The 101,367-nt window shown below is 66.9% G+C and carries 97 protein-coding genes and 1 tRNA gene; 56 read left to right on the top strand and 42 right to left on the bottom strand.

Features of this window, described 5'->3' with window-relative positions:
* Positions 1-175: 175 nt before the first annotated feature.
* Positions 176-841: an HAD hydrolase-like protein gene (locus tag ACU0DV_RS18825; protein WP_446241474.1), complete on the bottom strand. Its 666-nt coding sequence runs from the start codon at positions 839-841 to the stop codon at positions 176-178.
* Positions 842-997: 156 nt separating this feature from the next.
* Between ACU0DV_RS18825 and glmU the strand changes: the two genes are divergently transcribed.
* The 5 genes from glmU to ACU0DV_RS18800 are packed head-to-tail and all read left to right on the top strand — an operon-like array spanning position 998 to position 5,924.
* Complete coding sequence (glmU, locus tag ACU0DV_RS18820) at positions 998-2,344, top strand: bifunctional UDP-N-acetylglucosamine diphosphorylase/glucosamine-1-phosphate N-acetyltransferase GlmU (RefSeq protein ID WP_446241475.1); 1,347 nt, start codon at positions 998-1,000, stop codon at positions 2,342-2,344.
* 14 nt (positions 2,345-2,358) lie between these two features.
* A complete protein-coding gene (glmS, locus tag ACU0DV_RS18815; protein WP_283980422.1) occupies positions 2,359-4,176 on the top strand; it encodes a glutamine--fructose-6-phosphate transaminase (isomerizing) in 1,818 nt (605 codons plus the stop codon).
* 19 nt (positions 4,177-4,195) lie between these two features.
* A complete protein-coding gene (locus ACU0DV_RS18810; RefSeq protein ID WP_446241477.1) occupies positions 4,196-4,768 on the top strand; it encodes a pyridoxamine 5'-phosphate oxidase family protein in 573 nt (190 codons plus the stop codon).
* On the top strand, positions 4,765-5,250 hold the full coding sequence (locus tag ACU0DV_RS18805) for a DUF2569 domain-containing protein (RefSeq protein ID WP_446241478.1): 486 nt from the start codon (positions 4,765-4,767) through the stop codon (positions 5,248-5,250). The genes ACU0DV_RS18810 and ACU0DV_RS18805 overlap by 4 nt, the downstream gene beginning before the upstream one ends.
* On the top strand, positions 5,247-5,924 hold the full coding sequence (locus ACU0DV_RS18800) for a DNA alkylation repair protein (RefSeq protein ID WP_446241479.1): 678 nt from the start codon (positions 5,247-5,249) through the stop codon (positions 5,922-5,924). Before ACU0DV_RS18805 ends, ACU0DV_RS18800 begins: the two co-directional genes overlap by 4 nt.
* Before the next feature lie 61 nt (positions 5,925-5,985).
* Here ACU0DV_RS18800 and ACU0DV_RS18795 read toward each other — a convergent pair whose 3' ends face one another.
* Positions 5,986-6,501 carry a hypothetical protein gene (locus ACU0DV_RS18795; protein WP_100930186.1) on the bottom strand — a complete coding sequence of 172 codons (516 nt, stop codon included), beginning with the start codon at positions 6,499-6,501 and terminating at the stop codon, positions 5,986-5,988.
* A 108-nt stretch (positions 6,502-6,609) separates the two neighbouring features.
* On the opposite strand from ACU0DV_RS18795, the gene moaA reads away from it, so the two are divergent.
* Together moaA and ACU0DV_RS18785 are read left to right on the top strand one after the other, a co-directional pair.
* The gene (gene moaA, locus ACU0DV_RS18790) at positions 6,610-7,617 is read left to right on the top strand and encodes a GTP 3',8-cyclase MoaA (RefSeq protein WP_100930185.1); all 1,008 of its coding nucleotides are present in this window, start codon (positions 6,610-6,612) and stop codon (positions 7,615-7,617) included.
* Positions 7,618-7,755: 138 nt separating this feature from the next.
* Positions 7,756-8,820, top strand: coding sequence for a site-2 protease family protein (locus ACU0DV_RS18785; RefSeq protein ID WP_446241480.1), 1,065 nt, complete (start codon positions 7,756-7,758; stop codon positions 8,818-8,820).
* Positions 8,821-8,830: 10 nt separating this feature from the next.
* Here ACU0DV_RS18785 and aroB read toward each other — a convergent pair whose 3' ends face one another.
* Both aroB and ACU0DV_RS18775 read right to left on the bottom strand, forming a co-directional pair.
* On the bottom strand, positions 8,831-9,943 hold the full coding sequence (aroB, locus tag ACU0DV_RS18780) for a 3-dehydroquinate synthase (protein WP_446241481.1): 1,113 nt from the start codon (positions 9,941-9,943) through the stop codon (positions 8,831-8,833).
* Positions 9,940-10,512 (bottom strand): shikimate kinase, encoded by a 573-nt coding sequence (locus ACU0DV_RS18775; RefSeq protein ID WP_100930182.1) that lies wholly within the window; start codon positions 10,510-10,512, stop codon positions 9,940-9,942. Before ACU0DV_RS18775 ends, aroB begins: the two co-directional genes overlap by 4 nt.
* Before the next feature lie 94 nt (positions 10,513-10,606).
* On the opposite strand from ACU0DV_RS18775, the gene ACU0DV_RS18770 reads away from it, so the two are divergent.
* Genes ACU0DV_RS18770 through ACU0DV_RS18760 form a run of 3 tightly spaced genes read left to right on the top strand, consistent with a single transcriptional unit; the run spans position 10,607 to position 13,195 of the window.
* Positions 10,607-10,756 (top strand): hypothetical protein, encoded by a 150-nt coding sequence (locus ACU0DV_RS18770; protein ID WP_198521754.1) that lies wholly within the window; start codon positions 10,607-10,609, stop codon positions 10,754-10,756.
* Position 10,757: 1 nt separating this feature from the next.
* Positions 10,758-12,263, top strand: coding sequence for a hypothetical protein (locus ACU0DV_RS18765; protein WP_446241482.1), 1,506 nt, complete (start codon positions 10,758-10,760; stop codon positions 12,261-12,263).
* A complete protein-coding gene (locus ACU0DV_RS18760; RefSeq protein WP_446241483.1) occupies positions 12,260-13,195 on the top strand; it encodes a site-specific tyrosine recombinase XerD in 936 nt (311 codons plus the stop codon). The genes ACU0DV_RS18765 and ACU0DV_RS18760 overlap by 4 nt, the downstream gene beginning before the upstream one ends.
* A gap of 22 nt (positions 13,196-13,217) precedes the next feature.
* Here the strand turns inward: ACU0DV_RS18760 and ACU0DV_RS18755 are convergent, their stop codons facing one another.
* Positions 13,218-13,850 carry an alpha/beta family hydrolase gene (locus tag ACU0DV_RS18755; protein ID WP_446241484.1) on the bottom strand — a complete coding sequence of 211 codons (633 nt, stop codon included), beginning with the start codon at positions 13,848-13,850 and terminating at the stop codon, positions 13,218-13,220.
* Between the two features lie 93 nt (positions 13,851-13,943).
* On the opposite strand from ACU0DV_RS18755, the gene ACU0DV_RS18750 reads away from it, so the two are divergent.
* Positions 13,944-15,251: an HlyC/CorC family transporter gene (locus tag ACU0DV_RS18750; RefSeq protein WP_283980431.1), complete on the top strand. Its 1,308-nt coding sequence runs from the start codon at positions 13,944-13,946 to the stop codon at positions 15,249-15,251.
* A 561-nt stretch (positions 15,252-15,812) separates the two neighbouring features.
* Here ACU0DV_RS18750 and ACU0DV_RS18745 read toward each other — a convergent pair.
* Positions 15,813-17,090: a DUF2254 domain-containing protein gene (locus ACU0DV_RS18745; protein ID WP_254698210.1), complete on the bottom strand. Its 1,278-nt coding sequence runs from the start codon at positions 17,088-17,090 to the stop codon at positions 15,813-15,815.
* Positions 17,091-17,224: 134 nt separating this feature from the next.
* Between ACU0DV_RS18745 and ACU0DV_RS18740 the strand changes: the two genes are divergently transcribed.
* Together ACU0DV_RS18740 and ACU0DV_RS18735 are read left to right on the top strand one after the other, a co-directional pair.
* The gene (locus tag ACU0DV_RS18740; protein WP_446241485.1) at positions 17,225-19,627 is read left to right on the top strand and encodes a GcvT family protein; all 2,403 of its coding nucleotides are present in this window, start codon (positions 17,225-17,227) and stop codon (positions 19,625-19,627) included.
* 138 nt (positions 19,628-19,765) lie between these two features.
* Positions 19,766-20,389, top strand: a complete 624-nt coding sequence (locus ACU0DV_RS18735; RefSeq protein ID WP_446241522.1) for a nucleotidyltransferase family protein — start codon at positions 19,766-19,768, stop codon at positions 20,387-20,389.
* A 27-nt stretch (positions 20,390-20,416) separates the two neighbouring features.
* On the opposite strand, the gene ACU0DV_RS18730 is transcribed toward ACU0DV_RS18735, so the two are convergent.
* From ACU0DV_RS18730 to ACU0DV_RS18720, 3 genes are all read right to left on the bottom strand, one after another.
* On the bottom strand, positions 20,417-20,818 hold the full coding sequence (locus ACU0DV_RS18730) for a response regulator (RefSeq protein WP_254698209.1): 402 nt from the start codon (positions 20,816-20,818) through the stop codon (positions 20,417-20,419).
* Positions 20,819-20,965: 147 nt separating this feature from the next.
* Entirely contained in the window at positions 20,966-23,884 is a 2,919-nt protein-coding gene (locus ACU0DV_RS18725) for a Hint domain-containing protein (protein WP_446241486.1), read from the bottom strand.
* 1,280 nt (positions 23,885-25,164) lie between these two features.
* Positions 25,165-25,250 (bottom strand) — tRNA-Leu (locus tag ACU0DV_RS18720).
* A 111-nt stretch (positions 25,251-25,361) separates the two neighbouring features.
* Here ACU0DV_RS18720 and ACU0DV_RS18715 point away from each other — a divergent pair.
* The 4 genes from ACU0DV_RS18715 to gap all read left to right on the top strand — a co-directional run bounded on the left by ACU0DV_RS18715 (position 25,362) and on the right by gap (position 27,807).
* On the top strand, positions 25,362-25,937 hold the full coding sequence (locus ACU0DV_RS18715; protein WP_446241487.1) for a YqaA family protein: 576 nt from the start codon (positions 25,362-25,364) through the stop codon (positions 25,935-25,937).
* A complete protein-coding gene (locus tag ACU0DV_RS18710) occupies positions 25,934-26,395 on the top strand; it encodes a disulfide bond formation protein B (protein ID WP_446241488.1) in 462 nt (153 codons plus the stop codon). The genes ACU0DV_RS18715 and ACU0DV_RS18710 overlap by 4 nt, the downstream gene beginning before the upstream one ends.
* A 49-nt stretch (positions 26,396-26,444) precedes the next feature.
* Positions 26,445-26,588 (top strand): hypothetical protein, encoded by a 144-nt coding sequence (locus tag ACU0DV_RS18705; protein WP_198521752.1) that lies wholly within the window; start codon positions 26,445-26,447, stop codon positions 26,586-26,588.
* 217 nt (positions 26,589-26,805) lie between these two features.
* Positions 26,806-27,807, top strand: coding sequence for a type I glyceraldehyde-3-phosphate dehydrogenase (gap, locus tag ACU0DV_RS18700; protein ID WP_100930171.1), 1,002 nt, complete (start codon positions 26,806-26,808; stop codon positions 27,805-27,807).
* 133 nt (positions 27,808-27,940) lie between these two features.
* Here the strand turns inward: gap and ACU0DV_RS18695 are convergent, their stop codons facing one another.
* The 5 genes from ACU0DV_RS18695 to ACU0DV_RS18675 all read right to left on the bottom strand — a co-directional run bounded on the left by ACU0DV_RS18695 (position 27,941) and on the right by ACU0DV_RS18675 (position 31,330).
* Entirely contained in the window at positions 27,941-28,102 is a 162-nt protein-coding gene (locus ACU0DV_RS18695) for a hypothetical protein (protein ID WP_198521751.1), read from the bottom strand.
* Positions 28,103-28,385: 283 nt separating this feature from the next.
* Positions 28,386-29,198: an alpha/beta hydrolase gene (locus tag ACU0DV_RS18690; RefSeq protein WP_446241489.1), complete on the bottom strand. Its 813-nt coding sequence runs from the start codon at positions 29,196-29,198 to the stop codon at positions 28,386-28,388.
* Complete coding sequence (gene coaD, locus ACU0DV_RS18685) at positions 29,195-29,686, bottom strand: pantetheine-phosphate adenylyltransferase (RefSeq protein WP_100930169.1); 492 nt, start codon at positions 29,684-29,686, stop codon at positions 29,195-29,197. The genes ACU0DV_RS18690 and coaD overlap by 4 nt, the downstream gene beginning before the upstream one ends.
* Before the next feature lie 201 nt (positions 29,687-29,887).
* Positions 29,888-30,322 (bottom strand): CBS domain-containing protein, encoded by a 435-nt coding sequence (locus tag ACU0DV_RS18680; protein WP_283980438.1) that lies wholly within the window; start codon positions 30,320-30,322, stop codon positions 29,888-29,890.
* Positions 30,323-30,433: 111 nt separating this feature from the next.
* A complete protein-coding gene (locus ACU0DV_RS18675) occupies positions 30,434-31,330 on the bottom strand; it encodes a LysR family transcriptional regulator (RefSeq protein ID WP_446241490.1) in 897 nt (298 codons plus the stop codon).
* Positions 31,331-31,426: 96 nt separating this feature from the next.
* On the opposite strand from ACU0DV_RS18675, the gene ACU0DV_RS18670 reads away from it, so the two are divergent.
* Together ACU0DV_RS18670 and ACU0DV_RS18665 are read left to right on the top strand one after the other, a co-directional pair.
* A complete protein-coding gene (locus ACU0DV_RS18670) occupies positions 31,427-32,926 on the top strand; it encodes a CoA-acylating methylmalonate-semialdehyde dehydrogenase (protein ID WP_100930166.1) in 1,500 nt (499 codons plus the stop codon).
* Between the two features lie 287 nt (positions 32,927-33,213).
* Positions 33,214-34,269: a YeeE/YedE family protein gene (locus tag ACU0DV_RS18665; protein WP_446241491.1), complete on the top strand. Its 1,056-nt coding sequence runs from the start codon at positions 33,214-33,216 to the stop codon at positions 34,267-34,269.
* Positions 34,270-34,408: 139 nt separating this feature from the next.
* Here the strand turns inward: ACU0DV_RS18665 and ACU0DV_RS18660 are convergent, their stop codons facing one another.
* Positions 34,409-35,707 (bottom strand): DUF3422 family protein, encoded by a 1,299-nt coding sequence (locus tag ACU0DV_RS18660; protein ID WP_446241492.1) that lies wholly within the window; start codon positions 35,705-35,707, stop codon positions 34,409-34,411.
* 152 nt (positions 35,708-35,859) lie between these two features.
* A complete protein-coding gene (locus tag ACU0DV_RS18655) occupies positions 35,860-36,261 on the bottom strand; it encodes a DUF6314 family protein (protein WP_446241493.1) in 402 nt (133 codons plus the stop codon).
* Between the two features lie 186 nt (positions 36,262-36,447).
* Between ACU0DV_RS18655 and purB the strand changes: the two genes are divergently transcribed.
* From purB to ACU0DV_RS18640, 3 genes are all read left to right on the top strand, one after another.
* Positions 36,448-37,755 (top strand): adenylosuccinate lyase, encoded by a 1,308-nt coding sequence (purB, locus tag ACU0DV_RS18650; RefSeq protein WP_100930163.1) that lies wholly within the window; start codon positions 36,448-36,450, stop codon positions 37,753-37,755.
* Between the two features lie 156 nt (positions 37,756-37,911).
* The gene (locus tag ACU0DV_RS18645; RefSeq protein ID WP_446241494.1) at positions 37,912-38,427 is read left to right on the top strand and encodes a tetratricopeptide repeat protein; all 516 of its coding nucleotides are present in this window, start codon (positions 37,912-37,914) and stop codon (positions 38,425-38,427) included.
* Positions 38,428-38,693: 266 nt separating this feature from the next.
* Positions 38,694-38,846: an adenylosuccinate lyase gene (locus ACU0DV_RS18640; RefSeq protein WP_100930161.1), complete on the top strand. Its 153-nt coding sequence runs from the start codon at positions 38,694-38,696 to the stop codon at positions 38,844-38,846.
* A gap of 75 nt (positions 38,847-38,921) precedes the next feature.
* Here the strand turns inward: ACU0DV_RS18640 and ACU0DV_RS18635 are convergent, their stop codons facing one another.
* Entirely contained in the window at positions 38,922-39,551 is a 630-nt protein-coding gene (locus tag ACU0DV_RS18635; protein WP_446241495.1) for a response regulator, read from the bottom strand.
* Positions 39,552-39,778: 227 nt separating this feature from the next.
* On the opposite strand from ACU0DV_RS18635, the gene ACU0DV_RS18630 reads away from it, so the two are divergent.
* Positions 39,779-40,837, top strand: a complete 1,059-nt coding sequence (locus ACU0DV_RS18630) for a FliG C-terminal domain-containing protein (protein WP_446241496.1) — start codon at positions 39,779-39,781, stop codon at positions 40,835-40,837.
* Positions 40,838-41,034: 197 nt separating this feature from the next.
* On the opposite strand, the gene ACU0DV_RS18625 is transcribed toward ACU0DV_RS18630, so the two are convergent.
* On the bottom strand, positions 41,035-42,735 hold the full coding sequence (locus ACU0DV_RS18625) for a thiamine pyrophosphate-requiring protein (protein ID WP_446241497.1): 1,701 nt from the start codon (positions 42,733-42,735) through the stop codon (positions 41,035-41,037).
* 173 nt (positions 42,736-42,908) lie between these two features.
* Here ACU0DV_RS18625 and ACU0DV_RS18620 point away from each other — a divergent pair, with 173 nt between their 5' ends.
* On the top strand, positions 42,909-43,847 hold the full coding sequence (locus tag ACU0DV_RS18620; RefSeq protein WP_446241498.1) for a lysophospholipid acyltransferase family protein: 939 nt from the start codon (positions 42,909-42,911) through the stop codon (positions 43,845-43,847).
* 10 nt (positions 43,848-43,857) lie between these two features.
* Here ACU0DV_RS18620 and ACU0DV_RS18615 read toward each other — a convergent pair whose 3' ends face one another.
* Positions 43,858-44,559, bottom strand: coding sequence for a DUF1223 domain-containing protein (locus tag ACU0DV_RS18615; protein ID WP_254698207.1), 702 nt, complete (start codon positions 44,557-44,559; stop codon positions 43,858-43,860).
* Positions 44,560-44,940: 381 nt separating this feature from the next.
* Here ACU0DV_RS18615 and ACU0DV_RS18610 point away from each other — a divergent pair, with 381 nt between their 5' ends.
* From ACU0DV_RS18610 to hisD (ACU0DV_RS18595), 4 genes are read left to right on the top strand one after another with little or no spacing between them, the layout of a single operon-like run.
* Positions 44,941-45,696 carry an SDR family NAD(P)-dependent oxidoreductase gene (locus ACU0DV_RS18610; protein ID WP_446241499.1) on the top strand — a complete coding sequence of 252 codons (756 nt, stop codon included), beginning with the start codon at positions 44,941-44,943 and terminating at the stop codon, positions 45,694-45,696.
* Positions 45,693-46,376 (top strand): alpha/beta fold hydrolase, encoded by a 684-nt coding sequence (locus tag ACU0DV_RS18605; protein WP_446241500.1) that lies wholly within the window; start codon positions 45,693-45,695, stop codon positions 46,374-46,376. Before ACU0DV_RS18610 ends, ACU0DV_RS18605 begins: the two co-directional genes overlap by 4 nt.
* Positions 46,364-47,059: an RraA family protein gene (locus ACU0DV_RS18600; RefSeq protein WP_446241501.1), complete on the top strand. Its 696-nt coding sequence runs from the start codon at positions 46,364-46,366 to the stop codon at positions 47,057-47,059. Before ACU0DV_RS18605 ends, ACU0DV_RS18600 begins: the two co-directional genes overlap by 13 nt.
* Before the next feature lie 46 nt (positions 47,060-47,105).
* Positions 47,106-48,395, top strand: coding sequence for a histidinol dehydrogenase (hisD, locus tag ACU0DV_RS18595; RefSeq protein ID WP_446241502.1), 1,290 nt, complete (start codon positions 47,106-47,108; stop codon positions 48,393-48,395).
* Between the two features lie 4 nt (positions 48,396-48,399).
* Here hisD (ACU0DV_RS18595) and ACU0DV_RS18590 read toward each other — a convergent pair whose 3' ends face one another.
* From ACU0DV_RS18590 to ACU0DV_RS18580, 3 genes are all read right to left on the bottom strand, one after another.
* Entirely contained in the window at positions 48,400-48,816 is a 417-nt protein-coding gene (locus ACU0DV_RS18590) for a GFA family protein (RefSeq protein WP_446241503.1), read from the bottom strand.
* Between the two features lie 75 nt (positions 48,817-48,891).
* Positions 48,892-50,208 carry an amidase gene (locus tag ACU0DV_RS18585; protein ID WP_446241504.1) on the bottom strand — a complete coding sequence of 439 codons (1,317 nt, stop codon included), beginning with the start codon at positions 50,206-50,208 and terminating at the stop codon, positions 48,892-48,894.
* Complete coding sequence (locus ACU0DV_RS18580) at positions 50,201-50,446, bottom strand: hypothetical protein (protein ID WP_446241505.1); 246 nt, start codon at positions 50,444-50,446, stop codon at positions 50,201-50,203. Before ACU0DV_RS18580 ends, ACU0DV_RS18585 begins: the two co-directional genes overlap by 8 nt.
* Positions 50,447-50,545: 99 nt before the next feature.
* On the opposite strand from ACU0DV_RS18580, the gene ACU0DV_RS18575 reads away from it, so the two are divergent.
* From ACU0DV_RS18575 to acnA, 9 genes are all read left to right on the top strand, one after another.
* Positions 50,546-51,739 (top strand): nuclear transport factor 2 family protein, encoded by a 1,194-nt coding sequence (locus tag ACU0DV_RS18575; protein ID WP_283980455.1) that lies wholly within the window; start codon positions 50,546-50,548, stop codon positions 51,737-51,739.
* Positions 51,740-51,820: 81 nt separating this feature from the next.
* Positions 51,821-53,050: an ABC transporter substrate-binding protein gene (locus ACU0DV_RS18570; RefSeq protein WP_446241506.1), complete on the top strand. Its 1,230-nt coding sequence runs from the start codon at positions 51,821-51,823 to the stop codon at positions 53,048-53,050.
* A 60-nt stretch (positions 53,051-53,110) separates the two neighbouring features.
* Positions 53,111-54,142 (top strand): carbohydrate ABC transporter permease, encoded by a 1,032-nt coding sequence (locus tag ACU0DV_RS18565; RefSeq protein WP_446241507.1) that lies wholly within the window; start codon positions 53,111-53,113, stop codon positions 54,140-54,142.
* On the top strand, positions 54,142-55,020 hold the full coding sequence (locus tag ACU0DV_RS18560; RefSeq protein ID WP_100930148.1) for a carbohydrate ABC transporter permease: 879 nt from the start codon (positions 54,142-54,144) through the stop codon (positions 55,018-55,020). The genes ACU0DV_RS18565 and ACU0DV_RS18560 overlap by 1 nt, the downstream gene beginning before the upstream one ends.
* Positions 55,021-55,025: 5 nt before the next feature.
* Positions 55,026-56,081 (top strand): ABC transporter ATP-binding protein, encoded by a 1,056-nt coding sequence (locus ACU0DV_RS18555; RefSeq protein ID WP_283980458.1) that lies wholly within the window; start codon positions 55,026-55,028, stop codon positions 56,079-56,081.
* A 70-nt stretch (positions 56,082-56,151) separates the two neighbouring features.
* Positions 56,152-57,156: a LacI family DNA-binding transcriptional regulator gene (locus tag ACU0DV_RS18550; RefSeq protein ID WP_100930146.1), complete on the top strand. Its 1,005-nt coding sequence runs from the start codon at positions 56,152-56,154 to the stop codon at positions 57,154-57,156.
* A gap of 138 nt (positions 57,157-57,294) precedes the next feature.
* On the top strand, positions 57,295-58,644 hold the full coding sequence (gene hisD, locus ACU0DV_RS18545; RefSeq protein ID WP_446241508.1) for a histidinol dehydrogenase: 1,350 nt from the start codon (positions 57,295-57,297) through the stop codon (positions 58,642-58,644).
* Positions 58,645-58,647: 3 nt separating this feature from the next.
* Positions 58,648-59,604, top strand: a complete 957-nt coding sequence (locus tag ACU0DV_RS18540; RefSeq protein WP_446241509.1) for a cupin domain-containing protein — start codon at positions 58,648-58,650, stop codon at positions 59,602-59,604.
* Positions 59,605-60,056: 452 nt separating this feature from the next.
* Positions 60,057-62,846, top strand: a complete 2,790-nt coding sequence (gene acnA / locus ACU0DV_RS18535) for an aconitate hydratase AcnA (RefSeq protein WP_100930144.1) — start codon at positions 60,057-60,059, stop codon at positions 62,844-62,846.
* A gap of 116 nt (positions 62,847-62,962) precedes the next feature.
* On the opposite strand, the gene ACU0DV_RS18530 is transcribed toward acnA, so the two are convergent.
* Positions 62,963-63,220, bottom strand: a complete 258-nt coding sequence (locus ACU0DV_RS18530; RefSeq protein WP_100930143.1) for a YjhX family toxin — start codon at positions 63,218-63,220, stop codon at positions 62,963-62,965.
* Positions 63,221-63,660: 440 nt separating this feature from the next.
* On the opposite strand from ACU0DV_RS18530, the gene ACU0DV_RS18525 reads away from it, so the two are divergent.
* Entirely contained in the window at positions 63,661-63,789 is a 129-nt protein-coding gene (locus ACU0DV_RS18525) for a hypothetical protein (protein WP_256388379.1), read from the top strand.
* 81 nt (positions 63,790-63,870) lie between these two features.
* Here ACU0DV_RS18525 and ACU0DV_RS18520 read toward each other — a convergent pair whose 3' ends face one another.
* From ACU0DV_RS18520 to yajC, 9 genes are all read right to left on the bottom strand, one after another.
* Positions 63,871-64,413 (bottom strand): DsbE family thiol:disulfide interchange protein, encoded by a 543-nt coding sequence (locus ACU0DV_RS18520; RefSeq protein ID WP_100930142.1) that lies wholly within the window; start codon positions 64,411-64,413, stop codon positions 63,871-63,873.
* Positions 64,406-64,558 (bottom strand): heme exporter protein CcmD, encoded by a 153-nt coding sequence (ccmD, locus tag ACU0DV_RS18515; protein ID WP_100930141.1) that lies wholly within the window; start codon positions 64,556-64,558, stop codon positions 64,406-64,408. Before ccmD ends, ACU0DV_RS18520 begins: the two co-directional genes overlap by 8 nt.
* Positions 64,555-65,304 (bottom strand): heme ABC transporter permease, encoded by a 750-nt coding sequence (locus tag ACU0DV_RS18510; protein WP_370313144.1) that lies wholly within the window; start codon positions 65,302-65,304, stop codon positions 64,555-64,557. Before ACU0DV_RS18510 ends, ccmD begins: the two co-directional genes overlap by 4 nt.
* An 85-nt stretch (positions 65,305-65,389) precedes the next feature.
* Complete coding sequence (gene ccmB, locus ACU0DV_RS18505) at positions 65,390-66,046, bottom strand: heme exporter protein CcmB (protein WP_100930139.1); 657 nt, start codon at positions 66,044-66,046, stop codon at positions 65,390-65,392.
* Positions 66,043-66,657, bottom strand: coding sequence for a heme ABC exporter ATP-binding protein CcmA (ccmA, locus tag ACU0DV_RS18500; protein WP_446241510.1), 615 nt, complete (start codon positions 66,655-66,657; stop codon positions 66,043-66,045). Before ccmA ends, ccmB begins: the two co-directional genes overlap by 4 nt.
* A gap of 38 nt (positions 66,658-66,695) precedes the next feature.
* Complete coding sequence (locus ACU0DV_RS18495) at positions 66,696-67,049, bottom strand: Mth938-like domain-containing protein (protein ID WP_100930137.1); 354 nt, start codon at positions 67,047-67,049, stop codon at positions 66,696-66,698.
* A 14-nt stretch (positions 67,050-67,063) separates the two neighbouring features.
* The gene (gene secF / locus ACU0DV_RS18490; protein WP_283980465.1) at positions 67,064-68,032 is read right to left on the bottom strand and encodes a protein translocase subunit SecF; all 969 of its coding nucleotides are present in this window, start codon (positions 68,030-68,032) and stop codon (positions 67,064-67,066) included.
* A 13-nt stretch (positions 68,033-68,045) separates the two neighbouring features.
* A complete protein-coding gene (gene secD / locus ACU0DV_RS18485; RefSeq protein WP_100930135.1) occupies positions 68,046-69,713 on the bottom strand; it encodes a protein translocase subunit SecD in 1,668 nt (555 codons plus the stop codon).
* A gap of 7 nt (positions 69,714-69,720) precedes the next feature.
* Positions 69,721-70,008 carry a preprotein translocase subunit YajC gene (gene yajC, locus ACU0DV_RS18480; RefSeq protein ID WP_100930134.1) on the bottom strand — a complete coding sequence of 96 codons (288 nt, stop codon included), beginning with the start codon at positions 70,006-70,008 and terminating at the stop codon, positions 69,721-69,723.
* Positions 70,009-70,156: 148 nt separating this feature from the next.
* On the opposite strand from yajC, the gene ACU0DV_RS18475 reads away from it, so the two are divergent.
* Positions 70,157-70,804 carry a trypsin-like serine peptidase gene (locus ACU0DV_RS18475; protein ID WP_446241511.1) on the top strand — a complete coding sequence of 216 codons (648 nt, stop codon included), beginning with the start codon at positions 70,157-70,159 and terminating at the stop codon, positions 70,802-70,804.
* Positions 70,805-71,033: 229 nt separating this feature from the next.
* On the opposite strand, the gene ACU0DV_RS18470 is transcribed toward ACU0DV_RS18475, so the two are convergent.
* Positions 71,034-71,786, bottom strand: a complete 753-nt coding sequence (locus tag ACU0DV_RS18470) for a calcium-binding protein (protein ID WP_446241512.1) — start codon at positions 71,784-71,786, stop codon at positions 71,034-71,036.
* A 217-nt stretch (positions 71,787-72,003) separates the two neighbouring features.
* Between ACU0DV_RS18470 and serS the strand changes: the two genes are divergently transcribed.
* The 3 genes from serS to ACU0DV_RS18455 all read left to right on the top strand — a co-directional run bounded on the left by serS (position 72,004) and on the right by ACU0DV_RS18455 (position 74,682).
* Positions 72,004-73,296: a serine--tRNA ligase gene (gene serS / locus ACU0DV_RS18465; RefSeq protein WP_283980468.1), complete on the top strand. Its 1,293-nt coding sequence runs from the start codon at positions 72,004-72,006 to the stop codon at positions 73,294-73,296.
* Between the two features lie 17 nt (positions 73,297-73,313).
* Positions 73,314-74,015: a hypothetical protein gene (locus ACU0DV_RS18460; protein ID WP_283980470.1), complete on the top strand. Its 702-nt coding sequence runs from the start codon at positions 73,314-73,316 to the stop codon at positions 74,013-74,015.
* 214 nt (positions 74,016-74,229) lie between these two features.
* Positions 74,230-74,682, top strand: a complete 453-nt coding sequence (locus tag ACU0DV_RS18455) for a GNAT family N-acetyltransferase (protein WP_446241513.1) — start codon at positions 74,230-74,232, stop codon at positions 74,680-74,682.
* A 43-nt stretch (positions 74,683-74,725) separates the two neighbouring features.
* Here the strand turns inward: ACU0DV_RS18455 and ACU0DV_RS18450 are convergent, their stop codons facing one another.
* From ACU0DV_RS18450 to ACU0DV_RS18435, 4 genes are all read right to left on the bottom strand, one after another.
* The gene (locus tag ACU0DV_RS18450) at positions 74,726-75,286 is read right to left on the bottom strand and encodes an ATP-binding protein (protein WP_446241514.1); all 561 of its coding nucleotides are present in this window, start codon (positions 75,284-75,286) and stop codon (positions 74,726-74,728) included.
* 334 nt (positions 75,287-75,620) lie between these two features.
* On the bottom strand, positions 75,621-77,087 hold the full coding sequence (der, locus tag ACU0DV_RS18445; RefSeq protein WP_446241515.1) for a ribosome biogenesis GTPase Der: 1,467 nt from the start codon (positions 77,085-77,087) through the stop codon (positions 75,621-75,623).
* 139 nt (positions 77,088-77,226) lie between these two features.
* Positions 77,227-78,552, bottom strand: coding sequence for an outer membrane protein assembly factor BamB family protein (locus ACU0DV_RS18440; RefSeq protein ID WP_446241516.1), 1,326 nt, complete (start codon positions 78,550-78,552; stop codon positions 77,227-77,229).
* A gap of 118 nt (positions 78,553-78,670) precedes the next feature.
* Positions 78,671-79,327, bottom strand: coding sequence for a tetratricopeptide repeat protein (locus ACU0DV_RS18435; protein WP_446241517.1), 657 nt, complete (start codon positions 79,325-79,327; stop codon positions 78,671-78,673).
* A 379-nt stretch (positions 79,328-79,706) separates the two neighbouring features.
* On the opposite strand from ACU0DV_RS18435, the gene ACU0DV_RS18430 reads away from it, so the two are divergent.
* Together ACU0DV_RS18430 and ACU0DV_RS18425 are read left to right on the top strand one after the other, a co-directional pair.
* Positions 79,707-81,653 carry an efflux RND transporter periplasmic adaptor subunit gene (locus ACU0DV_RS18430; protein ID WP_446241518.1) on the top strand — a complete coding sequence of 649 codons (1,947 nt, stop codon included), beginning with the start codon at positions 79,707-79,709 and terminating at the stop codon, positions 81,651-81,653.
* Complete coding sequence (locus ACU0DV_RS18425) at positions 81,650-85,408, top strand: efflux RND transporter permease subunit (protein ID WP_446241519.1); 3,759 nt, start codon at positions 81,650-81,652, stop codon at positions 85,406-85,408. The genes ACU0DV_RS18430 and ACU0DV_RS18425 overlap by 4 nt, the downstream gene beginning before the upstream one ends.
* 382 nt (positions 85,409-85,790) lie before the next feature.
* On the opposite strand, the gene ACU0DV_RS18420 is transcribed toward ACU0DV_RS18425, so the two are convergent.
* Both ACU0DV_RS18420 and ACU0DV_RS18415 read right to left on the bottom strand, forming a co-directional pair.
* Positions 85,791-85,943 (bottom strand): DUF2256 domain-containing protein, encoded by a 153-nt coding sequence (locus ACU0DV_RS18420; protein WP_446241520.1) that lies wholly within the window; start codon positions 85,941-85,943, stop codon positions 85,791-85,793.
* A 64-nt stretch (positions 85,944-86,007) separates the two neighbouring features.
* Positions 86,008-86,160: a hypothetical protein gene (locus ACU0DV_RS18415; RefSeq protein WP_157815040.1), complete on the bottom strand. Its 153-nt coding sequence runs from the start codon at positions 86,158-86,160 to the stop codon at positions 86,008-86,010.
* Between the two features lie 174 nt (positions 86,161-86,334).
* On the opposite strand from ACU0DV_RS18415, the gene pepN reads away from it, so the two are divergent.
* The 4 genes from pepN (at position 86,335) to ACU0DV_RS18395 (ending at position 91,391) form a co-directional block, all read left to right on the top strand.
* Positions 86,335-88,887 carry an aminopeptidase N gene (gene pepN, locus ACU0DV_RS18410; RefSeq protein ID WP_446269807.1) on the top strand — a complete coding sequence of 851 codons (2,553 nt, stop codon included), beginning with the start codon at positions 86,335-86,337 and terminating at the stop codon, positions 88,885-88,887.
* A 273-nt stretch (positions 88,888-89,160) separates the two neighbouring features.
* Positions 89,161-89,904, top strand: coding sequence for an SDR family oxidoreductase (locus tag ACU0DV_RS18405; RefSeq protein ID WP_446241437.1), 744 nt, complete (start codon positions 89,161-89,163; stop codon positions 89,902-89,904).
* Entirely contained in the window at positions 89,901-90,350 is a 450-nt protein-coding gene (locus ACU0DV_RS18400; RefSeq protein ID WP_446241436.1) for a hypothetical protein, read from the top strand. Before ACU0DV_RS18405 ends, ACU0DV_RS18400 begins: the two co-directional genes overlap by 4 nt.
* A gap of 177 nt (positions 90,351-90,527) precedes the next feature.
* Positions 90,528-91,391, top strand: coding sequence for a lysophospholipid acyltransferase family protein (locus ACU0DV_RS18395; RefSeq protein ID WP_100930120.1), 864 nt, complete (start codon positions 90,528-90,530; stop codon positions 91,389-91,391).
* Between the two features lie 81 nt (positions 91,392-91,472).
* Here the strand turns inward: ACU0DV_RS18395 and ACU0DV_RS18390 are convergent, their stop codons facing one another.
* A complete protein-coding gene (locus tag ACU0DV_RS18390) occupies positions 91,473-92,264 on the bottom strand; it encodes a transglycosylase SLT domain-containing protein (protein ID WP_370311937.1) in 792 nt (263 codons plus the stop codon).
* A 392-nt stretch (positions 92,265-92,656) separates the two neighbouring features.
* Between ACU0DV_RS18390 and ACU0DV_RS18385 the strand changes: the two genes are divergently transcribed.
* The 6 genes from ACU0DV_RS18385 to ACU0DV_RS18360 all read left to right on the top strand — a co-directional run bounded on the left by ACU0DV_RS18385 (position 92,657) and on the right by ACU0DV_RS18360 (position 97,757).
* A complete protein-coding gene (locus ACU0DV_RS18385; RefSeq protein WP_446241435.1) occupies positions 92,657-93,859 on the top strand; it encodes a hypothetical protein in 1,203 nt (400 codons plus the stop codon).
* A 237-nt stretch (positions 93,860-94,096) separates the two neighbouring features.
* Entirely contained in the window at positions 94,097-95,611 is a 1,515-nt protein-coding gene (gatB, locus tag ACU0DV_RS18380) for an Asp-tRNA(Asn)/Glu-tRNA(Gln) amidotransferase subunit GatB (protein WP_100930117.1), read from the top strand.
* 39 nt (positions 95,612-95,650) lie between these two features.
* Positions 95,651-95,890, top strand: coding sequence for a hypothetical protein (locus ACU0DV_RS18375; RefSeq protein WP_100930116.1), 240 nt, complete (start codon positions 95,651-95,653; stop codon positions 95,888-95,890).
* Positions 95,877-96,014: a hypothetical protein gene (locus tag ACU0DV_RS18370; protein ID WP_157815039.1), complete on the top strand. Its 138-nt coding sequence runs from the start codon at positions 95,877-95,879 to the stop codon at positions 96,012-96,014. Before ACU0DV_RS18375 ends, ACU0DV_RS18370 begins: the two co-directional genes overlap by 14 nt.
* Positions 96,015-96,488: 474 nt before the next feature.
* Entirely contained in the window at positions 96,489-96,959 is a 471-nt protein-coding gene (locus tag ACU0DV_RS18365) for a DUF4177 domain-containing protein (RefSeq protein WP_446241434.1), read from the top strand.
* Positions 96,960-97,130: 171 nt separating this feature from the next.
* Complete coding sequence (locus ACU0DV_RS18360; RefSeq protein WP_100930114.1) at positions 97,131-97,757, top strand: J domain-containing protein; 627 nt, start codon at positions 97,131-97,133, stop codon at positions 97,755-97,757.
* 100 nt (positions 97,758-97,857) lie between these two features.
* Here ACU0DV_RS18360 and msrB read toward each other — a convergent pair whose 3' ends face one another.
* Together msrB and ACU0DV_RS18350 are read right to left on the bottom strand one after the other, a co-directional pair.
* Positions 97,858-98,316, bottom strand: a complete 459-nt coding sequence (gene msrB / locus ACU0DV_RS18355; protein ID WP_100930113.1) for a peptide-methionine (R)-S-oxide reductase MsrB — start codon at positions 98,314-98,316, stop codon at positions 97,858-97,860.
* 199 nt (positions 98,317-98,515) lie between these two features.
* On the bottom strand, positions 98,516-99,061 hold the full coding sequence (locus ACU0DV_RS18350) for a fasciclin domain-containing protein (protein ID WP_446241433.1): 546 nt from the start codon (positions 99,059-99,061) through the stop codon (positions 98,516-98,518).
* Positions 99,062-99,254: 193 nt separating this feature from the next.
* Here ACU0DV_RS18350 and ACU0DV_RS18345 point away from each other — a divergent pair, with 193 nt between their 5' ends.
* A complete protein-coding gene (locus tag ACU0DV_RS18345) occupies positions 99,255-99,962 on the top strand; it encodes a glutathione S-transferase family protein (protein ID WP_446241432.1) in 708 nt (235 codons plus the stop codon).
* Positions 99,962-101,335: an L-serine ammonia-lyase gene (locus ACU0DV_RS18340; protein WP_446241431.1), complete on the top strand. Its 1,374-nt coding sequence runs from the start codon at positions 99,962-99,964 to the stop codon at positions 101,333-101,335. Before ACU0DV_RS18345 ends, ACU0DV_RS18340 begins: the two co-directional genes overlap by 1 nt.
* The last annotated feature ends 32 nt before the right edge of the window (positions 101,336-101,367 follow it).

The raw sequence follows: 101,367 nt of genomic DNA, 5'->3' as shown, positions 1-101,367 counted from the left end.
GATCGGTTCCTGCTGGGTGAATGAGCCGGTGAAGCGTTCTGTCATGGCGTCATCTGCGCCGAGCCGCGCCGCGGGGTCAATGGGTTTCGCCTGCCCTGCGGCAGGCGATCCGCGGGGGAGGCGCTGCCTCCCCCGGGCCCCCTCCGAGGTATTTCGGCCAAGATGAAGGGGGCGGTCAGCCGATCAGGCGGCGGACCTCTGCCGGGAGTTCGTCGAAATGCGCGATCAGCCCTTCGGGGTTGAGGTCGCGGACCGCTTCGCCTTCGGGAGCGAAGGTGACGAGGATGCAGGGCACGCCGGCGGCCTTCGCCGTCTTGCGGTCGGTGTCGCTGTCGCCCACCAGGACCGAGGTTCCGCGCAGCCCGCCGCAGCGGTCGACCGCCGCCCAGTAGGGCGCCACGTCGGGTTTGCGGGTGGGCAGCGTGTCGGCACCGACGAGCGAGCCGAAGAGGTCGCGCACGCCCAGCGATGTCATCAGTTTCTCGGCCATGGCGGCGGGCTTGTTGGTGCAGATGCCCACCGCGTAGCCGTCGCGGCGCAGCCCCTCGATCTGGTCCACCACGCCCGGGTAGAGCGTCGTGTGGGTGTCGAGCGCGGCCGCATAGGCCTCCAGCAGCGGCTGGTACCAACGCTCCACCGCGTCCACGGAATACTGCCCGGCGCGCTCCAGCCCGACGGTCAGCATCCGCTTGCCGCCCCTCAGCGCCACACCCGCGTCGGCCACCGGGTCGAGCCGCTGGTCGAGGCCCATCCGCTCGAAACAGGCGTTGGCGGCGGCGACGAGGTCGGCGCTGGTGTCCGCAAGCGTTCCGTCCAGATCGAAGATCACACAGCGCGTCATGGTCCTGCCCTCTTGTCCGTTGTTTGTCCGTGGTGGCCCGCCGGGATCGGCGGCCGGTGTCACATCCCGCAACCAAGCGTGACCCTGCCCCGGCTTGTCATGGCCCGTGAAGCCTATAAAACGGCGGGCAGAGAAGAACAAACCAGATCGAGCCCCATGCCCCTAGCCCTGATCGTCCTCGCCGCCGGGAAAGGCACCCGGATGGAGTCCGACCTGCCGAAGGTCCTGCACCGCATCGCCCAGGCGCCCATGCTCTGGCACGCCATGCGCGCCGGGTACCGCCTGGCCCCCGACCACACCATCGTCGTGGCCGGTCACGGCGCCAACGCGGTGGAGGCGGCGGCCAAGGACTACGACCCCGACGCCCACATCGTCCTGCAGACCGAACAGCTGGGCACCGCCCATGCGGTCGGACAGGCGCTGCCCCTGCTCGAGGTCTTCGACGGCGACGTGATCGTGCTATATGGCGACACGCCCTTCATCTCCGAAGAGACGCTGCACGCCATGACGGAGGCGCGGCGCACGCATGACGTGGTGGTGCTGGGCTTCGAGGCCACAGATCCCGCCCGCTACGGACGGCTGGTGACCGACGGCGACGACCTCCTGAAGATCGTCGAGTACAAGGACGCCACCGAGGACGAGCGCGCCATCACGCTGTGCAATTCCGGTGTCGTGGCCGCCGACCGGGCCACCCTGGCCTCGCTGATCGCCGAGGTGGGCAACGACAATGCCTCCGGCGAATTTTACCTGACCGACATCGTGGGCCTCGCCCGGGCGCGCGGCCTGACCGCCACCGTCGTCCGCTGCCCGGAGGCAGAGACGCTGGGCGTCAACTCCCGCGCCGATCTCGCGCAGGCAGAGGCCGCCTTCCAGGCCTACATGCGCGCGCAGGCGATGGAGGACGGCGTGACGCTGGCCGCGCCGGAAACCGTCTTCTTCGCATGGGACACGGTGATCGGCCGCGATGCGGAGGTCGAGCAGAACGTCGTCTTCGGCCCCGGCGTCACGGTAGAGACCGGCGCCCGCATCCGCGCCTTCAGCCACCTCGAGGGCGCGCATGTGTCGCGCGGCGCGGTCGTCGGCCCCTATGCCCGCCTGCGGCCCGGTGCCGAACTGGCAGAGGACGTGCACGTCGGCAACTTCGTCGAGGTGAAGAACGCCGTGCTGCACGAGGGCGTGAAGGCCAACCACCTGACCTACATCGGCGACGCCGAGATCGGCGAGAAGACCAACATCGGCGCGGGCACCATCACCTGTAACTACGACGGCGTCTTCAAGCACCGCACGGTAATTGGAAAGAACGCCTTCATCGGCTCCGACACCATGCTGGTGGCCCCGGTGACGGTGGGCGACGGGGCGATGACCGCCTCCGGCTCCACCATCACGAAGGACGTGCCCGCGGGCGCCATGGCCATCGAACGGGCCGAGATGACGATCAAGGACGGCTTCGCCACCAAGATGTTCAACATGCTGAAGGCCCGCAAGGCCAAGCAGCGGAACTGAGAAGGACACCTGCCATGTGCGGAATCGTCGGCGTTCTCGGGACCCATGAGGTCGCGCCCATCCTCGTCGAGGCGCTGAAGCGTCTCGAATACCGCGGCTACGACAGCGCGGGCATCGCCACGGTGAACGGCGGGCATCTCGACCGCCGCCGCGCCGTGGGCAAGCTGATCAACCTGTCGGACGCGCTGGTGCACGACCCGCTGCGCGGCAAGTCGGGCATCGGTCACACCCGCTGGGCCACCCACGGCGCCCCCTCGGAGCTGAACGCCCACCCGCACAAGTGCGGCCCGGTGGCGGTGGTGCACAACGGCATCATCGAGAACTACAAGGAACTGCGCGAGAAGCTGTCCGAAGCGGGCCTGATGCCCGAGACGGAGACCGACACCGAAACCGTCGCCATGCTGACGCAGCTCCACATGACGCAGGGCAAGTCGCCGGTCGACGCCGCCCTGGCCACCGTCGACGAGCTGGAGGGCGCCTTTGCGCTGGCCTTCCTGTTCGACGGCGAGGAAGACCTGATGGTCGCCGCGCGCAAGGGCAGCCCGCTGGCCGTGGGTCATGGCGAGGGCGAGAACTACGTGGGGTCCGATGCCATCGCGCTCGCCCCGCTGACCAACCGCATCACCTATCTCGAGGAAGGCGACCGCGCCATCCTGACCCGCGAGACGATCGAGATCCGCGACCGCATGGGCCGCCGCGTCAACCGCGAGGCGCGCACCATCAACATGGACGCCGCCCGCGTCGACAAGGGCGGCTACAAGCACTTCATGGCAAAGGAAATCGCCGAGCAGCCCTCGGTCCTGTCCGCCTGCCTGTCCGCCTACCTGACCGAAAGCGGCGTCGCCCTGCCCGATCCGGGCATCGACTTCACCGCCATCGACCGGCTGACCATCTCTGCCTGCGGCACCGCCTACCTTGCGGGTTTCACCGCGAAATACTGGTTCGAGCAGATCGCGGGCCTGCCGGTGGACGTCGATATCGCCTCCGAATTCCGCTACCGCGAGCCGCCGATCCCGCCGAAGACCGCGGCGCTCTTCATCTCCCAGTCGGGCGAGACTGCCGACACGCTGGCCGCGCTGCGCTATTGCCGGGACAAGGCCTCGGCCATCTGGTCGGTGGTCAACGTGCCCGAAAGCTCCATCGCGCGGGAAAGCGACCTGGCCCTGCCGATCCATGCCGGGATCGAGATCGGCGTCGCCTCCACCAAGGCCTTCACCTGCCAGCTGACGGTGCTGCTGCTGCTGGCGCTGAAGGCGGCGGAGGATCGCGGGCGGCTGACGCCCGAGCGGCGCGACGACATCCTGACCGCACTGCGCGCGCTGCCCGGCACCTTCAACGCCGCCCTCGGCCGGGACGAGGTCATAGCCCAGGCCGCCCGCCGCCTGGCGGAAGCGCGCGACATCCTGTTCCTCGGCCGTGGCCTGATGTATCCGCTCGCCCATGAAGGCGCGCTGAAACTGAAGGAAATCAGCTATATACACGCCGAGGCTTATGCGTCGGGCGAACTGAAGCACGGCCCCATCGCGCTGATCGACAAGAACGTGCCGGTGGTGGTTCTGGCGCCGAAGGACAGCCTGTTCGAAAAGACCGTCTCCAACATGCAGGAGGTCATGGCGCGCGGCGGCCAGGTCCTTCTGGTGACCGACAGCGCGGGCGCGGCCATTGCGGGCAACGACGTGTGGAAGGTCATCCAGATGCCCGAGGTGCCGGAGATCCTGACACCCATCCTCTACGCCCTGCCGGCGCAGCTTCTGGCCTACCACACCGCCATTGCGAAGGGCACGGACGTTGACCAGCCGCGCAATCTGGCGAAATCTGTGACGGTGGAGTGACCCCGGAAGGACCGCCGCCATGGCCAAGCAATTCGACCACCTGACCGACCCGATCCGCCGCTTCATCGCCGCGCAGCACATCGTCTTCGTAGCCACGGCAGCGGAAACGGGCCGTGTGAACCTCTCACCCAAGGGGATGGATTCGCTGCGCATCATGGGGCCAAACCGCATCCTCTGGCGCAACCTGACCGGGTCGGGCAACGAGACCGCGGGCCACCTGAAGCGGGTCAACCGCATGACGCTCATGTGGTGCGGGTTCGAAAAGCAGCCGATGATCCTGCGCGCCTACGGCACCGCCCGCACCGTGCAGGAAGGCGACGCAGACTGGTCCGAGCTCAACGGCCTCTTCCCCGAGGAAACCGGCGCGCGGCAGGTCTTCGACATGGCGGTGGACATGGCCCAGACCTCATGCGGCTACGCGGTGCCCTTCTTCGACTACGCGGGCGAACGCGACGTGCTGCACGACTGGGCCGACCGCAAGGGCCGCGACGGCGTGCGCGCCTACTGGGCCGAGAAGAACGCGACCACCATCGACGGCTTCCCCACCGGGACGGCCGCGCCCGCGGACACAGCCCCCCTCGCCTCCGAATGACCGATGCCCCGGCCCGCGCCGCCCCCCTGACGATCGGCGGCTGGCTCGTGCTTCTCGGGGTGGGCATCGTCCTCGCGCCCTTCCTTGTCCTTCTGAACCTCACCACGCTCTGGCGGGACGTCTTCGCCTCCGGCGCGTTCGACATCATGTCCGACACCACCTCCCCCGACTACGACCCGCTCTGGCCGGTGGTGCTGGTGGGCGAACTCGCCTTCCAGGTCATGATGCTTCTGGCGACGCTCCTGCTGGCGGCCTCGTTCTTCAGGCGCAAATGGGCCTTCCCGCGGCTCTACCTCGGCGTCAACCTGATGGCGCTGACCGCGAACCTCGTGGACATCGCGGCGGTGCGCCACCTGCTGCCGGAGCTTCCGCTGTTCGACGGTGCAACGGTGCAGACCTTCGCCAGCCTCGCCATCAGCCTGCTGATATGGACGCCTTACCTCTTCCTCTCGGACCGCGCGCGAAGGACCTTCATCGCATGACCCCCGAAGACGCCCTTTCCGCCCTGCGCGCCCAGTCCGATCCGGAGCGCGCGCCCGGCATGGCCGCCTATCACAAGACCGACCGCCCCTGCCTCGGCACGCCCAACCCGGCGATCAACGACCTGGTAAAGGACTGGCGGCAGGACCTCTCCCTGCCCGAGCGCACCGCACTTGCCGACGGGCTCTGGCAGTCCGGCGTGTTCGAGGCCCGCATCGCCGCCGCCAAGCTCATGACGCAGGCACGGATGCGCCCCTCGGACACGGCGGCCTGGGACCTGATGCTGACATGGGTGCCGGAGTTCGACGGCTGGGCCATCGCTGACCACGCTTGTTCCGCGCTGTCGCGCCGGGTCATGGCCGACCTGACGCGGCTGGACACGCTCGAAGGCTGGACCACTTCCGACCACCTCTGGACAAAGCGCGCGGCGCTGGTCGCCGCCCTGCCGCTGGCCCGCCTGAGCATCCCGAAACCGGAAGAGATCGCCGCGCGCGAACGCGTGCTGGGCTGGGCCGCCGGTTACACGCAGGACGGCGCGTGGTTCATCCAGAAGGCGGTGGGGTGGTGGCTGCGCGACTTGTCCAAACACGACGCCGACAGGGTCCGGGCCTTCCTCGAAACGCATTCCGTTGCCATGAAACCCTTCGCCGTGCGCGAGGCGTCGAAGTACCTCTGACTGCCCGCAACTGGCCGCCCGCCGCGTCACACGGCGGGCACAGCCATGGGAAAAGGCCGGATCAGCCCCCGGCGTAGACCTGGATCGTCGGCAGGTCGGTCAGCGGCGCGCCGATCAGCTGCATCGCCGGAAGCGACAGCCGGCTGCCCGCCGAGGACGGCCCGTCGATCGGGATCAGGTCGACCTGAGAGCTCTTGCCCTTGTATTCCACCCGGCCCTTCTGCGCCGTCGAGACCAGCGGCGTTTCCAGCCAGAACCCCGGCCGCGACGGATCGCCAAGCGAGGCCACGGTATCGCCCAGAAGCTTCTCGCCGCCCGGGTCTGCCGGCTTGGTTGCCGCCGCCTGCTTTTCCTCGGCCGAGGTGGTGTCGAACTGCGCCGCGGTGCGGGCGTTCGCCGGGGGCTTCGGCGCGGCGGTCACCGCCGCATCGCCACGTGCCTGCGGCCGCGACCCGCCCGAGGTCGCCTCTGCCGTTGCGGATTTCTGCGGGGTCTTCGGCTGGAACAGGCCTGCTCCGTCGCCGCACCCCGCCAGTCCAAGCGCCAGTGCGCCTGCCATCGCCACGCGATTCATCATTGGGAAAGTCCTTTTCTGCCCGCATCCTGTCTTACACGCCTTGGCCTTTGGTACACAATCATGCGCGCGCCCTTGCTCATATTCTCGCCGAGGCCTAGGTTCAGGACCATGACGACACCTCTGATCGATCCATTCCAGCGCCCGATTTCCTATCTTCGGGTTTCCGTCACCGACCGCTGCGATTTTCGCTGCGTGTACTGCATGTCGGAAAATATGACCTTCCTGCCCAAGAAGGAACTGCTGACGCTGGAGGAACTGGACCGCATGTGTTCGACCTTCATCCGGCTGGGCGTGGAAAAGCTGCGCATCACCGGGGGCGAACCGCTGGTGCGCCGTGACATCCTGACCTTCTTCCGCGGCATGACCCGGCACCTCGAGGCCGGCGCGCTGAAGGAGCTGACGCTGACCACCAACGGCTCCCAGCTCGGTCGGTTCGCGCAGGACCTCTACGATGCCGGGATGCGCCGGGTGAACGTCTCGCTCGACACGCTGGACGAGACCAAGTTTGCCGAGATCACCCGCTGGGGCCGCCTGCCGCAGGTGCTGAAGGGCATCGACGCCGCGCAGGCCGCGGGCCTCCGGGTCAAGATCAACGCCGTGGCGCTCAAGGGCTTCAACGAGGACGAGCTCTTCCGGATCACCGAATGGTGCGCCGAGCGCGACATGGACCTGACCTGGATCGAGGTCATGCCCATGGGCGATATCGGCAACGAGGACCGTCTGGACCAGTACTGGAAGCTGACCGACCTCCGCGCCCGGCTGGCGGAGCAGTACACCCTGACCGACCTGCCCGAAAGCACCGGCGGCCCGGCCCGCTACGTGCGGCTGGAGGAAACCGGCCAGAAGATCGGCTTCATCACGCCGCTCTCCCACAATTTCTGCGAAAGCTGCAACCGCGTGCGCCTGACCTGCACGGGCGAGCTGTTCATGTGTCTCGGTCAGGAGGACAACGCCGACCTGCGCGCCGCCCTCCGCAACCATCCCGAGAGCGACGCGCCCCTTGAGGCCGCGATCCGCGACGCCATCCGGCTGAAGCCCAAGGGCCACGATTTCGACTATTCCCGCCAGACCGTCGACGGGCGCGTCTCCCGCCACATGAGCCACACCGGCGGCTGATCCCGGCACTCGGTGCGTCTCCGGTCTGCAACCCTGTTCGCGCAGGGCAAGGCAGCCTTGCGTGAATGTCGCGGGCAAACCCCCTGCAATCCCCCGCGTCACGGGTTATGTGTGGACCGTCACAACAACGGAGCGCCCATGTCCTGGTCCTTTCCCGTCGGCCGACTGCTCGGCTCCGAACTCAGGGTGCATGCCACGTTCTTCCTGCTCCTGGGCTGGATCGGCCTGTCGGCCTACAGCAGCGGCGGCACGGCGGCGGCGCTCGACAGCCTGAGTTTCGTCGTCCTGCTCTTCGCCTGCGTGGTGGCGCATGAATACGGCCACGCGCTGATGGCGCGCCGCTTCGGCATCCGCACCCCCGACATCACCCTCCTGCCCATCGGCGGTCTGGCCCGGCTCGACCGGATGCCCGAACGTCCCGCGCAGGAGATCGCCGTGGCGCTGGCGGGCCCGGCTGTGAACGTGGTGATCTGGGCGGTGCTGATCGCGCTCGGCGCCGACACCAGCGTCGACGCGCTCTCGGACCCCACCGCCACCGGCAACCTCGCCGGGCGCATTGCCGCGGTGAACCTGGCGCTCGCGCTGTTCAACATGATCCCCGCCTTCCCGATGGACGGCGGCCGCGTGCTGCGCGCGGCGCTGGCGCTTGGCACCGACCGGGTGCGCGCCACCCGCATCGCCGCCCGCGCAGGCCAGGTCTTCGCGCTGCTGCTGGCGGTCTGGGGCCTGACCTCCGGCAACCTGATCCTGCTGCTGATCGCCGCCTTCGTGATCTTCGCCGCCGAGAGCGAGGCGCAGGACGTCTCTTCCCGCGACATCGCCCGCGGCCTCTACATGCGCGACGCGATGATCACCCAGTTCGAACGGCTTCGCCCCGGCGACACGCTGGGCATGGCGGGCCAGACCCTGATCCGCACCACCCAGCACGAATTCCCCGTGCTGGACGACAACGGCACGCTCCTCGGCTTCCTGACCCGGCAGGCGCTCTTCACCGCCATGGCCGAGGGCAGCACCAACCGCCCCGTGGCCGAGGTCATGACCTCCGAGATCCCGCAACTGGGGCTGGCCGCGCCGCTGGTGCAGGTTCTGGACGCCCTGCAGACCGCGCCCGCCGTGGCCGCCGTCGACCGGCATGGCCGGGTGCTGGGCTACGTCACGTCCGAGAACGTGGGCGAACTGATGGTGCTGCGCCGACCGCGCTGAGCCGGGACGCTCACCGCGCCGCAAGCTGCTCCTGCAGAAGCCCCGCCACCGCATCGCGCGGCACGTCCGAGGTGACGAACGCCGCGCCAATGCCGCGCGCGAGAATAAAGTTCAAACGCCCGTCCACCACCTTCTTGTCCTGGCCCATGAGGTCCAGCAGCGCATCCGCATCCGGCAGGTCGCCGGGAATGTCGCGCAGGTCGCGCTTCATGCCCGCCTCCGCCAGCAGCGCGCGGGCCCGGCTCGGGTCCTCCTGCGCACAAAGGCCAAGCCGGGCGGACAGCTCGAACGCCAGCGCGCAGCCGATCGCCACCCCCTCGCCGTGCAGCAGCCGGTCGGAATAGCCCGTCGCCGATTCGAACGCATGGCAGAAGGTGTGCCCGAGATTCAGCAGCGCGCGGTCGCCCTGCTCCGTCTCGTCGCGCAACACGATCTCCGCCTTCATCTCGACCGAGCGTTTGACCGCGTGCTGCCGCGCCGCGCGGTCGCCCCCGATCAGCGCGGCGGCGTTCTCTTCCAGCCAGCCAAAGAACGCGGCGTCGCCGAGAAGCCCGTATTTCACCACTTCGCCCATCCCGGCGCGGAAGTCGCGCGGGGTCAGCGTGTCCAGCACGCCGATGTCCGCCAGCACCAGCGACGGCTGGTGGAACGCGCCGATCAGGTTCTTGCCCTGCGGCGCGTTGATGCCGGTCTTGCCGCCCACAGAACTGTCCACCTGCGCCAGAAGCGAGGTCGGTATCTGCACAAAGCGCACGCCCCGCCGCAGCACCGCGGCGGCAAAGCCCACGAGGTCGCCGATGACGCCCCCGCCAAGCGCGATCACGATGTCGCGCCGCTCAACCTTCTGTTCCAGCAACCATTCCACGGTGCGGGTGAACTGCGGCCAGCTCTTCGTCGCCTCGCCCGGCGGCAGGGTCAGCGCGACGCTGGCGATTCCCTCGGCCGACAGCGCCGTTTCCAGCGCCGAAAGATGCGCCGCGGCCACGGTTTCGTCGGTCACGATGGCCACGCGCGGCCGTCTCAGCAGCGGCGCGATCTCTGCGCCGGCCCGCGCCAGCAAACCTTCGCCGATGCGCACGTCATAGGCCCGCCCCGGCAGCGGCACGCTTACGGTTTCGGTCATGGGCGTTCCTCCAGTACATCCGGGCGCTCTGCCAGCAGGGCATCCGCCACGCGCGCCGCCATCTTCTCAAGCGACATGCCGGGCTCCGAGCGCACGGCCAGGTCGGCCAGCGCATAGATCGGCACCCGCCGGTCATACAGCCCGCGCAGCGTGCCCTTGGGATCTTCGGTCTTCAGAAGCGGCCGGGTGTCCTTCTGGCGCACCCGGTCCCACAACAGCTCCAGGTCGGCGTTCAGCCAGACGGACACGCCCCGCGCCGAGATCATCTTGCGGTTGGCCTCCGACATGAAGGCGCCGCCGCCGGTCGACAGCACGCCGGGCGCACCGTCCAGCAGCCGCCCGATGATCTGGCTTTCCTTGCGACGAAAGAAATCCTCGCCGTCGCGGGCAAATATCTCTGCTATGTTCATCTGCGCCGCGACCTCGATCTCGTGGTCCGAGTCGCGGAATTTCACGCCAAGCCGCGCCGCGAGGGTCCGTCCCACAGCGGTCTTGCCGGCGCCCATCATGCCGACGAAAACAACGGTCTTGTGCAGGATCAAACCCTTGTGAAAGGTGCCTTCGGCCATTCCTTGCCCATGTCTTGCCTGTTGCGTGAATGACGTGAACGGGACAAAAAGGCTAGGTATAAACGCGAAAAAAGGTGAGGCAGGGGGTGCCCATATGGGCCGACTGATAAAGTGGCTTTTCTATCTGCTCGTACTGGGGGTGATCGCTTTGACGGCGTACGCCTATGTCGGGCCGTATTTCGGTGCGGACTTCAGCCCGCCACAGGCGGAAATCCGGGTGCCGGTCGAACTGGAAGAGGAATGACATGGGCAGAGGGCCGATGAACCCGAACAGGATTCGGCGGGCGGCCCTCGGCGGGACCGCCGTGCTTGCCATGGGAATAGCCCTGGCAGCGGGCGCCGTGGCCCAGACCGAACCCGTGGCACAGGGCGCGCTGCCGCCCTCGGTGGAAACATCGCCCCTGTCAGAGGCGGACCCGAGCGCCGCGGGCCTTTTATCGCCCGCCACGACCGGGCTGCCGGTGACCCTGTGGAAGGCGTCGGACCCGGCGAACCTCGCCGTGCTGATCGCCGCGGTGGAACTGCCCGTCCCCGCCATGCAGCGGCTGATGCGCACGCTGATCCTCACCGAGGCGGAACCGCCCGCGGGCGACGCGCGGCTGGCCTTCCTCGACGGGCGGCTCAACTGGCTGACCTCTCAGGGCGCGGTCGAGGAGGCGCTGGCCCTTCTCGATATCACCGGGGTCGATGACCCGCGGCTCTTTGCCCATTGGGTCGACCTCTCGCTGTTGCTGGGGCAATCCGAACCCGTCTGCGACAAGCTCGAAGTGCAGCCGAGGCTCTCGTCGGACCTGTCGCTCCGGGTGTTCTGCACCGCGCGCAAGGGCGACTGGGAACGCGCCGCGCTGATCCTGCAAAGCGCCCGCACGCTGGGCGACATCAGCGGACGCCGGGCCGAACTGCTGACCCGCTTCCTCGATCCGGAGGCGGGCGACGGGCGCGCGCTCCTGCCGCCGGTCCGCCCCTCGCCGCTGGAATTCCGCCTGTTCGAGGCCCTGGGCGAACCGCTGCCGACGGCGCCGCTGCCCCTGCCCTTCGCGGTGCTCGACCTGTCGGGCGACAACGGCTGGCGCACCCAGATCGAGGCCGCCGAACGGCTGGCCCGCGCGGGCAGCCTGCCGCCGAACCGGCTTCTGGGGATCTACACGCTGCGGCGGCCCGCCGCCTCCGGCGGGATCTGGGACCGGGTGAAGGCGCTTCAGGATTTCGAGGCGGCGCTGGAACGCGGCGTCCCCGAAGGCGTGGCCCGCGCGCTGGTGCAGGTCTGGCCGCAGATGGCCCATGCGCGGATGCTCTCTCCCTTCGCCGACCTCTACGCCGAGGACATCGCCGAGGTGGACGTGAACGGCCGCGCGCAGCAGATGGCCCGCCGCGCCCGCTTCCTCACCGCCGGGTACGAGGACCTGTCCCTCACCCTCGAAGACGACGACGGGCGCGAGGCGCGCTTCCTCACCGACATCGCCCGCGGCATCGCCCCGGACGAACTCCCGTCCCTGCCCCATGCCGAAGCCGTGGCCGCCGGCTTCACCGAGGGCGCGGCCATGCCGCAGGTGCTGGCCACCCAGCTCGACAGCGGCCGTCTGGGCGAGGTCATCCTGCGGGCCATGGCGCTCTTCGCCTCCGGCGCGGAGGGCAATGGCCAGGACCTGACCGACGCCATCGCCACCTTCCGCGCCCTCGGGCTCGAGGACACTGCCCGCCGGGCCGCCCTCGAACTGATGATCCTCGACGCGGAGCGTGCCCTGCAATGACGCTCGCCCCGTCCCGCTGGCTGCCGCTCTTCCTCGAAGCCATGGCGGCAGAGCGCGGCGCAGCCGCCAACACGCTCGCCGCCTACCAGCGCGACCTCACCCATGTCGCCGACTGGCTCACCGACCACGCGCTCGACTTCGCCACCGCGCAGAAGAAGGACGTCGAATCCTACCTCGTCGACTGCGACACGCTGGGCCTTTCGCGTGCCACCCGCGCCCGCCGCCTGTCGGCGATCAAGCAGATCTACCGCTTCGCCTTCGAGGAGGGCCTGCGCGAGGACAACCCCGCGGTCCAGATCGCCGGCCCCGGCCGCGAGAAGCGCCTGCCCAAGACGCTCTCCGTCGAACAGGTGGACCGGCTGCTCGACGCCGCCGCCATCCACGGCCGGACCGAAGCCGACCGCGCCCGCAACGCCTGCCTGATGCAGGTGCTCTACGCCACCGGCATGCGCGTCACCGAACTGGTCTCGCTCCCCGTCTCCGCCGCGCGCGGCGACCCGAGGATGCTGCTGATCCGCGGCAAGGGCGGCAAGGAACGCATGGTGCCCCTGTCCCCCCCTGCGCGAGAGGCGCTGGCCACATGGCTCTCCGCCCGCGACGCCGCCGCGTCGGAGGCGCAGATCGCCACCGGCGCCGTCCCCTCGCCCTTCCTCTTCCCCTCGCACGGCAAGGCCGGGCACCTGACGCGCCATGCCTTCTACATGCTGATCAAGGAATTCGCGCTCGAAGCGGGCGTCCCCCCGTCGGAGGTGACGCCCCACACGCTCCGCCACGCCTTTGCCACGCACCTCTTGGCCAACGGCGCGGACCTGCGGGCGATCCAGACCCTGCTGGGCCACGCCGACGTCGCCACGACAGAGATCTACACCCATGTTCTCGAGGAACGCCTCCGCGACCTCGTGATGGACCACCATCCGATGGCGAAGGACTGACCGCCCCCGGCAAGGCGCACCGCTAAAGCCCCCGGGCCCACCCGGCACAGGCGCGCGCGGCGGCACTCAGGTGATCCGCCTGCGTCAGGCCGGTGACCCGCCTGCGCGGCGCGAAATCGTGGTCGCCGTCCTCCAGCCAGTGCAGCGCGATCCGCTCCGACAGCGCGTAGCCCGCCACCTCTTCTTGCGTGCCGAAGGGGTCGCGGGTGCCCTGGCAGATCAGCGCGGGCGTCCGCAGCTCTGCCAGATGTTCGGTGCGCAGCTTCTCCGGCTTGCCCTGCGGGTGGAACGGGTAGCCGAAACAGGCCAGCCCCGCGATCCGCCCCGCCGCAAACGCCTCGTCGGCGATCAGCGAGGCCACGCGCCCGCCCATCGACTTGCCGCCGATGACCACCCGGCCCGCGCCCGGCAGATCCGCCAGCGCCGCCGCGTATTCCGCGCTCAGCACCTCGACCTTCGGCGGCGGCCGCTTCGGCCCGCCCGTGCGCCGCGCCGCCATGTAGGCGAACTCGAACCGCGCCACGCGCAGGCCGCAGCCCGCCAGCGCCGTCGCCAGTCCCGCCATGAACGGCGTGTCCATCGCCGCCCCCGCGCCATGCGCCAGAAGCACCGTTACCGGGGCCCCGGCCTCGCCATCGAACAGAAACCGTGTCACGTCTTGCTCCTTCTCCGGCCCCGGGCCGCCAGCGCCCCTTGAACCGCCGCGCCAGCACACCCATAACCGGCCAGAGCAAGGAGAACACCCCTCATGGACCCGCAGACCGGAACCCTCGACGCCGCCTTCTGGATCACCTCCGGCGCGATCCTCGGCCTCATCATGCTGTCCGCCTTCTTTTCCGGGTCGGAGACGGCGCTGACCGCCGCCTCGCGCGGGAAACTGCGCGCTGCTTCCGACAGGGGATCTTCGGGCGCCGAACGCGCGCTGCGGATCACCGAGGACAACGAACGACTGATCGGCTCCGTCCTTCTGGGCAACAACCTGGTGAACATCCTCGCCACCTCGCTGGCGACCGCGCTCTTCACCAACCTCTTCGGCGACAGCGGCGTCGCCTGGGCCACGCTCTTCATGACGCTGCTCGTGCTGATCTTCGCCGAGGTGCTGCCCAAGACCTACGCCATCACCAACCCCGAAACCGCCGCCGCCCGTGTGGCCGCGCCCATCGCGGTGGTGATCCGGCTGTTCTCGCCCGTTGTCTCCGCCGTGCGCCTGCTGGTCCGGGGCGTGCTGCGCGTCTTCGGCGTGCGCACCGATCCCGACAGCCAGATCCTCGCCGTCCGCGAGGAGATCGCCGGCGCCCTGCACCTCGGCCACTCCGAAGGCGTGGTGCAGAAGGAGGACCGCGACCGCATCCTCGGCGCGCTCGACCTCGGCGACCGCACCGTCGAAGAGATCATGCTCCACCGCTCCAACATCGAGATGATCGACGCCGACACGCCGCCACAGGACATCCTGCAGCAGTGCCTCGAATCGAGCCACACCCGCCTGCCCGTCTTCCGTGGCGACCCGGAAAACATCATCGGCATGATCCACGCCAAGGACCTGCTGCGCGCGATGTACAAGCTGACCACCGGCGAAAAGGACATCGCCGAGGCGCTGGCAGGCTTCAAGATCACCGACGTGATGATGAAGCCCTACTTCGTGCCGGACACCACCGCGCTGGACGAACAGATGCGGCAGTTCCTGCGCCGCCGGACCCACTTCGCGCTGGTGGTGGACGAATACGGCTCGCTTCAGGGTCTGATCACGCTCGAGGACATCCTCGAGGAGATCGTGGGCGAGATCGCGGACGAACACGACCCGCAGGCCGACCACCAGATCCTGCGCACCGACGACGGCCAGTTCCTCGTCGACGGCAACATGACGATCCGCGACTTCAACCGCGCCACCGACTTCACCCTGCCCGACGACGAGGCCAACACCGTTGCCGGTCTGGTGATCTACGAGTCGCAGGTGATCCCGACCGTCGGCCAGGTGTTCAGCTTCCACGGTTTCCGGTTCGAGGTCCTCGCGCGCGAGAACAACCGCATCACCAAGCTGAAGATCATGCCGCTCTGACAGCCACGGGGCGCGACGGTCCGTAGGCCGGAGTTTCACTCCGGCGCGCCGTCCGGATGCGGCAAAAGCGCCGTTTACCGGCTGGCAAGGGTTTCCCGCTGCGCTGCGGCGTAAAGGGTTAACAACCGGCCGGTTCAGGTGGTCGAAACGGCCGGTTCACCCCTTACAGCGCGTCAACCTCGGTGAACGAACGGTTGCCGGGGGGCGGGTCTTCACCGGATTTCAATCTGTCCTGGCCCTGCCGCGCGCCCGGTTAACCGGGCCTTCCCATGGGGTGTGCGCAGGGCCTGTTTTTGTCGGGATTTCGGCGCGCAAAATGCACCCTGACGGCGGTGGCACCCGACCGTCAGGGTGCCGTCCGACCGGGCTCTGGTATCCGGCCGGACGGGCTTTTTTCGGGTACGTCCTGAGGGTTTGTCGCGGGGGAGGTAAACGGGAAAGAAAGTGGTAACATCAGTACGAAATATGCACATCGGGAACAGTCCCCCGCGACCTGTACAGATTACCACCCGCCTGACGTAAGGTCTTCTGCGCTAGCGTTTATTCCGCGTGAATAATGCCTCAGCCCCCTTCTCGCCGCTCTGCCGCACGCTCCAGCCGGACGCGGTCCTGCTCCCAGTCCAGCGCCTGTTTCGCCCGCTCCAGATACTCGTCCGCCCGCGCTTTCGCCGCCGCGCAAAGCTCCGGATCGGGATGGCGCATCAGACCGCCCAGCACCTTCTGCAGGCGCTCCTGCACCTCCCGCACCGCGGCCCCGTCGCGCGCCACCGAATCGAAGGCGTCGCCGATCAGAACCTCCGCATCCAGCGGCCTTGCATGCAGCCGGGGATGCAGCGCCTCGCCGTCCCCCTCCGTCTCATCCCGATACGCCGACAGGATCCGCCCACACCGGTTGATCACATCGATCGCCGTCCCCGGATCGTTGATCCCCGGCGACAGCGCCTTCGACCCGATCTGCGCCATGGTCATCAGCCCGAATCGCGGGTCCTGATCGTAGGTGCGTTCGTCTCCGATGATGATGTTCAGGTGCAGCGCCTCGGACAGCCGTTCGCGCGTCTCCTCATCCGCATCGCCCAGCCCGCAGACCTTCGCCAGCGGCGACCGCAGGAAGGCGAAATCCCCAATCTCGGCAAGGAGATAGATGTCGCACTTCAACTCTTCTGCCAGTTTCTGCAGCGGCTCCGGATGGATCATCTGGATATAGCCGGTCTCGGGCGTGGCGACGACGAACCCGTCCTCCGGCACGTCTCCGGTCAGCGGCACGGCGCCCAGGCACGGCGTGTCCAGCCGCTGGCGGAACTGCAGCGCCGTCTTGTCCTCCACCTGGCGGGCGGAACTGATCAGACTGCCCAGCGACTGCAGGTGCTGCATCCAGCGGATCAGAGACCAGACGATCAGCGCCAGCATGAAAACCGTGACGACAAACATCACCAGCGCCTTCTCGTCGCCGATATAGCTGACCTCGCGCAGCACGATGGCGGTCAGTGCGTAGACGTAACTGCTGATAAAGGTGGCCAGCGTATTCTGCGTGACCGTGTCCTGCCGGATCAGTTGCTGCAGCCGCGGCGTGAACTGCGAGGCGGTGGCGTGGTTCGTCGACACCATGACCGTCAGCGAGAACGTGGTGACCGTCAGCATGGCCGCGGCGATGATGTCCAGCAGCCGGTCGACGGACGACCCCGCGATCAGGCTTTGCCACTCTTCCGGCAGGACCCGTTCCACGAGTTGCGACAGCGGGATCACCGCCACCGCCAAGAGGCCGAAGGCGGTGACGCGCACCCAGAGGCGCCGAAGGTGGCCACGCAGCACGCGCACCGCCTTTTTCGGAAGAGAGAACAAGGATTTCATCCCCGCAGACGTAACACGTCCACCGGCGTTGCCCAGCCCCGTAGTCGCGACATCATGCGTCGCATTCGTGCTAGGCACCGCTTCTGCCGCGTTTAAGCTCGGGTGCAACGAACAGGGAGTCCGCCATGAAATCCACCACCCGCGTCGTCGTGATCGGAGGCGGCGTCGTCGGCTGCTCCGTCCTCTACCACCTGACAAAGCTGGGCTGGTCGGACGTCATGCTGCTGGAGCGGTCGGAGCTCACCTCGGGCTCCACCTGGCACGCGGCGGGCGGCTTCCACACGCTGAACGGCGACACCAACATGGCGGCGCTGCAGGGTTATACGATCCGGCTTTATCGCGAACTGGAAGAGCTGACCGGCATGTCCTGCGGGCTGCACCACGTGGGCGGCATCACCCTTGCCGACAACCGCGACCGCTTCGACATGCTGGTCGCCGAACGGGCCAAACACCGCTACATGGGGCTCGAGACGGAGATCGTCGGCCCCGAGGAGATCGCAAAGCTCGCCCCTATCGTGAACCTCGACGGGATAATCGGCGCGCTCTACGACCCGCTCGACGGGCACCTCGATCCCTCCGGCACGACCCATGCCTATGCCAGGGCCGCGCGCATGGGCGGCGCCGAAATTCACCTGCATACCAAGGTGTTGGAGACCAATGCTCGACCGGATGGCACATGGGACGTGGTCACCGACAAGGGCACGATCCACACCGAGCATGTGGTCAACGCCGGCGGCCTATGGGCACGTGAGGTCGGGGCGATGGCGGGCGTCTACCTGCCGCTGCACCCGATGGAACACCAGTACCTCGTGACCGAGGAAACCCCCGAGATCTACCAACGCGACAGCGAACACCCGCACGTCATGGACCCCGCCGGGGAAAGCTACCTGCGGCAGGAAGGGCGCGGCCTGTGCATTGGTTTCTACGAGCAGCCCTGCCGCCCTTGGGCCGTCGACGGCACGCCCTGGGACTTCGGCCACGAACTGCTGCCCGACGATTTCGACAAGATCGAGGATTCGATCAGCTTCGCCTTCCGCCGGTTCCCGGTGCTGGAGCGCGCCGGGATCAAGTCGGTGATCCACGGCCCCTTCACCTTCGCCCCCGACGGCAACCCTCTGGTCGGCCCGATCCCGGGGATGCGCGGCTACTGGTCGGCCTGCGGCGTCATGGCGGGCTTCAGCCAGGGCGGCGGCGTCGGCCTGATGCTGGCGCAATGGATGACCCACGGAGAATGCGAACGCGACGTGTCGGCCCTCGACGTGGCGCGGTTCGGAGAGTGGATTTCACCCGGGTACACCCTGCCGAAAGTCATTGAAAATTATCAGAAACGCTTCTCAGTCAGCTACCCGAACGAAGAACTGCCCGCCGCGCGCCCGCTGCGCACCTCGCCGATGTACGACATCTTCGACGGCATGGGCGCGGTCTGGGGCGCGCAATACGGGCTGGAGGTGGCGAACTACTTTGCCGAAGGGGACGAGCCGCGGTACGAGACACCGTCGTTCCGCCGCTCCAACGCATGGGAAGCCACGGCGCGCGAGGTCCGTGCCGTGCGTCAAGCCTGCGGCATCAACGAGGTGCACAACTTCGGCAAGTACCGGGTGACCGGCCCGAACGCGCGCGCATGGCTGGATCATGTCATGGCGGGCCGCATTCCGAAACCGGGCCGCCTGTCGCTGACGCCGATGCTGTCGCATGCCGGGCGGATCATCGGCGACTTCACCGTGGCCTGCCTTTCGGAAACGGAATTCCGCCTGACCGCATCCTACGGCGCGCAGGCCTATCACATGCGCTGGTTCCTGCAGCATCAACAGGACGGCGCAACCATCGAGAATATCAGCGATTCCTCCACCGGCTTTCAGCTTGCCGGACCCAAGGCGCGGGACATCCTGCAGGCCTGCACCCGCACCGACCTGTCGGACATGCGGTTCCTCGACGTGCGGCGGATGACGGTGGGCATGACCGACTGCCTCGTGCAGCGGGTCTCCTACACCGGCGATCTGGGGTTCGAGATATATTGCGATCCTATGAACCAGCGGCAGTTGTGGCAGACGCTCTGGACCGCGGGCCAGCCGCACGGGCTGAAACCGTTCGGGATGCGCGCCATGATGAGCCTGCGGCTGGATCGCTTCTTCGGTTCCTGGGGGCGCGAATACGGGCCGGACTATACCGCCGCCGAGACGGGGCTGGACCGGTTCATCCGGTGGGACAAGGACTTCATCGGCAAGGCCGCCGCGGAGGCAGAGCGCGCCTCTCCCCCGGACCGGCAGCTTGTGGTCTTCGAGGTTGACGCCGCCGATGCCGACGTCACCGCCTATGAGCCGGTCTGGATCGACGGCGCGGTGCGCGGCTTCTGCACGTCGGGCGGCTACTCGCACTGGCTGGAAAAGTCGATCGCCTACGCCCTGATCCCGCGCAGCGACCTGCGCGACGACCTTGTGGCAGAGATCGAGATCCTCGGGCGAAGATGCACGGCAAGGTTGCAATCCGCGCCACTGTTCGACGTCGAGGGCACCCGACTGCGTGGGTAAATCAAGGCTTTAGGGCGCTGCATGGGCGCACAGTCGATCAGTAAACGCCATTGATTTCTGCGCCGCAGCACACAACCAGTGCGTGTGCAGCGACGATTTTTCTGTCTTTTCAAATGGCTCGCCGTTATATCCATCATCATGCAAGACATCGCCATCCTGATTCCCGCCGCCGGTACAAGTTCCCGAATGCGCGGCAGAGACAAGCTCACCGAGATCGTTTCGGGTGAGCCCTTGCTGCGCCGCCAGGCGCAGACAGCCATGGCCACCGGCGCGCACGTCTGCGTGACGTTGCCGGATTACGAGCACCCTCGGGCGGGGGCGCTGGCCGGTTTGCCTGTGCAGCTTGTGGGCGTTCCCGACGCGGATCTCGGCATGTCGGCATCGCTCCGCCGTGGCGTCGCGATGTTGCCGCGCGGCATGAAGGCGGTCGTCGTGCTGCCCGCGGACATGCCGGAGATCGAGACGGACGATATCTCTCGCCTGATCGAGGGCTTCCGCGCGACGCCCTACCCCATGCTTCAGCAGGCAACCGCGGCTGACGGCACGCCGGGTCATCCTGTGCTGTTCCCGGCAGATTGCTTCTCCGCCATCCTGCAGCTTACGGGCGATCAAGGGGCACGGGATATCCTGAAGGCGAACGCGCACCGGCTGCGCCGGATCGCGCTGGCCGACGAACGTGCGCTTGTCGACCTCGACACGCCCGAGGCATGGGACGCATGGCGCGGTCGTCCGCCGGAAAAGCTGAGTGTCCCGGCTGAGTAAGTCGGGACAACTGCCAATTCCTTTGGATCAGTTCAGCCGCGCATGGCGGGTCATGACCCGTTGAACGGACGGCCCGACGAAATCCCGCTTTGCCCAAACCTCGCAGACATTGGCGGCCTTCGCCTTCGCGTACATGAAGGGTGACGGGAAGTCGCTGACGATGACCACCGGAACCCCCTTCAACGCCTTGTCGTTCGCCATTTCCTGAACGAGGTCTACGCCCATGCCGTCCGGCAGGGCGTTGTCCAGAAAGACGATGGAGATCTGTCCGTCCTTCAGCCGTTGGCGGGCTTCTTTCAGATCGCGGGCGACGATCATCGGTACGTTCGGGCACTGCTTGGCAAAGACACGGCGCATCATGCGCCTGTCGAATTCCTGATCGTCAACGATAAGGCAGTGTTTGTCCGTCTTCGCCATCGGTCCAGCCATCTCCAGCCCTTCCCGATCCTGCCTCACAAGGATTGCGATCCTGTTAATCTATTGATTTCCCTTAAAACTCTTGGAAAGAAAAAGGGCGACCCCTTGGGCCGCCCTTTTCCCATCGCCGCATCAAGCGGCGATGGCTGCATATTCCGTTCAGCGCGTCAGCAGGGCGGCCTCGTGCTTCTTCAGCGAGCGGCGGGCAGAGGCATAACCCTTGATGCCTTCCGCTTCGGCCAGCTCCGGGAACAGTTCCAGGATTTCCTGACGCTGGGCGTTGCCGATACCGGCAAGGCTGTAGTCGCCGGGCTGGAAGCTCTCGGTCCATGCGCCGTTCGACAGCACCACTTCGTGCTGGTCGAACATGATGTGGATGTAGGAGACAGAACCCACTTCCACTTCTTCGACACCCTCCAGACCCAGCAGGTGCTTGGCGGCAACAAGGACTTCGCGCTCTTCGAAGTAAAGGGCGGTCTTGTCGTTCGCCACCAGCACGCGGTGGTTCGGAGACACCAGCGTGTCATGCTCCGGCAGGTTGTTGCCCAGCGAGCCCTGCTTGATCAGCACCGGGCTCAGGTGCGGCTTGCGCGCCAGCTCATGCCCGGTCAGGTCCTTGCGGCCGACCCACTTGATCTCCTGGATCCCGTTGTCGCGGGTGATGACCCGGTCGCCGACCTTCAGGTCCTCGACCAGACGCTCGCCGCGCGGGGTGGCGATCAGCGTGCCGGGGGTGAAGCAGGGCACCACTTCCTCGATCTCGAAGAAGTCCATCGTGCCGGTCACTGCGCCCGAGCCGTCAAGGAACTCGACGGTGCCGTCGATGCCGTTGCCGTTGGAGTCGGTGGTCACGTTGGTCAGGCGCCAGTCGACGTCGCGCTGGCCCACGCCGGACAGGTTCAGGATGTCGTAGTCCTGGTTCGGCGCATCCGCCGGGTCGGCCACATCGACAAATCCGCCGGAGCCACCGTCCACGACGTCGCCGCTGCCATGCGCCGCGCTGTCCACGAAGATCACGTCGCGGTCGGACCCGCCCTGGATGTCGTCGATCCCGGCACCGCCGTTCAGCGTGTCGTTGCCTTGTCCGCCGATCAGAGTGTCATTGTCGTCGCCGCCAGAGATCTCGTCGTCGTCGATGCCACCATCGAGATAGTCGTCGCCGGAACCGCCCTGCAGCGTGTCGTCGTCATCGCCGCCAAAGATCGTGTCGTTGCCGAGGAAACCCTGCAGCAGGTCACGGTCGTTCTCGGTGTTGACGTCGACGTCGTCAGTCAGTTCCAGCGTCGCGATGTTGGAGCCGTCGATGTAGTCATGGCCCTGGCCACCGTCGATGGTGTCGGAGCCATGGCCGCCGATCAGCGAGTCGTCGCCCTGGTTGCCACGGATCAGGTCGTCGTCGATGCCGCCGTCGATGGTGTCGTTGCCGCCACCGCCGGTGATGGTGTCGCGGTCGTCGCCGGTCTCGATGTAGTCGTCGCCGCCTTCGCCGTCGATGGAGTCACGGCCGTCTTCCTGGTTCGGGTCGCTGGTGAAGCCAAAGACATCGCGCAGCGGGCTACCCGGCGCAAAGGCCGGATCGTCGTTCTCGTAGTCGGAGAAAGTGTCGGTGCCCGCGATGATCGTGTCATGGCCCTGGCCGCCGTAAATGGTGTCGGAGCCCTGCACGTCGTACAGGTAGTCGTCGCCGCCGCCGAGGTCGACGAGGTCGTCGTCGATACCCGGAAGGACGGTGTCCGCACCGCCGCCCGCGACGATGGTGTCGTCGTCGTCACCGGTAGAGATCAGGTCCGCGCCGGAGGTGCCGGTTTCGGAGTCGAGGTCGTCGGACGGGTCCGGATCTTCGTCGAAACCGTCGAGCGGGTCGAACGGCTGCAGGCCGGGTGCAACCGGGAACACATCGGTGTCGATGCGGCCTTCGGATATCTCTACGCCCACGCCCACGATCATCTCGGCCGAGTCGGTGCCGCCGTTGCCGTCGGAAATGGTGTAGGAGATGCGGTCCACGCCGACGAAGCCGGCATTGGGCGTGTAGGTCACTTCGCCCGTGGTCGGGTCCAGCGTCGCGGTGCCGTTGGCAGGCGTCCCGATGGAGGTCACGGTCAGCACGTCGGCGGGATCAGCGTCGGTGTCGTTGGTCAGCGGCTCGATCACCACCGGGGTCGCCGGGTCGGTGGAAACGATATCGTCCATTGCCACCGGCGGGATGTTGGTTGTCGTGCCGCCGTCGGTCACGGTGATGGTCACAGTCGCGGTGGCGTCGTTGCCCGGCGTGCCGTCGTTCACCGTGTAGGTGAAGGTGTCGGTGCCCACGAAACCGGTGTTCGGGGTGTAGATCACCTCGCCCGTGGTCGGATCGATCTCGGCGGTGCCGTTGGCCGGGGTTCCGACGGAGGTCACGGTCAGCGTGTCGCCTTCCGGATCGGTGTCGTTCGCGGTGACATCCACCACGACCGGCGTATCGTCGTCGGTGCTGGCGCTGTCGTCAACGGCGCTCGGCGGCAGGTTGTCTGCCACGTCAACGGTGGAGAACTCGACGTCGGAGATCAGAATGCGCTGGTCGGACTCGCCGCCGTTCGCGTATTCGATGACGATCTGGCTGATCGGACCTTCGATTTCCACCAGCGCGGAGCCTTCCGGCGTCTCGAAATCGTCGGTGCGGGTCTCGCCGTCGATGGTGGAGCCGTTCACCGCTGCCGTGCCGGACGGCGTGATGGTCACCGGGACCGGGTTGCCCGCAGCGTCGTATGCGGTGATCGTCACGATGTCCTCGAAGGACCCCGCGACGCCCGTCTTGTCACCGGTTGTGCCGGTGTCGATGTCGTTCAGTCGGAAGGACACGTTCTGCACGCTGTTGGTATAGAGCGCGGAGTCGGTCGACCGGAAATCCAGGGTTGTGGTGGACGTCGCCTGGGCAAACCCCTCGACCTCGCCCACGAGCTTCAGGTGCGACTGCGGATCGAACGTTTCGCCATCTGCCACGTAGGCCGGAGCGTTGAACGTGATCGCCTGTGCGCCCGACGATATACCGTCGTACGTGACGTCGACGGCCACGCCGCCGGTGTCCACCGTTGCGGACACGCCGCCTCCCAACACGTCGGTGTCAGTCAGTGTTGTGCCGAAGGCCCCGATAAGACCCCAATCCAGAACCAAGTCAGCCATACTATAGACCCTCTATATCGTCGTGGGGGCATGCCCCTGGCGTATGCGCGCCATGACAATGCCCACGGCACTGCCCGTTTCCTCATCTGCACTGCTCTGGATATCCCGACGTGTCGGGTGTTGCCTCTACCCACGTTTTTTCGTGGACGAAGAACACCTTAGCGGCACGGGAGGATTCTCCCCCCTCGCGTCACGCCGGGTCATCGAAACCCGAGCCGTTCAGCGGCCGCCCCCGTGGCCAATGTCTTCACCCCCCAGTTGGGCTTGAAACGTTAATACGGCGAAGCTGCCCCAGTCGGAAAGGAAAAATGGCGCAATCCGGGCAGCCTTCGCCGCATCCGCGCCGCAAATCGGGCGAAAAAAGGCAAGTATCGCGGGCGTGTGGCTGAAAATTGTATCTAAGGGCGCAACAGGTGAAGCCAGATGTTGACGCATCGGCAAGAAAAAGCACCATATATTGTGCACACGCGAGGTTCAGACCCCACATTATGTCTCAAAACGGAAACAGTGAATTGAGGCCCAAATTAGGCTGCGTCGTGAGCGTGAGGTTGCCACAAGTCTTGTCGTTTTGTCCTTTCAGACGAACCAATTCCTCAGACTGGGCCAAATTGGTCACCAGATCGTGCCGAGGAAGGCGTAAATCACCCGAATCATTCGAGGCAAATTGGGCACTTCCGCCCAATTCAACCCTAAGTAGACCTTTGCCTGCAAGTAAAGGGGTCACTTTTCGGCCAGATTTCGCCTGAAACAACGCCCGCCGAGGTGTGAAACCATCATGTCGGCCAACATACGTGCGACTTCTGCGCTTGACTGACCGCAATTGTGGCAAGTGCGTTCTGTTTGTTTCAGCTTGCGCTTAGGTTGAATTGTGTCGTCTTGGCGGACTTGCCAGGTACGAACCGGCCGCTTCACCTGGCGGACGATCCAAACACCGCCGCCCCGCCTCAAAGCGGCCGGGAACCGGGACACGGCCACCACGCTCGGCCGGCGCCGACCGCAAGGCATCATCGTCCTCCGCCTACGAAGTGCGCACGGGACGCCCCAGTTGTGTCTCCTTTGGGCCGCGCACCTGTGGCGCCGGCTGGCCGCCGAACGGCAATCGTCGACCGATGCGACCACCACTATGCCCGCACCTCGTCCGTCAGGACCAGGCCCTGTTCCGCGTCACGTCATCCAGGAATGTCTGAGGATTTTCAGGCTGGTACCCAAGGTCGGACTCGAACCGACATGACCTTTCGGCCGGGGGATTTTGAATCCCCTGCGTCTACCATTCCGCCACTTGGGCCCGGGCCCGACATTTAGCGGCCCCGATCCGCGTCGTAAAGTGTCAAACCGCACAGCTTGACGACCCCGGCCCGCCATGTTCAATCGCTGCGACAGCGAAAAGGAGTGCGCGATGCGCCGCATCTACGACTGGACCATGGCGCAGGCAGGTGGGCAGCACGCGTTGCTTGTCCTTGCCCTTGTCTCCTTCATCGAGGCCTCGATCTTTCCGATCCCGCCGGACGTGCTGATGATCCCGATGATCCTCGCGGCACCTTCCCGCGCCTGGCTGATCGCCCTCGTGGCCACCTTGTCCTCGGTGCTGGGCGGCCTCCTGGGCTACGGCATCGGCTTTTTCTTCTTCGAAACGCTGGGCCAGCCGATCCTCGAGTTCTTCGGCAAGGCCGACAAGATGGTGGAGTTCAACGCCACCTTCAACGGCGCCGGGTTCTGGGCCGTGCTGATCGCGGGCGTCACGCCTTTCCCGTTCAAGGTCATCACGATCATGTCCGGCTGGACCGCGATGCCGCTGGCCATCTTCCTCACCACCGCCCTCATCGCCCGCGCGATCCGCTTCTTCGTGGTGGCCGGGCTGCTTTATGCCTTCGGCGCACCCATTCGTGACTTCATCGAGAGGTATCTGGGGCTTGTGTTCACGGCGTTCGTCGCGCTTCTTGTGGGTGGCTTCCTGTTGCTGAGATACATATGACCCGCAAGACTCTGACCCTGCTCGCCACCCTCGGTTCCGCCGCGCTGATCTTAGGGGCGCTCGGCTTCCAGTACATCGGCGGGCTTTATCCCTGCAAACTTTGCTACTGGCAGCGTTACGGCCATTTTGCCGCGATCGCCGCCGGGATCGTCGCGCTGTTCGTCCCGGCCCGGGTGCTTCTGTGGATCGGCGCCGCCGGTGCGGGGTCATCCTCCGGCATCGCGGTCTATCACACCGGGGTGGAGCGTGGCTGGTGGGAAGGTCCGACAACCTGTTCCGGCGGCCAGGTCGGCAACCTGAGCACGGACGAGCTCTTCGACCAGATCATGAACGCGCCTGTCATCCGCTGCGACGAGATCCCGTGGGAGATGTTCGGCCTGTCGATGGCGAACCTGAACATCGTGGCCTCTGCAGTCATCGCCGTGCTCTTCATCCTCGCGGCCCGCGCAAAGGCGTGACAGCGTCCCCGCGCTCTGGCATGACCGGCAGAGGCAAGCGGAGCGCAGCATGACCAACAAACTGGCCCTTATCCTCGGCGGGATCATCGCGGTCCTGATCGCCGCGGACCTGACGCTGTACGACGGGGCCAACCTGCTGTTCCTCGGCAAAAAGCTCTACTGGCTGATCGACTACGTTGCCTTCTGGCGCTGAACGCCCGGGCTGCGCCAACGGTCGACCCTGCCCATCCCGGCGGCACCAAGGCGTGCCCCTCGGCGCGCACCATTCGACTGCCGCCTGAGCCGTCGCAGCACCCGCCCCGCCCTTGACTTCGGGGGTGCCGGATGCTTGGTAGCGTTAACATCACTTGACCGGGCGCGCCACGCCGCGGACGCTCGCTGCAGAAGACTGCTACAGAGAGGACACTCCCATGACCGTCACAGTCGCCATCAACGGTTTCGGCCGCATCGGCCGCAACGTGCTGCGTGCCATCATCGAGTCCGGCCGCACCGACATCGAAGTGGTCGCGATCAACGACCTCGGCCCGGTCGAGACCAATGCCCACCTGCTGCAGTACGACAGCGTGCACGGCCGTTTCCCGGTCGAGGTGACGCACACCGACGACAGCATCGACGTGGGCCGCGGGCCGATCAAGGTCACAGCCATCCGCAACCCGGCCGAGCTGCCCTGGGGCGATGTCGACGTCATCATGGAATGCACCGGCATCTTCACCTCGAAAGAGAAATGCCAGGCGCACCTGTCGACCGGTGCGAAGCGCGTGCTGATCTCCGCCCCGGGCACCGATGCCGACAAGACCATCGTCTTCGGGGTGAACGACGGCGAACTGACCAAGGACGACCTGATCGTCTCGAACGCGTCCTGCACCACGAACTGCCTCTCGCCGGTCGCCAAGGTGCTGAACGACGAGATCGGCATCGTGAAGGGCTTCATGACCACGATTCACTCCTACACCGGCGACCAGCCGACGCTGGACACGATGCACAAGGACCTCTACCGCGCCCGCGCCGCGGCGCTGTCGATGATCCCGACGTCCACCGGCGCGGCCAAGGCCGTGGGTCTCGTTCTGCCGGAACTGAACGGCAAGCTGGACGGTGTGGCGATCCGGGTGCCCACGCCCAACGTCTCTGTCGTCGACCTGACGTTCGAGGCCGCGCGCCCGACCACGGTCGAGGAGATCAACGACGCGATCCGCGCCGCAGCCAACGGCCCGCTGAAGGGCATCCTCGGCTACACGGACAAGAAGCTGGTGTCGTCGGACTTCAACCACGACCCGCATTCGTCGATCTTCCACACCGACCAGACCAAGGTCATGGACGGCACGATGTGCCGCATCCTGACATGGTATGACAACGAGTGGGGCTTCTCCAACCGCATGTCGGACACTGCCGTCGCGATGGGCAAGCTGATCTGAGCCATTTGGCCCCGGGGCGGCCCGTCCGCCCCTGCCGGGCAGCTTGATGCCGGCACAAAGAAAAAGGCGCCGTCCTCACAAGGGGCGGCGCCTTTCGAATTCTGCGGTGTCCTGTCCGCGGGTCGCGTCTGGTTCAGCCACCATAGACCGCCTGGTAGGCGATGCGCGGCATGTCGGCGCGTGCGATGTTCAGGTCGCGGGCGGTGTCTTCCGGCATGGAAGTCAGTTCGAACAGGGTGCGCTTGTACTCGGCGCGTTTGGCCATCCGGCCGCGGAAGTTGCTAACGAAGCTCATGTCGTTTCCTTTCAGTCTGCGTTTCGTTACCGCCAACATAGTCACGCTGCGGCGCAGCACAATTGTCGTATGGGCCGGGTCGCCATGCATGAAATGCAAAGCAACCTAAGGGCAATCTTAACGCTGCCATGCAGCATCGGCTGCGCGGGTCGGAGCCGATCACTCCGATGTCAGGGAGAGCCGCGAACAGTGTGTCTGCACATCCGTCAGCGCCGCACGACAGAGAACCACCCCGGCATGGACCAAACCGGCGCGCCTGAAGAGAGTGGAAGTGGATGGAAACTCAGCGGGCGATGCCGTCGATGAACGCGTCGATGCCCGTCAGGTAACCAGGCTTGCCGAACAGGCCGTCATGACCGCCCAGCTCGATCGGGACCAGCGACGTGTCGCTTCCGGCCGCTTCCAGTGCAGCGACGACGCGTTCACCATGGCCGAAGGGGATCAGACCGTCCACCGTGCCGTGCAACACCAGAGAAGGGGCCGTCACCCGGCGCGCGTCTTTCAGGCTTTGCCACTTCTGGACGCCGGGGATCAGGCAGGCGGGCAGGAAGGAGCGCACAGCCATCAGCTCGCACAGCCGCGCGTAGGGCGCCGCGAGGATCAGCCCGTCCACCGGCCGCTCCGCCGCGACATGCAGCGCAAGGCCCGTGCCCAAAGAATAGCCGTGCACGATGACCGGGCCGTCCTTGCCCACCAGTTGCGGCAGGGCGTCATATACTGCCAGTGCGTCGCCCTTCAGGCGGTCTTCGGACGGTGTTCCGGGCACGCCCCCGCCGCCGCGATAGCCCATGGCCACGACGCTGCGCCCGGCATCCGCATGATGCCGCAGCATGGGGGCGAAGGCGGTCAACGCCCCCACGTTGCCCATGAAGTAGATGACAACCGGCGCGCCCGCCTCACCCACGTGCTTGTAGACCCGCAATGGGCCCGCGTCGGTCGGCACGTCCTGCGCGTCGAAGCCCGGCTCCATCAGTTCGGTCTGGTTGTGAAACGGATAGACCAGACGGGTATGCACCGACACCGCCGCCACGGCGTAAGCCGCGTACAGCAGGACACCCACGACCACGGCCAAGAGGACTGCGCGGCGCGCTCTCACCCCAGGCGCGCCTCGAGCGCGTCGCGCACCGGCGGCGTCACGAACTTCGACACGTCCCCGCCCAGCCGGGCGATCTCCTTCACCAGCTTCGAGGCAATCGCCTGATGCCGCGCCTCCGCCATCAGGAACACCGTCTCAACCGAATCGTCCAGCGAGCGGTTCATGCCGACCATCTGGTACTCGTATTCGAAATCGGCCACGGCACGCAGGCCGCGCACGATGACCGAGGCGCCCACATCGCGGGCGCAATCGATCAGAAGGTTCTCGAACGGATGAGCGATGATCTCGCAGCCGGTCTCTTCGGCGATGCCGACGCACTCTGCCTCGACCATGGCCACGCGCTCTTCCAGCGTGAACAGCGGCCCCTTGTCCCGGTTGATCGCGACACCGATCACCAGCCGGTCGACCAGAGTGGCCCCGCGGCGGATGATGTCGATATGGCCCAGAGTTATGGGATCGAAGGTGCCTGGATAGAGGCCGATGCGCATTTTGAGGCTCCCCCGTATTGCTCGCCGCGCGCAAACGCAACAATATTGCGCCAGTGAATGCAAGGGGGAAACCCGAGAACCCCGGTCCGCGCCTCGGGATCGAAGATGACGGCACGGGATTTTCGGCTGTCAGCGGCAAGCTCAGGCGTACGCCTCTGCGGCCGGGGATGGAACAGGCGTGCGGAGGGCCGCGCCGCGGGGTCAGTGCCCCATGATCATGCCTTCGAGGGCCGTCTTCTCCATCGCCAGTTCGCTCAGCTTCGCCTTGACCACGTCGCCCAGCGTGATGAGCCCGACCATCTTGCCGTCCTCCACCACGGGCATGTGGCGGAACCGGCCCTCTGTCATCTTGGAAAGGATCGCGTCGGCGTTGTCACCACGTGCGCAGGTCACCAGTTTCTTCGTCATGTAGTCGTCGACCGCGTCCGACAGGCAGCCCGCCCCGTTCGAGGCCAGCACCCGCACGATGTCGCGTTCGGACAGGATGCCCTCTGCCACCACGCCATCCGAAGAAATCACCACCGTCCCGATCCGTTTTTCCGCAAGGATCTTGGCTGCATCGGCGACCTTCGTGCCCGGTTTGACCGTATACACGCTGTCGATGCCCTTGCTCTTCAGAATCTGCTGGACCTGCATGGCGATGCTCCTCGTCTGCGATGACTTTCACCCAGCGTCACCGAGGTGCGACAACCTGTCAAGTCAGCCATTTGGCGGAAACCCCGGCCCGGGCACCGACATAAGGCGTATTTACAGACCGGCCTGCACCTCCAGCCGGGCCAGTTCGGCACGCAACCCGGCAACCAGCGCCTCGGCAAACCGGTTCATCCGCTCGAGCCGCCGGTCGTCGGCGTGCCGAACAAGGTAGAAAGACCGTATCAGCTCCATCTCGTCCGTCAGCAGGCGTTTGACACCTTCGGCCTGCGGCAGGGCAAAGTCGTGCACGATGCCCAGCCCGGCGCCCCCCTTGATCCACTGGAACTGCACGGCAACGGAGTTCGACGCCAGCTCCACCCGGTTCATGCCCAGGTCGGCGAGGTAGTCCAGTTCCTTGTCGAAGATCATGTCCGGGATATAGCCGACGATCCGGTGGCCGCGCAGATCGTCAAGCGTCCCTATGGGGGCGTTTGCCGCAAGGTAGGCGTCGCTTGCCGCAAGATGCAGACGATAATCGGCAATCTTCTGCACGACGAGGCGCCCCGCCGTCGGCGGAGAGACGGCAATGGCCATGTCGGCCTCGCGGCGGGACAGGTTGACCACGCGCGGCAGGGCGACGATCTGCACCTCCAGCTCCGGGTTCTGATCGGCAATCGCCGCGCAGACCTGCGGCAGGAGGTAATTGGCGCAGCCATCCGGCGCCCCGATCCGCACCTGCCCCGACAGCCCCTCCGACCGGCCCTTGACCGCCTCCGCCGCCAGCAGCGCCGCCTGTTCCGCCGATTCCGCATGGTCGACCAGCCGCGCCCCGGCCTCCGTCAGCGCGTAGCCCTGCGGCGATTTCGCGAAGAGTGGCGCGCCCAGTCCCTGTTCGAGCCGCGCCACCCGGCGCCCAACCGTCGCGGGGTCCATTCGCAGCACCCGCCCCGCCGCCGACAGGCTTTCCCCCCGGGCCACGGCAAGGAAAACGCGCAGATCGTCCCAGTCCATTTTGCACTCCTGCAAGACCTATTTGTCAAACTGCCCCTTCCTTGCGCAAAATTGCAAGAGTAGGGTCCGCGCAAGAACGAACTCTGGAGGACTGCCATGACCGAACTCACCAACTGGATCAACGGCCAGCACGTCAAATCGACGTCGGGCCGCACCTCGGACGTCTACAACCCCGCCACCGGCGAAGTGCAGGCGAAGACGCCGCTGTCCACCGTGGAAGAGCTGAACGATGCCGTGGCCAAGGCCGTGGAAGCGCAGAAAGCCTGGGGGGCCACCAACCCGCAGCGCCGCGCCCGCGTGATGATGAAGTTCGGCCAACTCATCAACGAGCACATGGACGAACTGGCCGAACTGGTCTCGAAGGAACACGGCAAGACCCTGCCCGACGCCCGTGGCGACGTGCAGCGCGGTCTCGAGGTGGTCGAGGTCTGCATGGGCGCGCCCAACATGCTGAAGGGCGAATTCACCGATGACGGCGGCCCGGGCATCGACCTCTACTCCATGCGCCAGCCGCTGGGTGTCGTGGCCGGCATCACGCCGTTCAACTTCCCCGCCATGATCCCGCTGTGGAAGATGGCCCCGGCCCTGGCTTGCGGCAACGCGATGATCCTCAAGCCGTCCGAGCGTGTGCCCTCCACCGCCCTGCGGCTTGCCGAACTGATCAAGGAAGCGGGCCTGCCCGACGGTGTCCTGCAGGTGGTGAACGGCGACAAGCAGGTGGTCGACGCGATCCTCGACAACGAGGACATCGCCGCCGTGGGCTTCGTCGGCTCCACGCCCATCGCGCAGTACATCTATGGTCGCGCCGCCTCCAACGGCAAGCGCGCCCAGTGCTTCGGCGGCGCCAAGAACCACATGATCATCATGCCCGACGCCGACATCGACAAGGCGGCGGACGCCCTGGTGGGCGCGGGCTACGGTGCCGCGGGCGAACGCTGCATGGCGATCTCCGTCGCCGTTCCGGTGGGTCAGGAAACCGCCGACAAGCTGATCGACGCCCTCGTCCCCCGCGTCGAGAAACTGAAGGTCGGCCCCTACACCTCCGACGCCGACGTGGACTATGGCCCGGTCATCACCGCGCAGGCCAAGACCCGCATCGAGGGGCTCATCTCCTCCGGCGTGGACCAGGGCGCCAAGCTGGTGATCGACGGCCGCGGCTTCGAGCTGCAGGGCTACGAGAACGGCTTCTTCTGTGGCCCGTCGCTGTTCGACAACGTCACCCCGGACATGGACATCTACAAGGAAGAGATCTTCGGCCCCGTCCTGTCGACCGTCCGCGCCGAGAGCTATGAGGACGCGCTGAACCTCGTGATCGACAACCCCTACGGCAACGGTACGGCGATCTACACCGCCGACGGCGACACCGCACGTGACTTCGCGCACCGGGTGAACGTGGGCATGGTCGGCATCAACTTCCCGATCCCGGTGCCGCTCTCCTACCACACCTTCGGCGGCTGGAAGAAATCGGCCTTCGGCGACCTGAACCAGTACGGCCCCGACGCCTTCCGCTTCTACACGAAGACCAAGACCGTCACCGCGCGCTGGTTCTCCGGCATCAAGGAAGGTGGCGAGTTCAACTTCAAAGCCATGGACTGACCCTGACCGGCGGTCTCCATGCGCTGCGCACACAAGGTGAAGGAGTGCCCTGCGGGGCGCTCCTTTTGCGTTTCCGGCCTCCCTTGAAAAATAAGAACGCCCGGCGGCGCCATCCCGTCCCTGGGAAAAGCCGCTCCGGCCCTGCCGGTCCACAAGAGACCACGATTTCATCAATCCGGACGGAATCGGGAAGCCATCCCCGCTTTCCGACCGCGCTACATAGTATGAAGTGTTGATTGCCCGGTCCTTTTGCCCCAGATGGAACGCTGTTCCTGATGGAGGCCCCCATGTACGAATCTCTCGGCTTCGAAAATCTCACCGCGCCGCAGGCCGCGGTCTACTTGGCCGTGGGCCTCGGGCTCCTCTTCGGCGTGCTCGCCGAACGTACGAAGTTCTGTTTCCGCCGCGCGCTAGTCGGTGAAGACCGCCGCGCCGCGTCCGGCGTCTGGTTCATGGCGCTGGCCACCGCGCTGATCGGCACGCAGGCCGCCGTGGCGGCAGGCCTGATCGGTTTCGACGATCATCGCTTCATGGCCTCCGATCTGCCGTGGCTGGCCGTGCTCGTGGGCGGTCTGGCCTTCGGCGCTGGCATGGTCCTGACCCGGGGCTGCGTCTCCCGCCTGACGGTGCTCAGCGCCACCGGCAACCTGCGCGCGCTGACCGTTCTGGCGATCTTCGCGATCACCGCCCATTCCCTGCTGAAGGGCATCGCTTCCCCGATCCGCACCACGCTCGGCAGCGTGACCGTCGACCTCGGCGCCACGACCGGCCTCGCCAGCCTGCCCGGCGGCGCATGGCTCTGGACCGCCGTCCTCGCCATCCTGGCCCTGCTGATCGTGGCCCGCTCCAAGGCGAGCCCGCTGTCGCTCATCGGTGCGGCCCTGCTGGGCCTCCTCGTCCCCGCCGCCTGGGCGGGCACCGGCTTCATCCTTTACGACGATTTCGACCCGGTGGTAATGCAGAGCCTCGCCTTCACCTCCACCTGGTCCGAGACGCTCTTCTGGGTCATCGCTTCCACGGCGGTCCCGGCAGGGTTCGGCGTGGGCCTCGTCCTCGGCGTGCTCGGTGGCAGCTTCCTCTCCGCCGCGGCCGCAGGGCGCCTGCAGTGGCAAAGCTTCTCCACGCCCCGCGAAACCGGCCGCTACCTGACCGGCGCCATGCTGATGGGTTTCGGCGGGGTTCTCGCGGGCGGCTGCACGGTGGGCGCGGGCCTCTCAGGCGTCCCTACTCTCTCCTTCGCCGCACTGCTCGCCATTGGCAGCATCGCCGCGGGCGGGCTTCTCACCAACGCGGTTCTCAAGACCGCCCCCCGCGGCGCCCACGCCATGGCACCGGCAGAGTGACCCTGGCCTTCATCTTGGCATAATTACCTCGGGGGAGCCGAAGGCGGGGGCAGCGCCTCCTGCGGCCCGGGCACAGCCCAGGCTTTTCCTGTCTGCGCGCAGGCGCAGGCCGCATGATCACCGCCGCAGGGCAGCCAAATCAGAGGTCCGGGCCCGCCCGTTCAACGTGATGACGGATGCGCCGGATCATCAGCCAGACCACCAGCACCACCGGCACCACCGCTGCCGCCGTCATCGTGCCCTTTGAGAGACCCAAAGCCTCGGCCACCGGGTACAACAGATAGGACACCAGCGACACCGCGTAGTAGCTGATCGCCACCACCGACAACCCTTCGACCGTGTGCTGCAGTCGCAATTGCAGCTCCGCCCGCCGGTCCATGCTCTCCAGGAGCCGCTGGTTCTGCGCCGAGCGGCCAACCTCGACCCGCGTGCGCAGCAGGTCCGCCGCGCGGGTGGCCCGGGCCGTCATGCTCTCCAGCCGACGGGCCGAGGATTTCACCGTGCGCATGGCAGGATCGTACCGGCGCATCATGAACTCCGAGAAGGTCTGCCGCCCCTGGAACCGCTCTTCCCGCAGGACCGCGATCCGCTGGCCGACGATGGCCTCGTAGGCCTCCGTCGCACCCAACCGGAAGGACACCTGTGCCGAGATCTTCTCGAGCTCCGCGGAGGACGCCAGCAGGGTCTTCAACGTGGCCTCCTCGTGCCCCTCGCTTTCCGTCATCACCTGCATCAGGCGCGTCAGCTCGCGGTCGATCTCGCCCATGCGCGGCGAGACCTCCTTCATCCGGGTGAACCCCAGCATGGACATGCTCTTGTAGGTCTCGATCTCGCACAGCCGCTGCACGATGCGCCCGGCGCGCCGCTGGCCGACCGACGGCTTGGTGAAGACGGCAAACCTCTGGTGGCCGGCGGAGTCGATGCGGAAATCCCCGGCGATCACCGCCTCCCGGTCGATGACCTCGCTGACGGCAATGCTCTCAGGCACCAGCCAGTCTTCAAGCCGGGCACGGATTTCCTCGTCGTCCATCCGCCGCTCCACCCGGATCATGGCGGAAGTGACGCGGACGCCCGGCGCCTTGTCCAGCCAGTCCTGCGGGAAAACCGCGAAATCCGCCGGGTCGAAGGGCCGTTCCCCCAGCCCCGGCAGGAAAACCGTATAAGTCACGAACTCCGTATGTTGCTCCCACTTCACCGTGTTCTGACCTATCCGCGCGCTGAAATGCGTGGCCCCCGGCGACGGGTGCGCGGTGCCGTGACGGTCCAGCAGGTCGATCAGGTGGGCAAAGTCCTCGTCGCGGTCCCGGGACGCCGCGTCCTTGGGTTGTTTCACCGCGAGGTAGACCGCCCGGCACGGCGTCGTCAGCGACGGAAACGGCCGCGCGTGAAGCTCGTTGGCAAGCTTGTACCGCAGCGGGTGATCGGTGATCGGCGGCATGTCAGGTCTCCAAGGGTCGGTCACGTTGATGCCGCGCCGCAGCATCAATGTAAAGCCATTTCCGCAAGCATTTCAACACGTTACATGGATACGACGGTATACCGCCAAAGGTCTCGGACGGCATAGCGGGAAAACCCCGGCAAAACATGCCCTTACCCGACCAACGGGGCATAGCGGCTTGTCATCACGTAGTCCTTCCGCGGCCCCCGGACCTGCCAGCGCGCCGTCCACTCCGGCCACCGGGTGAAATCGTAGGTGACATCATACTGGTCGGGATCGCACCAATGCGCGGCCTCTCCGCCCTCCGGCGGCACCGCGTGAAAGAACCGACCGTCCTCGAAATAGACGTCCAGCCCCGGCCCCCAGCGGTAGCTTCGCTCCGCCTGGAAGGCACCTCCGCCGACTTCCAGCACGCCGCGCTCCACGTAATCCGCACCCTCATCTCCCGGCACCCATTCCGCCGTCCCGGTGAACCGCCCGCGCGACCCGTCGCCGTGGGCGATCTCGCGTTCCACCCGCCAGCACCCGATGAAATCCGCCAAATTCACTGCCATGGACGCCTCCATCCGCCTTGGTCTTCCTGTCTAGCACGGTCCGCCAGACCTGTCGCCGTTTCGCACGCCGCCCCCGCGCATGCACGGCCCCGCCCCGCCGCCATTCGTCGCAAGTCCCCACACCCTCTTGAGACCTGCGCCCGCCGCCCCTAAACCGCCTGCGTCCGACATCCGCAGGAGGCCCAGATGATTCCCCGTTATTCCCGCCCCGACATGGTCGCCATCTGGTCGCCCGAAACCAAGTTCCGCATCTGGTACGAGATCGAGGCCCACGCCTGCGACGCCATGGCCGATCTGGGCGTCATCCCCCGCGAAAACGCCGAGGCCGTCTGGAAGGCCAAGGATGTCGAGTTCGACATCGACCGCATCGACGAGATCGAGCGCGAGACCAAGCACGACGTCATCGCCTTCCTCACCCACCTGGCCGAACACGTGGGGTCTGACGAGGCGCGCTTCGTCCACCAGGGGATGACCTCTTCCGACGTGCTCGACACCTGCTTCAACGTGCAGCTCGTCCGCGCCTCCGACATCCTGATCGCCGACCTCAAGGCGCTGCTCGCCGCGCTGAAGAAACGCGCCTACGAGCACAAGGACACTGTCCGCATCGGCCGCAGCCACGGCATCCACGCCGAGCCCACCACAATGGGCCTGACCTTCGCCCGCTTCTATGCCGAGATGGACCGCAACCTCAGCCGGATGCGCGATGCGCGGGCCGAGATCGCCACCGGCGCGATTTCCGGCGCGGTCGGTACCTTCGCCAACATCGATCCGGCGGTCGAGGAACACGTCTGCGAAAAGATGGGCCTCGTGCCGGAGCCGATCTCGACCCAGGTGATCCCGCGCGACCGTCACGCCGCCTTCTTCGCGACGCTCGGCGTCATCGCCTCCTCGATCGAGAACATCGCCATCGAGATCCGCCACATGCAGCGCACCGAGGTGCTGGAAGCCGCGGAGTTCTTCTCGATGGGGCAAAAGGGTTCTTCGGCGATGCCGCACAAGAAGAACCCGGTCCTGACCGAGAACCTCACCGGCCTCGCACGGCTTGTCCGCATGGCCGTGATCCCGGCGATGGAGAACGTGGCCCTCTGGCACGAGCGCGACATCTCCCACTCCTCGGTGGAGCGCAATATCGGCCCCGACACTACGATCACACTGGACTTTGCCCTGCACCGTCTGACCGGCGTCATCGACAAGCTGCTGGTCTACCCGCAGAACATGCTCGACAACATGAACAAGTTCCCCGGGCTGGTCATGTCGCAGCGTGTGCTGCTGGCCCTGACGCAGGCCGGTGTCAGCCGTGAGGACGCCTATCGCCTCGTTCAGCGCAACGCGATGAAGGTCTGGGACAACCGCACCGACTTCCGCGAGGAACTGCTGGGCGACGCCGAGGTGCGCGCCGCGCTGTCCGAGGACGAAATCAACGAGAAGTTCGACCTCGGCTACCACACGAAGCACGTCGACACGATCTTTGCCCGGGTCTTCCACGAGGACTGAGGCGCCATTCACGCCCTGACCGGGCGCGCGGTTTCACCGAAACGCCGCGGACATTGAAAGCCGGGGGTATTCCATACTCCCGGCTATTCCCCACTCGAAAAGCGGCAGGCGCATGCTAATCTCTGTTGCAGGATGCAATCGACAGGGACAAACGCCATGCGCTGCCTCGCCCTTCTGACAAGCCTGCTGCCCGTCGCCGCCTTCGCCGCAGGCACCGACAGTTCCACGCCGCCAAAATCCGCCTGCAAGGCCGGCTACGTCTACGACGTGATGTCGGACAAGTGCGTCAAACCCCAAAGCGGACACGTCGACGACATGATGCGGCTGGAAGCGGTGCGCGGCTATGCATACGAGGGAAAGCTCGCCGACGCGCTGATGGTTCTGGACGCCATGGACGACCAGAAGGCGGACGGCGTGCTGACCTATCGCGGCTTCATCGCGCGGATGTCGGGCGACATGGACGGTGCGAAGCGCTGGTACGATGCCGCGCTGGCGCAGAACCCCGACAACCTTCTCGCCCGCAGCTACATGGGCCAAGGCCTCGTGCTGGAAGGTGACTGGGTCGGTGCCAAGCGCCAGTACGACGAGATCATCGCCCGCGGCGGGCGCGGCACATGGGCCGAGGCCTCCCTCCGCGACGCGATCACCACCGGCACGACCTACACCTACTGACGTGCCATGCGCCCTTGACCGGTTTGCTGGCAACGGGCGGGCGTTTGTGACCCATCGACGTGCCGGCGGACGCGACCGAGAATTTGTCGTTCCGCCCGTTGGCCGACCTCTGGTCGTTTCTGGGACTTCTCGCGCATTGGGACTGCCCAATCTCAACACCCCGACCCGCCATCACGGAATGGTGAGATGCCCTCCTCCGCACCGGCGTTTTGAGAAGTTACATTTGCGTGCTACCTTTTCGTCCATCCCAACAGGAGGACGACCCGATGAAGATCACGACGATTCTCACTGCCGCCGCCCTGACCCTTGTCCCGGTGCTGGGCTCTGCCTGCCAGTGGCATGAAAAGCAGGCCATGACCTGCGCCGAAGGTTCCGCCTACGACGCCGACACCCACAGCTGCAAGGTCGTCACCGGCTGACCCCTTGCCCGTATCGCAGTGGCGCCGGGGCTTCTTCCCTCTCGCCCTGGCGTCGCGCGGTACGGTCCACCCGCTTCAATGCACTCGCTGCCGCACGTCGGACAGCGCGAGAAGCATCTGCTCCAGTTGATCGAGATCGTTCATCGCGCTACGCGGGATCGTCCTGCGCGCCCCAGACTTGGCGCGGCGCAATGTCCGTAGCATCCGCGCCACGGCGGCATCGAGGCTGTCGCTCACATGGGCGCCGAAATCCGCGACGAGCGCGCCGTCGGCGGATGCCCGTGAAAGGCGCCGCCGCTCCAGGAACTCCTCAACCATGCGCGTCAGGCCAACACGGCTCAGCGCGTCTTTCGGCAAGGTGGCGACGGCGGGATCCAGTAGACTGGGATCGACGCTGCTGACAACGCAGATCAGCACGTCGGCAAACGCCTCATCCGACATCAGTTCCCTGGCGAAATCAGTGCCCTGCCCGTCCGGCAGCCGGTGATCGACCAGCACGATATCCGGCCGTACCCGGTCCAGATGGGCGCGCGCCGCCGCGATTGAATCGGCCTCGAGCACCTCCACCTCTGTCACGCCCTTGCCGATACAACGGCCCAGCATCGCCCGGTCGAACACATCGTCGTCCACGACAAGGCAACGGGTCCGCGGCGTAGCGACCGCCTGCGGTTCGGGGAACTCCAGTTTTCGGGCAATCCGTTGCATCTGAAACCTCTCTCGCTTTGCCCCACGGAACATCAAATCCCGGTCCTTGCCGCATCGTGTGCCGGGCCTCCCTAACGCCGTCTTAAGCGATCGGGGGGAAGCCACGCGGCTTTGTCTCGAACTCTCCGGAGATCCCGTGAATCCGGTGCCCTCGGACGCCGTCCTTAACGGGCCAGCAACCTTGAGCCGCTAGCAAGTGATCCGGACCGCTATCCCGGAGATCGCGAATGACCAACATGCATGCGCTCGCCGCCCTGCCGAGCCCGTCCTTTGGCGGCGGCAGACTGCCCCTCTCCCGGAAGGCGAAGGCGGCGATCATCGTGCAATTCCTGCTGAACGAGGAAAGCGATGTGCCGCTCGCCTCGCTGCCCGACGACCTGCAGGAGGAGCTGACCATGCTCCTCGGCAACATGCGCTATATCGACCGCGAGACCCTGAACCAGGTGGTGACGGAATTCTCAGACGAGCTGGAATCGGTGGGTCTGTCGTTTCCCGGCGACATGGCCGGTGCGCTGACAGCGCTGGACGGGCGGATCAATCCCCGCACCGCGTCCCGACTGAGGAAAAAGGCCGGCGTGCGCCAGACCGGCGATCCCTGGGACCGTATCAACGATCTTGCCGTCGAACGGCTGGAGGCGCTCGTGCTGTCCGAAAGCACCGAGGTCGCGGCGGTCATGATGTCAAAGATCGACGTGGGCAAGGCCGCGCAGGTGCTGGCAAAACTGCCCGGCGACAAGGCGCGCCGGATCTCCTACGCGGTGTCGATGACCACCGGGGTCACGCCGGATGCGGTCGATCGGATCGGCCTGTCGCTTGCTGCCCAGATCGACGCGGAGCCGGAAAAGGCCTTCGTCAAACGTCCCGACGAACGGCTCGGCGCGATCCTCAACTATTCCAACAGCGCCGTGCGCGAGGAACTGCTCCAGCAGCTCGAACAGGAAGACGCCGAGTTTGCGGAGGCGGTGCGCAAGGCGATCTTCACCTTCGCCAACATCCCGGAACGGCTGAATGCCATCGACGTACCGAAGATCACCCGCGACGTGCCGCCCGATACGCTTGCTGTGGCACTCGCCGCCGCCACCTCGGACGAGGACCGGCGCACCGCGGAATTCCTGCTGTCCAACATGTCGAAACGTCTGGCGGAAAACCTGCGCGAAGAGGCCGGCAACAAGGGATCCGTCAAGCCGAAGGTCGGGGAAAAGGCCATGGCGGCGGTCGTCTCTGCCATCCGCGACCTGGTTTCGGTTGGCGAGATCGAGTTGCTGGACCCCGACGCCGACGAATAGAGGGCGGTTTGCGTGCCGTTGGTGGATTGCCCGCCTTGGATCGGAGGTCGCTCGGGTGGGTAGCCCTCTTTCTCAGCGGAGACGCTTGGCGCCGCTCCGCCCACCGCGTGCATCAGGGAAACCAGCCAAGCGTCCGTTCCGCAGTCCCCGGTATGTGCACGTCGGTCACCTCCGCCATCCGGGCACCTCCCCGGAGCTTACGTAACCCGGGCAATGGCGATGTTCAGCAGCGCCTGCCGTCCTGCATCGGCGGCCTCCACCGCGCGCTCCAGCGCGGCCGGCAGATCGGCCCCGTCCGTCACCGTCTTTGTCCAGGCGCGGCTGGCGGCGGCGGTAAGCGCAAAGTCCGGGCTGGGCCGGAGGGAGGTCAGCGGCACCTCGTTCGTCGCCCGCGCGTGCCCGTCCGGGTAGAGCCCCTCCACCGACTGCCGGACCGCGCCCCATTCCTCGTTGTTAAGTACCAGCGTGACGACCGCGATCCCCTGCGCCTCTGCCACCTGGTGACAAGCCGTGGGGTTGGCGAACATGTAGCTGCCGTCGCCGATCGTGGCAAAGACAAGCCGCTCCGGATCGGCAAGCTTTGCCCCCATGGCGGCAGGCAACCCCCAACCCAGCCCGCCGGAATGCGGCTCCTGGAAATAGCTGTCGGGCTGGTCCAGCATCAGCGGTTGCAGGGGGCAGCCCAACTCGTGGAAGACCGTGGCCTTGCGCCCCTTCACCACCTCGCCCAGGCAGAGCGCAACCCATTCCTTGCTCATCGGGGCGCCCCGGCCCGCCTCTGCCTGCGCCCGAACGGCGGTGCGCGCCGCATCCGACGCCTGTGCCACAACGGTTCGCCGCGCCTCCACCCGCGCGGCGTCCAGCGGAAGCGCCCGCATCGCCGCCCCGAGCGCCGCAACCGTTCCGTCCACCGGTCCGGACAGCGTGATGGCGGCCGGAAACATCCGCACGGGCGTGCGAGAGAAGAGCGGGTCCGGCCCCGCCTGGATCACCGTCACATCGTCGCGCAGGGTCACCTTGTCCGGGAACCACGGTGCCAACGCGTCGAGCACCAGCACGACGTCGGCCTCTGCCAGCCACGGCGCCGGATCGCTGCCGACCTGCATGGGATGCGCGATGGGCAATGCGATCTGGTTCGACCAGTAGTGCGAAAGCGGCAGGGCAAAGTCGTCGCACAACTGCGCAAGGGCCGCGAACCCCTCTGCGCTGCCGGCGCCGCGTTGGGAGAGGATCAGCGGCCGCTCCGCGCCGACCAGCGCCTCTGCCGCCCTCTGAACGGCGGCAGGTTCGGGCGCGGTGACGACGGGCGCAATCCGCGAGGGGCGGTCCAGACCTTCCGGCGGACAGGGCTCGCACAGCACTTCGCGCGGGAGGCTGAGGTAGACCGGCCCCTTCGGCGTTGAATTGGCAATCGCCCAGGCGCGGTCCAGAAGGTCGGAGATCTGCTCGGGGAACCGCAGTTCATAGTGCCACTTTGTGGTCTCGCGGATCAGCGCTTCCTGATCGAACATCTCCTGCCCCCAGCCGATAGGCACCGTCCGGGCGCCGAAACGTGTGTGTTCCGTCACCGGCGTCCGCCCGGACATCACGATCATCGGCACCTGGTCGCACCAGGCGTTGATCAGCCCCGTCGCCCCGTTCGAAAGCCCGACGTTGGTGTGCAGCAGCACCGCCTGCGGGCGGCCAGTGACCTGCCACGCACCATGCGCCATCGAGACGGCGGCGTGTTCGTGCGGCACCGTCACCGGGATCGGCAGATCCAGCCCCTGACGCCGCGCCTCCACCAGCCCTTCTATCACGGGCGGGAAATCCGTGCCGGAGTTGGCAAAGACATAGTCGATGCCAAGGGCCTTCAGCTTGCCGAAGATCGCGCCGCCCGCGGTGATCGCGCTTTTCATTGTCCTGTACCTCCCTCTTGTCCCGCGCAGTTGTACCGCCGCGCTCCGGGATATCCCAGCCGGTTGGCGCACCGGTCCGGACCGCTTCGTCCTGTGCGCGGCAGGTTGCGCCCGCCCCCTTGCCGCTGCCCGGCGCCCGACCTAAAACACCGCCAAACGCGGGAAGGCAGACCTTGGCGACTGGCGAAGACACATCAAAGGACGCGCCCGAAGGCCGGTTCAGCGAGCGGCTCGCCGACATCGCCTTCAGCGTGTTCATCAGAACGATCCGGCTGCTCCCCGCCCGCCAGCGGCTGGCCCTCGCCGGGTGGACGACGCGCAAATGCCTCGCGCCGCCGCTGGGATGGTACAAGCGGGCTGACGCCAACCTCGAATTCGTCTGGCCGGACACCCCGCCCGAGCGCAGGCGCGAGATCGCGGAACAGGCCATCGACAACCTCGCCCGCGCGCTGATCGAGAATTACGACCCCAAGGAGATGCTGGCCCGCGGCGGCCGCTACCCGCTGACCGGACCGGGGCTGCCCGCGCTGGAAGAGGCGCGCGCCGCGGGTCGCCCGGTGCTGCTGATCAGCGGCCATTACGGCAGTCCCGTCCTGCCCCGTGCGGCGCTCTTGGCTCGCGGCTACCAGACGGCGGGGTTCCTTAGGGCCATGTCCAACCCCTACATGAACGAGCGCTACGTGCAGAACTACCGCGACGTGGGCGGAGAGGTCTTCGTGCAGGGACGCCGCGGCACGCTGGGGCTGATGAAGTACCTGCGTGGCGGCGGCATGGCGGCGATGCTGTTCGACGTCTTCGAATCCTCGGGCGAACTGATCGACTTCCTCGGCCAGCCTGCACCCACCGCAACGTCGCCCGCCGAGATCGCGCTCAGGACAAACGCGCTCTTGCTGCCCTACTTCGGCATCCGGCACGCGGACCGGTACGGCTTTGACGCGGTGTTCGAGGAGCCGGTGCCGCACAGCGATCCGGTCACCATGATGACGGAGGTCACGGCCCGGCTGGAGGCGCGGATCGAAGAGGATCCCGGCCAGTGGATGTGGACGCATCGGCGTTGGAAACCCAAGCGCGTGGCAAAGTACCGCGCCGCAGAGACCGCCCCGCCAGACTGACCTGTACGCCTCAGCGCAGTCGACGTGCCGCGAGGATCGCGCCGTTCTTCGGCTCCTGCAGGATGACCACGACAGGTGTGCCCGCAGGCACCGGGACCGCGCCCTCGAAAGTGCCGAGCCCGTCCCAGCGTGCCGCCACGTCCCAGTCGCGCACGATGTGTGTGTAGGTTATCGTCTTGCCAGCATTCTCGCCCCGCCCGATCGAGACCTCTTCGGACGGCAGGTAGCGCACGACATGGATGTCACAGGGGCGCTCTGTCCCGTCGCCGGTCGCGCGGATCAGCACACGGTCGCCCATCCGTTCCAGCGAGAGCTCGACATGGCTGACATCGCTGCGGTGTTCCTCGATCAGGGCGGCGACCTGGCCCGGACGGGACCCGACCACGTCCTCGCGCCCGTTCACGATGATCTGCGGCGTGTAGATCATCTTCCAGCCGTTGGCGCGGGCATAACCCTTCTGGCGCTTGGTGGCCTTGGGCGTCGCGAACACGTCCTTCCAACCGATGTAATCCCAGTAGTCGACATGCAGGGCCAAGGGGATCACGTCTTCGCGGTCGGCGAGTTCCGCCAGCAACTCGTCGGCCGGCGGACAGGATGAACAACCTTGCGAGGTGAACAACTCCACGACAACAGGATGGGTTGTTTCTGCGCCGGCCGTGCTGCCGGCGAGCCCGATCCAGATCGCCATCCCGAGTGAGAGAAGCCTTCGCATGAGATTGCCTGCTGTTGTTGTCGGACCAACCCGATCTAACGACAGCCTGCCTCAAACGCCAATCAAGGTTTGGCGAGGAAAGTGACACATGTCGCTCCGGCGCATCATCCTCGCAAGCTTTGGGCGCCGGTCATTTGGTCCGTCGGCAGTGCTCCCGGCCCTTCGAACATTGGCGTATCGCTGATGTGCGTCCCTCCGACCGGGCGCCTCTCCGCCCTGTTGGCAAGGGCCCTGCCCGCCGGTCTTCACGCTCACGAGACCGACAAGCGCAACTATGGTCGAGTTCATTTTGCAATCGTATGCAAAAATCGCTTGCAGGAATGCGGCGTCGCGGATACCGATATTGCAAACGTATTCAAAACGACTGCCGAGGACTCGACGATGCTGCCCCGTACACCTTCTTTCCGACTGGACGGGCGCCGCGCGCTCGTGACCGGGGCCTCCTCGGGGATCGGGCTGGGGTGCGCCGTGGCACTGGCCGAGGCAGGGGCGGAGGTCACTTGCGTCGCACGCCGCCCCGCCCCGTTGACCGAAGCGGTCGAAGCCATGCAGGCGGAGGGATGGGCCATCCGGAAACAGGCCTGCGACATTGCCGATACGGATCAGGTAACCGCCCTCTTCGACCGGCCGTTCGACGTTGTGGTCAACGCGGCCGGAATGGCCCGGCACACCCCTGCCCTCGACACCACCGCTGCGGACTTCGACGCCGTGATGGCGGTGAACCTGCGCGCCGCGTATTTCCTGTCGCAGCAGGCGGCGCGGTCGCTGATCGCAGCGGGCAAGCCAGGGTCGATCATCCACGTCTCCTCGCAGATGGGCCATGTCGGCGGGCCGGACCGCGCGGTCTACTGCGCCTCGAAACACGCGCTGGAGGGCATGGTGAAGGCAATGGCGCTGGAATGGGGCGCGGCGGGCGTGCGGATCAACACGCTGTGCCCGACATTCGTCCGCACCCCGCTGACGGAGCCGACATTCAACGACCCGGACAAGCGCGCATGGGTGATGAGCAAGATCGCCCTCAACCGCGTGGGTGAGGTCGAGGACCTGATGGGAGCCGCGCTTTACCTCGCCTCCGACGCCTCGCGGCTGGTGACCGGCACCGCGCTGATGGTGGACGGGGGATGGACCGCCGCATGACGCTGCCGCTGCTCTTCCTGCCCGGCATGATGTGTGACGACCGGCTTTTTGCGCGGCAGATGGCCGCGCTGAGCCATCACATGCCAAGGTGTGCGGACCTGTCGCGCGACGACACGGTGCAGGACATGGCCGCCCGGGTGCTGGCCGACGCGCCCGACCGCTTCGCCCTGGCGGGGCTTTCCATGGGCGGCATCGTCGCGATGGAGGTCGTCCGCCAGTCCCCCGACCGCGTCGCACGGCTGGCCCTGCTGGACACCAACCCTCTGCCTGAGCCGCCGGAGGTTCAGGCCGGCCGTGCCTCGCAGATCGCCCGTGCGCAGGCCGGTGAACTGGCGGCGATGATGCGCGACACCTTCATTCCCCGCTACCTCGCCGCGCCCGATGCCGGGATCGAGCGGGCCTGCCTCTACATGGCCCTGGACCTTGGGCCGGAGGTCTTCGCCCGGCAGAGCATCGCCCTGCGCGACCGGCCCGACCAATGCGACACGCTGCGCGCCTACAAGGGACCGGCGCTGATCCTCACCGGAGCGGAGGACAGGCTTTGTCCGCGCGACAGGCACGACCTGATGCACCGCTGCATGCCCCACGCCACCTATCGCGTGATCGACGGGGCGGGCCATCTGCCCACGCTCGAACAACCCGACACGACAACGGAGGCCCTGATCCAATGGCTGACCTGACCGACATCCTCGCCCTGCTGCGCAGCGTCGACACGCCGACCGTCTGCAACGCCATCGAGGTGATCGACGGCAAACGCGGCTTCGATGCCTTCACCCGTGGCACGCCGCTGTCCAGCGATCCCGAAGGCGTCATGGTCGGCCGGGCGCGTACCGCGCGGATCAGCGCTGCGGCGCCCCCCTCCGAGCCCGCCGCGACGATCCGCACCCGCCGCATGGACTACTACCGCCACATGGCGGACGGCACCGGCCCGCGCGTCGCCGTGGTCGAGGACATCGACCCGCACCCGGTCGGCGCCTACTGGGGCGAACTCAACACCACCGTGCACAAGGGCTTCGGCCTGAGCGGTGCGCTGACCAACGGCGTGATGCGCGACCTGGGCGACCTGGCCACCGGCTTCCCTGTCGTCGCCGGGCACATCGGGCCCTCCCACGCCTTTGTCCACGTGGTCGAGGTTGCGGGTCCGGTGACGGTCTTCGGTCTGACCCTCCGGCCCGACGACTGGGTCCATGCCGACCGTCACGGCGCGCTGGTCATCCCCGAGACGCACCTTGCCGAACTGCCCGCCGCCATCGCGAAGATGCAGCGGACGGAATCCATCGTGATGGAGGCGGCCCGCGCCCCCGACTTCGATTTCCAGAGCTTCGAGGCGGCCTGGACCGCCTTCGAGAATGCCAGAACCTGAGGCGGCTCTACCGGACCGCCCCTACCTGTAACGCCAGAGGACACACATGCCCCGTCTCCCCCTTCCCGAAGGCCTGACCTTCGTCAAATCCCCCGCCCGCGACGCCGTCGCCGACAACGCGCCGGTCGAGAAGCTGGTTGCCGAGATCCTCGCCCGGGTCGAAGCAGAGGGCGACCCCGCCGTGCGCGACTACTCCGCCCGCTTCGACAAGGCCGAGCTGGAGAGCTTCGAGGTCACTGCCGAGCAACGCGAACAGGCGCTGGCCAACCTCGACCCGCAGACCCGCGCCGACACGGAGTTCGCCATTGCCAACGTGCGCGCCTTTGCCGAGGCGCAGCTTGGGTCGCTGTCGGAGATCGAGATCGAGGTGCGCCCGGGCGTCCACCTCGGCCACCGCAACATCCCGCTGGAGCGCGTCGGCTGCTACGTACCGGGCGGCCGCTACCCGCTGCTGTCGGCGCCGATCATGACCATCGTCCCCGCCAAGGTTGCCGGCTGCGAAGAGGTCATCGCCTGCCTGCCGCCGAACGCGCACGAGGCGATGATCGCCGGCTGCCACCTGTCCGGCGCCGACCGGATCTTCCGCATCGGCGGCGCTCAGGCAATCGCCGCCATGGCACTGGGCACCGAAACTGTCCCGGCGGTGGACAAGATCGTCGGGCCGGGCAACGCCTTCGTCAACGAGGCCAAGCGCCAGGTCTTCGGTCCCGTGGGCATCGACCAGCTTGCCGGTCCGTCCGAGATCTTCATCCTTGCCGACCACACCGGCGATGCCGAGATGCTGGCCACCGACCTTCTGGCGCAGGCCGAGCATGACACCCGCACCCGTGTCGGCCTGATCACCACCGATGCCGCGCTGGCAGATGCCGTGCTGAAGGAAGTCGACGCCCAGCTCGAAACCCTGTCGACCGCCGAGACCGCGGGTCAGGCGTGGCGCGACTACGGCGAGATCGTCGTTTGCGAGAACGAGGCGGCGATGATTGCCTACTCCGACATCGTGGCCGCCGAGCACCTGCAGGTCCACACCGAGGATGCGCACGGGCTGGGCAAACGGCTGCGCCACTACGGCTCGCTCTTCATCGGGACGAACTCCTCTGTGGTCTATTCCGACAAATGCTCCGGCACGAACCACACGCTGCCGACCATGGGCGCCGGTCGCTACACCGGCGGGCTGTGGGTCGGCACCTACATCAAGACGGTGACCCACCAGTGGCTGACCGAAGAGGGCGTGAAGCAGGTGGCGCCCCCGGCCGCACGTCAGGCGGCCTCGGAAACCCTCGAAGGCCACCGCCGAGCTGCGCAACTGCGACTGGACCGGATGCAGGTTCAGGCCTGATCCGTCACGGGAAGCCGGGCGCGCCATCCGCCGCCGCGTCCGGTTCCTCTCTATCCCGATCATAGTGAGCCATCTGCGCGAAGGGCGGCAACCACCCTTCGCGGCGCACGGTCCAGAGCTCGTAATCGGGTGTCAGCCGGTCAGGTTCGTCCAGTGCGCCCAGATGCACCTCGACCTCACCATCGCTTTCCGCAAAGACGGAGCCGCCGCAGGTCGGGCAGAAGTGACGCCCCTTGAAGCTGTGTGAGGGGCCGATCACGATGACCTGTTCGGGGGCGTACTGCGCGGCGGCATAGAACAGCGCGCCATGGTGCTTGCGACAGTCGGGGCAGTGGCAGATACCGACGCGCAGCGGTTGTCCGCGCGCCGTGATGCGCAACGCCCCGCAGAGGCAACCGCCTTCGTAGATCTCTTCCGGCATGGGCGATCTCCTTTTCGCGTCAGCGAACCCGTATCCGACCCTTGCGTCAATCCCCGCCCGACGCTGTGCCCCGCCTCATGCGCCGATCACAACGGGATCGGCGGGCATGGCCCGGCAGGCGGTTGCGGCGCAGGCGCCTTCGAAGGCGGCGGCGATCCGGCAAAGCAGCGCCTCCTGCCCGTGTGCGCTGACAAACTGCGCGCCAAGGGGCAGCCCGTTGTCGGCAAAGCCGCAGGGCACGGAGATCGCCGGATGCCCGCTCATGTTGAATGGCAACGTGCGCATCGCTGTCCAGACCGGCCCATCCTCGAAATTCGAGAACCTGGGCGCCGGCGACAGGGTCGTCGGCGTCAGCAGCGCGGCGTGGCGCGTCAGATGCGTGTCGACGGCAGCCCTGAATGCCACGGCCAGGGCGCGCGCCCGTGCGACATGGTCTTCGGTCAGCACCGCGCCGGTGACGAGGTTGCGCCGGGCATCCACGCCGTAACGGTCCCAGCGCTCGGCCAGCCGCGACCGATGCACCTGCCACGCCTCGTATTGCAGGATCACGGTCCCGGCGGCCTCAAGCTGCGGATAGTCGGGCAATGACACCAGCTCGATCCGCGCGCCGAGGCGGGACAACAAGGCGGCTGTGTCGTCCATCGCGCACAGCACCTCGGGCGAGCAGGCCGGGTCCTCGACGAACCAGTCACGCGCGTAGCCGATGTGCAGACCGTCGATCCCCTGCCCCAGCGCCTGCGCGGCGCGGGTGTCCGGCGCCATGACCTCCAGCGTGACGGCGGCGTCCTCGACCGTGGCGGCCAACGGGCCGATCACGTCGAGGCTGGGGGACAGAGGGAAACATCCGTCCTCCGGCACCGCGCCATGCGTCGGCTTCAGGCCGACGATACCGCAATAGGCCGCAGGGGCACGTATGCTGCCGCCGGTGTCGGTCCCCAGCGCCACGCGGAACAGCCCGCCCGCCACCGCCGCCGCAGAGCCGGACGACGACCCGCCGGTGATGTGCTCCGGGTTCCACGGGTTGCGCGCGGGCAGGTTCGGCTGGTCCCACGCCGGGCCGGTGAGCGCGTATTCATAAGTCGCGAGCTTCGCCATCGGCACCATGCCCGCCGCACGCAGCCGGGTGACGGCGGTGGCCTCCGGCCCTGTGACGTCATGCGCGTGAGAGCCGCAGCGCGTCGGCTGCCCCGCCACGTCGATAATGTCCTTCACCCCGAAAGGCACACCGTGCAGCGGTCCGTCCAGCGCCGTGGGGTCGGCCAGATGCACGACGCTGCGCAGCACGGCGTCCCGTGCGGCGATGCGGTCGCGCGTGGCCTGTGCAAGGTCGGAGGCCTTAACCATGCCGTCAGCCACGGCAGCGGCCTGCGCGCGGATCGGGGCGTCAATCATCGCGCGGCCCGGGAAGCTGATTCGCGAGGTCCAGCAACTTGCGGGCCGAAGGCCAGGCGGCCTGAACCTCCTGCTCGGACAGCACAATCCCGGCGGCGCGCAACAATTCGGCAAAGTCCCTGGCAGTCATCCCGATCCCTTTCGAAACCCGCGTACGTCCTGATTTTGCATATGTATTCAACAACCGTTGCGCAAGCGTCAGATCGCTTATCCTGTCCGCCGGGAGAATATTTTGCATAGGTATTCATTTTCTTGTTGCTTGCCGCCCGCACCTGCGTCACCTTGGATTGAATAGGTATGCAAGACGCGGGGCATCCCGCGAAATGGACAGGACGACATGGCTTCTCACGACGACAGCGCAACACTTGCCAAATCGGCGAAATCCGTCACCACGCGGGACAAACGCGACGATGGCCCGCACAATGGCAACGTGATGAATGTCGAGCGCGCCGATTTCACCGACCTTGTCCCTGAGGGCCGCGCGCCCGTGCAGGGGATGGAGGGCTTCGATCCCTGTTACAGCGATATCGTCGACTACATCATCCGCTGCACCCACAAGATCTGGGACGAGCGGGACGTGGGCCTGATCTATACCCATTACACCCACAACATCGTGCTCTACCTGCCGACGATGACGATCTACAACCGCGAGGACGTGGTGCGTGACACCATCCAGCGGCTCGTCTCCCTGCCTGAGCGGCGCGGCAATGCCACCCAGGTCGTGTGGAACGGCAATGACAAGGATGGGTTCTACACCTCGCACCTCGTCACTGGATCGGGCCGCTACACGCAGAACGGCCACTACGGCCCGGCGAACGGCCGTCCCTTTGTCAGCCGGACGGTGGCCGACTGCATGATCCACCGCAACAAGATCTACCGCGAATGGGTGGTGTCCGACCAGATGGCGATCATTCGGCAGCTCGGTCTCGACGTGGACGCCTACGCGACGAAGATCGCCGAGGGCCGGCTGGCCCAGGGGTTCAAAACGCTCGACATCGGCGAAACCGGCCTGATGCTGGGACAGTACCCGCCCGCCGAGAAGGCCGACCTGTCGATCGCGCACACCGATCTGGAACGCCATACGCTGACCTGGCTGCACGAGTCGTTCAACAGGAAGATGTTCGGCTGCTATCGCGAAATCTATGCCCCCACAGTCATGTGGCACGGCCCGCTGATGAAGGAACTCTACGGCGTGGCCTCGGTCACCCATCAGGCGCTTGCGCTGGTCGGCGCCTTCCCCGATGCCCAGTTCGCGCCGCAGCACATCTGCTCCACCCCCTGCAATGAAGGCGGCACCAAGGTTGCCGTGCGCTGGGTCATGGAAGGTCATCATCTGGGCTTCGGCGGGCTCGACTCTCTGGGCGATCCCACCGGCAAGCGTGTGCAGGTCATGGGGATGAGCCACTACCACTACAAGGACGGCAAGATCGTCGACGAATGGACGGTCTACGACGAGCTTGCCCTGCTCGCGCAGATCAGGATCGCGCAGCTTGCCGACAAACCATCCGCCGAAGAAGCGCTGGACAACTGAAACCAGCGTGGGGATGACCCCACGCACCACATCCGAGCGGCGGCCCCAACACGCCGCCGGACCCCGACAAGGAGTGAGCCCATGAAAACACTGACCTCCACGGCGCTGGCCGTGATCCTTGCTGCCGGAGCCGCTCAGGCGGGTTGCGGCATCGAGAGCGGTTCGGTCCGCATCCTCGCCAACGACTTCGATGCGCTCGGCATCGTGATCGACGAAGCCGCCACCTGCGCCGGCGACGGCGTCACCGTCGAAAGCAACATGACGACCGAACACAAGGCCCTGCAGGTGCCCGCGCTCACCGTCGATCCGGCGCAGTACACGGTCGCGGTCGTGGCCAACAACTCGATCGTGCCGCTGCTGAACAACGGGCTGATCCGTCCGCTGGACGACCTCGTCGCGAAATACGGCGACACGCTCCAGCCCTCGCAGCTCATCAAGATCGACGGGCAGACCATGGCCATCGCCTTCATGGGCAACGGCCAGCACCTCTTCATCCGCGGCGACGTGCTGGAAGAGGCCGGTCTGGAGCAGCCGACGACCATGGAGGGCATCCTCGAGGCCGCCAAGATCATCCGCGAGAAGGGCATAATGGAATACCCGCTGGCCGCCGCCGATCAGGCGGGCTGGTACCTGGCCAATGAATTCGTCAACACCTACCTGGGCTACGGCGGCGAGTTCTTTGCCGCCGGCAGCGCGGAACCGGCAATCTCCGGCGAGGCGGGCATCAAGACGCTCGAGATGATGAAGGCCATGACCGAGTTCATGGAACCCGAGTACATGACCTTCACCGCCGACGAGATGAAGGCGATGTACCTCTCGGGCGACGTGGCGATCATGACCCAGTGGGGCTCCATGGTGAACGGACATATCGACCCCGCGGGCCCTGCCCCCGAGATCGGCGAAGCCACCGTGCTGGCCCCCGCGCCCACCGTCGGCGGCGGCTCGGTCCCGGCGGCGGCGCTGTGGTGGGACGGCTTCACCATCGCCAAGAACATCTCGGACGAGGATGCAGAGGCCTCCTTCATCGCGATGGTCCACGGCATCCGCCCGGAAATCGCGCAGGAGAACCCGTCTGCCGCGACGTGGCTGATGAAGGACTTCGCCGCGCCTGCCTCCGCGCAGGGTGTCTTGGGCACCGCCGCTGCCGGTGCGAAGCCCTACCCGATGTCCCCCTACATGGGCCTGATGCACACTGCGCTCGGGGCCGAACTGTCGGACTTCATGCAGGGCACCGAAAGCGCCGAGCAGGCCCTAGCCGACGTCGAGGCCGCCTACCGCACCGCGGCCAAAGAGGCGGGCTTCCTCCAGTAATCGCCTCTCACGCCCCCGGTCTCTCTTCCGCCGGGGGCGTCCTTCCATCAGGAGACGGAAATGCGCCATCGCGACTTCACCGCCTTCATCTTCCCCTCTGCCCTCGCCATGCTCCTGTTCATCGCCCTGCCGATCGTGTCGGTGGCGGTGCAGTCGCTGTTCGTCGAGCATGAGCAGGTGCTGGTGTCGGTGGAAAACTGCGGCCCCTTCGGCTGCCAGACCGAAACCAAGGTCGACCCCGACGCCACCGCCGCCCTGAAGGAGGCGGACCCTCTGGGCCGGTTCAACGGTCTGGGCACCTACCTGAACCGCGCGCACCTCGCGGTGGACGAACTGGGTGCGATCCTGTCGGACAACGATGGTCTCGGAGACGTGGTCAGCCGCGTCTACAACCTGCCGTTCTACAAGGCGCTGTCCTTCACGCTGGTCTACACCTTCCTCGTGACACCGCTGAGCATGATCATGGGCTTTGCCGTGGCGCTCGGGGTCAACAACATCCCGAAGTTCTGGAAGGGGCCGGTGATCTTCCTGTCGCTCCTGCCCTACATCGTGACGCCGCTTCTGGGCTCGCTGATCCTGTTCTGGATGATCAACTCCGACGGGGTGATCGGCGCGACGCTGCAATGGGTGTTCGACGATCCGGAGCTGTCGCTGAAGGCCTCGCCCTTCCTCACCTGGGTCACGCTGATCGTCTACGGGACGTGGCACATGACACCCTTCGCCTTCGTCGTCTTCTACGCCGGTCTCCAGACCCTGCCCAAGGACACGCTCGAATCCGCGATGATCGACGGCGCCAATCGGTGGGAGCGCATCCGATACGTGGTCATGCCGCACCTGACACCGCTGGCGACCTTCGTGGGGCTCGTGCTGCTGATGGACAACTTCCGCGTCTTCGAACCGATCATCGGTTTCTCGTCCGAGGCCAACGCCACATCGCTGTCCTGGTCGATCTACAACGACCTGAACGGCTCGGTCGACCAGCTCTTCGGTTCGGCGGCGGCGACCTCGATCCTGACCATGCTGGGCGTGATCGTCCTGCTGATGCCGGTGCTGATCCGCACCTGGCGCGACTTCAACCGGAAGGCCCGCTGATGAGCACGCAAATCGGACACTCCCGCACGCTGGCCGTGACTTCGGGCCTGATCCTCCTGGTCTGGCTGATCCTTGCCGCCTTCCCCTTCTTCTGGACGGTCTGGGGGTCGTTCAAGGTGCAGGCGGACTTCTTCAGCCGCGAGTCCTTCTGGAACGCGATCTTCGGCCCGGCCACCCAGCGCCAGACCGGCGGCGCCTTCACGCTGGACGGCTACCGCGGCGCATGGGTGGAGCGGGAGTTCTACCACTCTGTCTGGAACACCGTCATCGTCACGGTCTGCGTCACCTCGATCTCGCTGCTGTTCGGCACGCTGGGGGGCTACGCCCTGTCGCGATCCACCCGAAAGTACACCTTCTGGATCCTGATCGCCGCGCTGGTGTTCCGCGCCATGCCGCACATCACGCTGGTCTCGGGCTACCTGCTACCGTTCTTCGAGATGAACATCTGGGGCTACCTGCCCACCGCGATCATCGTGCTGGTGGCGATCAACCAGCCCTTCACCATCTGGATGCTGCACTCGTTCTTCATGTCGATCCCCAAGGACCTCGACGAATCTGCCATGGTCGACGGCTGCACCCGCTTCCAGGCGTTCCGATGGGCCATCATGCCGGTCATGTGGCCGGGGGTGATCACAACGGGGCTGTTCAGCTTCCTTCTGGCCTACAACGACTTCGCCGTGACCGCGATGCTGCTGAACCAGGACAACCAGACCATGGTGCCCAAGATCAACTCCTTCCTCGGGACGGTGCAGACCGAGGGCACCATCATGTATGCCGTGGCCGCGACCGTGTCCGCCACCGTGCCGCTCTTCATCCTCGTGATGTTCTTCCAACGCCAGATCGTCAGCGGCCTGACCGCGGGCGCCGTCAAGGGGTAAGCCAAATGGCCGACATTCACCTGAAAAACATCTCCAAGAAGTGGGGCCCGGTGATCGGTGTCGACAACTTCGACCTGCACATCGCCGATCAGGAGTTCCTCGTCCTGCTCGGGCCTTCTGGCTGCGGCAAGTCCACCACCATGCGGATGATCGCCGGACTGGAGGACGTCACCGAGGGCGAGATCATCATCGGCGGGCGTGTGGTCAACAACCTCGAACCCAAGGACCGCGACATCTCCATGGTGTTCCAGAGCTACGGCCTCTACCCGAACCTGACGGTCTACGAGAACATCCGCTTCCCGCTGAAGGTCCGCAAGGTGCCGAAGGACCAGCACCACGACCGGGTGATGAAGGCGGCGGAACAGGTCGACCTGCTTGAACTGCTCGACCGGCGTCCCGCAGAACTGTCGGGCGGCCAGCGGCAGCGCGTGGCGCTTGGCCGGGCCATCGTCCGCGAACCCACGGTCTTCCTGATGGACGAGCCGCTCTCGAACCTCGACGCCAAGCTGCGCGTCTCGACCCGGGCCGAGATCAAGAACCTCCAGCACCGGCTCAAGACCACGACGATCTACGTGACCCACGACCAGATCGAGGCGATGACGCTGGCAGACCGCGTGGTGGTGATGAACCGGGGCGTGGTGCAGCAGGTCGCCACCCCGACAGAGATCTACGACAACCCCGCCAACACCTTTGTCGCGGGCTTCATCGGCTCCCCCGCCATGAACCTCGTCGAGGGCACCATCGAAAACGGCACCTTTTCGGCCGAGAACATCCGCCTTTCGGGCCTGCCGCAGGGCCACCACGGCAAGGTGATCCTCGGCTTCCGGGCGGAGGACGTGACGCTGGTGCCCGAAGGCGGCGACATCCACGCGCCGATCTACGCGCTGGAGCTTCTGGGCGAGGCGTCGATGGCCGCGGTGCGCGTCGGCGGCGATCTTGTGAACCTCAAGGCCGCCAAGGACTTCCGCGCGGAGATCGGCAAGACTATACATGCCGATATCCCGGCCGAGACCTGCCACCTCTTCGATGTCGAGACGGGAAAGAATCTGACGCGCCGCTGACGGTGTGCAAGGGTAAAGAGGCCGGACAGGGACGAGGACGGATTTTCATGGTCAAAGAGACTCAACCGGCGTGAGCGGCAAACCTGTGACCTCCGTCGACGTGGCCCGCCGGGCCGGCGTCAGCCAATCGGCCGTCTCGCGCTTCTTCACGCCCGGCGCCTCGGTGTCCAAGAAAATGGCAGAAAAGATCAAGGCAGCCGCCGACGAACTGGGCTACCGCCCCAACGTGCTGGCCCGCGCGATGATCACCGGCAAGAGCCGTATCATCGGGCTGGTGGTCTATTACCTCGAGAACCAGTTCTATCCCGAAGCCGTGGAGAAGCTGTCGATCGCCCTGCAGGAAAACGGCTACCACGTCCTGCTGTTCATGGCGTCGACCACCGTGGGCGACGTGGAGCCGGTGGTGCAGACCATCCTCGACTACCGCGTCGACGGCATCATCCTGGTGTCGGTCTCCATGTCCTCGACGCTGGCCGACCGCTGCCGGGAGCGCAACATCCCGGTGATGCTGTTCAACCGCGACCAGCCGAGGGAGGACCTACTCGCCGTCACCTCCGACAACGTCGCGGGCGGGCGCCTGGCCGCGGAAATGCTGCTGAAGGGCAACCCGCAGCGGATCGCGCATCTGGCGGGCTTCGACGGCGCCTCCACCCAGATCGACCGGGAGGCCGGGTTCACCGCGGCACTGGCCGAGGCCGGCAAGAGCGTCGTGGCCCGCGCGGTGGGCAACTTCCACTACAGCGACGCCGCGGATGCGACCCGCGAACTCTTCGAGGGGGACACCCCGCCCGACGCCCTGTTTGTCACCGACGACCACATGGCGCTGGCCGCGCTCGACGTGATCCGGCACGAACTTGGCCTCAGGGTGCCGGAGGACGTGGCCGTCGTGGGCTTCGACGACATCCCGCAGGCGGCCTGGCCGTCCTTCAACCTGTCGACCGTAAGGCAGCGGCTGAACGTCATGGTCTCGACCGCCGTGGACGAGCTGATCAGCGCGATAGAGGGCGAGGACAGGCCCGCGACCAAGCTGCGGATCATGCCCGTCCCCATCCCGCGCGGCACCACCCGCGACTGACCGAGGGGCCCGCGCGGCCCCTCGTTCATTCTGTCCCCTCGCCCGATCAATTTTGCAATCGTATGCAAAATACGCTTGCCGCAGCTTCGCCGTGCCGCTATCCATCATTGCAAACGTATGCAAAGTGGCGAGGGGATCATGGCCATCACGTATCTGAAACGCGGCAAGGCGGATGCGGACCGCCGACAGGACGATGCGCAGGTCCGCACTGCGGTCGAAACCACGCTCGCCGACATCGAGGCGCGCGGAGATGCCGCCGTCCGCGACCTGTCGCAGAAGTTCGACGGCTACACGCCGGACAGCTTCCGCCTGTCGCAGGACGAGATCGACGCCCTGATCGCCACCCTGTCGGAACAGGAGATCGCCGACATCCGCTTTGCACAGGCACAGGTGGTGAAATTCGCCGAGGCGCAGCGCGCCTCCATGCAGGACATCGAGGTCGAGACCCTCCCGGGCGTGATCCTCGGCCACAGGAACATCCCGGTGCAGTCGGTCGGCTGCTACGTGCCCGGCGGCAAGTTCCCCATGGTCGCTTCCGCGCATATGTCGGTGGCGACGGCGCGGGTCGCCGGGGTGCCGCGCATCGTCGCCTGCACCCCGCCCTTCAAGGGCAAGCCCAACGCCGCCGTCATCGCCGCCATGCACTTCGGCGGCGCGCACGAGATCTGGGTCCTGGGCGGCATCCAGGCCATCGGCGCCATGGCCATCGGCACCGAGACGATGCAGCCGGTGCACATGCTCGTCGGTCCCGGCAACGCCTTCGTCGCCGAAGCCAAGCGCCAGCTCTTCGGGCGCGTCGGCATCGACCTCTTCGCCGGCCCGACCGAGACGATGGTCATTGCGGACGACACCGTGGACGCCGAGCTCTGCGCCACGGACCTGCTGGGACAGGCGGAACACGGTTACAACTCCCCCGCCGTGCTGCTGACCAATTCCCAGAGGCTGGCCTACGACACGCTTGCGGAAATCGAGCGCCTGCTTGCCATCCTGCCAACCGCCGACACCGCCCGCGCCTCCTGGACAGACTACGGCGAGGTGATCCTGTGCGACACCTACGACGAGATGCTGGCGGTCGCGGACGACATCGCCTCCGAACACGTGCAGGTCATGACGGACCGCGACGACTGGTTCCTCGAGAACATGACCTGCTACGGCGCGCTCTTCCTTGGGCCGCGCACCAACGTGGCCAACGGCGACAAGGTGATCGGCACCAACCACACCCTGCCAACCCGGAAGGCGGGCCGCTACACCGGCGGTCTCTGGGTGGGCAAGTTCCTGAAGACCCACAGCTACCAGCGCATCACCACCGACGAGGCCGCCGCCCGCATCGGCGCCGCCGGTTCCCGGCTGTGCATGCTGGAGGGGTTCGCCGGGCATGCCGAGCAATGCAACCTTCGCGTGCGCCGATACGGCGGCGTCAACGTGCCCTACGCCGAGGCGGCGCCCGTCCTGCCCTCCGAGAAAACCGCAACCCCCGAGAAAGCCTGACCCATGGATCTCTCTGACCGCATCGTCCGCTACGGCGAACTTCAGCCCTGCAAGACCGCCTTCATCGACGCCCACACGCCGGGCTCGGACCAGAAGGAGAACTTCACCATCATCGGCGGCGGCGTGTCGGAATCGCCCGATCAGCACGTCCACATCTCGATCCCGCACGGCTTCAACATCGGTGCCGCGGGCCAGCCGCCCCGGTGCCGCAACTCGCTCCACGACCACCACACCGCCGAGGCGTTCTTCGTCCTCTCGGGCCGGTGGCGGTTCTTCTGGGGCCGCTGGGGCACCGCCGGCGAGGTCGTGCTCGAGGCGGGCGACATCTTCAACATCCCCACCGGCATCTTCCGCGGGTTCGAGAACATCGGCACCGACTACGGGATGATCATGGCGATCCTCGGCGGCGACGACGCGGGCGGCGGTGTCATGTGGGCGCCGCAGGTGATCGAGGATGCCCGCGCGCACGGGCTCGTGCTGGGCGACGACGGCAAGCTCTACGACACCAAGCGACAGCAGCGCCTGCCCGAGGGCGTGAATCCCATGCCGCTGATGTCGGACGAGGAACTGGCGAAGCGGCCGGAGCCCACCACGGCCGAGGTCCTGCCCAACCACGTCGCACGCTACTGGGACATGGTGGCGCTGGCCGACCGCGCGCCCTGCAAGGTCATCGGCGCCACGGGCCTGCTGAAGGACCGGCCCGGCTTCGAGGTCGACTTCATCACCCGTGCCTCCGCCGGTGGCGAACAGCCCGCCGCGCCGCACCCCACCGTGCTGATGCCGGTGACCGGCCACTGGCGGGTGGACTGGGCGGACGGACACGCCATCCTCGCCCCCGGCGACACGATGAGCGTCCCCGAGAACCTTTCCTACCGTGTGGCGCCCTCCATGACCGGCGACGCCGCGCTCTACCGCATCACCGGAACCGGAGACCCCGCCGGTCCGACCCGCGTGGCCTGATACGGGTAGCCCCTCTTCCAGTCGGAAGTGTCATCGCGCCACGGTTCCCGGGAGCCGTGGCGCGATACGTTCGGGGGACGCGTGCCGGAACCGGTCGGGTCGAGCACCGCATCTTGCGGCCATAGGGCGGCATAGGGGCGCTGCCCCGTCCTCTTCGAACACGCACGAGAGGTATTTCCGTCCCGAAGAAGGCAGGGTCTCACACCATTCTTCGAGTGGACCCCAAGGCCGCAACGGTGGCCGCCGCATTCTTCACCAATCGGGCCCCTGCCCCGCCCGGCGGCGGCGCTTGACCCGTGACACACACAGGGAAACCGGCAATCTGGACAGGACGCGCGGCTGCGACAATTTTTTGTGTACAATGGCATACAAAACGCCACAGACCCCTTGAGTTGTTTGCGGCGTTGCGGCATGACACGGCTATCACATTCCGTCACCCATCGGAGGTTCCCATGACCATTCAAGTCGGCCACGACAGCGCCAAGACGCGCAAGACGCTCGAAGCGGGCGGCCAGACCGTCTCCTATTACTCGATTTCCGCCGCCGAAGCCGCCGGGCTCGGCGACTTCTCGAAGCTGCCCGCCGCGCTCAAGGTGGTGCTCGAGAACATGCTGCGTTTCGAGGACGGCAAGACCGTGACCCAGGACGACATCAAGGCCTTCTCCGACTGGGCGAAGAACGGCGGCAAGGGCGACCGGGAACTGGCCTACCGCCCGGCACGCGTTCTGATGCAGGACTTCACCGGCGTTCCCGCCGTGGTTGACCTCGCCGCGATGCGCGACGGCATCAAGGCACTCGGCGGCGACGCACAGAAAATCAACCCGCTGAACCCCGTCGACCTCGTGATCGATCACTCCGTCATGATCGACGAGTTCGGCAACCCGCGTGCGTTCCAGATGAACGTCGACCGCGAGTACGAGCGCAACATGGAGCGCTACGAGTTCCTCAAGTGGGGCCAGACCGCGTTCAACAACTTCCGCGTCGTGCCCCCGGGCACCGGCATCTGCCACCAGGTGAACCTCGAGTACCTCGCCCAGACCGTCTGGACCGACGAGGACCAGAACGGTGACATGGTCGCCTACCCTGACACCCTCGTCGGCACCGACAGCCACACCACCATGGTGAACGGCGCGGCCGTGCTGGGCTGGGGCGTGGGCGGCATCGAGGCCGAGGCCGCCATGCTGGGCCAGCCGATCTCCATGCTGATCCCCGAGGTCGTGGGCTTCAAGCTGACTGGCGAGATGGTCGAAGGCACCACCGGCACCGACCTCGTTCTGAAGGTCGTCGAGATGCTGCGCGAACACGGCGTGGTGTCGAAGTTCGTCGAATTCTACGGCGACGGTCTCGACAACCTGCCGCTGGCGCAGCGCGCCACCATCGCCAACATGGCGCCCGAGTACGGCGCGACCTGCGGCTTCTTCCCGATCGACGACGAGACCCTGCGCTACCTGCGCGTCTCCGGGCGCGAGGAAAGCCGCATCGCCCTGGTCGAAGCCTATGCCAAGGAAAACGGCATGTGGCGCGACGCGGGCTACAGCCCGGTCTATTCCTCCACGCTGGAACTGGACATGGGCACCATCGTGCCCGCGATCTCCGGCCCCAAGCGTCCGCAGGACTACATCGCGCTGGACAAGGCCGCCCCGGCATTCGCCAAGTACATCAAGGGCGTGCGCGACGGGCAGGACGTCCCGGCCAAGGACGAAGTCCGCTGGGAAGGTGAAGGCGGCGCACCCGAGCCGCGCGACATCCCCGGCGACGAGGGCAAGCACAAGCGCGGCTTCGTGGAGACCGCCGACGGCGCCTACCAGCTGCACGACGGCTCCATCGTGATCGCCTCGATCACCTCCTGCACCAACACCTCGAACCCCTACGTCATGATCGGCGCAGGTCTGGTGGCGAAGAAGGCGCATGAGCTGGGCCTGAACCGCAAGCCCTGGGTGAAGACCTCGCTGGCCCCCGGCTCGCAGGTGGTGTCCGAATACCTCGAGGCCGCCGGCCTGCAGGAGCACCTCGACGCGATCGGCTTCAACCTGGTGGGTTACGGCTGCACCACCTGCATCGGCAACTCCGGTCCGCTGGACGCGCCGATCTCCAAGGCGATCAACAAGTACGACCTGGTCGCGACCTCGGTGCTGTCGGGCAACCGCAACTTCGAAGGCCGGATTTCCCCGGACGTGCGCGCCAACTACCTCGCCTCGCCGCCGCTGGTGGTGGCCTACGCGCTGGTGGGTGACATGAACGTCAACATCGCCACCGATCCGCTGGGCAAGGACAAGGACGGCAACGACGTCTACCTCAAGGACATCTGGCCCTCGAACGCCGAGATCGCCGACCTCGTCGAAAAGACCGTCACGCGCGAGTCGTTCCAGTCCAAGTACGCCGACGTCTTCAAGGGCGACGAGAAGTGGCAGTCGGTCGAGGTGAACGGCGGCGAGACCTACGACTGGCCGGCGACCTCCACCTACGTCCAGAACCCGCCCTACTTCCAGGGCATGGGCAAGGAGCCGGGCACGATCTCGAACATCGAGGGTGCACGCGTCCTGGCGATCCTCGGCGACATGGTCACCACCGACCACATCTCTCCGGCGGGCTCGTTCAAGGACACCACCCCGGCGGGCAAGTACCTGACCGAGCGCCAGGTGCCCGTGCGCGAGTTCAACTCCTACGGTTCGCGTCGTGGCAACCACGAAGTCATGATGCGCGGCACCTTCGCCAACATCCGCATCAAGAACGAGATGCTGGACGGCGTCGAGGGCGGCTACACCAAGGGCCCCGACGGCGAGCAGACCTCGATCTACGACGCGGCCATGGCCTATCAGGACCAGGGCACCCCGCTGGTGATCTTCGGCGGCGAACAGTACGGCGCGGGTTCCTCGCGCGACTGGGCGGCCAAGGGCACGGCGCTCCTGGGCGTGAAGGCGGTGATCGCCGAGAACTTCGAGCGTATCCACCGTTCGAACCTCGTCGGCATGGGCGTCATCCCGTTCGAGTTCACCGGCGGCGACACCCGCAAGTCGCTGGGCCTGAAGGGCGACGAAACCGTCGACATCAAGGGCCTCGATGATGTGAAGCCGGGTCAGGAAACCCCCTGCACCATCACCTTCGCGGACGGCTCCACCAAGGAGATCACGCTGAAGTGCCGGATCGATACCGCCATCGAGGTGGAATACATCGAGCACGGCGGCGTGCTGCATTACGTGCTGCGCAACCTCGCAGCCGAGGGCTCCGTGGCAGCCGAATGAGCCGGGCCGCGGCCTGAACCCACTGCCGAATGATCCGAAAGCGCCCCCGAAAAGGGGCGCTTTCTTCGTTCAAGGAAGGGCGGCGCACAGCCCCGCCCTACCCCATGTAGCCCCGCTCAGCGCTGGTCGAGCTGCGCCCGCACGGCGGCCAGCCCCGCCCGGGTGACGCGGTAAGCCGCCCCGCCCCGCGACCGGATCAGCCGCCGCTTCTTCAGGCGCTCGACCACCGCCAGCGTGCAGTCGTTCAGCACGTGGCCGTCGCGCGTCACGCAGGTCACGTCCAGCAATTTGCCGTTGGCGCCGCGTTCGAAGGAAATCGCGCCGCCCTGAGCCAGCACGTGCAACACGCGCTGTTCGTATTTCGAGATGTTCATTGGAAGTCATGTCCGGATCAGACGTCAGCCGCCAACCCTCCGGCCGGCGCGCGGAAGGTCAGGTCTCGTCGGGACCGGTGTTCATCCTGTGAGCCCGGCCCTCAGCGGCCCGCCACATTCTCCAACATGCAAACTCCATCGGCCCGGGATCGGGCCTTGGCGTCCTAGATAGCCACCCCACCCGCACGGGACAAGCCCATGGGTCAGGCTTTCCTGACCTGCCGCTTGCCATCAGTATCAATTATCACAAACGGGCCCGCCGCTCCCGCCTCGGCAGGAGCTTGCCGAATTTCGCGGCAACCGGCAGGCCACCGCGCAGATTTTCCTCGCCCCGCAAGGCATCCCCTATGCCCGCAGGCACGACCCCTTTAATTCCCCGGCGACGGGACCATTTCACAGCCACGGCCCACGAAAGAGACCGAACAGAGAGGCGCCCAGAGATGAAAGTGATTACCCTTCTGCAGGCAGGCGCATTGCTGCTGCTCGCCGTGATCGGTGCATACGCAGGCACGCAGGACAGCAAGGCCCCCTGCGACACCCGCCAGGAAACCACCGTCTGCGATCTCTGACGACGCCCCCCTTCATCTTGGTGAAAAATACCTCCGCCGGAGGCATCAGCCCTGCCCGCGCGCACCCGCGCCGGGCAAGGGTCAGTCGGCCAGCGCCTTCTCCAGCTCCGGCACGAACCGCTGCTCGTAGTCCGAGCCAACCAGCGGCCCAACGAACTTGAACAGAACCGTGCCGTCGCCGTCCACGATGAAGGTCTCCGGCGGCGCGGTCACACCCCAGTCGATGGCCGTGCGGCCGTTCGGGTCGAAGGCCACTGCCTCGAAGGGGCTGCCCTCGTCCTCGAGGTAGGACCTGGCGTTCTTCGCCTGGTCCTTGAAGTTCACGCCGAGGATCGGCACCCCGTCGGCCTGCAACGCCAGAAGTTGCGGATGCTCCGCCCGGCACGGCGGGCACCAAGAGGCCCAGAAGTTGACCAGCACGACCTCGCCGCGGGCCAGCATCTCCGGCGTGATGCCGGGGTAGCCCTCCAGCGCGACATCCGTCACCGCCGGGGCGGGCTTGCCCTCGAAGACCGATTCAAGCCGGTGCGTCTCGTCGCTGTTCTTCAGCCCGAGGTAGGCCATCACCCCGAAGGCGGCGAAGATCACCGGCGGCAGGATCATCAGCGGCGACACCTTAGCCATCCTTGCGGCCCTCCACCTGTTCCAGTTCGCGTTTCACGCGCCGCGAGCGCAGGACCGAAGCCACGATCAGCAGCCCCAACAGCGCCAGCGACACCGCGTAAGAGGCCAGCACAGGCCCCGCGTATTTGCCGAGTTCCGGGATCATGCCGCCCGCTCCCGCGCCAGAAGCGCCCTTGTCCGCCGCGCCCGGATCTCCGTCTGGGTCCGCAGGAAGACCAGTGCGATGAACAGCAGCACGAAGCCCGCCATGCAGACGAACAGCGGCACAGCGTAGACGTTGGACACCCGCTCTTCCGTGTCGCCGGCCAGCGCGCCCGCGCGCATGACCGAGGCGCCCTGGTGCAGGCCCTGGTTCCAGAAGTTGACGGCGTAGCGGCTGAGGATCGCAAAGACCGAACCCACGAGGCACAGGATCGACGTCAGGTCCGCCGCCGTGTCGTCGTTCTCGATCGCCTCCCAAAGCGCCATGTAGCCCAGGTAGAAGAGAAACAGGATCAGGAAGGATGTCAGCCGCGGGTCCCATGCCCACCACGTGCCCCACATGGGCTGGCCCCAGATCGCGCCCGTCGCCAGTGCGATCAGCGTCATCACCGCCCCCACCGGCGCCGCGGCCCGCGCCGCCAGCGCGCTCACGTGGTGGCGCCGCACGATCCAGATCAGCGAGGCGACCAGCATCATCAGCCAGGCGTTGATCGCCATCAGCGCCGCAGGCACATGCAGGTAGATGATCTTGACGGTCGATCCCTGCCGGTAGTCGTCCGGCGTCAGAAAGAACCCCCAGAAGAGGCCGCCCACCAGCGCCACGACAGCCGCGGCCGACAGCCAGGGCAGTACCCTGTCCGTGGTCCGGATGAACTTGACCGGATTGGCATATTCCCAGATCGACGCCATGGCTCTCCCTACCTTCGCCTCCGGTTTCCATGAACCCCAAATATCGGCCCGAGGCAATATGTCCCCGGGCGCCCGACGCACCACCTCACCTGAGGTTGATCCGCAGGACGGCGGCGCTGGCAAACGGCAGGAGCGCGATGACGCCAAAGCTGATCCCGGCCAGCATCGCCAGCGGCGTCGCCACCGGCAGCCCCTCTGCCCCGCGCCGCGCCACCTCTGCGCCGAAGATCAGCGTCGGCACGTAAAGCGGCAGCACCAGCAGCGACATCAGGAGGCCGCCGCGCTTCAGCCCAACGGTCAGGGCCGCCCCGAAGGTGCCGATCACCGACAGCGCGGGCGTCCCCAGGGCGAGGCTGACGAAGACCCACAGGTAGCCCTCGGCCGGCAGGCTCAGCAGCACGCCCAGCATCGGCGCCGCGACCACCAGCGGCAGACCCGTGGTGATCCAGTGCGCCAGCGCCTTCACGCTGACGATCCCCTCCATAGGCAGCGGCGCCGTGGCCAGCAGGTCGAGCGATCCGTCTTCCCAGTCGAGCGCGAGGATGCGGTCCAGCGACAAGAGGCAGGCCAAAAGGGCGCCGATCCACAGCACGCCGGGCGCGATGGTCGAAAGGAGGCCCGTCTCCGGCCCCACGCCGAAGGGCACCAGCACCGTCACGATCAGGAAGAACGCGAGCCCGAGGCCAAAGCCCCCACCCGCCCGCACCGCCAGCCGCAGGTCCCTGACCAGCAGCGCGATCACAGGAAGGCCTCGTCTTCCACGGCGACGCGCGGCTTTGCCTTGAAGGGGGTCACGTCCAGCACGTCCGCCTCCAGCCCGAGGTCGATGTGCGTGGCCATCAGCGCCGATCCCCTGCCCGCAAGATGCGCGCGCACCGCATCGGCGAAGAGTGCGACGGAGGCCGTGTCCAGCGACACCGTCGGCTCGTCCAGCACCCAGACCGGGCGGCCCGTCACCATCAACCGCGCCAGCCCCAGACGCCGCTTCTGACCGGCACTCAGGCTGCCCGCCAGCCGGTCCCGCAACGGGATCAGGTCGAAGGCCTCGATTGCATGGGAAATGTCTGCGGTGCCAAAGACCTGCGCCCAGAACCTCAGGTTTTCCGTGACCGTCAGCATGGACTTCAGACCGTCGGAATGGGCAGCGTACGCGATGCGCTCTCCGGCGCCCTCGATCTGCCCTTCCAGCGGCGGCTGAAGCCCGGCGATGGTGCGCAACAGCGTCGTCTTGCCTGACCCGTTCGGACCGCGCAGAACCAGCGCCCTGCCGGCGCCGATCCCGAAGTTCAGCCCTTCGAGCACCGGCACGCCCCCGCGCGCGACCCCCAGACCGGATACCTGCAAAACCGTCACCGAAGGCCCTGACTTGTCATGGAAATGCGTCCTCCGCCTCAGACCGGCAGCACCGCCAGCGCGACGCGGCGCCCTTCGCTGATCAGCACGTTGTAGGTCCGGCAGGCAGAGGGCGAACTCATCACTTCCACCCCCAGCCCCTCGGACTCCAGCCGCTCCCGCAACTCCGTCGGGAGAAAGGCGATCTCGGCCCCGGTGCCCACGAGGATCACGTCCACCATGTCGACGAAACTCAGCAGGCTGCCCTCGTCCTCGAAACCGCCCCAACCGGCCTTGCCCTTGTCCCACAGCAGCAGCGCACCTTCGTGCACCTCGCCGCCGACACGGAAGAAGCCCGGTCCGTAGCCGTCCACAGGCCGGGCGTCGGTATAGATGATCTCGTTCAGGCGCATGTGGCCTCCGTCGTTCAGGCGTCGACGTCACCGAACTGCGTGCCCGGCGTGTCCGCGGGTTTCGACCAGTCGCGCTTCACCCCAAGCCGCAGCAGGATGGCGGAGGCGACGAAGATCGACGAATAGGTGCCGACGATAATGCCCCAGGTCATGGCGAAGACGAAGCCGCGGATCACGTCGCCGCCCAGCACCAGAAGCGCGATCAGCGCCAGAAGCGTGGTCAGCGAGGTCATGACCGTCCGGCTCATGGTCTCGTTGATGGACATGTTCAGGACCTCCTTGAGGTCCTTCGACTTGTACTTGATCAGGTTCTCGCGCACCCGGTCGAAGACCACCACCGTGTCGTTCAGCGAGTAGCCGACAATGGTCAGCAGCGCCGCGATGATCGCCAGGTCGAAACGGATCTGCAACTCGCTGAAGATGCCGATGGTCAGCGCCACGTCGTGGATCAGCGCGATCACCGCCCCCAGCGCGAACTGCCATTCGAACCTGAGCCAGATGTAGACCAGCACCGCCGCAATCGCGAGGCACACCGCCAGCACGGCGGTATGGATCAGCTCCTGCGAGACCTTCGGACCCACCGATTCAACAGAGGTGAAGCGGATGTCCGGGGCGACCTCCTTCAGGGCCGCTTCGGCGGAATCGATGACGTCGGTGCTGACCGCTTCCTCGCCGTCCTGCGCACCGATGCGCACCATGGCGACGTTCTGGTCGTCGCGGAAGTTCGGGTCGAACACCTCCGAGATCACCGTGTCGCCCAGCCCCAGCGGCGCCAGCGCATCGCGGTAGGCGCCCACGTCGACCGGTTCCGCGCTCTCGGTCCGGATGGTCGTGCCGCCGCGGAAGTCGATGCCGTAGTTCAGCCCCTGGATGAAGAAGCTTGCCAGCGCGATGACCACCATCACCCCCGAGATGCCGAGCCACAGCTTCGATCTCGAGAAGAAGTCCCAGTTCAGATCGTCCTTGACCAGTCTCAGTCGCATGTCAGGCTCTCTCTCAAACTTCGATGGTCTTGGGGCGGCGGCGTTCGAACCACGTCACGATCAGAACCCGCGTCACGAAGATCGCGGTGAAGACGGAAGTGATGATGCCGAAACCCAGCGTGACCGCGAAGCCCCGCACCGGGCCGGAACCCATCACGTAGAGGATCACGGCAGTGATGAAGGTGGTGATGTTGGCGTCGACGATCGCGCTCAGCGCCTTTTCATAGCCCAGCTCGATCGCCCGCGCCGGTCCGCGCGCCGTCTTCAGCTCCTCGCGGATGCGTTCGAAGATCAGCACGTTGGCGTCCACCGCCATGCCGACCGTCAACACGATCCCCGCGATCCCCGGCAGGGTCAGCGTCGCCCCGATAAGGCTCAGCAGGCCGAACATCAGTGCGACGTTCAGGATCAGCGCGATGTTGGCGAAGACACCGAACAGGCCGTAGCTCGCCACCATGAAGCCCAGCACCGCGACAAAGGCAACACCCGTCGCCAGCTTGCCGGCCTCGATGCTGTCCTGCCCCAGTTCCGGACCGATGGTCCGTTCCTCGAGGAACTCCAGTCCCGCGGGCAGAGCGCCTGCGCGCAGCAGCACGGCAAGGTTGGTCGATTCCTCGACCGTGAAGTTGCCGGTGATGATGCCCGCGCCGCCGCCGATGTGGCTCTGGATCACGGGGGCAGAGATCACCTCGTCGTCCAGCACGATGGCGAAGGGCGAGCCGATGTTCTCGGCGGTGTAGTCGCCGAACTTGCGCGCGCCGCCGGGGTTGAAGTTGAAGCTCACCGCCGGGCGGCCGTTCTGGTCGAAGGTCGGCTGCGCGTTGGTCAGCTCTTCCCCGGTCACGACCGGGGTCTGCTCCAGCACGTAATACAGCCCCTGCTCGTCCAGCGAGGGCAGCAGTTCGTTGCCCGGTCCGGGCGCGTCGTTCTGGTTGGTGGTCCGGCCGACGACCGGCTGGAAGGTCAGCTGCGCCGTGGTGCCGATGATTTCTTTCAGTTCCGCCGCCGAGCCGATGCCCGGCACCTGGATCAGGATGCGGTCGAACCCCTGCCGCTGGATCGTCGGTTCTCGCGTGCCCACCTCGTCGATGCGGCGGCGGATGATCTCCAGCGACTGCTGCAGCGTGCGGTCGTCGGTTGCCTGCTTCTCGGCTTCCGACAGCGTGACGACCAGTTCGTCGCCCTCGCCGCGCACCTCGATGTCGGACGCGCCCGCGCCGGTCAGCGTCACGACCGGCTGCGCAAGCCCGCGCACCACCTCGATGGCGCGCTGCATGCCTTCCGGATTCGACAGCTTGACCCGCAGTTCGCCGCGGTCGACGGCCTCGGAGTTCCAGCGGATCGTGCCCACCGTGTCACGCTCGTCGCGCAACAGGTCCCGCACTTCCGGCCAGAGCGACTCCATCCGGGACTTGTAGACATCCGTGGTCTGCACCCGCGCCAGCAGGTGCGCACCGCCCCGCAGATCGAGCCCGAGGTTCACCAGCCCCGACGGCAGGAAGGACGGCCACTGGGCCTCTGCCGCGCGGTTCTCCGACGTGTCGGCGCCCGCCTCGATGGCCTTGACGGCGTCGTTGTGGCTTTCGACCCGTCCGTAGAACAGGTTCGGAATGGCCAGAAGCAGGCCCACCACGACGGTGAGCCAGATCAGCCAGCGCTTCCAGGCGTCGATCTGCAGCATTTGGGTCTCAGGCCTCTGCGGGTTCGGTCTTGGATTTCACCGCCGCGATGGTGGAGCGCATGATGCGCACCTTCACGCCTTCGGCGATCTCGACCTCGACCTCGGCGTCGTCCTTGACCTTGACGACCTTGGCGATGATCCCGCCCTGGGTGACGATGATGTCGTTGCGGCGGATCGCCTCGATCATCGCCTTGTGCTCCTTCACCTTCTTCTGCTGCGGGCGGATGAGGAGGAAATACATGATCGCGAAGATCAGGCCCATCATCACGAAAGAGGAAAGGGCGTTCTGGTCCATTGGATGCTCCCTGCTGGATCTCTGTGGCGGATCTGCGGGGCATCCCCCGCTAAATTGGCCGTTACCTATGCGGCCCTGCGCCGGGATGCAAGGTGCGCGGCAGGCTGGCAGATGGTCGCGCAGGCCCGTCCCGCGCTATGCTGCGGCCATGTTACGGGTATTGCTCCTGGCGCTGGCCGCCGCCCTCCTGCCCGTCCCCGCCCCTGCGGAGGACGCGGTGGGCCGTCTGAACCTCGCCGGCTACCGCCACCGCGAGATGTGCACGGCGACGCTCGTGGCCCCCGATATCGCGCTCACCGCGGCGCACTGCGTCACAACGCCCGCCGACGGATATCTCAAGCGGATCGGGGACATGACCTTCGTCGCGGGCTGGGACGGAGAGCATCACGCGGGGGCTGCGCGAATCAAGTCGGTGACCGTGCATCCGAAGGCCTACGACAACGGGCGTTTCGACATCGCCCACGACATCGCTCTGGTGACGCTCGACCAGCTACTGGAAGTCGCGCCGTTGCCGGTGGGCATTGGCGTTCCGCCGGGACCGATGACCCTGATGGGCTACCGCCGCTCCGTCCCGCACCGGCTGACGATCACGCCTTTGTGTTACGGCGACGAGACAGGCCCGCTCTGGCGGCTCCGCTGCCGGGTGGAACCCGGCCAGTCCGGCGGTCCGGTCTTCCTGGGCGAGGACCGCGCCCGCCGCATCGTCGCCGTCATCGCCGCGGTGGTGGAGGAAGAAGCCATCGTCGTCCCCGTCGACAGCTGGCTCCTCACCCAACTCGCCAACCTCCGCGATTGACTTCTCGCTGAGCGACAGACGGTGGAGAGCCAGCCCTTCAACCGACACGGAAGACAGGGGAACTCCGGCATACAGGCCTGAAACCCTTACAGGCCTCCCCGCATCGCCCGATACCTACGCGCTCTGCCCGCCCGGTCTCGCCACGGAGATCGCCGGAGCGACAAGGAAAAACCGGCCAGACACACGAATGTCCGGCCGGTCACCAGCTCGACAGTCAAACCCGGACACCTCAGACGCGGCTCACCACCCGGACATGCCCGTTCAGGTCGCGCGCAAGAGCGTCGGCAAAGACCGCCGCGTCGTGGCCGTTGACCGACAGCACCGCGCCCTCGTCGCTGTCGCGCAGTTCCGCCACCGGCGCACTGCCGTCCGCCGGGATCAGCGAGGGGTGATAGAGCAGCAGCTCCACCTGCTCGCCCCTCTGCCAGTCGCGGATCATCACCGGCTGGTCCTCCGGCTCGTCGACGAGGTTGGAGAAGAAGTCCGTCCCCTCCCCGCCGATCATTGTGTCGCCGTCGTCGCCCACCAGCCAGTCGTCGCCCGCGGCGCCGAACAGGCGGTCGGGCGCAAAGGGCTGGTCGGGGTGCAGGTCGATGGTGTTGATCCGGTCGTCGCCCGGCCCGCCGTTCACGTCGTCCTGCCCGCCGGTCGCGGTGATGACGTCGTCGCCCGTGCCGCCGAACAGCGTGTCGCTGCTCCAGTTCGGATTGACGGCGCCTGCATCCGTCATCACCGCGTCCTCGTCCCAGCGAAGGTCAGAGATCGTGTCGTTCCCTCCCCCGCCGCGCACCAGGTCGTTGCCGTCGTCCGGCAGCAGCAGTTCGGCCCCGCCGTTGCCCATGATGACGTCGTCGTCATCGCTGCCGACCACGGTGTCGTCTTCGCGGATCACGTCCTCGCCCGGTTCCGGGACGTCTTCCATCATTCCTTGCAGAGCCATCAGCACCATCGCACCGACGACCGCCATCAGGCCGAACCCCATGTGATTGCTCCTCGATCCCGGGCGCCCGTGTCCCGCGGTTTCGGGGATCATGGCCTTCAAACGAAAAAATCCCGTTAAACGGCAAAGGATTGTCGACGGGCATTGAACAATGGCCGTCGGACGCCAGATGGACCCGCGGCAGGCTGGCCCCTACACTCCCCCTGAAACTTCGGGCATAAGCGCTGCGACTCGACAGCATTCTTCCGTGGAGACCCAAATGCACGACATCCGCGCCATCCGAGAGAACCCGGAAACCTGGGATGCGGCCCTCAGCCGCCGCGGGGCAGAGCCGATGTCGTCCGCCATCCTCGCCCTCGACGCCGACCGCCGCGCCGCGATCCTCGCCGCCGAGACGGCGCAGGCCGATCAGAACAAGGCTTCGAAGGACGTGGGCAAGGCCAAGGCCTCCGGCGACGAGGCGGAGTTCGAACGCCTCCGCGCCCTCGTGGCCGAGAAGAAGGCCGAGGTCGCCGAGATGCAGGAGAAGGCCAAGGCGCTCGACGCGCAGCTGACCGACCTCCTGATGGGCGTCCCCAACCTGCCGCTGGCCGAGGTGCCCGACGGCGCCGATGAGAACGACAACGTGGAGATCCGCCGCTGGGGCGAGCCGCGCAGCTTCGATTTCACGCCGAAGGAGCATTACGAGCTCGACGGCGTGAAGCCCGGCATGGATTTCGAAACCGCCGCGAAGCTCTCCGGCTCGCGCTTCGTGCTGCTTTCGGGCGGGGTCGCCCGCATCCACCGCGCGCTGGCGCAGTTCATGCTCGACACCCACGTGGAGGAACACGGGCTTGCCGAGACCTGGACCCCGGTCCTCGTGCGGCCGGAGATGATGTACGGCACCGGCCAGCTTCCGAAGTTCGGCGAGGACAGCTACGAGACCACCAACGGCTGGTGGCTGATCCCCACGTCGGAGGTCACGCTGACCAACATCGTCAACGGGCTGACCGTGGACGAGGGCTACCTGCCCCGCCGCTACGCCGCCCATTCGCAGTGTTTCCGGTCGGAGGCGGGCAGCGCCGGCCGCGATACCGCCGGCATGCTTCGCCAGCACCAGTTCGAGAAGGTGGAGATGGTGACCGTCTGCCATCCCGACACGTCGCTGGCCGAACACGAGCGCATGACCCGCTGCGCGGAGACCATCCTCGAGAAGCTGGGACTGCCCTACCGCACCGTCGTGCTCTGCACCGGCGACATGGGGTTCGGCGCGCAGAAGACCCACGACATCGAGGTCTGGCTTCCCGGCCAGAACACCTACCGCGAGATCAGCTCCGTCTCCACCTGCGGCGATTTCCAGGCGCGGCGGATGAACGCACGCTACAAGCCTGCGGAGGGTGGCAAGCCCGGATTCCTGCACACGCTCAACGGCTCCGGCCTCGCCGTGGGCCGGGCGCTGATCGCGGTGCTGGAGAACGGCCAGCAGGCGGACGGCTCCGTCGACCTGCCCGAGGCGCTGCACCCGTGGCTGCGCGGCAAGACCCGCCTCGACGCCTCCGGTAACCTGGTTTGAGACCGGGGGGCGCGATCATGCAACGTCTCTGGGCCTGGGCCTGTCTTCTGGCGACGCTGGCGTTCATCGCCTCCTACTTCGTCGTGCCCGACTTCAACGGCTTCACCCCCGACCAGTTTCCGAAGGTCATCGAGGAACCGCCGGTCCAGCCCTCGGGCTACGCCTTCGCGATCTGGGGCCTGATCTACGTCTGGCTGCTGGTCGGCGCGGTCTTCGGCGCGGTCCGCCGCTCCGACGACGAGGACTGGATGCCGATGCGCCCGTGGCTGGCGCTCAGCCTCGCGCTGGGGGCGACATGGCTGCCCGTGGCCAGCGTCTCGCCGCTGGCGGCAACCGTCCTCATCTTCCTGATGCTGGCGGCGGCGCTGCGTGCGCTCTTCCGCGTCGGCGACACCGACCGCTGGCTGCAACAGGCGCCGGTCGCCATCTACTCCGGCTGGCTGACAGCCGCAGCCTTCGTGGCGCTCGGCGTGGTTCTCGGCGGGTACGAGATCTTCTCGCCGACGATCGCCGCGCTGATCTCGCTCTCTCTGGCGTTGGCGCTGGCCGTCATCGTCCAGTACCGCCTGCACCGCGCGCCGGAATACGGCATCACGGTGATCTGGGCGCTGGTGGGCGTGATCATCCAGAACTCCCAGCCGTTCAACGCCGCCGTTGCGGGCCTCGCCCTGCTGGGCATCGTCGCGATCCTGTCGCTGCGCGCCACCGACACGGAATGACCACCGGGCGGGCGTCCGCGCCTGCCCGCCGCATCCATCCGGCTCGGACCCCTCCGATCCCTGTCGCGTTCATTGAACATGATGACATGGCCATCTATCCTGTGGCCGTCACAGAAGGAGATTCATGCACAGAGGCCCCAACTGAACCGCATGTAGCGGCGTCGCATCGGCACATCGCTGCCGATCCCTTTTGCATGAATTCTGTGGAGTTCTCATGGAGAACAACGACGTATCGATCCGGCCCTTCGACGGGGCTACGGATACCGAAAGACTGTCGGACATCTGGTTCGCCGCCTCGCTCAAGGCGCATCCCTTCATCGGTGAGCCGAAGCTCGTGGAACAGCGCAAGCTGATCGAGGAGACATACCTGCCGAAATCGGAGACCTGGGTCGCCTGTTGCGGCGGGGACGCGGTCGGCTTTATCAGCCTGCTCGGCAATTTTGTCGGCGGGATCTTCATTGCGCCCGACCGGCAAGGTCTGGGCATCGGCCGCAAGCTGATCGCCCATGCGCTGGCCTTGAAGGGAGAGCTGTCGCTGGAGGTCTACACCGCCAACGAGCAGGCCGTCCGCTTCTACCGCACGCTCGGCTTTACCGAGGTGTCGCGCCGGGATGTGGACGATTCCGGCGATCCATGCCCCAACGCGGCGCTTCATCTGAGGGCGTGACACCCGGCCGGGCAGGAGTTTCCTGCCCAGTCCGCGCCTCAGCTCAGTGATTGCGCCGGTCAGTTGGATGGGGAAACGCCTCCAGGACCTGCGTTGCGAGCTCCCCGGCCGGGCGCTGACCATCGAGGCGAAGAACCGGCGCGCCTTGCGCCTCCAGCCATCGCTCGTGCTGCACAAGGTTGCGCCCGGAAAACGATGGATCGTCGTACCGGGACGCCCAGTCCCGGAACGCAAGATGGGATGGGTGCATGTCGCCGCCCGGCAGAATGCGCGCGCCATGGCGCTGTGCCTCGCGCCGGTCGAGGCGCTCGAGGCGTATCGGTGTCGGAGTATGGATAAAGACGATCAGATCGACCTCTTCGACAAGCGCATCGCCCCACCCCATGAATGAGCCAGTCAGCACCCAGCCCTCGGCGATCTCTTGGCGCGCGCCGATCAAACGGACGCGCTCTTCGGGATCGCGTTTGACGCTGAACGGCGGATCGGTCGGCATCCAGTAGTAATCGTCGACGTCGATCTGCGGGACGTCGAGTCGTTCAGCCAGAACCGCGCCCAGTGTCGACACGCCGGAACACGAGGCCCCCAGCAGATACAGCTTTGGCATGACGGTCATCCTCCGGGCTGGCGAAGGGCCGTTCTATAGCGCCGCACCGAAACGGCTGCAATGTCCCGAGACCGGCCCCTTGGGAGAGCCGCCGCGCACGCCCGGCCTGGAACAGCCGCACCTTTCAACTGCAGTGAAAACGCAAGGTCACGCATCGCGTCGGGAAAACGTCAGTCACCACGTCAGACGCGCAGCGTCCGGCACTCCGGTTTGCGCGGCCTTCCACAGTCAACGGTATCGCCCCCACACGGACACCCGCCAACCCGAGCCGACCGCCGAAGGCGGGCGGTGAGGCAAACAGCATGGGCGCCCAACGGGCGCCCATTCCACAGGATCAGTCCTTCTTCTTCTGGAGCGACCCGAGGTGCTTCTTCAGCGCCCCCGCGTTCTTCGTCCGGCGGCCCTTGTAGGGGTTCTTGTCGCCCTGCCCGCGCATGTGCAGACGGATCGGCGTGCCCGGCATGTCGAAGTCCTCGCGCAGTCCGTTCACCAGGTAGCGCGAATAGCTCTCCGGCAGCTTGTCGGGATGCGAGCACATCACCACGAAGCCCGGCGGCCGGGTCTTCGCCTGCGTCATGTAGCGCAGCTTGATCCGGCGGCCCTGCGGCGCCGGGGGCGGATGGCGCGAGATCATGCCCTCGAGCCAGCGGTTGAGCTGCCCGGTCGACACGCGGCTATTCCAGACCGTGTAGGCCTTCATCACCGCTTCCTGCAGCTTGTCCAGCCCCTTGCCCGTCCGGGCCGAGACCGTCACCAGCGGCGCGCCGCGAAGCTGCGGCAGGACGTGCTCGAACTGCTCGCGCAGCCACTTCAGCTTTTCCTGCTTCTCGCCCTCGATGTCCCACTTGTTGACCGCCACGACCACGGCACGCCCCTCGCGCTCCGCAAGGTCGGCGATCTTCAGGTCCTGCGTCTCGAACGGGATGGCCGCATCCAGCAGCACGACCACCACCTCGGCGAACTTCACCGCCCGGATGCCGTCAGAGACCGACAGCTTCTCCAGCTTCTCCTGCACCTTCGCCCGGCGGCGCATGCCCGCGGTGTCGAAGATCCGCATCGGCACACCGCCCCACTCGTGGGTCAGAGAGATGGCGTCGCGGGTGATCCCCGCCTCGGGCCCGGTCAGCAGCCGGTCCTCGCCGATGATCTGGTTGATCAGCGTCGACTTGCCCGCGTTCGGGCGCCCCACAACGGCGATCTGCAGGGGCCGCGCGCGGGTCGGCACCGGCACGCTGTCGTCGTCCTCGTCGTCTTCGGAGACGGCGACATCCACCTCCGGCGCGTCGTCGGCGCGCTCCTCCTCGTACCCGTCCGCCAGCGGCGCCAGCACCGAGTAAAGCTCCGGCATCCCCTCGCCGTGCTCCGCCGACAGGCGGATCGGCTCGCCCAGACCCAGCTCGAAGGCCTCGAACACACCGGCGTCGGCGGCAGAGCCCTCGGCCTTGTTGGCCGCGAGGATGACGTGCTTGGCACGCTTGCGCAGGATCTCGGCAAAGACGTGATCGTCCGGCAGCAGACCCGCCCGCGCGTCGATCAGGAACAGGCAGACATCCGCCATGTCCACTGCCCGCTCGGTCAGGCGCCGCATCCGTGCCGGAAGGGAATCGTCGTTGGCGTTCTCAAGGCCCGCCGTGTCGATCACGGTGAACCGCAGGTCGCCCAGCTTCGCCTCGCCCTCCCGCAGGTCGCGGGTCACCCCCGGCTGGTCGTCGACCAGCGCCAGCCGCTTGCCGACGAGACGGTTGAACAGGGTCGACTTGCCCACATTGGGGCGCCCGACGATGGCGAGGGAGAAGGACATGCAAAGGCTCCGCGGATCAGATCGCGCATGTAACGCATTTTCCGCGCCTGCGAAAGGCCCCGCGGACCGCACTGGTCGGCACGGGGCATCCACGCCTGTCTGGCCGCCCCGGGATCACCCCGCGCGGCCCGTCCGGCGATCACCGATAGGCGTGCAGCACGCCCTTCTTGGAGACGACATAAAGCGTGCCCCCGGCCACAATCGGCCGCGTCGTCGCACCGCCCGGCACGTCGATGGTCTGGACCAGCGCACCGTCCGCCGGGTTGAAGGCCCGTATCAGCCCGTCCGACCCGGCAACGATCAGCCGTCCGCCCGCCATGATCGGCCCCATGTTGGCATAGGCCCGGTCGCGACGCTTGTTCGGCTTGCGGCGCGGGACGTAGCCCGGCAGATCCGTGGTCCAGATCTCCTGCCCCGTCGCCGCATCGAGGCGGACAAGCTGGTTGAGATCGGAGACGAAGAACACCGAATCCCCGGCGGGCCACATCGGCCCCTCGGCGCCATAGGGCGCCTCCCAGATCCGTTCGCCGGTGTAGACCGACATCGCCGCCACGCGGCCCGAATGGTTGCCCGCATAGACCGTGTCGCCCGAGATCACCGGATCACCGGTCACGTCGTCGAAGCCCGCCAGCGTCACACCCGGACGCCGCCCCAGCAGTTCGGAACTCCAGAGCCGCAGGCCGCCCTGCCGGAAGGCGCCCTGCACCGTGCCGGACCCGTAGGAAAAGACCACGTGCTGGTCGCCGAAGGCCGGTGCCGGGCCGCCCGCAACGTTGCTCACGTCGCCCTGCCCGTCGATCTGCCAGCGCACCTTGCCGTCCGTGGCCTCCACCGCCCAGGCGGTCGTGTCGCCGGACACCGCGTAGACCAGCCCGTCGGCATAGCTCGGCGCGCCGGTCGAGGTGTTGCCGAACCCCTGCGTCCAGAGCGTCGCGCCCGTCGCCGGGTCCAGCCCCACCAGTTCGCCGTAAGAGGTCGTGACATAAAGACGCCCGCCGCCCACTGCCAGACCGCCGCCCTCGCCAAGCGCGGTCTTCTCGCGCGCGGGCGTCAGGTCGGTGGACCACAGGGTTTCGCCGTTCAGGCCGATGGCCTTCACCACGCTGCGCGCGTCCATCGTGAAGATCCGCCCGTCGGCCACCACCGGCTCCGCGTCCAGCCGCATCCGGCGGCTGTCACCCGTGCCGATCGGCGTGGAGAACAGCGGCTGCGGCGCGCTCGACAGCGCGGCGTTCGTGGTGCGCACCGACGGCGACACCGGGCTCTGCGTCCAGCTGGCGTTGTTGACCATCTGCGGGGTGGAGAACGCGCGGCTCACCGGCTGCGGTGCCTCGTCGGCGCCGGCCCGGGTCTCCAGCACGTCGCGCACGTTGAGGCGTTCACCGGCCAGCACCGGGTCCTTCTCCTCGCAGCCGGCCAGAGCCAGCACACCCAGCGTGGTCAGAAGAATAGCCTTGCGCCGCATCGTTTCGTCCTCATTCTGCCCGCCGGACCCGCGTGGCCTTCAATGTGCCACCGTCCCGGGCCCGTCTTCCCGTCCCAAGTCCGCCGCCGCATCAGGCCGATCCGGCGGCGCGGGGGCGTCAGCTCTCCGGCAGGTCGCCGCCCAGAGCCACAATCAACTGACTTGCCCTGCGACGCAAGCCCGCGGTGATCTCGGAATCGTCGAGCATCCCCTGAAGCCGCGTGAGGGCGGCTTCCCGCTCACCCGTCTCGACCTCGACCAGCGCGAGCTGCTCTTCGGCCAGCAGGCGCAGCGGTTGCCCCGGCACGGCCAGCGCCTCGAGCCCGGCGCGCCGCTCCTCGACCGACAGCACCTCCGCGCCCAGCGTCATTGCCTTGTAGCTGGCGATCTGGCGGTAGATGTTGGGGACCTCCGCGTCCGCGGCCACGGCCTGCAGACGCTCGACCGCCGCCGCTTTCTCGCCGGCGGACTGCTCCGCATCGGCGGTCAGCATTTCCAGTACGGCGCGCGCCGAGGGTGTGTCCGAAGACAGCTCTTCCAGGGCGGCGGCCTGCGCCGCAGCGTCGTTTGCGTCCATGGCGTCCAGCACGCTGTCGCCAAAGGCTTGCGCCGCCGACTCCCGGCTCGAGATCTGGTATTCGCGCCAGGCGGTGCCGCCGACCAGCAGCAGCACGATCACCACCGCGATCCAGCCATAGCGCTTCATCATCGCGAACAGCCGGTCGCGTTTGACCTCTTCGGTCACCTCGTCGATGAAACTGTCGGTGTCGCTCACCTGCGTCCCCCCAAATGTGCCCAGGGCGCCCCGAGGGCCGACCCGTCGCAAACCCGCGCGCGGGCCTGATTTTGGCCCCTCTTACAGGCTGCCCCCGGCCTTGCCAACACCCCCGCCATCACGTCGCGCAGGACAGGCCGAAGGAGAACCGGCGTGGAAACGTGACACTCTTGCCAGTTGCTGACAGGAAATCGTGAAAAATACACCTATAAAGGGGCTCCGGCGATCACTCCGTCTTGAAGACGCCGTTACGGCACCCTAAGAAACTGAACCAAACGGTTCACCATTTGCCAGGGCGATTGGTCCGCCTCTCGGTAGAGACCGTAAGAAGTGTGACATCGCCGGGATTGCGGCGCCTCAGGACGACGGGAAACGAAGCATGCGAATTGTGTCCATCATCACGGCGATCCTTGTCGCGGCCGTCCTCTACGGCGTGGTCCTGAAACGCGATGCGCTGCTTTCCTGGACCGCGCGGCTGTCGCCCTCTGCCGAGGAGCGCGCCGAGGCCGCCACCGATCCGGCCCCCGCCCCCGAAGCGGCCCCCGTCGAAAGCGCCATGGAGGCGCGCGAGACCCCTGAAAACGCCGTCCGGGTGATGGCCAACCGCTCCGTCGCGCAGGAAATCGACAGCGCCGTGCAGCTCCGCGGCGAGACGCAGGCCCTGCGCCAGGTCGAGGTCCGCGCCGAAACCGCGGGCAAGGTGATCTCCACGCCGCTGCGCAAGGGTGCCCTCGTTGAGGAGGGCCAGCTTCTGTGCGAACTCGACCCCGGCACCCGCGAGGTCACGCTGATGGAGGCGCGCGCCCGTCTGGCGGAGGCAAAGGCCATGGTGCCCGAGGCCCGCGCCCGCCTGGCAGAGGCAGAGGCCCAGATCCCCGCCGCCCGCGCCCGCATCACGGAGGCCGAGGCCGCCGTCCCCGCCGCCGAAGCAGCCCTCCTCGAAGCGCGCGCCGGCATCCCCGCGGCCGAGGCATCGCAGAAGGAGGCCGAGGCCCGCGTGCCGGAGGTCGAGGCCCGTCTCGAAGAGGCCAAGGCCCGCGTCCCCGAAGCCGAATCCCGCCTGGCAGAGGCCGAGGCCGCCGTCCCCGCCGCGGAGGCCCGCCTGAGGGAGGCCGAAGCCGCCGTCCCCGCCGCCGAAGCCGCGCTGGAAGAGGCCGAATCCCGTGTCCCCGAGGCCGAGGCCCGCGTCCGGCAGGCCGAGGCTCAGGTCCGCGAGGCGGAGATCAACCTGACCGCCGCCAGCTCGCTCGCCAAGGATGGCTTCGCCGCCCAGACCCGCCTCGCCTCCGCCGAAGCCGCCTACGAGACCGCCAAGGCCTCCGTCCAGACCGCGCAGGCCGGGCTGAAGGCCGCCGCCTCCGGCATCCAGGCCGCCCGTTCCGGCCTCGAAGGCGCCCACGCCGGGGTCGAGACCGCGCGCAGCAACATCGAGGCCGCCCGCGCCGCGGTGCAGGCTGCCCGCTCCGGCATCCGCAACGCCGAGGCCGGGGTGATCGCCGCCCGGACCCAGATCGAGAACGCCAAGGCCGGGGTCCAGACCGCGCAGAGCCAGGTCGAGGGCGCCCGCGCCCGCGTCTCCACCGCGCTCTCGAACGTCGAGGGCGCGAAGGCCGCCGTGATCTCCGCCAACAGCCAGCTCGAAGGCGCGCAGGCCGGGATCCAGTCCGCCAGGACCGGCGAGGAAAGCGCCCTCTCGGCCATCCAGTCCGCCGAGGCCGCCGTGGCCGCCGCGCAGAAGGACATCGACCGCCTGTCGATCACCGCCCCCTTCGCGGGCCTGCTGGAAACCGACACCGCCGAACTGGGCGCACTGATGCAGCCCGGCTCCGCCTGCGCGACGGTCATCCAGCTCGACCCGGTGAAGATCGTGGCCTACGTGCCGGAAACCTCCGTCTCGCGCATCGACCTCGGCGCGCAGGCCGGGGCGCGCCTTGCCGACGGGCGCGAGGTCGCGGGCATCGTCGCCTTCGTCTCCCGCTCCGCCGATCCGGCCACCCGCACCTTCCGCGTGGAACTGGAGGTCGCCAACCCCGACCTGACCATCCGCGACGGCCAGACCGCCGACATCCTGATCGAGGCCGAAGGCGCCAAGGGCCACCTCGTCGCACAGTCGACCCTCACGCTCGACGACGAGGGCGCGCTCGGCGTGCGCACCGTGACCGAGGATGAGACTGCGAAGTTCATCCCCGTAACCATCCTGCGCGACACCCGCGACGGCGTCTGGGTCACCGGCCTGCCGGACACCGTGGACGTGATCGTCCTCGGACAGGAATACGTCACCGACGGCGTCCCCGTGGTGCCCAGCTTCGAGGAAGTGATCCAATGACCGGAATCATCGACTGGGCCGCCGCGCGCGCCCGGATGGTCATCGCCTTCATCGTCCTGTCCCTTGCCGTGGGCGGATACGCTTACGTCAGCCTCCCCAAGGAGGGCGAACCGGACATCGAGATCCCGGCGCTTTTCGTCTCTGTCCCCTTCCCCGGCATCTCGGCCGCTGACAGCGAAAAGCTGCTGGTCAAGCCGATGGAGACGGAGCTGTCCGACCTCGACGGGCTGAAGACCATGACCGGCACCGCCTCCGAAGGCTATGCGGGCGTGGCGCTGGAATTCGAGTTCGGCTGGGACAAGACCAAGACGCTGGCCGATGTCCGCGACGCCATGAACAACGCCGAAGGGCAGTTCCCCGATGGCGCCGAGGACTATTCGATCAACGAGATCAACTTCTCCGAATTCCCCATCCTGATCGTCAACCTGACCGGCCCGGTGCCGGAGCGCACGCTGACCAAGGTCGCCAAGGACCTGCAGGACCGCGTCGAGGGGCTCGATTCCGTGCTGGAGGCTGGGATCGCCGGCAACCGCGACGAGATGGTGGAGGTGGTGATCGACCCGCTCCGGCTCGAAAGCTACAACGTCACCGCGGGCGAACTGATCGCGACGGTCCAGAACAACAACCAGCTGATCGCCGCGGGCGAGGTGGAGACCGATCAGGGCACCTTTGCCATCAAGATCCCCGCCTCCTTCGAGGAGAGCCAGGACATCTACAACCTGCCGGTCAAGACCAACGGCCAGCGCACCGTGACGCTGGGCGAGCTGACCGACATCCGCCTGACCTTCGAGGACCGCAAGGGCACCGCCCGCTTCAACGGCGAGACGACGGTCGCCCTGCAGGTGGTCAAGCGCAAGGGGTTCAACATCATCGACACCGCCAACGAGGTGCGCGCGGTGATCGACGAGGCGCAGAAGGCATGGCCGCCTGAGCTTCAGGCGATCCTCGATATCGGCGCGTCGAACGACCAGTCGCGGCAGGTGGCCTCCATGGTCAGCCAGCTCGAAGGGTCGGTGCTGACCGCCATCGCGCTGGTGATGATCGTGGTCCTCGCCTCGCTGGGCCTCCGGCCCGCGCTGCTGGTGGGCTTCGCGATCCCGACCTCCTTCCTCTTGTGCTTCCTGCTGCTGGCGCTGATGGGCGTGTCGATCTCCAACATCGTGATGTTCGGTCTGATCCTTGCCGTGGGGATGCTGGTGGACGGCGCGATCGTGGTCGTCGAATACGCCGACAAGCGTATCGAGGAAGGCTCCGGCCCGATGCACGCCTATGTGGAGGCCGCGCACCGCATGTTCTGGCCGGTCGTCTCCTCGACCGCGACGACGCTCTGCGCCTTCCTGCCGATGCTGTTCTGGCCCGGCGTCGCGGGCGAATTCATGGGGATGCTACCCGTCACGCTGATCTTCGTGCTGTCCGCGTCGCTCGTGGTGGCGCTGGTCTACCTGCCGGTGATGGGCGGCGTCTCGGGCCGCTGGTCGCGCAACGTCGGCCGGATGGGCAACGCCCTGCGCGCCGCCGCGCCCTGGTGGTTGCGCGCGGCGCTGGTGCCGGTGGCGCTGTTCGGGCTGTTCGTCGGCGCGATGATGGTGCTGAACCCCGACTACCTCGGCCCGACGGAGGCCACGGGCTTTGCCGCCCGCCTGCCCGGCGTCGTGGTTTTCATGATCTTCTCGGTCATTTCCTCGGTGGTGATGGACGCCGCCGCGCCGCGCCGCAAACCCAAGCGCGTCGACGGCCGTTACCGCCGCACGCTCTTCGGCCACTTCATCAACTTCATCTCCGGCAACCCGATCATGCCCATCGTCACCGTCGGCGCGGTGGTGGGTTTCGTGATGTTCACCTTCAGCTACTTCGGCACCCACAACAACGGGGTGGAGTTCTTCGTCGAGAGCGAGCCGGAACAGGCCATCGTCTACGTCCGCGCCCGGGGCAACCTCAGCCTGACCGAGAAGGACGCCATCGTGAAGCGGGCCGAGGAGATCGTGCTGAACCACCCCGGCATCAAGAACGCCTTCGCCTTCGCCGGGGACGGCGGGCTGAACAACAACACCGGCGGCGCCGAGGCCCCCAAGGACACCATCGGGCAGGTCCAGCTCGAAACCATCCCGTGGGAGGACCGCCCGGCCTATGCCGCCGCCCATCCGGAGGACATCACCCTCGACCAGCTCGACGGCGACGTCATCATCGAGGACCTGACCGCCAAGCTGGAACAGATCCCCGGCACGGAGATCGAGATCCTGGCCCAGGCCCGCGGCCCCGCCTCCGGCAAGCCCTTGCACCTGCGGCTCAAGGGCGACAACTGGGAGGACCTGCTGGCCGCCGTCGCCACTGCCCGCGCCCGGTTCGAGGACACCCCCGGCCTGACCCTGATCGAGGACACGCGCCCCCTGCCCGGCATCGACTGGCAGATCGACGTCGACGTGGAGAAAGCTGGCCTCTATGGCGCCGACGTCGCCACCGTGGGCGCCATGGTCCAGCTTGTCACCCGCGGCATCCTGCTCGACACCATGCGGGTCGAAAGCTCCGACGAGGAAATCGACATCCGCGTCCGCCTGCCGGAGGAATACCGCGTCCTGTCGACCCTCGACACGCTGAAGGTGCGCACCGCCGACGGCCTCGTGCCGCTCTCGAACTTCATCACCCGCACGCCGGTCGAGAAACTGGCCGAGATCAACCGCATCGACCAGAAGCGCTACTTCGACCTGAAGGCCGACGTCAGCCCGAACCTCTTCAAGGTGCCCGAGGCCGGCGCCACCCTCCGCCAGCTTGTCGACGGGGCAGAGGCAAAACCCGGTCACGCCACCGTCACCGGCTTCGAAGACCGCCGCTACGAGGTCCTGTCGCTCGACACTGGCACCTCGCCCGAAGAGCTCGGCACGGCGCTGCGCGAGGGCGACCTGACCGCCCAGCCGATCACCGCCAACGAGCGCATCGCCCTGATGACCGAGTGGCTCGACACCCGCCCGCTCCCCGTTGGCATCGACTGGGAATGGACCGGCGACCAGGAGGATCAGGCGGAATCCCAGGCCTTCCTGCAATCCGCCTTCGCGGGCGCGCTGGGGCTGATGTTCATCATCCTGCTGGCGCAGTTCAACAGCTTCTACAACTCCGTGCTGGTGCTGCTGGCCGTCGTGATGTCGGTCGCGGGTGTGCTCTGGGGCATGATCATCATGGGGCAGTTCTTCTCGATCATCATGACCGGCACCGGGATCGTGGCACTCGCCGGGATCGTGGTGAACAACAACATCGTGCTGATCGACACCTACCAGGAATACGCGCGCTACATGCCGCGGCTGGAAGCGATCACCCGCACCGCCGAGGACCGCATCCGCCCGGTGCTGCTGACCACCATCACGACGATGGCGGGCCTCGCGCCGATGATGTTCGGCCTCAGCCTCGACTTCTTCGCGGGCGGCTACTCCATCGACAGCCCCACCGCGCTCTGGTGGAAGAACCTCGCGACGGCAGTGGTCTTCGGGCTTGGCATCGCGACGGTGCTGACGCTGGTCTTCACCCCCTCGATGCTGGCGATCCGCGTCTGGTTCACGACCTACGTCAAGTGGTTCGCCCAGTTGCTCGCCCGCCTGTCCTTCGGCCGCGGCAGCCGCATCGCCCGCGACTGGGCCCTCGCCCGCGAGGCAAGACGCATCAAGGCGCCGGAGATCCTGTGGGAAGAGATCGGCCGCCCTGCCCCGCCCGCCGAACCGTCGACCGACGACCCGCAGCTCGACCTTCCGCTGCGCGCGGCGGAGTAACCATGGAACGCTGCCGATCTTGATTTTTTCGCAAGGAAAAGGTAATTGGGTGTAGCGATAGGTTTGTTTCGGACAAACACCTGCTTTCTAAGTGTCCCCGGGATGTTGCCGCATCCCGGGGACTGCTTTTATCGGCCTATCAGGACCATGACGACAATCGTCAGGACCATCAGACCGACAGTCAGCACGCGATAGGTGTTTTCGGACATTTTTCCTCCTTTCTGCATTCCGATGGAATGTTTCCGGAGGGTGCACAAAAAGCGCTAACAACTGGTGAAGGACGTGTGCTGTCAGGTTAAAGGACCAATCGCCGCTTATTCAATTAAAGCGATGGAAAATAAAGACTATCGTGCCCGGAAGGGCAAACCGCTCCCTTAACGGCCTACCGCTTTTCGGACCGCTCCCGCCTGCACCGTTCCGAACAATAGCGGACCTCGTCCCAGACCTTCGCCCACTTCTTGCGCCACGTGAACGGCCGCCCGCAGGTGGCGCAGGTCTTCACAGGCAGATCGCGTTTCTTCACAGCCTTTGCCATCGTCCTCACATACGAAAAACGCGCCCGGAAACCGGACGCGTTCTGAAACACGATTGCGCGAGGATCAATCGGCAGCGGGTCCCGGCACCTCTTCGGCACCGACGCCCGGCACGACCTCGATCTGGGTCTCGGCGCCCTGCGGGTCCTGGCCCTGGATCACGACCCAGCCAACCCAGCCCAGCAGCATGATGCCGACAACGATCAGAAGTACGCGCATTCCCGTCAGCGGGCCTGCGTGGCGTTTCTCTTGTTTGTGAATGTTCGTCTCTGGGGCGGACATATCAACCTCTTTCCATTTGCAACTGCGGCGCGGTTGCCGCTCGTCGGTTACAGGAATAACACTCGGGCAGCCGCCCGGGTTCCATCGGGCACGACCAGAAGGAGCACCGCGATGAAGGCCGAAGCCCCCCAGACCATCTATCTCAAGGACTACACCCCGTTCGGCTGGCACGTCGAAAGCGTGCACCTCACCTTCCGTCTGGCGCCGAACAGCACCCGCGTGCTGTCGAAGATCCGTTTTGCCCCCAACCCCGACGCCCCGGCGCAGGACTTCTTCCTGCACGGCGAGATGCTGAAACTGATCGGCGCGAAGATCGACGGCGCACCCGTCACCCCCGATGTGACCGACGAGGGCCTGACCGTCACCGTCCCCTCCGGCGCCTTCCTCTGGGAAGCGGAGGTGGAAATCGACCCGAAAGGCAACACCGCGCTCGAAGGGCTTTACATGTCGAACGGCATGTACTGCACCCAGTGCGAGGCGGAGGGGTTCCGCAAGATCACCTACTACCCCGACCGCCCCGACGTGATGTCGACCTTCACCGTCCGGATCGAGGGCGACGAGAAGGTAAAGCTGTCGAACGGCAACCCGCAGGAAGCGGGAGAGGGCTTTGCCGAATGGCACGATCCCTGGCCGAAGCCCGCCTACCTCTTTGCACTGGTGGCCGGCGACCTCGTGAACTTTCCGGGCGCCTTCACCACCATGTCCGGCAAGGAGGTGGAGCTGAACATCTGGGTCCGCCCCGGCGACGAGGACAAGTGCGCCTTCGGGATGGAGGCGCTGAAGAAGTCGATGAAGTGGGACGAGGACGTTTACGGACGTGAATACGACCTTGATATCTTCAACATCGTGGCCGTCGACGACTTCAACATGGGCGCGATGGAGAACAAGGGCCTGAACGTCTTCAACTCCTCCTGCGTGCTGGCCTCGCCGGAGACCTCGACCGACGCGAACTTCGAACGGGTCGAGGCGATCATCGCGCACGAGTATTTCCACAACTGGACCGGCAACCGCATCACCTGCCGCGACTGGTTCCAGCTTTGCCTGAAGGAGGGCCTGACGGTCTTCCGCGACGCGCAGTTCACCTCCGACATGCGGTCGGAGCCGGTCAAGCGGATCTCCGACGTGATCGACCTGCGCGGCCGCCAGTTCCCCGAGGACCAGGGCCCGCTGTCGCACCCCGTCCGCCCGGAAAGCTTTCAGGAGATCAACAACTTCTACACCGCCACGGTCTACGAGAAGGGTGCCGAGGTGATCGGCATGCTCAAGCGTCTCGTGGGGGACGAGGCCTATGCCAGGGCGCTCGACCTCTACTTCGACCGCCACGACGGGCAGGCCTGCACGATCGAGGACTGGCTGAAGGTCTTCGAGGATGCGACGGGCCGCGACCTTGCCCAGTTCAAGCGCTGGTACAGTCAGGCGGGCACGCCGCGCGTGTCGGTGTCCGAATCCTTTGCGGACGGCACCTATTCGCTGACCTTCCGGCAAGAGACCCCGCCCACCCCGGGCCAGCCCGAGAAGGCGCCGCAGGTGATCCCGATGGCCGTGGGGCTGCTGAATCCCAACGGCGACGAGGTGCTGCCGACGACGCTCCTCGAGTTTAACCAGTCTGAACAAACCTTTAATTTCAGTGGTTTCGCGGCGAAACCTGTGCCCTCCCTGCTCCGCGGATTCTCCGCCCCCGTGGTGCTGGACCGGGAGGCAGGCCGCGACGAGCAGGCGTTCCTCCTGGCCCACGATACCGACACCTTCACCCGCTGGGACGCCGGCCGGCAGCTTGCCCGCGAGACGCTGGTGGACATGGTCCTGACCGGCGCGACGCCCGACATGGCCTATATCGACGGGCTGGAGGCGGTGCTTCGCGACGAAACCCTCGACCCCGCCTACCGGGCGCTGATGATGGGCACGCCCTCCCAGTCGGAGCTGGCGCAGGTGCTGGCCGACCGCGGGCACGTTCCCGACCCCGACGCCATCTGGCAGGCCGCCGAGACGCTGGCGCAGGTCAAGGCGGAGCGCTGGACCGACCTCCTGCCGCGCCTCGCCGCGGAGGCGGAGGTCACCGCCCCCTACAGCGCCGACGCCGAACAGTCGGCCCGCCGGGCGCTTGGCGCGGCGGTGCTGTCGCTGCAGACCCGGCTCGACGGCGGGGCCGCGGCGGAGGCGCAGTTTGGCCGCGCCGACAACATGACCCTGCAGCTTTCGGCCCTGTCGAACCTGATCCGCGCGGGCCGGGACGATGCGGCGCTGGAGGCCTTCCACGACCAGTGGCAGGGCGACCGGCTGGTGATGGACAAGTGGTTCGGCCTGCAGATCGCGGCCACCACGCCGGAGAAGGTGGTGCCCCGGACCGAGGCGCTGACCGCGCATCCGGCTTTCGACTGGAAGAACCCCAACCGTTTCCGGGCCGTCATGGGGGCAATGATGATGCACCATGCCGGTTTCCATTCGGTGGACGGTGCGGGCTATCGCCTGCTGGCGGACTGGCTGATCCGGCTCGACGACGTGAACCCGCAGACCACGGCGCGGATGTGTTCGGCCTTCCAGACCTGGCGGCGCTACGATGCCGGGCGGCAGGAGATGATCCGGGCGGAGCTGGAGCGTATCCGGTCGAAGCCGAAGCTGAGCCGCGACGTGGACGAGATGGTGAGCCGTATTCTCGGCGCCTGAGGGCGGGGCGTCCGGCCGGAGCCTTCGGCCATTCGGGGCGTTTCGCTGCCTGCGGCAGCGATCCGGTGGGGGCCTTGCCCCCACACCCCCAAGGTATTTGGGCCAAGATGAAGCATATTCGCTTGGCAATGGCGCGCGCGCCGGGGCCTTCGGGCCGGGCGCGCCTTGCAGATGTGGGACGGCCGGGTCTAGCCTTGCGCGCCGGTCAGACGGGAGAATGGGGTCCATGAGCAGCAACAGAGATTTCGGGAATTTCATGACGGGACGTGCGTCGTGAGCGGGGTGCTGATCGTCACCGGTGCCTCTGCCGGGATCGGGGCTGCCACGGCACGCAACGCCGCGTTCAACGGCTGGCCGCGCATCGTGGTGCATTACGGGCAGGACAAGGCGGGCGCCGAGGACACTGCCTCTGTGGTGGAGAGCATGGGGGCGCAGGCCTACCTGTTGCAGGCCGATGTCTCGAAACCGAAGGCCGTCCAGAAGATGTTCGACACCATTTCGGGGATGAAGCCGGGGCGGGTCGGACTGGTGAACAACGCAGGCATCGTGGCGCAGACCGGCACGATCACGGACCTGACGCCGGAGCGGGTGGAGAAGGTCTTTGCCGTCAACGTCCTGGGCGCCATCGAAGTGGCGCGGCAGGCGGTGGGCCTGATGCGGGCCTGGGGCAAGGGCGGCAGTATCGTCAACATCTCGTCTGCGGCGGCGCGGCTGGGGTCGGCCAACCAGTACATCGATTACGCCGCGAGCAAGGGCGCCATCGACACCTTCACGCTGGGGCTTGCGGACGAGCTGGCGCCGGAGGGCATCCGGGTCAACGCCATCCGGCCCGGCCTGATCGAGACCGCCATCCACGCCAAGGGCGGTGTGCCCGACCGGCTGGAGAAGCTGGGGAAGACGCCGCCCATGGGCCGCCCCGGCACCGCCGACGAGGTGGCCGAGGCGGTCCTCTGGCTGCTGTCGGAACGCGCCTCCTATGTCACCCGCACGATCCTCGACGTGGCCGGGGGGCGGTGACCGGACCCCTGCCGGTTCTGGAACATCGCGCCTCGGGGCGGACGCCTTGGGCGGCGCTGGTGCTGATCCTCGTGTGGCTGGCGATCCTGACGCTCTGGCTGGTGCTGGAGGCCGCGGGCTGGATCGTGGCGCTGCTGATGCTGGTCACCCTGCCCGCCGCGCTCGACTTTGCCCGCGACCGGCAGGCCGGGCTCCGGCTGGACGACCGGACGCTGGCCTGGCGGTCGGGCGGCAGCGAGGGGGAGATCGCGCTGGAGCGCATCCGGACCGCACGCTTCGAGACCCGGCTGGACCTGTCGGTGCGCGCCCGGCTCGTCACCGACGACGGACGCCGCATCACCCTGCCGCAGGACTGCCTGCCGAAGCCGCCCGCGCTGGAGGAGGCGCTGAGGCGACGTAACGTCACGACGGAGCGTCACCATTTCGGCCTGCGCCCGGACCGTTAGCCGCCCTTTCCCTGCACGTCCGGTGCGTTATGTATAGCAGGACGTATTCCGGAGCGCCGGTCGGACTGTCCCCGCCGGCGGCTGTTAACCGCCATGACGCAGCGGTGCACTGTCGTCTGGACAGCTGCGCCCCTGTCTGTCATGGAAACTTTAACAACTTGTGATCATGGCTGACGAATGAAAGACCGTATCGACCCCCTGATCGAGGAACGCGCGCCATGGTTCTCGCGGCAGAATTCTTTCGTTGCCGCTGCCCGCGCCGTCCTCGAACGGCTGCTGACATATGACCACACGCTGGAGGTGGCCGGTCAGCTCGACCACATGACGGCGCAGGACGGTTTCCGCCTGCTGGGCAGCCTGATCGCCAAGGACGTGGAGATCTCCGGCCTCGACAATATCCCCCGCCACGGACCGGCGCTGATCGTGTCGAACCACCCTACCGGGCTGGCCGATGGTGTGATCCTCTACAATGCGCTGGGGACGATCCGGCCCGACACCTATTTCTTTGCCAACAAGGACGTGGTGCGCGTCCTGCCGCAGCTCGACGACATCGTCTGCCCGGTGGAATGGCGGCAGGAGAAGCGGTCGCATGCCAAGACGCGCGAGACCATGGCCTATTGCCGCCGCGCGGTGGAAGACGGCCGGCTCGGCGTGATCTTCCCCTCGGGCCGGCTGGCCAAGCGGCGCGGCCTGTCGCTGCACGAGAGGCCCTGGATGGCGAGCGCGGCGATGATCGCGCGCAAGCTGGACCTGCCGGTGATCCCGGTGAACATCCGCGCGCGCAACTCGGTGATGTTCTACCTGTTCGACCTGCTGCACCCGACGCTGCGCGACATTTCCCTGTTCCACGAGACGCTGAACAAGGCGCGCCAGCCGTTCCGCATCACCGTGGGCGAGCCGATCTCTCCTTCTGCGCTGCCGGCGAAGAGCGAGGAAGGCATCGAGATCCTGCGCCGGGCGACCTTGTCGCTGGGCGGGCCGAAGGCACCTGCGGTGAGCCTTCTGGACGCGACGCGGCGGCCGAGCTGGCTGAAGGCCTGAAGGCTTTGCACATCTGACAAGCGAAAGGCCCGCACTCTGGCGGGCCTTTTTGTTTTCCGGATGTCTGGCGGCTTGCGGCGATCAGCCTTCGGACTGGGTGCTGATGAGCATCCGGACCGGGTTGTCCATCGCCTCCCGCAGGGTTTCCACCGGCGGCAGCGCGTCCTTCAGGGCGCGGGCGAAGACGGAGATCGGGCGGGCCTCCGGGCGGACGTTCTCGAACGAGGCGAGGATCGTGCGCATGCGCTCGGTCTCCCACTGCTGCTGGAGTTCGTCGGGCCGCGCGACGGGGCGCAGCGAGCGGGCGATGCCTTGGCAGTAGCTCTGGCTGCGGGTCCAGTCCATGATGTCGCTGCGCTTGCGCGAGGAGTGGAACGGGCCCCAGTCGGCGGCGACGCCGCGCATGCCCGCGCTGACCACCTTGTCGCGCTTGACCGTCACGGCCATGATTCGCAGCGCGCAGGAGAGGTTGTCCTCCGGGTCCTTGAGGGCCGATCCGCTCTTTGCCTTGCACTGATAGCGACGTGCGGTGTCGGGCAGGATCTGCGTCAGACCGTACCAGCGGCCGCCGCCGCCCACCGCGGTGGGGCGATGTGTGCTTTCGTGCCACGCCAGCGAAGAAATCAGCCCGACCCAGAAGGCTTCGCGCTGTTCGCGGCTTGCGGTCGGATACGCCGGGCAGTACGAAGCGATATCCCTCGGCACAATATCGGGGAGCGCGTGGGCGTGGCTCCGCAATCCCTTGAGGACGGCGAGTGTCCAGCTTTTGCGACCGGGTTTGGTGTCCCATCTTGCATCCGGGACGGCGAGGCGACGCTGTTTCGGGCGCACCGATGCCATCACCGCCTGCTCGGGGGCAGCTACGGTTGGCACGGGCCCGACCTGTGACAGCAACGGATTGGCATCCGCAGCGGTCCAGACCGACGATGTCCCGATGAGCGTGATAAGGGCAGCAGCACGCAACATGACCGCGGCACCCTGCCGGAAACGATCCGGATTCGCAATACCGCCAAATGATGCAAAATTGCGCAGGATTGCCGCACCCGCGAAGGCGCTGATGAAGATCGCACCGTTTTGCGGACGGCATGGCCCGGGACGGGGATTGTTAACGGTCGGGTAACCAATGCGGCGGCCGCAGGCAGACGTTCCGAAAAACGTCGGATATAGGTCGGGGCGGTTCCGCGAAGCCGCCGTCTTTTGGCCCACATGCGCCGACAGACTGGGGGCCTGCATCCTGCTGCTGCCTGCCCGGAACCGTCCTCACCATGCGCCCGAACCGCTATGCCGACCAGAGAGCCCTGCGCGCCCGCCTTGGCACGGCCACGCTGCCGCCGCTGCGCCCTCGGGTGGAGATCGCGGTGCGCGCACCCGGCCCTGACGCGGCGCAGCGGGCCGACCACATCGCACGGGGCCGCCACCTTGCGCGGCAGGAGGCCTGGGACGAGCTGGCCGAACTGATCGCCGCCGCCGACCGGGGCGGGCAACTGACCGACGGGTTGTTCCCGGTGGCGCTGCTGCTGGCGCAGGGGGCGCGGTCGGACGTGGTGCAGGCCGCCCGCGAACTGGTCCGCCGCGGAGAGCCGAAGACGGCACGCGCAATCCTCGCCGCCTTCCGCGCGGCTCTGGAGGATGAGGACGCGGGCCCTCCGCTCGACGGGCTGGCGGCGCTGGCGCATGTGGACGTGGCGCTCTCGTGGCGCGGCGCTTCCGCCCCGGCACAGCTTTCGGCACAGCGCCGCGCCGCCTATGCCTGGCACATGGGAGAGGCGCGCGCGCTCGCCGACCGTCACGACGCGTTCGAGGCGGGATCGTCCTACTGGGCCGCGCTGCGCTGCGCCGTGCTGGAGGCGGACCCGGCGCCCGCCGCCCGTGTCGCCGACGATTACGAGGACCTCGTCGAACTGGCGCCGGAGGTGCCCGCCCACATGATGGCGCTGGGACACGACCTGCGCCCGCGCCGCTTCGGCAGCTGGGAAATGCTCGACATCCAGGCCCGCCGCGTGATCGGCCAGACCTGCGACATCTGGGGCATGGCGGGCTACACATGGGTCTATATCGGCGCGCTGGAGCGTGACGCGGGCGCGCTGCGCCGGGTCGATGCCGAGATCTTCACCGAAGGGTTGCACGACATATTGCAACGCCATCCGACGCAGGACATGGCCAACCGGATGGCCGCCTTCACCGGGCTGACGCTGGGCGGCCCGTCCGACCCGGGCTCTGCCCGCCGTCGCCTTGCCGATGCCTTCGGCTGGATCACACAGGACTACCTGCGCGAACTGCACCCGGAGATCTGGGCCAACGCCCCCTCCCCCGGTCGCCCCATGCCGCCGGAGGATTCGCAGGACACCGTCCGCCGCGGCCGGGTGCGGGCGATTTCCACCATGGCCGAATATTACGCCCCGGCGCTGGACGTGGGCCGACGCCTCGTCTTCACGCCGGACGGCGTGCGGATGCTGAAGGGGGATTGAGGGCCGTAGCCAATTGGCCGCGGATTTGCTGCCTCCGCAGGCGTGTGCCGTGACCGGAGACCGGACAGGCCGGATTTTGCGCAGATGCAGCGCAAGAGCCCCTCGCCCGGCGGGTTCCGGCTGGCGCAGCGCGCGGCCCCGCGCCATGATGCGCGGGCGGTCCGGCGCCGGGGCCTTGCTCCGCCCCGCCCGGTGTTCTAGACCGCAACCCATTCTTGAGCATCGCGAGGCCCCGACATGCTGGATCTGACCTACGAGACCCCGAAACCCAAGGTGATCGCCGGGGCGAAGCACGACTGGGAACTGGTCATCGGGATGGAAGTGCACGCGCAGGTCGCGTCCAAGGCCAAGCTGTTCTCCGGTGCCTCGACCCAGTTCGGGGCAGAGCCGAACTCAAACGTGTCCTTCGTGGACGCGGCCATGCCGGGGATGCTGCCGGTCATCAACGAATACTGCATCGAGCAGGCGGTGCGCACGGGCCTTGGCCTGAAGGCGCAGATCAACCTCGTCTCTGCCTTCGACCGCAAGAACTACTTCTACCCCGACCTGCCGCAGGGCTACCAGATTTCGCAGCTCTATCACCCGCTGGTGGGCGAAGGCGAGATCCTCGTGGACATGGAGCCGGGGATCGCCCGCAAGGTGCGGATCGAGCGCATCCACGTCGAACAGGACGCCGGCAAGTCGATCCACGACATGGACCCGAACATGTCCTTCGTCGACCTCAACCGCACGGGCGTCGCGCTGATGGAGATTGTCTCGCGCCCCGACATCCGCGGGCCGGAAGAGGCCGCCGCCTACATCGCCAAGCTGCGCCAGATCCTGCGCTACCTCGGCACCTGCGACGGCAACATGCAGAACGGCAACCTGCGGGCCGACGTGAACGTGTCGATCTGCCTGCCCGGCGCCTACGAGAAGTACCAGGAGACGCAGGACTTCGGCCACCTCGGCACGCGCTGCGAGATCAAGAACATGAACTCCATGCGGTTCATCCAGGCGGCCATCGAATACGAGGCGCGCCGCCAGATCGCCATCGTCGAGGGCGGCGGCAAGGTCGACCAGGAGACGCGGCTCTACGATCCGGACAAGAACGAGACACGCTCCATGCGGTCGAAGGAAGAGGCGCACGATTACCGCTACTTCCCCTGCCCCGACCTGATGCCTCTGGAGATCGAGCAGGCCTGGGTCGACGACATCGCCGCCTCGCTGCCGGAACTGCCGGACGAGAAGAAGGCGCGCTTCATGGGCGATTTCGGCCTGACGGAGTATGACGCCAACGTGCTGACCGCCGAGACGGTGAACGCCGCCTATTTCGAGCAGGTCGTGACGGAGGCGGGCGACGGCAAGCTGTCGGCCAACTGGGTCATCAACGAGCTTTTCGGCCGCCTGAAGAAAGACGACCGCGACATCACCGACAGCCCGGTGGCGCCCGGCCAGCTGGCGGCGATCATCAAGCTGATCAAGTCGGACGCGATTTCCGGCAAGATCGCCAAGGACCTTTTCGAGATCGTCTATACCGAGGGCGGCGACCCGGAGAAGATCGTCGAAGAGCGCGGCATGAAGCAGGTCACCGACACCGGCGCGATCGAGACGGCGGTGGACGAGATCATCGCCGCCAACCCCGCGCAGGTGGAGAAGGCCAAGCAGAACCCCAAGCTCGCGGGCTGGTTCGTGGGCCAGGTGATGAAGGCGACCGGCGGCAAGGCCAACCCCAAGGCGGTCAACGAGATCGTCGCGCAGAAGCTGGCGCAGTGACGCGGCACCGGTGATGCGATCCGGCGGGGGAACCTCGGGATGAAACGGCTGCGCGACGAGCTTCTGGTCTACAACGAACGGATCAAGCTGGTCGCGACGTCGCTGAACGCCATCGCGCTGGGGCTTCTGGGCTTTGCGGTGCTGCGTCCGGCGACCGACACGGCGCTCTCGCTGGAGCTGTCCTCGTTGTGGTGGGCGGTCATTGCACTGGCATTTCACGCGCTTTCGCACTATATGTTGGGAAGACTGCACAAGGAGTCTGCCGATGACAGCCTATGAATTCTGGATGCCGCTGGTGCTTCTGGGCGGGTGTTCCCTCGGCGTCCTGTGGATGCGGCACGAGGGCAAGGTGCTTGAACGCCGCCTCGAGGAAGCCCGCGCCGAAAAGCGCCCCACGAAGTGACTGCAGCGCCGCAAGGCGCCGCGCGGTGGTCCCTTGGCCACCTTCTGACTCCCTCAAATCGTTTGTCCGATCGTGGGTCTTCCGAACTTGGGGGACAGCAAAGTCATGCCGTATTCGCAATGCCCGGCCGCCCATCGCGGCAAGATCATTGCGCGCAGGCGCCCTTTCTCGCATTCAAATTCCGCTACGTAAGGATTCCCTGACTGACAAACCCGTGATGTTTGCGTTATCTTCCCTGTACCGAAGGGTAGTTCACCCCGAGGCAGTCCCAGGATTGGTCGGGGCGACACGCAAAAGATTGGCAGCGGGGGATTTGATCCGTTTGTTCAGAGCTGACAGGGGCCAGGTCGTGAGACCGGCCCCTTTTTGCGTGTGGCCACGGTTGCGGCACGGGGCATGTGCGGACCGTATGCGGCGCCTAAAGGGGGCAGGTTTTCGCTTCACTCGCCCTGTTGGGCTGATACTCTGCCCGACATGAGGTACGAATACCGGATCGTCCCGGCCCCGGAGAAGGGCGAGAAGCTGAAGGGCGCCAGTGCGGAGGCGCGCTTTGCCGCCGCCGTCGAACGTGTGCTGAACGACATGGCCGCGCGGGGCTGGGAGTACCAGCGCACCGACACCCTGCCCGCAACCGAGCGCGCCGGGCTGACGGGGGCGGAGACGGTCTGGCGCAACCTTCTGGTGTTCCGCAGGCCGCGCGCGGCGGATGCGAGCGTCTTCCAGCCGCGCCTGCTGGAGCCACCGCAGACCGCCAGCGTCACGGTCTCTGCGCCGCAACTATGGCGGGTGGAGGACACGCACGCAGATCCCGAGGCAGAGCCGCCTGCCCCGCCGGCCCGCCCCCCGCGCACGCCGGTCGGTCCGCGCGATGCGGCGGACGTGGCGCTGCGCACGGCGCTGACCGGCCCGATGGACGGCGGCTCCTCTCCCGAGGGGTCGGCCTGACCTCCGTTCCCGCGCTGCCACGCGATTGCGCAGCGCCCGCCGGACCTGCCGGATGGGACGGCAGGAGGCACGGGCAGCATCCCGCGGGTCGCGACATTTTTTCCGGCTGCCCCCTGTTCTCCGGACGACAAATGTCTAAAATCTGGCGTCCGAGTCGAGATGAGGTGAGAGATGAGCAGACCCGATCCCTTCGGTTTCGACATGTCCGTCAGGTCCGCGAAGAAGAAGAACCCGCGCGGCCGGAAGGGCATGACCGGCGAATCCGAGACATCGCAGCGCGTCTGCGATCATGACGGCTGCGAGGAACCGGGCAAGTTCCGCGCACCCAAAGCCCCCGATGTGCTGGACGACTTCTACTGGTTCTGCAAGGACCACGTCCGCGAATACAACGCACAGTGGTCCTTCTTCGAGGGCAAGACCGAAGCCGAGATGAACGCGCAGGCCTCGTCCGACAAGGTGTGGGAACGCAAGACCAAGGACTGGCGCGATCCGGAGGCGAAGGCCTGGGCCCGGCTGGGCATCGAGGACCCGCACCAGGTGCTGGGCGACAAGGCGACGCGCAACCCGGGCCGCAAGAAGGCCGGTGGCGGGCGCAAGCTGCCGCCGACCGAACGCCGCGCGCTGGAGATCCTGGAGGCCGAGGACACGCTGACCAAGGCGGAGCTCCGCAAGGTCTACAAGAAGCTGATCAAGGTGCTGCACCCGGACATGAACGGCGGCGACCGCTCCCAGGAAGAGCAGCTGCAGGAAGTCGTCTGGGCGTGGGACCAGATCAAGGAATCGCGCAACTTCAAGTAAGGGCGCGCCCTTCCCCAAACACGAAATTGGCCCGGGTCATTTCACGCATGGTGCGTGAAGCGACCCGGGCCTTTTACGTTCGGGGGATCGTTGCGGCAGGTCAGGCCGGCTGGAAGGTCAGCGACACGCCGTTGATGCAGTGCCGCTTGCCGGTCGGCGGCGGGCCGTCGTCGAAGATATGCCCGAGGTGCGAACCGCAGCGGCGGCAGTGGCACTCGGTGCGCACCATGAAGAGCGCGCGGTCGGGCTTCGTCTCGATGGCATTGGGCAGCGCCTCGTAGAAGGACGGCCAGCCGGTGCCGCTGTCGAACTTGGTCTTCGAGGAGTAGAGCGGCAGGTCGCAGCCCTTGCACAGGAAGGTGCCTGCGCGCTTCTCGTCGTTCAGCGGCGAAGTGTAGGCCCGTTCCGTGCCTTCGCGGCGCATGACCTTGTACTCGATCTCGCTGAGCATGGCGCGCCACTCGGCCTCGCTCCGGTTGACTTCGAAGCTGGCGGCCTCGGCGGCGCGGGCGCCGAAACCGAGCGCGGCGGCGGCGGCGATGAAGGTTCTGCGGTTCATGATGTGCCTCCTCCTGTCTGGTGTGTGTCGGCGTGGGAAAGGTTGTGCCCGAAAGGATGCGCATCATCCCGGTGTCGGGCAAGGTCAGGGCGCGCACGTCTGCGCGAGGCGGGAGCAAAGCCCAGGGTCTGGTGGCCCCGCGCTTGGTGCGCGCCCTTTCGACGGGGCGGGAGGACCCCCACCCCATTCGAGGGACCGCTTACTGCCTCGGCAGCAGGACGCGGTCGATCACGTGGATGACGCCGTTGGACTGGCGGACATCGGCGAGGGTCACGGTGGCCTCGCGGCCGTTCTCGTCCGTCAGGACGATGTTGTTGCCGCTCATCTTCGCCTGGAGCGTGCAGCCGCCCACGGTCGGCACCGGGTGCATGCCGCCGTCATCCGCGATCATGCCCATGAGGGCATCGGACATGGCGTTGGCGGCGACCACGTGGCAGGCGAGGATCTGACCGAGCTGTTCCTTGTGCTGGGGCATCATCAGTTGCTGCAGGCTCTCGTCGGAGACCATGCCGAACGCCTTGTCGGTCGGCGCGAAGACGGTGAAGGGCCCTTCGGAATTGAGCGTGTCCACGAGGCCCGCCTGCTTGACCGCCGCGACCAGCGTGGTGTGGATCGGCGAGTTTACCGCGTTCTCGACGATGGTCTTGTCCGGATACATCGGCGCGCCCCCGACCGTAGGCACGTCGGCGGCAAGGGCCGGCGTGGTCATGAGGGCGAGGATGGCGGTGGCTGCAAAGGTCTTCATTTGTGGTCTCCCTGTGTTCCGGAGCGGCACCGTCCCGGGCCGCGCTCACCTCCAGCCACGATGACGCGGCGGCAGAGTTTCACACGACCGGGTCACGGTGCATCACGGCGGCGTGAGGCGCAGCACCGCATTTACGCCCCCGGATGACGCTTTTCATGCGGGCGCTTCTGCGCGGGCGGGCTAGGTAAGGCGCATGAGTTACGTGCTGCACTATGCCCCCGACAATGCCTCGCTGATCGTCCGGTTGGCGCTGGAAGAGCTTGGCGTGCCCTATGTCACGCGGCTGGTCGACCGCGCGGCCCGCGCGCAGGAGAGCGCAGAGTACCGGCGGGTGAACCCCGCGGGCCTGATCCCCGCGCTGGAGACGCCGGACGGCACGCTTTTCGAGACGGCGGCGATCCTGTTGTGGCTGGCGGACCGGCACGGGCGGCTGGCCCCCGCGTCCGAAGACGCCGGGCGCGGCGATGTCCTGAAATGGCTGGTCTTCGTGTCGAACACCGTGCACACCGGGCTGCGGATGACCTTCTACCCGGAGAAATACGTGGGGCCGGACCCGCAGGCGCAGGCGGCGCTGCTGGCCACCCTGCGCGGCGCGGACGGGACGGGCATGACCCTGGCCCGCGCGCTGGCGCTGCTGGACGGGGTGATCGGCGGGCGCGACCCGGAGGCGCCGCCCGATGCGCTTGCGATCTATGTCGCGGTCCTGCTGCGCTGGTGCGCGCTTTACCCGCATGGCGACACCGGCTGGTTCCGGCTCGCCACTTACCCGGCGCTAAATGCGCTGGCGGAAAGGGTGGAAACCCGCCCGTCTGTACAGAAGGCCGCCCTGGCCGAGGGGTTGGGACCGACCCCGCTCAGCAATCCGCGTCCCGCACAGCCACCAGAAGGGAGTGCGCTCTGATGTTCCTGTCCGTGTTCGACATGTTCAAGGTAGGGGTCGGCCCGTCGTCCTCCCACACGATGGGGCCGATGGTGGCGGGTGCGCGCTTCCTCGACCGGCTGCGGCAGGCGCCGTTCCGCGCGCACGGGCTGAAGGCGCACCTCTACGGCTCGCTCGCCTTCACTGGCGTGGGCCACGCCACCGACCGCGCGACGGTGCTGGGCCTTGCCGGGTTCGCGCCGCAGACCTACGACCACGAGGCTGCCGAGGCCGCGCTGGCCCGCATCCGCGAAACCGGCACCGTGGCGCCCGAGGGGCTGCCCGAGATGCGCTTCGACATGGGACATGACCTGCGGTTCGACTTCGGCGCCGCGCTGCCCGGCCACGCCAACGGCATGGTGATCGAGGCGCTGGACAAACAGGGCGACGTGATCCTGCAGGAGACCTACTACTCCGTGGGCGGCGGCTTCGTCCTGACCGCCGACGAGCTGGCCGCCGGCAAGGACACCGACAACGGCCCGCCGGTGCCCTACCCGTTCAAATCCGCCGCAGAGATGATGGAGATGGCGGACCGCTCCGGCAAGACCATCGCCGAGATGAAGCGCGCCAACGAGATCTCGCGCGGCGGGGCCGACAACCTCGACCGGGGGCTCGCGCGGATCTGGGAGGTGATGAACCGCTGCATCGACCTCGGCATGGAGGGTGAAGGCATCCTGCCCGGCGGACTGGGCGTGAAGCGGCGCGCGCGGCGCATCCACGAACAACTGGTGGCGGAACGCGGCATGAACCAGTCGGCCCCGCACGTCTGCAACGACTGGATGAGCGTCTACGCCATGGCGGTGAACGAACAGAACGCCGCCGGTGGACAGGTTGTGACGGCGCCGACGAACGGCGCGGCAGGCGTGGTGCCCGCGGTGATCCGCTACTGGCTGGACCACGTGCCGGGCGCGACCCGCGCCCGCATCCCCGACTTCCTGCTGACCGCCGCCGCCATCGGCGGGCTGGTGAAATACAACGCCTCGATCTCCGGCGCCGAGGCGGGCTGCCAGGCAGAGGTCGGCAGCGCCGCCGCCATGGCCGCCGCCGGCCTCGCCGCGGTGATGGGCGGCACGCCCGCGCAGATCGAGAACGCCGCCGAGATCGCGTTGGAGCACCACCTCGGCATGACCTGCGATCCGGTGAAGGGGCTGGTGCAGGTGCCCTGCATCGAACGCAACGGCCTCGGCGCGATCAAGGCGGTCTCGGCCGCGTCGCTCGCCATCCGCGGCGACGGCACGCACCTCGTGCCGCTGGACGCGGTGATCGAGACCATGCGCCAGACCGGCCAGGACATGCACGAGAAGTACAAGGAAACCTCGCTCGGAGGTCTGGCGGTCAACGTGCCGAACTGCTGAGACGTTTCGCCTTGCTGGCGCAAGGCGATCCG

This window comes from Sagittula sp. (genome assembly GCF_052825245.1).
Note: the sequence above shows the minus strand (reverse complement) of the source record. Positions and strands in the feature narration are given on the sequence as shown.

Bases quoted from the DNA above. Each gene is read 5' to 3' on its own strand.
- ACU0DV_RS18825 (WP_446241474.1), bottom strand. From the start codon at position 841: ATGACGCGCTGTGTGATCTTCGATCTGGACGGAACGCTTGCGGACACC.
- glmU (WP_446241475.1), top strand. From the start codon at position 998: ATGCCCCTAGCCCTGATCGTCCTCGCCGCCGGGAAAGGCACCCGGATG.
- glmS (WP_283980422.1), top strand. From the start codon at position 2,359: ATGTGCGGAATCGTCGGCGTTCTCGGGACCCATGAGGTCGCGCCCATC.
- ACU0DV_RS18810 (WP_446241477.1), top strand. From the start codon at position 4,196: ATGGCCAAGCAATTCGACCACCTGACCGACCCGATCCGCCGCTTCATC.
- ACU0DV_RS18805 (WP_446241478.1), top strand. From the start codon at position 4,765: ATGACCGATGCCCCGGCCCGCGCCGCCCCCCTGACGATCGGCGGCTGG.
- ACU0DV_RS18800 (WP_446241479.1), top strand. From the start codon at position 5,247: ATGACCCCCGAAGACGCCCTTTCCGCCCTGCGCGCCCAGTCCGATCCG.
- ACU0DV_RS18795 (WP_100930186.1), bottom strand. From the start codon at position 6,501: ATGATGAATCGCGTGGCGATGGCAGGCGCACTGGCGCTTGGACTGGCG.
- moaA (WP_100930185.1), top strand. From the start codon at position 6,610: ATGACGACACCTCTGATCGATCCATTCCAGCGCCCGATTTCCTATCTT.
- ACU0DV_RS18785 (WP_446241480.1), top strand. From the start codon at position 7,756: ATGTCCTGGTCCTTTCCCGTCGGCCGACTGCTCGGCTCCGAACTCAGG.
- aroB (WP_446241481.1), bottom strand. From the start codon at position 9,943: ATGACCGAAACCGTAAGCGTGCCGCTGCCGGGGCGGGCCTATGACGTG.
- ACU0DV_RS18775 (WP_100930182.1), bottom strand. From the start codon at position 10,512: ATGGCCGAAGGCACCTTTCACAAGGGTTTGATCCTGCACAAGACCGTT.
- ACU0DV_RS18770 (WP_198521754.1), top strand. From the start codon at position 10,607: ATGGGCCGACTGATAAAGTGGCTTTTCTATCTGCTCGTACTGGGGGTG.
- ACU0DV_RS18765 (WP_446241482.1), top strand. From the start codon at position 10,758: ATGGGCAGAGGGCCGATGAACCCGAACAGGATTCGGCGGGCGGCCCTC.
- ACU0DV_RS18760 (WP_446241483.1), top strand. From the start codon at position 12,260: ATGACGCTCGCCCCGTCCCGCTGGCTGCCGCTCTTCCTCGAAGCCATG.
- ACU0DV_RS18750 (WP_283980431.1), top strand. From the start codon at position 13,944: ATGGACCCGCAGACCGGAACCCTCGACGCCGCCTTCTGGATCACCTCC.
- ACU0DV_RS18740 (WP_446241485.1), top strand. From the start codon at position 17,225: ATGAAATCCACCACCCGCGTCGTCGTGATCGGAGGCGGCGTCGTCGGC.
- ACU0DV_RS18735 (WP_446241522.1), top strand. From the start codon at position 19,766: ATGCAAGACATCGCCATCCTGATTCCCGCCGCCGGTACAAGTTCCCGA.
- ACU0DV_RS18730 (WP_254698209.1), bottom strand. From the start codon at position 20,818: ATGGCTGGACCGATGGCGAAGACGGACAAACACTGCCTTATCGTTGAC.
- ACU0DV_RS18715 (WP_446241487.1), top strand. From the start codon at position 25,362: ATGCGCCGCATCTACGACTGGACCATGGCGCAGGCAGGTGGGCAGCAC.
- ACU0DV_RS18710 (WP_446241488.1), top strand. From the start codon at position 25,934: ATGACCCGCAAGACTCTGACCCTGCTCGCCACCCTCGGTTCCGCCGCG.
- ACU0DV_RS18705 (WP_198521752.1), top strand. From the start codon at position 26,445: ATGACCAACAAACTGGCCCTTATCCTCGGCGGGATCATCGCGGTCCTG.
- gap (WP_100930171.1), top strand. From the start codon at position 26,806: ATGACCGTCACAGTCGCCATCAACGGTTTCGGCCGCATCGGCCGCAAC.
- ACU0DV_RS18695 (WP_198521751.1), bottom strand. From the start codon at position 28,102: ATGAGCTTCGTTAGCAACTTCCGCGGCCGGATGGCCAAACGCGCCGAG.
- coaD (WP_100930169.1), bottom strand. From the start codon at position 29,686: ATGCGCATCGGCCTCTATCCAGGCACCTTCGATCCCATAACTCTGGGC.
- ACU0DV_RS18680 (WP_283980438.1), bottom strand. From the start codon at position 30,322: ATGCAGGTCCAGCAGATTCTGAAGAGCAAGGGCATCGACAGCGTGTAT.
- ACU0DV_RS18675 (WP_446241490.1), bottom strand. From the start codon at position 31,330: ATGGACTGGGACGATCTGCGCGTTTTCCTTGCCGTGGCCCGGGGGGAA.
- ACU0DV_RS18670 (WP_100930166.1), top strand. From the start codon at position 31,427: ATGACCGAACTCACCAACTGGATCAACGGCCAGCACGTCAAATCGACG.
- ACU0DV_RS18665 (WP_446241491.1), top strand. From the start codon at position 33,214: ATGTACGAATCTCTCGGCTTCGAAAATCTCACCGCGCCGCAGGCCGCG.
- ACU0DV_RS18660 (WP_446241492.1), bottom strand. From the start codon at position 35,707: ATGCCGCCGATCACCGATCACCCGCTGCGGTACAAGCTTGCCAACGAG.
- ACU0DV_RS18655 (WP_446241493.1), bottom strand. From the start codon at position 36,261: ATGGCAGTGAATTTGGCGGATTTCATCGGGTGCTGGCGGGTGGAACGC.
- purB (WP_100930163.1), top strand. From the start codon at position 36,448: ATGATTCCCCGTTATTCCCGCCCCGACATGGTCGCCATCTGGTCGCCC.
- ACU0DV_RS18645 (WP_446241494.1), top strand. From the start codon at position 37,912: ATGCGCTGCCTCGCCCTTCTGACAAGCCTGCTGCCCGTCGCCGCCTTC.
- ACU0DV_RS18640 (WP_100930161.1), top strand. From the start codon at position 38,694: ATGAAGATCACGACGATTCTCACTGCCGCCGCCCTGACCCTTGTCCCG.
- ACU0DV_RS18635 (WP_446241495.1), bottom strand. From the start codon at position 39,551: ATGCAACGGATTGCCCGAAAACTGGAGTTCCCCGAACCGCAGGCGGTC.
- ACU0DV_RS18630 (WP_446241496.1), top strand. From the start codon at position 39,779: ATGACCAACATGCATGCGCTCGCCGCCCTGCCGAGCCCGTCCTTTGGC.
- ACU0DV_RS18625 (WP_446241497.1), bottom strand. From the start codon at position 42,735: ATGAAAAGCGCGATCACCGCGGGCGGCGCGATCTTCGGCAAGCTGAAG.
- ACU0DV_RS18615 (WP_254698207.1), bottom strand. From the start codon at position 44,559: ATGCGAAGGCTTCTCTCACTCGGGATGGCGATCTGGATCGGGCTCGCC.
- ACU0DV_RS18610 (WP_446241499.1), top strand. From the start codon at position 44,941: ATGCTGCCCCGTACACCTTCTTTCCGACTGGACGGGCGCCGCGCGCTC.
- ACU0DV_RS18605 (WP_446241500.1), top strand. From the start codon at position 45,693: ATGACGCTGCCGCTGCTCTTCCTGCCCGGCATGATGTGTGACGACCGG.
- ACU0DV_RS18600 (WP_446241501.1), top strand. From the start codon at position 46,364: ATGGCTGACCTGACCGACATCCTCGCCCTGCTGCGCAGCGTCGACACG.
- hisD (WP_446241502.1), top strand. From the start codon at position 47,106: ATGCCCCGTCTCCCCCTTCCCGAAGGCCTGACCTTCGTCAAATCCCCC.
- ACU0DV_RS18590 (WP_446241503.1), bottom strand. From the start codon at position 48,816: ATGCCGGAAGAGATCTACGAAGGCGGTTGCCTCTGCGGGGCGTTGCGC.
- ACU0DV_RS18585 (WP_446241504.1), bottom strand. From the start codon at position 50,208: ATGATTGACGCCCCGATCCGCGCGCAGGCCGCTGCCGTGGCTGACGGC.
- ACU0DV_RS18580 (WP_446241505.1), bottom strand. From the start codon at position 50,446: ATGCAAAATATTCTCCCGGCGGACAGGATAAGCGATCTGACGCTTGCG.
- ACU0DV_RS18575 (WP_283980455.1), top strand. From the start codon at position 50,546: ATGGCTTCTCACGACGACAGCGCAACACTTGCCAAATCGGCGAAATCC.
- ACU0DV_RS18570 (WP_446241506.1), top strand. From the start codon at position 51,821: ATGAAAACACTGACCTCCACGGCGCTGGCCGTGATCCTTGCTGCCGGA.
- ACU0DV_RS18565 (WP_446241507.1), top strand. From the start codon at position 53,111: ATGCGCCATCGCGACTTCACCGCCTTCATCTTCCCCTCTGCCCTCGCC.
- ACU0DV_RS18560 (WP_100930148.1), top strand. From the start codon at position 54,142: ATGAGCACGCAAATCGGACACTCCCGCACGCTGGCCGTGACTTCGGGC.
- ACU0DV_RS18555 (WP_283980458.1), top strand. From the start codon at position 55,026: ATGGCCGACATTCACCTGAAAAACATCTCCAAGAAGTGGGGCCCGGTG.
- hisD (WP_446241508.1), top strand. From the start codon at position 57,295: ATGGCCATCACGTATCTGAAACGCGGCAAGGCGGATGCGGACCGCCGA.
- ACU0DV_RS18540 (WP_446241509.1), top strand. From the start codon at position 58,648: ATGGATCTCTCTGACCGCATCGTCCGCTACGGCGAACTTCAGCCCTGC.
- acnA (WP_100930144.1), top strand. From the start codon at position 60,057: ATGACCATTCAAGTCGGCCACGACAGCGCCAAGACGCGCAAGACGCTC.
- ACU0DV_RS18530 (WP_100930143.1), bottom strand. From the start codon at position 63,220: ATGAACATCTCGAAATACGAACAGCGCGTGTTGCACGTGCTGGCTCAG.
- ACU0DV_RS18525 (WP_256388379.1), top strand. From the start codon at position 63,661: ATGAAAGTGATTACCCTTCTGCAGGCAGGCGCATTGCTGCTGCTCGCC.
- ACU0DV_RS18520 (WP_100930142.1), bottom strand. From the start codon at position 64,413: ATGGCTAAGGTGTCGCCGCTGATGATCCTGCCGCCGGTGATCTTCGCC.
- ccmD (WP_100930141.1), bottom strand. From the start codon at position 64,558: ATGATCCCGGAACTCGGCAAATACGCGGGGCCTGTGCTGGCCTCTTAC.
- ACU0DV_RS18510 (WP_370313144.1), bottom strand. From the start codon at position 65,304: ATGGCGTCGATCTGGGAATATGCCAATCCGGTCAAGTTCATCCGGACC.
- ACU0DV_RS18495 (WP_100930137.1), bottom strand. From the start codon at position 67,049: ATGCGCCTGAACGAGATCATCTATACCGACGCCCGGCCTGTGGACGGC.
- secF (WP_283980465.1), bottom strand. From the start codon at position 68,032: ATGCGACTGAGACTGGTCAAGGACGATCTGAACTGGGACTTCTTCTCG.
- secD (WP_100930135.1), bottom strand. From the start codon at position 69,713: ATGCTGCAGATCGACGCCTGGAAGCGCTGGCTGATCTGGCTCACCGTC.
- yajC (WP_100930134.1), bottom strand. From the start codon at position 70,008: ATGGACCAGAACGCCCTTTCCTCTTTCGTGATGATGGGCCTGATCTTC.
- ACU0DV_RS18475 (WP_446241511.1), top strand. From the start codon at position 70,157: ATGTTACGGGTATTGCTCCTGGCGCTGGCCGCCGCCCTCCTGCCCGTC.
- ACU0DV_RS18470 (WP_446241512.1), bottom strand. From the start codon at position 71,786: ATGGGGTTCGGCCTGATGGCGGTCGTCGGTGCGATGGTGCTGATGGCT.
- serS (WP_283980468.1), top strand. From the start codon at position 72,004: ATGCACGACATCCGCGCCATCCGAGAGAACCCGGAAACCTGGGATGCG.
- ACU0DV_RS18460 (WP_283980470.1), top strand. From the start codon at position 73,314: ATGCAACGTCTCTGGGCCTGGGCCTGTCTTCTGGCGACGCTGGCGTTC.
- ACU0DV_RS18455 (WP_446241513.1), top strand. From the start codon at position 74,230: ATGGAGAACAACGACGTATCGATCCGGCCCTTCGACGGGGCTACGGAT.
- ACU0DV_RS18450 (WP_446241514.1), bottom strand. From the start codon at position 75,286: ATGCCAAAGCTGTATCTGCTGGGGGCCTCGTGTTCCGGCGTGTCGACA.
- der (WP_446241515.1), bottom strand. From the start codon at position 77,087: ATGTCCTTCTCCCTCGCCATCGTCGGGCGCCCCAATGTGGGCAAGTCG.
- ACU0DV_RS18440 (WP_446241516.1), bottom strand. From the start codon at position 78,552: ATGCGGCGCAAGGCTATTCTTCTGACCACGCTGGGTGTGCTGGCTCTG.
- ACU0DV_RS18430 (WP_446241518.1), top strand. From the start codon at position 79,707: ATGCGAATTGTGTCCATCATCACGGCGATCCTTGTCGCGGCCGTCCTC.
- ACU0DV_RS18425 (WP_446241519.1), top strand. From the start codon at position 81,650: ATGACCGGAATCATCGACTGGGCCGCCGCGCGCGCCCGGATGGTCATC.
- ACU0DV_RS18420 (WP_446241520.1), bottom strand. From the start codon at position 85,943: ATGGCAAAGGCTGTGAAGAAACGCGATCTGCCTGTGAAGACCTGCGCC.
- ACU0DV_RS18415 (WP_157815040.1), bottom strand. From the start codon at position 86,160: ATGCGCGTACTTCTGATCGTTGTCGGCATCATGCTGCTGGGCTGGGTT.
- pepN (WP_446269807.1), top strand. From the start codon at position 86,335: ATGAAGGCCGAAGCCCCCCAGACCATCTATCTCAAGGACTACACCCCG.
- ACU0DV_RS18395 (WP_100930120.1), top strand. From the start codon at position 90,528: ATGAAAGACCGTATCGACCCCCTGATCGAGGAACGCGCGCCATGGTTC.
- ACU0DV_RS18385 (WP_446241435.1), top strand. From the start codon at position 92,657: ATGCGCCCGAACCGCTATGCCGACCAGAGAGCCCTGCGCGCCCGCCTT.
- gatB (WP_100930117.1), top strand. From the start codon at position 94,097: ATGCTGGATCTGACCTACGAGACCCCGAAACCCAAGGTGATCGCCGGG.
- ACU0DV_RS18375 (WP_100930116.1), top strand. From the start codon at position 95,651: ATGAAACGGCTGCGCGACGAGCTTCTGGTCTACAACGAACGGATCAAG.
- ACU0DV_RS18370 (WP_157815039.1), top strand. From the start codon at position 95,877: ATGACAGCCTATGAATTCTGGATGCCGCTGGTGCTTCTGGGCGGGTGT.
- ACU0DV_RS18365 (WP_446241434.1), top strand. From the start codon at position 96,489: ATGAGGTACGAATACCGGATCGTCCCGGCCCCGGAGAAGGGCGAGAAG.
- ACU0DV_RS18360 (WP_100930114.1), top strand. From the start codon at position 97,131: ATGAGCAGACCCGATCCCTTCGGTTTCGACATGTCCGTCAGGTCCGCG.
- msrB (WP_100930113.1), bottom strand. From the start codon at position 98,316: ATGAACCGCAGAACCTTCATCGCCGCCGCCGCCGCGCTCGGTTTCGGC.
- ACU0DV_RS18350 (WP_446241433.1), bottom strand. From the start codon at position 99,061: ATGAAGACCTTTGCAGCCACCGCCATCCTCGCCCTCATGACCACGCCG.
- ACU0DV_RS18345 (WP_446241432.1), top strand. From the start codon at position 99,255: ATGAGTTACGTGCTGCACTATGCCCCCGACAATGCCTCGCTGATCGTC.
- ACU0DV_RS18340 (WP_446241431.1), top strand. From the start codon at position 99,962: ATGTTCCTGTCCGTGTTCGACATGTTCAAGGTAGGGGTCGGCCCGTCG.